The 87,614-nt window shown below is 45.2% G+C and carries 82 protein-coding genes; 50 read left to right on the top strand and 32 right to left on the bottom strand.

The window, feature by feature from the left end; all coding sequences use genetic code 11:
* Nucleotides 1-114 (top strand): transposase (locus AB4407_RS10585; RefSeq protein WP_137408370.1); only part of this gene is annotated, 114 nt, incomplete at its 5' end.
* Nucleotides 115-149: 35 nt separating this feature from the next.
* Here AB4407_RS10585 and trmL read toward each other — a convergent pair.
* The 4 genes from trmL to AB4407_RS10565 form a co-directional block, all read right to left on the bottom strand.
* On the bottom strand, nucleotides 150-629 hold the full coding sequence (trmL, locus tag AB4407_RS10580) for a tRNA (uridine(34)/cytosine(34)/5-carboxymethylaminomethyluridine(34)-2'-O)-methyltransferase TrmL (RefSeq protein ID WP_009844716.1): 480 nt from the start codon (nucleotides 627-629) through the stop codon (nucleotides 150-152).
* 77 nt (nucleotides 630-706) lie between these two features.
* Nucleotides 707-1,324, bottom strand: coding sequence for a superoxide dismutase (locus tag AB4407_RS10575; RefSeq protein ID WP_372120513.1), 618 nt, complete (start codon nucleotides 1,322-1,324; stop codon nucleotides 707-709).
* A gap of 76 nt (nucleotides 1,325-1,400) precedes the next feature.
* Nucleotides 1,401-2,780 carry an envelope stress sensor histidine kinase CpxA gene (gene cpxA, locus AB4407_RS10570; RefSeq protein ID WP_372120512.1) on the bottom strand — a complete coding sequence of 460 codons (1,380 nt, stop codon included), beginning with the start codon at nucleotides 2,778-2,780 and terminating at the stop codon, nucleotides 1,401-1,403.
* A complete protein-coding gene (locus tag AB4407_RS10565) occupies nucleotides 2,780-3,469 on the bottom strand; it encodes a response regulator (protein ID WP_372120511.1) in 690 nt (229 codons plus the stop codon). The genes cpxA and AB4407_RS10565 overlap by 1 nt, the downstream gene beginning before the upstream one ends.
* A gap of 186 nt (nucleotides 3,470-3,655) precedes the next feature.
* Between AB4407_RS10565 and AB4407_RS10560 the strand changes: the two genes are divergently transcribed.
* From AB4407_RS10560 to pfkA, 3 genes are all read left to right on the top strand, one after another.
* On the top strand, nucleotides 3,656-4,165 hold the full coding sequence (locus AB4407_RS10560; RefSeq protein ID WP_372120510.1) for a CpxP family protein: 510 nt from the start codon (nucleotides 3,656-3,658) through the stop codon (nucleotides 4,163-4,165).
* Between the two features lie 162 nt (nucleotides 4,166-4,327).
* Nucleotides 4,328-5,236, top strand: a complete 909-nt coding sequence (gene fieF, locus AB4407_RS10555) for a CDF family cation-efflux transporter FieF (RefSeq protein ID WP_372120509.1) — start codon at nucleotides 4,328-4,330, stop codon at nucleotides 5,234-5,236.
* 316 nt (nucleotides 5,237-5,552) lie between these two features.
* Nucleotides 5,553-6,515, top strand: a complete 963-nt coding sequence (gene pfkA / locus AB4407_RS10550; RefSeq protein WP_009848871.1) for a 6-phosphofructokinase — start codon at nucleotides 5,553-5,555, stop codon at nucleotides 6,513-6,515.
* A gap of 150 nt (nucleotides 6,516-6,665) precedes the next feature.
* Here pfkA and tpiA read toward each other — a convergent pair whose 3' ends face one another.
* Nucleotides 6,666-7,436, bottom strand: a complete 771-nt coding sequence (tpiA, locus tag AB4407_RS10545; protein WP_372120508.1) for a triose-phosphate isomerase — start codon at nucleotides 7,434-7,436, stop codon at nucleotides 6,666-6,668.
* Nucleotides 7,437-7,685: 249 nt separating this feature from the next.
* Between tpiA and AB4407_RS10540 the strand changes: the two genes are divergently transcribed.
* Nucleotides 7,686-8,033 (top strand): 5-carboxymethyl-2-hydroxymuconate Delta-isomerase, encoded by a 348-nt coding sequence (locus tag AB4407_RS10540; protein ID WP_372120507.1) that lies wholly within the window; start codon nucleotides 7,686-7,688, stop codon nucleotides 8,031-8,033.
* 86 nt (nucleotides 8,034-8,119) lie between these two features.
* Complete coding sequence (locus AB4407_RS10535; protein WP_372120506.1) at nucleotides 8,120-8,542, top strand: DUF805 domain-containing protein; 423 nt, start codon at nucleotides 8,120-8,122, stop codon at nucleotides 8,540-8,542.
* Nucleotides 8,543-8,632: 90 nt separating this feature from the next.
* Here AB4407_RS10535 and AB4407_RS10530 read toward each other — a convergent pair whose 3' ends face one another.
* From AB4407_RS10530 to glpX, 3 genes are all read right to left on the bottom strand, one after another.
* The gene (locus AB4407_RS10530; RefSeq protein ID WP_372120505.1) at nucleotides 8,633-8,980 is read right to left on the bottom strand and encodes a DUF3135 domain-containing protein; all 348 of its coding nucleotides are present in this window, start codon (nucleotides 8,978-8,980) and stop codon (nucleotides 8,633-8,635) included.
* A 102-nt stretch (nucleotides 8,981-9,082) separates the two neighbouring features.
* Nucleotides 9,083-9,703: a helix-turn-helix transcriptional regulator gene (locus AB4407_RS10525; protein WP_372120504.1), complete on the bottom strand. Its 621-nt coding sequence runs from the start codon at nucleotides 9,701-9,703 to the stop codon at nucleotides 9,083-9,085.
* 163 nt (nucleotides 9,704-9,866) lie between these two features.
* Nucleotides 9,867-10,874 carry a class II fructose-bisphosphatase gene (gene glpX / locus AB4407_RS10520; protein WP_009848876.1) on the bottom strand — a complete coding sequence of 336 codons (1,008 nt, stop codon included), beginning with the start codon at nucleotides 10,872-10,874 and terminating at the stop codon, nucleotides 9,867-9,869.
* A 324-nt stretch (nucleotides 10,875-11,198) separates the two neighbouring features.
* On the opposite strand from glpX, the gene zapB reads away from it, so the two are divergent.
* The gene (gene zapB / locus AB4407_RS10515; RefSeq protein ID WP_009848877.1) at nucleotides 11,199-11,441 is read left to right on the top strand and encodes a cell division protein ZapB; all 243 of its coding nucleotides are present in this window, start codon (nucleotides 11,199-11,201) and stop codon (nucleotides 11,439-11,441) included.
* A gap of 105 nt (nucleotides 11,442-11,546) precedes the next feature.
* On the opposite strand, the gene rraA is transcribed toward zapB, so the two are convergent.
* From rraA to priA, 7 genes are all read right to left on the bottom strand, one after another.
* Complete coding sequence (rraA, locus tag AB4407_RS10510; protein ID WP_102569462.1) at nucleotides 11,547-12,062, bottom strand: ribonuclease E activity regulator RraA; 516 nt, start codon at nucleotides 12,060-12,062, stop codon at nucleotides 11,547-11,549.
* Between the two features lie 73 nt (nucleotides 12,063-12,135).
* Nucleotides 12,136-13,053, bottom strand: a complete 918-nt coding sequence (locus AB4407_RS10505) for a 1,4-dihydroxy-2-naphthoate polyprenyltransferase (protein ID WP_372120503.1) — start codon at nucleotides 13,051-13,053, stop codon at nucleotides 12,136-12,138.
* Between the two features lie 155 nt (nucleotides 13,054-13,208).
* On the bottom strand, nucleotides 13,209-14,549 hold the full coding sequence (hslU, locus tag AB4407_RS10500; RefSeq protein ID WP_009848880.1) for an HslU--HslV peptidase ATPase subunit: 1,341 nt from the start codon (nucleotides 14,547-14,549) through the stop codon (nucleotides 13,209-13,211).
* A gap of 58 nt (nucleotides 14,550-14,607) precedes the next feature.
* Nucleotides 14,608-15,156, bottom strand: a complete 549-nt coding sequence (hslV, locus tag AB4407_RS10495) for an ATP-dependent protease subunit HslV (protein WP_004729692.1) — start codon at nucleotides 15,154-15,156, stop codon at nucleotides 14,608-14,610.
* Between the two features lie 228 nt (nucleotides 15,157-15,384).
* On the bottom strand, nucleotides 15,385-15,924 hold the full coding sequence (locus tag AB4407_RS10490; RefSeq protein WP_009848881.1) for an SPOR domain-containing protein: 540 nt from the start codon (nucleotides 15,922-15,924) through the stop codon (nucleotides 15,385-15,387).
* 122 nt (nucleotides 15,925-16,046) lie between these two features.
* Entirely contained in the window at nucleotides 16,047-17,051 is a 1,005-nt protein-coding gene (gene cytR, locus AB4407_RS10485; protein WP_009848882.1) for a DNA-binding transcriptional regulator CytR, read from the bottom strand.
* A gap of 240 nt (nucleotides 17,052-17,291) precedes the next feature.
* Nucleotides 17,292-19,493 carry a primosomal protein N' gene (priA, locus tag AB4407_RS10480; RefSeq protein WP_372120502.1) on the bottom strand — a complete coding sequence of 734 codons (2,202 nt, stop codon included), beginning with the start codon at nucleotides 19,491-19,493 and terminating at the stop codon, nucleotides 17,292-17,294.
* 330 nt (nucleotides 19,494-19,823) lie between these two features.
* Between priA and rpmE the strand changes: the two genes are divergently transcribed.
* Complete coding sequence (rpmE, locus tag AB4407_RS10475) at nucleotides 19,824-20,042, top strand: 50S ribosomal protein L31 (RefSeq protein WP_009848884.1); 219 nt, start codon at nucleotides 19,824-19,826, stop codon at nucleotides 20,040-20,042.
* A gap of 331 nt (nucleotides 20,043-20,373) precedes the next feature.
* A complete protein-coding gene (locus AB4407_RS10470) occupies nucleotides 20,374-21,681 on the top strand; it encodes a malic enzyme-like NAD(P)-binding protein (protein ID WP_372120501.1) in 1,308 nt (435 codons plus the stop codon).
* A gap of 191 nt (nucleotides 21,682-21,872) precedes the next feature.
* On the opposite strand, the gene metJ is transcribed toward AB4407_RS10470, so the two are convergent.
* Complete coding sequence (metJ, locus tag AB4407_RS10465; protein ID WP_004729686.1) at nucleotides 21,873-22,193, bottom strand: met regulon transcriptional regulator MetJ; 321 nt, start codon at nucleotides 22,191-22,193, stop codon at nucleotides 21,873-21,875.
* 208 nt (nucleotides 22,194-22,401) lie between these two features.
* Here metJ and AB4407_RS10460 point away from each other — a divergent pair, with 208 nt between their 5' ends.
* From AB4407_RS10460 to metF, 3 genes are all read left to right on the top strand, one after another.
* Nucleotides 22,402-23,583 carry an O-succinylhomoserine (thiol)-lyase gene (locus tag AB4407_RS10460; protein WP_132745039.1) on the top strand — a complete coding sequence of 394 codons (1,182 nt, stop codon included), beginning with the start codon at nucleotides 22,402-22,404 and terminating at the stop codon, nucleotides 23,581-23,583.
* A 2-nt stretch (nucleotides 23,584-23,585) separates the two neighbouring features.
* Nucleotides 23,586-25,997, top strand: coding sequence for a bifunctional aspartate kinase/homoserine dehydrogenase II (locus AB4407_RS10455; protein WP_372120500.1), 2,412 nt, complete (start codon nucleotides 23,586-23,588; stop codon nucleotides 25,995-25,997).
* A 340-nt stretch (nucleotides 25,998-26,337) separates the two neighbouring features.
* Nucleotides 26,338-27,237: a methylenetetrahydrofolate reductase gene (gene metF, locus AB4407_RS10450; RefSeq protein WP_009848888.1), complete on the top strand. Its 900-nt coding sequence runs from the start codon at nucleotides 26,338-26,340 to the stop codon at nucleotides 27,235-27,237.
* Nucleotides 27,238-27,402: 165 nt separating this feature from the next.
* Here metF and AB4407_RS10445 read toward each other — a convergent pair whose 3' ends face one another.
* The 3 genes from AB4407_RS10445 to argE all read right to left on the bottom strand — a co-directional run bounded on the left by AB4407_RS10445 (nucleotide 27,403) and on the right by argE (nucleotide 32,315).
* Complete coding sequence (locus AB4407_RS10445) at nucleotides 27,403-27,942, bottom strand: PadR family transcriptional regulator (RefSeq protein ID WP_372120499.1); 540 nt, start codon at nucleotides 27,940-27,942, stop codon at nucleotides 27,403-27,405.
* A 347-nt stretch (nucleotides 27,943-28,289) separates the two neighbouring features.
* Nucleotides 28,290-30,926 carry a phosphoenolpyruvate carboxylase gene (gene ppc / locus AB4407_RS10440; RefSeq protein ID WP_372120498.1) on the bottom strand — a complete coding sequence of 879 codons (2,637 nt, stop codon included), beginning with the start codon at nucleotides 30,924-30,926 and terminating at the stop codon, nucleotides 28,290-28,292.
* A gap of 252 nt (nucleotides 30,927-31,178) precedes the next feature.
* Complete coding sequence (argE, locus tag AB4407_RS10435) at nucleotides 31,179-32,315, bottom strand: acetylornithine deacetylase (RefSeq protein WP_372120497.1); 1,137 nt, start codon at nucleotides 32,313-32,315, stop codon at nucleotides 31,179-31,181.
* Between the two features lie 154 nt (nucleotides 32,316-32,469).
* On the opposite strand from argE, the gene argC reads away from it, so the two are divergent.
* From argC to argH, 4 genes are all read left to right on the top strand, one after another.
* A complete protein-coding gene (argC, locus tag AB4407_RS10430) occupies nucleotides 32,470-33,474 on the top strand; it encodes an N-acetyl-gamma-glutamyl-phosphate reductase (protein WP_102433309.1) in 1,005 nt (334 codons plus the stop codon).
* A 12-nt stretch (nucleotides 33,475-33,486) separates the two neighbouring features.
* Nucleotides 33,487-34,275: an acetylglutamate kinase gene (argB, locus tag AB4407_RS10425; protein WP_017061138.1), complete on the top strand. Its 789-nt coding sequence runs from the start codon at nucleotides 33,487-33,489 to the stop codon at nucleotides 34,273-34,275.
* A 113-nt stretch (nucleotides 34,276-34,388) separates the two neighbouring features.
* Entirely contained in the window at nucleotides 34,389-35,600 is a 1,212-nt protein-coding gene (locus tag AB4407_RS10420) for an argininosuccinate synthase (RefSeq protein ID WP_372120496.1), read from the top strand.
* 347 nt (nucleotides 35,601-35,947) lie between these two features.
* Nucleotides 35,948-37,822: an argininosuccinate lyase gene (gene argH / locus AB4407_RS10415; protein WP_017061136.1), complete on the top strand. Its 1,875-nt coding sequence runs from the start codon at nucleotides 35,948-35,950 to the stop codon at nucleotides 37,820-37,822.
* 254 nt (nucleotides 37,823-38,076) lie between these two features.
* Here the strand turns inward: argH and AB4407_RS10410 are convergent, their stop codons facing one another.
* Nucleotides 38,077-38,325 carry a DUF3624 domain-containing protein gene (locus AB4407_RS10410; RefSeq protein ID WP_372120495.1) on the bottom strand — a complete coding sequence of 83 codons (249 nt, stop codon included), beginning with the start codon at nucleotides 38,323-38,325 and terminating at the stop codon, nucleotides 38,077-38,079.
* Between the two features lie 87 nt (nucleotides 38,326-38,412).
* Between AB4407_RS10410 and AB4407_RS10405 the strand changes: the two genes are divergently transcribed.
* Entirely contained in the window at nucleotides 38,413-38,760 is a 348-nt protein-coding gene (locus AB4407_RS10405; protein WP_004729674.1) for a RidA family protein, read from the top strand.
* 112 nt (nucleotides 38,761-38,872) lie between these two features.
* Here the strand turns inward: AB4407_RS10405 and AB4407_RS10400 are convergent, their stop codons facing one another.
* Together AB4407_RS10400 and AB4407_RS10395 are read right to left on the bottom strand one after the other, a co-directional pair.
* Nucleotides 38,873-40,339 (bottom strand): dihydrolipoyl dehydrogenase, encoded by a 1,467-nt coding sequence (locus AB4407_RS10400; RefSeq protein WP_372120494.1) that lies wholly within the window; start codon nucleotides 40,337-40,339, stop codon nucleotides 38,873-38,875.
* 311 nt (nucleotides 40,340-40,650) lie between these two features.
* The gene (locus AB4407_RS10395; RefSeq protein WP_372120493.1) at nucleotides 40,651-41,379 is read right to left on the bottom strand and encodes a glutathione peroxidase; all 729 of its coding nucleotides are present in this window, start codon (nucleotides 41,377-41,379) and stop codon (nucleotides 40,651-40,653) included.
* A gap of 223 nt (nucleotides 41,380-41,602) precedes the next feature.
* On the opposite strand from AB4407_RS10395, the gene oxyR reads away from it, so the two are divergent.
* Nucleotides 41,603-42,496, top strand: a complete 894-nt coding sequence (gene oxyR / locus AB4407_RS10390; protein WP_372120492.1) for a DNA-binding transcriptional regulator OxyR — start codon at nucleotides 41,603-41,605, stop codon at nucleotides 42,494-42,496.
* A 118-nt stretch (nucleotides 42,497-42,614) separates the two neighbouring features.
* Here the strand turns inward: oxyR and AB4407_RS10385 are convergent, their stop codons facing one another.
* The gene (locus AB4407_RS10385; protein WP_372120491.1) at nucleotides 42,615-45,173 is read right to left on the bottom strand and encodes a penicillin-binding protein 1A; all 2,559 of its coding nucleotides are present in this window, start codon (nucleotides 45,171-45,173) and stop codon (nucleotides 42,615-42,617) included.
* Between the two features lie 151 nt (nucleotides 45,174-45,324).
* Here AB4407_RS10385 and pilM point away from each other — a divergent pair, with 151 nt between their 5' ends.
* From pilM to AB4407_RS10320, 13 genes are all read left to right on the top strand, one after another.
* Nucleotides 45,325-46,350, top strand: coding sequence for a type IV pilus assembly protein PilM (pilM, locus tag AB4407_RS10380; protein WP_372120490.1), 1,026 nt, complete (start codon nucleotides 45,325-45,327; stop codon nucleotides 46,348-46,350).
* Nucleotides 46,334-46,948, top strand: coding sequence for a PilN domain-containing protein (locus AB4407_RS10375; protein WP_372120489.1), 615 nt, complete (start codon nucleotides 46,334-46,336; stop codon nucleotides 46,946-46,948). Before pilM ends, AB4407_RS10375 begins: the two co-directional genes overlap by 17 nt.
* On the top strand, nucleotides 46,941-47,570 hold the full coding sequence (locus AB4407_RS10370) for a type 4a pilus biogenesis protein PilO (RefSeq protein WP_372120488.1): 630 nt from the start codon (nucleotides 46,941-46,943) through the stop codon (nucleotides 47,568-47,570). The genes AB4407_RS10375 and AB4407_RS10370 overlap by 8 nt, the downstream gene beginning before the upstream one ends.
* Nucleotides 47,554-48,075 carry a pilus assembly protein PilP gene (locus AB4407_RS10365; RefSeq protein WP_372120487.1) on the top strand — a complete coding sequence of 174 codons (522 nt, stop codon included), beginning with the start codon at nucleotides 47,554-47,556 and terminating at the stop codon, nucleotides 48,073-48,075. Before AB4407_RS10370 ends, AB4407_RS10365 begins: the two co-directional genes overlap by 17 nt.
* 35 nt (nucleotides 48,076-48,110) lie before the next feature.
* Entirely contained in the window at nucleotides 48,111-49,829 is a 1,719-nt protein-coding gene (locus AB4407_RS10360) for a type IV pilus secretin PilQ (protein WP_372120486.1), read from the top strand.
* A 176-nt stretch (nucleotides 49,830-50,005) separates the two neighbouring features.
* Nucleotides 50,006-50,524, top strand: a complete 519-nt coding sequence (gene aroK / locus AB4407_RS10355) for a shikimate kinase AroK (protein WP_009848907.1) — start codon at nucleotides 50,006-50,008, stop codon at nucleotides 50,522-50,524.
* 24 nt (nucleotides 50,525-50,548) lie between these two features.
* Nucleotides 50,549-51,637 (top strand): 3-dehydroquinate synthase, encoded by a 1,089-nt coding sequence (gene aroB / locus AB4407_RS10350; protein ID WP_372120485.1) that lies wholly within the window; start codon nucleotides 50,549-50,551, stop codon nucleotides 51,635-51,637.
* Between the two features lie 79 nt (nucleotides 51,638-51,716).
* Nucleotides 51,717-53,234 carry an SPOR domain-containing protein gene (locus AB4407_RS10345; RefSeq protein ID WP_372120484.1) on the top strand — a complete coding sequence of 506 codons (1,518 nt, stop codon included), beginning with the start codon at nucleotides 51,717-51,719 and terminating at the stop codon, nucleotides 53,232-53,234.
* Between the two features lie 69 nt (nucleotides 53,235-53,303).
* Entirely contained in the window at nucleotides 53,304-54,164 is an 861-nt protein-coding gene (locus AB4407_RS10340; protein WP_372120483.1) for a Dam family site-specific DNA-(adenine-N6)-methyltransferase, read from the top strand.
* A gap of 188 nt (nucleotides 54,165-54,352) precedes the next feature.
* A complete protein-coding gene (gene rpe, locus AB4407_RS10335; RefSeq protein WP_041472932.1) occupies nucleotides 54,353-55,027 on the top strand; it encodes a ribulose-phosphate 3-epimerase in 675 nt (224 codons plus the stop codon).
* Between the two features lie 118 nt (nucleotides 55,028-55,145).
* The gene (locus AB4407_RS10330) at nucleotides 55,146-55,832 is read left to right on the top strand and encodes a phosphoglycolate phosphatase (protein ID WP_372120482.1); all 687 of its coding nucleotides are present in this window, start codon (nucleotides 55,146-55,148) and stop codon (nucleotides 55,830-55,832) included.
* Nucleotides 55,833-56,012: 180 nt separating this feature from the next.
* The gene (trpS, locus tag AB4407_RS10325) at nucleotides 56,013-57,029 is read left to right on the top strand and encodes a tryptophan--tRNA ligase (protein ID WP_010435234.1); all 1,017 of its coding nucleotides are present in this window, start codon (nucleotides 56,013-56,015) and stop codon (nucleotides 57,027-57,029) included.
* 384 nt (nucleotides 57,030-57,413) lie between these two features.
* Nucleotides 57,414-60,011: an ExeM/NucH family extracellular endonuclease gene (locus AB4407_RS10320; protein ID WP_372120481.1), complete on the top strand. Its 2,598-nt coding sequence runs from the start codon at nucleotides 57,414-57,416 to the stop codon at nucleotides 60,009-60,011.
* A 209-nt stretch (nucleotides 60,012-60,220) separates the two neighbouring features.
* Here AB4407_RS10320 and AB4407_RS10315 read toward each other — a convergent pair whose 3' ends face one another.
* Nucleotides 60,221-62,707, bottom strand: coding sequence for an EAL domain-containing protein (locus AB4407_RS10315; RefSeq protein ID WP_372120480.1), 2,487 nt, complete (start codon nucleotides 62,705-62,707; stop codon nucleotides 60,221-60,223).
* Nucleotides 62,708-63,055: 348 nt separating this feature from the next.
* On the opposite strand from AB4407_RS10315, the gene AB4407_RS10310 reads away from it, so the two are divergent.
* From AB4407_RS10310 to AB4407_RS10290, 5 genes are all read left to right on the top strand, one after another.
* Nucleotides 63,056-63,634 carry an aminodeoxychorismate/anthranilate synthase component II gene (locus AB4407_RS10310; protein ID WP_017068833.1) on the top strand — a complete coding sequence of 193 codons (579 nt, stop codon included), beginning with the start codon at nucleotides 63,056-63,058 and terminating at the stop codon, nucleotides 63,632-63,634.
* 464 nt (nucleotides 63,635-64,098) lie between these two features.
* Entirely contained in the window at nucleotides 64,099-65,310 is a 1,212-nt protein-coding gene (locus AB4407_RS10305) for an aspartate aminotransferase family protein (RefSeq protein ID WP_210446802.1), read from the top strand.
* Nucleotides 65,311-65,417: 107 nt separating this feature from the next.
* Nucleotides 65,418-66,437, top strand: coding sequence for an arginine N-succinyltransferase (astA, locus tag AB4407_RS10300; protein WP_123285401.1), 1,020 nt, complete (start codon nucleotides 65,418-65,420; stop codon nucleotides 66,435-66,437).
* 39 nt (nucleotides 66,438-66,476) lie between these two features.
* Complete coding sequence (gene astD / locus AB4407_RS10295) at nucleotides 66,477-67,934, top strand: succinylglutamate-semialdehyde dehydrogenase (protein WP_372120479.1); 1,458 nt, start codon at nucleotides 66,477-66,479, stop codon at nucleotides 67,932-67,934.
* Nucleotides 67,935-68,188: 254 nt separating this feature from the next.
* Complete coding sequence (locus tag AB4407_RS10290) at nucleotides 68,189-68,980, top strand: DUF1338 domain-containing protein (protein ID WP_372120478.1); 792 nt, start codon at nucleotides 68,189-68,191, stop codon at nucleotides 68,978-68,980.
* A gap of 177 nt (nucleotides 68,981-69,157) precedes the next feature.
* On the opposite strand, the gene crp is transcribed toward AB4407_RS10290, so the two are convergent.
* From crp to AB4407_RS10260, 6 genes are all read right to left on the bottom strand, one after another.
* On the bottom strand, nucleotides 69,158-69,790 hold the full coding sequence (gene crp / locus AB4407_RS10285) for a cAMP-activated global transcriptional regulator CRP (protein WP_004729651.1): 633 nt from the start codon (nucleotides 69,788-69,790) through the stop codon (nucleotides 69,158-69,160).
* Nucleotides 69,791-70,031: 241 nt separating this feature from the next.
* Nucleotides 70,032-70,901, bottom strand: coding sequence for a phosphoribulokinase (locus AB4407_RS10280; RefSeq protein WP_012604929.1), 870 nt, complete (start codon nucleotides 70,899-70,901; stop codon nucleotides 70,032-70,034).
* A 77-nt stretch (nucleotides 70,902-70,978) separates the two neighbouring features.
* On the bottom strand, nucleotides 70,979-71,191 hold the full coding sequence (locus tag AB4407_RS10275) for a YheU family protein (RefSeq protein ID WP_086048631.1): 213 nt from the start codon (nucleotides 71,189-71,191) through the stop codon (nucleotides 70,979-70,981).
* A 96-nt stretch (nucleotides 71,192-71,287) separates the two neighbouring features.
* Nucleotides 71,288-72,280 carry a hydrolase gene (locus AB4407_RS10270; RefSeq protein ID WP_372120477.1) on the bottom strand — a complete coding sequence of 331 codons (993 nt, stop codon included), beginning with the start codon at nucleotides 72,278-72,280 and terminating at the stop codon, nucleotides 71,288-71,290.
* Nucleotides 72,281-72,487: 207 nt separating this feature from the next.
* Nucleotides 72,488-72,958, bottom strand: a complete 471-nt coding sequence (locus AB4407_RS10265; RefSeq protein WP_372120476.1) for a TIGR02444 family protein — start codon at nucleotides 72,956-72,958, stop codon at nucleotides 72,488-72,490.
* Nucleotides 72,955-74,877, bottom strand: coding sequence for an ABC transporter ATP-binding protein (locus AB4407_RS10260; RefSeq protein WP_372120475.1), 1,923 nt, complete (start codon nucleotides 74,875-74,877; stop codon nucleotides 72,955-72,957). The genes AB4407_RS10265 and AB4407_RS10260 overlap by 4 nt, the downstream gene beginning before the upstream one ends.
* Before the next feature lie 174 nt (nucleotides 74,878-75,051).
* On the opposite strand from AB4407_RS10260, the gene kefG reads away from it, so the two are divergent.
* From kefG to AB4407_RS10235, 5 genes are all read left to right on the top strand, one after another.
* On the top strand, nucleotides 75,052-75,636 hold the full coding sequence (gene kefG / locus AB4407_RS10255; protein WP_372120474.1) for a glutathione-regulated potassium-efflux system ancillary protein KefG: 585 nt from the start codon (nucleotides 75,052-75,054) through the stop codon (nucleotides 75,634-75,636).
* Nucleotides 75,623-77,419: a glutathione-regulated potassium-efflux system protein KefB gene (gene kefB / locus AB4407_RS10250; RefSeq protein WP_372120473.1), complete on the top strand. Its 1,797-nt coding sequence runs from the start codon at nucleotides 75,623-75,625 to the stop codon at nucleotides 77,417-77,419. The genes kefG and kefB overlap by 14 nt, the downstream gene beginning before the upstream one ends.
* A 146-nt stretch (nucleotides 77,420-77,565) precedes the next feature.
* Nucleotides 77,566-77,766: a YheV family putative zinc ribbon protein gene (locus AB4407_RS10245; RefSeq protein WP_020477226.1), complete on the top strand. Its 201-nt coding sequence runs from the start codon at nucleotides 77,566-77,568 to the stop codon at nucleotides 77,764-77,766.
* Between the two features lie 94 nt (nucleotides 77,767-77,860).
* On the top strand, nucleotides 77,861-78,451 hold the full coding sequence (gene slyD / locus AB4407_RS10240; protein ID WP_009848928.1) for a peptidylprolyl isomerase: 591 nt from the start codon (nucleotides 77,861-77,863) through the stop codon (nucleotides 78,449-78,451).
* 218 nt (nucleotides 78,452-78,669) lie between these two features.
* Entirely contained in the window at nucleotides 78,670-79,635 is a 966-nt protein-coding gene (locus AB4407_RS10235; RefSeq protein WP_372120472.1) for an isoaspartyl peptidase/L-asparaginase family protein, read from the top strand.
* A gap of 179 nt (nucleotides 79,636-79,814) precedes the next feature.
* Here the strand turns inward: AB4407_RS10235 and AB4407_RS10230 are convergent, their stop codons facing one another.
* Nucleotides 79,815-80,042 (bottom strand): SlyX family protein, encoded by a 228-nt coding sequence (locus AB4407_RS10230; protein ID WP_009848930.1) that lies wholly within the window; start codon nucleotides 80,040-80,042, stop codon nucleotides 79,815-79,817.
* A 5-nt stretch (nucleotides 80,043-80,047) separates the two neighbouring features.
* A complete protein-coding gene (locus tag AB4407_RS10225) occupies nucleotides 80,048-81,025 on the bottom strand; it encodes a WD40 repeat domain-containing protein (RefSeq protein WP_372120514.1) in 978 nt (325 codons plus the stop codon).
* 131 nt (nucleotides 81,026-81,156) lie between these two features.
* Here AB4407_RS10225 and fkpA point away from each other — a divergent pair, with 131 nt between their 5' ends.
* The 9 genes from fkpA to AB4407_RS10180 all read left to right on the top strand — a co-directional run.
* Nucleotides 81,157-81,933 (top strand): FKBP-type peptidyl-prolyl cis-trans isomerase, encoded by a 777-nt coding sequence (fkpA, locus tag AB4407_RS10220; protein ID WP_009848932.1) that lies wholly within the window; start codon nucleotides 81,157-81,159, stop codon nucleotides 81,931-81,933.
* 204 nt (nucleotides 81,934-82,137) lie between these two features.
* The gene (locus AB4407_RS10215) at nucleotides 82,138-82,863 is read left to right on the top strand and encodes a transcriptional regulator (protein ID WP_012604921.1); all 726 of its coding nucleotides are present in this window, start codon (nucleotides 82,138-82,140) and stop codon (nucleotides 82,861-82,863) included.
* Nucleotides 82,857-83,246: a sulfurtransferase complex subunit TusD gene (gene tusD / locus AB4407_RS10210; RefSeq protein WP_017103600.1), complete on the top strand. Its 390-nt coding sequence runs from the start codon at nucleotides 82,857-82,859 to the stop codon at nucleotides 83,244-83,246. Before AB4407_RS10215 ends, tusD begins: the two co-directional genes overlap by 7 nt.
* Nucleotides 83,243-83,599 (top strand): sulfurtransferase complex subunit TusC, encoded by a 357-nt coding sequence (gene tusC, locus AB4407_RS10205; protein ID WP_017096568.1) that lies wholly within the window; start codon nucleotides 83,243-83,245, stop codon nucleotides 83,597-83,599. Before tusD ends, tusC begins: the two co-directional genes overlap by 4 nt.
* An 8-nt stretch (nucleotides 83,600-83,607) precedes the next feature.
* The gene (tusB, locus tag AB4407_RS10200; protein WP_009848936.1) at nucleotides 83,608-83,883 is read left to right on the top strand and encodes a sulfurtransferase complex subunit TusB; all 276 of its coding nucleotides are present in this window, start codon (nucleotides 83,608-83,610) and stop codon (nucleotides 83,881-83,883) included.
* 181 nt (nucleotides 83,884-84,064) lie between these two features.
* Nucleotides 84,065-84,439 (top strand): 30S ribosomal protein S12, encoded by a 375-nt coding sequence (gene rpsL, locus AB4407_RS10195; RefSeq protein ID WP_012604917.1) that lies wholly within the window; start codon nucleotides 84,065-84,067, stop codon nucleotides 84,437-84,439.
* 103 nt (nucleotides 84,440-84,542) lie between these two features.
* Nucleotides 84,543-85,013 carry a 30S ribosomal protein S7 gene (rpsG, locus tag AB4407_RS10190; protein WP_012604916.1) on the top strand — a complete coding sequence of 157 codons (471 nt, stop codon included), beginning with the start codon at nucleotides 84,543-84,545 and terminating at the stop codon, nucleotides 85,011-85,013.
* 166 nt (nucleotides 85,014-85,179) lie between these two features.
* Nucleotides 85,180-87,276: an elongation factor G gene (fusA, locus tag AB4407_RS10185; RefSeq protein WP_372120471.1), complete on the top strand. Its 2,097-nt coding sequence runs from the start codon at nucleotides 85,180-85,182 to the stop codon at nucleotides 87,274-87,276.
* 147 nt (nucleotides 87,277-87,423) lie between these two features.
* Nucleotides 87,424-87,614: GTP-binding protein (locus tag AB4407_RS10180; protein ID WP_241905392.1), on the top strand; the 191-nt coding region annotated here is incomplete at its 3' end.

The raw sequence follows: 87,614 nt of genomic DNA, 5'->3' as shown, positions 1-87,614 counted from the left end.
CTTGAAGGGATAAACAACAAGATAAAGCTAATCAAGCGAATGGGGTATGGATATCGAGATACAGACTACTTCTTCTTAAAGATAAAAGCGGCTTTCCCCGGAAAGCCGCGATGAACCTTTTTTATTGCTAGCAGGGGGTGAGCGTTCGGTTATACCGCGCCTTCAAAGCCCATTTGTCGCCACGCTTCGAATGCAATAATAGCAACCGCGTTAGATAGGTTGAGGCTACGCGCATCTGGCATCATTGGAATACGAATGCGTTGTTCCATTGGCATGCTTTCGATGAACTCTGCAGGCAGGCCACGTGTCTCAGGGCCAAACATCAACACATCACCTTGTTGGAATTTCGCATCCACGTGGTGACCTGTGGTTTTTGTCGTGCAAGCAAAGATGCGGAAGTCACCCTCGCGTTCATTCTCTAGATACTCAAGAAAGGCTTCTAGGTTCTTGTGACGTTTAACACGCGCTAGGTCGTGGTAATCCAAGCCAGCACGACGAACTTTCTTCTCTTCAAAATCAAAGCCAAGCGGCTCAATCAGGTGCAGGTTTGCTCCGCAGTTAGCACATAGGCGGATGATGTTACCCGTATTGGGCGCAATTTCAGGTTCGTATAGAGCGATATCAAACATGTTGGTTCACAAGAATAATCAAAGATAGCCAGAGTATACGGTGGCAAGCTGAGTGAGTACAGTTCACCACCATTGGCTTACGCTTTATTCGTGAGTGCTTGTGCGTAGTTTTCAGAAACCGCATTCCAATTCACCACGTTCCACCATGCGTTGATGTAATCAGGGCGACGGTTTTGGTAGCTGATGTAGTAGGCGTGTTCCCAGACATCCAGTGCAAGAATCGGCTCACCGTTGCTGGCGATGGTATCCATCCACGGGTTGTCTTGGTTTGAGGTCGAGATGATTTTCAGTTGTCCTTCTTCTACTACCAACCAAGCAAAGCCTGAACCGAAGGTATTGATTGCAGCTTGAGCGAACTGATCTTGGAACGTCTCGAAATCTCCGAAAGTACTTTGGATCGCGTCGCCAAGTTTACCTGCCGGTTCACCCCCGCCATCTTGAGCCATGCAGTTCCAATATAAAATATGGTTGTAGTAACCGCCGCCATTGTTGCGAACGGCAGGGCTGTGCTGAGAGATGTTAGCGAAGATCTCGGTCAGAGATTGCTGCTCAAGTTCACTGCCAGAAATCGCCGCAACAAACTTATCGTAGTAGGTTCTATGGTGCTTGCTGTAATGCACTTCCATCGTCTTAGCGTCAATGTAAGGTTCTAGGGCGTCGTAGGCGTAGGGTAGAGCAGGAAAAGAGTGTGACATGGTAAATCCTCCTTAATTAGAGGACTTACCATAGTGATAATAGAAATCATTATCAACTGTGATCTTTGTAGGGGTATTACACTGGCAGGATAGGCAGGGTGATTTTAAGTTGTAATCCACCGAGCTGGCTACGGCTTGCAGTGATGGTTCCGCTGTGTTGGCGAATCGCACTCTCTGTAATGGTTAGGCCAAGCCCGGTGCCTCCGGTATTACGATCACGGGCAGTTGAGACACGGTAGAAAGGCCTGAAGATAGAATCTAATTCATCATCAGGTACACCATCACCATTATCGTTGACGCAAATTGTTAGCTGATCTTGCACCACGTGGAACTGCACATCGACTTGGTCTTTGCCGTAGTAGATGGCATTACGCGTAATATTGTCTAGCGCACTCATCAGCAGCTTAGGGTTACCCGAAATAGAACGCTCGGGGATCTCCGAGAACGTCAGCTGTTTACCCATCTGCTCGGCTTCAAACTGTGCGTCTTTCAAGATCTCTTCCCACAGGCTCGAGATAGGTTGAACCTCACGAGTAATGTGGCTGTCGACCTGCATACGAGATAGCGTCAGTAGCTCACTGATCATCTGTTCCAAACGTTGTGCTTCGGTGTCAATGCGTTCTAACTCTTGGCTCTCGCCTTGTTTACGAATCGCTAGTGCATTGGCCATACGCAGACGTGTCAGTGGGGAGCGCAGTTCGTGTGAAATATCAGAGAGCAGTCGCTGTTGCCCCGAAATCATTTGGTTCACCGCTTCTACCATCTGGTTAAAGCTTTCACCTGCTTGTCTAAACTCTGAAGTGCCTTTTTCAAGTGTTGGATCGACTTCAAATTGACCTTTCGCTACGCGCTGGGCTGCGCGTTCGAGCCTGCGAGCAGGTTGGCTCAATGCCCAAGCTAACCATAATAATAGCGGGGTACTGGCTAACATCACGGCAAGCAAAAGCTGCAGAGGTTTATCAAACAGGCGTAACAAGAATGGCGGTGGTTGATTCCATTTCACTCCGGCGTACATCAACAGTTCTTCACCTGCGAGTTTGATCGGTACTGGACCTGCGACCATGTAGTGCCCGTATAGCTTCTGCTTGGGTAATTCAGGGTTCTCAATTGAGGTCACAAAGTTTCGAATTGCCTTCAACTTGTAGTCTGAATGTCTCTTAGAGGTAAGGACTGCTCCTTCAAGGTCGGTTAAGTAGATGCGGGCGCGAGAATCCTTGCGGCTACGTGGTGCCTCAAGTTGGAACACAATTTTGCCCAGATTCGGTTCTTTGGCGTAGCGTTTCTCTGTGAATTTAGCGATACGCTCTAACTTATTGAGATGATCCGCGGGCACATCACGTGCTACACGTGGATCTAAATGGGGAAGTGACAGCACCGACAAAAGCACCAGTAACATGGTGAACCAAAAGATAGCAAAGATACGTCCATATAAGCTGGTGATTTTAGGGATACGCATTAATCTTCCTCTACCAATAAGTAACCACGGCCTCGTAAGGTTTTGATGCGAGATTTGCTGTCGCTGCGCTCAGGAATCTTTTTACGCAAGTTGGATATGTGCATATCAATTGCGCGGTCAAACGCCGCAAGCCTTTTACCTAACACATCTAGGCTCAATGCTTCTTTGGTGATCACTTGCCCTGGATTTTGGATAAGGTGACTCAGTAGTGCGAACTCGGTGGTGGTGAGGTCGATGAGCTGACCATTGCAGTAGGCTTCTTGTTTGCCCGGGAAGACTTCAATGTCTTGATATTGAATCTTATCACTGGCCGCTTTAGGTGCAGTGGTGGTTTGAGTCCGACGCAAAATGGCACGAATACGCGCTAACAACTCTCTGTCACTGAAAGGCTTAGGTAGATAATCGTCTGCGCCAAGTTCAAGGCCAATTACACGGTCGATCTCTTCGCCTTTTGCGGTCAGCATCAGCACGGGCGTTTCCCAATTTTCTCTCAGTTTCTTTAGTGTCTCCATGCCATTAAGACGCGGCATCATCACATCCAAAAGAATCAGGTCAATCTCATCATTGATAGCGTCAAGTCCCGCATAGCCGTCATTGGCTTCGGAAACAGTGAAGCCCTCAAAGCTCAGAATGTCTTTGAGTAAGCTGGTTAACTCTGTGTCGTCATCAATAAGAAGAATGTTCGCCATTGGGAAGCCTTAATCGGTTATCTGCTATTTACAGGTTAATAATACTGCTAATTATTCGTCAACTTTCACTCTTTACGATTCTTTACGCTTTCTAAACGCCACTTTACGAGGGAAAGACTAATCTATATCTAAGCGCTGAAAACAAACGCAACACATGACTGATTATACCGAATTGAGGCAAAAATTATGAAAATGACTAAGAAACTTGTACTAGTAGCTGCGGCACTTCCACTAATGTTAGGTACAGCAAGCGCGTTCGCACATGGCGGTGGCGATAAAGGTGACCACAAAGGCATGCACGGAAAATGTGGCGGCTTTGACAAAAAAGTGATGCGTCAATTGGATCTGACGGATGCTCAAAAAGCAGAACTTAAAGAGATGCGTGAAGCGAACCGTGCTGAGATGAAAGCAAAACATTCAGGTAATAAAGCGGACAAGATGGCGCAGATGAAAGCGCACCACGAGAAAGTTCAAGATTTAGTTCTAGCCGATACCTTTGATGAAGCGGCGGCAAACGACCTAGCAAGCCAAATGGTAGAGAAACAAACAGAGCGTCGTTTAACCATGCTGAAGAAGCAACATCAAATGATGAGCGTACTAACACCTGAACAGAAGACTCAACTGAAAGAAATCCAGCAAGAGCGCATGACTAAGTGTGCTGACAAAATGGAAAAACGCATGAACAAAGACAAGTAATTCATGGCTTAATAAAGCTGGATTGATTGAAAGTGTTCAGAAAGAAGCGGCCTCGCGCCGCTTTTTTGATCTTCAAAAACGAATGTTTACATCCTAGCTGTCATATTCAATCGGTGTTTTGCGGGTTATACTTTGTGCTATCAGTCACTTTATAGCCAATTTATGAAACAAGAATACGCACGTTTAGTTACGCTCGCCGCTTGGGCTGCCACCATCATTGCCTCCATATTATTGGTTGTGAAGGTTGCGGCGTGGTGGGTGACAGGCTCAGTCAGTTTATTAGCTTCTGTTGTTGACTCACTGTTGGATATCGCCGCTTCTGTCGTCAACCTTGTGGTGGTTCGTTACTCTTTGCAGCCTGCCGATAAAGAACATACTTTTGGTCATGGTAAGGCCGAATCTCTTGCTGCATTGGCACAAGCGATGTTTATTTCTGGCTCAGCTTGCTTCCTTATTCTTAACGGTATTGAACGTTTCTTCCGACCGCACGAGTTGAACTCTCCTGAAATTGGTATTTATGTCAGCTTGTTCGCTATGGTCATGACCTTCGGTTTGGTCCGATTCCAAAAGCATGTTGTGAGCAAGACGGGCAGTCAAGCAATCGCAGCCGATTCACTGCACTATCAGTCTGATCTTTATATGAATGCGGCAATCATGCTTGCGCTAGCGTTGAGCTGGTTTGGTATCGCTCAAGCAGACTCGGTATTTGCGATTGGTATCGGTTTCTACATTCTTTACAGCGCTTATCAAATGGCGATGGAAGCGGTGCAATCTCTGCTTGATCATAAGCTGCCTGATGAAGAGCTCAAGCAGATTAAAGAGACATCGTTGAGTGTGGAAGGGGTACTTGGCGTACATCAATTAAGAACGCGCCGTTCAGGTCCTGTTCGGTTCATTCAATTGCATTTAGAACTCGAAGACAATATCCCACTGATTGAAGCACACCGCATTTCTGACGAAGTAGAGGACAAGCTTATTTCAGCGTTCCCTGATGCTGATGTATTAATTCATCAAGATCCATATTCGGTCGTATTTGGCCCAGAGAAGCAGCAGAAATTTCACTCATGGTAATGCGTCTAAAAATTAGGCAGCAAATGGCAAGTGAATGGCTTTTGAACTAAAGTGAGTAAAAATTGCTAACTCAAAGGTGATTCAAAAACCACCTTAGTAACAATTAATGTTGATTCTGATGTGAATCAACAAAGTTATTGAGTAAAACTGTAATACTCTTACAGAAGTAGAAATGTTACATAATTTTACGTGATTTAAGTGCTATTCCTGTTGAGGAAATGTAACATAACGTACAAATATAGATTTAAAATCCTGTTGATATACAATCAGCAAGAACAAGAATTGAATAATAGATTCCCAAAAATCGAGGGTGAGCATGATTAAGAAGATCGGTGTTTTGACCAGTGGTGGTGACGCTCCAGGCATGAACGCAGCAGTTCGCGGTGTAGTTCGTACTGCGCTATCAGTTGGCATTGAAGTTTACGGTATTTACGACGGCTACCAAGGCCTTGTGGAAGACCGTATCGAGAAGCTTGACCGTTCAAGCGTATCTGATGTGATCAACCGTGGTGGTACTTTCTTAGGTTCTGCACGTTTCCCTGAGTTCAAAGACGTTGCTGTTCGTGAGAAAGGCATCGAGAACCTTAAGAAGCACGGTATCGAAGCACTTGTTGTTATCGGAGGTGATGGTTCTTACATGGGCGCTAAGAAGCTGACTGAGATGGGTTACCCATGTATCGGTCTTCCAGGCACAATCGATAATGATATCGCGGGTACTGATTACACTATCGGTTACCTAACTGCGCTTAACACTGTTATCGATTCAATCGACCGTCTACGTGATACGTCTTCTTCTCACCAACGTATTTCTATTGTTGAAATCATGGGCCGTCACTGTGGTGACCTTACGCTTATGTCAGCAATTGCGGGTGGTTGTGAGTACATCATTACACCTGAGACTGGCCTAGATAAAGATCAGCTAATCAGCAATATCCAAGATGGTATTGCGAAAGGCAAGAAGCACGCAATTATTGCTCTAACTGAGCTAATGATGGACGCGAACGAATTGGCTAAAGAGATTGAAACGGCAACAGGTCGTGAGACTCGCGCAACGGTTCTTGGTCACATTCAACGTGGTGGTCGTCCTACTGCATTTGACCGTGTATTAGCTTCTCGTATGGGTAACTATGCTGTTCACCTTCTTCAAGAAGGTCAAGGTGGTCGTTGTGTTGGTATCGAGAAAGAAGCGCTTGTTCACCACGACATCATCGACTGTATCGAGAACATGCAGAACCCAGACCGTTCTGAGTTGTTCCGCGTTGCAGAAGAGTTATTCTAAGCCACGCTTAGCGTTCGCTGAAAAAACATTAAAAACCGCTGATTGTTCAGCGGTTTTTTTGTGCCTGTCGTTTGAGTTTTCACAAACGGCAGGCACAAAAAAGGCCAACCTAAGTTGACCTTTCATTTAATCTAAACGGTGAAGTTTAAATTAAGCTTTTGCTTCAGCTGCTGCTTTAGCGATAGCTGCGAAGCTTTTCGCGTCAAGTGCTGCGCCGCCAACTAGAGCACCGTCGATGTCTGGTTGTGCGAAGTAAGCTGCTGCGTTTTCTGGCTTAACAGAACCGCCGTATTGGATAACAACTTTCTTAGCAACGTCTTCAGATTTCTCTGCGATGTGTGCACGGATTTGAGCGTGGATGCGTTGTGCATCTTCAGCTGTAGCTGCTTTACCAGTACCGATAGCCCAGATTGGTTCGTAAGCGATGATAGCGCCTTCAAGAGCTTCAACACCTTGAGTGTTGATAACAGCGTCAAGTTGACGAGCACATACAGCAACAGTTTCGCCTGCTTCGTTTTGTGCTTCAGATTCACCGATACAAAGAACTGGAGTTAGGCCGTTCTCTTTTAGGAATGCGAATTTCTTAGCAACGAATTCGTCAGACTCTGCGTGGTATTCACGACGCTCAGAGTGACCGATGATGATGTGAGATGCGCCGAACTCTTTAAGCATTGCTGGAGACATGTCGCCAGTGAATGCACCGCTGTTGTTTAGGTCAGAGTTTTGAGCACCTAGGATGATCGCGCTGCCCGCTTCAGTAAGCGTACGCTCAGCAAGATCAACGAAAAGTGCTGGTGGAGCAACTGCTACGTCTACGCCTGTTACGCCTTCAAGTTCAGCGTTAAGACCGTTTAGTAGATCAATAACCATTTCTTTGCTGCCGTTTAGTTTCCAGTTACCCATAACTACAGGATGACGCATAGGAATATCTCCAAAGTATTTAAATAAATCGAATGTAAAAAAGTAAACTTTATTACGAAATAATATAACAGAATAATATCAACAGATCATGACTGTGGTCATGACTTTCTTGGATCTTACTCAATGGTCAGAGTAGATTTTGAGCAAATATCAGTGATCCGGCAGACAGAATAATAGCTAACTTCTCGGATTTTTCATCGTTAGTTGCTATTAAGGGACAAACGATTGCGTTAACAATAGGAAGTAATAATGCCGAATCTAGTTCTAGAGTACTCAAATTCAGTGGATGAGCGAGTGAATATCCAAGGTTTACTGGAAGATCTTCATCAAGTTACATTAAACTGTGGTTTGTTTGATGTAGCTTCTGTGAAGTCTCGTTCACTGCGCTGTCATAACTGGTTGGTCGGTGATGAAGAGGACAATGTAGATTTTGTTCATATTAGCTTCGAGTTACTTTCTGGACGTACTGAAGAACAGAAAAGAGAATTGTCGCGTTTGTTAATGCAAACCTTACAAGAACAGGCAAGCCATATCCGTAGCCTAACGGTCAACATACGGGATATGGATAAAAGTTGCTTTCAGAAAGTGATTAACTAGCTAAAAATAATCAACTAGCTAAAAGTGATTCACTAACTATTTGCTGCTAACTTTTTGGTAGCGTATTAATTTTTGAGTGTTTTAAGATGTCGATGAAAGATTTACTGCTCTCTTTCAAAGGGAGAATTGGTCGTAAGACTTACTGGATTTGGAATATTTTCTACTACATAGCGATTACTGGTTTTGCTTCTGGTATCTCTGTGTTGTTCCCTGCTTACTCTTACATCCTACTGCCAGTATTCCTATTGCTGCTAGTGATCCCAGATCTTGCGGTAACCGCCAAGCGCTGGCACGACCGTAACAAATCGAACTACTGGTTACTGTTGAATGTGCCGCTGGTGTTAGGTCGTTTGGCTTCACCAATGGCTGCGACGACAACAGAGTCGGTATCGCCAGTTCATATGGTGGCAACCGTTGCGGCATTAGTGTGTGGTTTATGGATTTTGATTGAGTGTGGTCTATTGAAAGGCACAGAAGGCCGTAATGATTACGGTGAAGATCCAGTTTAAATATTGGGTGATTTATCAGTAAAAAGGGAGCATTGCGCTCCTTTTTTGTTTTTAAGATAGCTCACTTTTCTGCTTTTAATTCGTATCGCTTTAATACATTTTGGGTTCTGTATTGGGTCTAAAAGGAACAACATTTTCAGGCTGAGATTCTTCAAAGCCGCAACGACCTTGTAGAGCGTCTTGGAACTTACACACTTGGCAGCTTAATTCTTGCATCAACACGACATTGGTGTGATGCGGGTTTTTACAACGGCTAACCACTAAATCGATGTGGCTCTGTTGGGCACGAAGCCTGTCTTGCATGGTTTCTGATGCAGAACAAATCATCTGCTCGCACATCTCATATTTGAATTGATTGAATGCTTTCGGATCGCTTTTGGCGAGTTGGACAAGTTCGTCAAAGGGGGGCAGTTTTTGATTTGGTTGTGGATGTCCCATCATTCCTTCCTTAGCACTAAGCATGTTTCATATGCTTTAAGCTTAAGAAAGAAATGTGTACAAATTTTGTTCTATTTTTGTTTTCTCAATATTGAGACAGCATTAGTGGCTGGGCGTTAGGGTATAAGTACAACGACGTTCGCCAGTAATGATGTGCTCAGTGCGGCTCACATGACATTCGTCTTTGAGTAATTCTTTGAAAACATTGAGTTCTGATTGGCACAGGCTAGGGCAGCGAGTCGCAGCCTTACAGATAGGGCAGTGGTTTTCGATCAAGACGTAGTGATCGCCTTGATCTTGAAGTTCAGCCATATACCCTTCTTCTTCTCGAAGTTGGGTTAGCTTTTCAAGTTTACTCAGTAGGTTGTCGCAGCCAGATAGGGCGGTTTGGTATTGCTTTAACGTGTGTTGTTCACGTTCAGCGGCCACTTTAGCTAGCCCCTCTTTACCAAACAGATTCTCGACAGCATCTATCACTTGAATCGTGAGTTCACCGTGTCGGTCTGAAAATTGGCTATGTCCGTGTTGAGTCAGCGACCAGTGGCGCGTCGGACGACCTACTTTTACTTTCACATCATGAAACGCAAGAATACCGTCATCTTCCAGACTTTGCAGATGTTGCCTTGCACCCATTGTCGTCATGCCAAACTCTTCTGACAGTTGTTTCGCGGTTACCGCACCTTGACGCTTAATGGTCTGTAAGATTTTGTCGCTTGTTTTCATACTATCTCTGCCTCATGAACTTTACCATTATGAGGCAAGGTATTTATAAAGCAAACCATTTACTATGAGGCCGGTGAAATGCACAGATTATTGATGGTCAATAAAACAGAAGGCTGATACTTGGTATCAGCCTTCGAACGTTTCTGTTTGAGCTAGTTTAGGTCTACAGGATGTGACCGATTACTTCTGGGTCTTTACGCTCTAGGTAGTGGATAGATTTGATGCGGCGAATCGTACGACAGCGACCACGGATAAGCAGAGTTTCTGTGGTTGCGATATTGCCTGTGCGAGTGATGCCCTCTAGAAGATCACCCTTAGTAATACCTGTTGCCGAGAACACAACATTATCGCTGCGTGCCATGTCTTCCATCTTCAAGACGATGCCTGCTGTTACGCCCATTTCTGCACAACGTTCCAGTTCAAGCTCACCATGCTTGCGGTTCTCTTCTGTATCGCCTTTTACTTCATGACGAGGAAGAAGACGAGCGTGCATGTCACCGTCGAGCGCGCGAATAACCGCAGCAGAAACGACACCTTCAGGCGCGCCGCCGATACAGTACATTACGTCGACTTCGCTGTCTGGCATACACGTTAGGATAGAAGCTGCAACATCACCGTCTGGCACAGCAAATACACGAACGCCCATGGCTTGCATGTCGGCAATGACTTGATCGTGACGAGGCTTAGCCAGTGTGGTTACTACTAGCGTATCGAGTGTTTTACCTAATGCTTTAGCGATGTTTTCTAGGTTTTCTGTTAGTGGTAGCTCTAGGTCAATCACGCCTTTAGCGCCAGGGCCAACAACCAATTTTTCCATGTACATATCTGGCGCTTTAAGGAAGCTGCCTTTTTCGCCTGCAGCCAATACTGCCAATGCATTTGATTGGCCCATTGCTGTCATGCGAGTCCCTTCAATTGGGTCTACTGCGATGTCGACAGCATCGCCGCCCACACCGACGTTTTCACCGATATATAGCATAGGTGCATCATCGATTTCACCTTCGCCGATAACAATCTCACCGCTAATTTCGGTTTTGTTTAGTAGGCTACGCATTACTTCTACAGCAGCGCCATCTGCAGCGTTTTTATCGCCACGACCAAGCCACTTGTAACCAGCTAGTGCTGCACCTTCTGTGACACGAGAGAATGACATTGCTAAATCGCGTTTCATGCGGACTCCAAAATTATCAAAGGGGGAATAGAAATTTCGCGGCGAATTTTACCATATCCCAAAGGAAACGTTTGCTTTTTTGTTTTTTGGAGATTGCTCTCGATCAATTCGCAGTGGAAAACAGTTATTATTTATCAAAATAATCGGTTTGCCCTTGTGGCGGTAATCACTCACGTCAATATTCGGTAAAAAGCGCTGTTTTTTTCATCGAATGGCGCAAAATATCGAATATATTGAGTGTTTATCCTTGCTCTGCTGAGTAGAATGGGGAAATAAGTGGAGTGAACCTTCACCATCAAACGGATAACTTAAAGGTAGGCCAGAATGTCTTTTGAAGTACTAGAGCAGCTAGAAGCAAAAATTCAAACAGCAGTAGATACAATTGCACTTCTTCAAATGGAAGTGGAAGAGCTTAAAGAAGAGAAACAAGCACTAGCAACAGAAGCTGGTGAGCTTAAAGCAAGCCGCCATGAGCTAGAGCAAAAAACTCAGCAAATGCAGGAAGAGCATTCAGCATGGCAAGATCGCATCCGTAACCTTCTTGGTAAAATGGATGATGTAGAGTAATCTACTCTTCAGATTTAAAAACGCCCGCTAATCAGTAGCGGGCGTTTTCGTTTGTGTTCTTATGTTTTGTGTTCTCTGGTTTTTTATTATTTGAAGCTGAGCGAGTTACTCGACCTCTTCTTCAACATCCAGGTCGAGTTCTACGTCTAAAGGTTCTGCCGAAAGAATAATGCCCGTGTTATCGGCGTAGAGATAATCTTCCGGTAAGAATGTCACGCTGCCAAAGTTCACAGGTACATCCAATTCGCCGACACCTTCTTGGCTCGCACCCACAGGAATAGAGGCTAAAGCCTGAATACCAATGTTCATGTCTTCTAGCTCATCGACTTCACGAACGCAGCCGTAAACCACAATACCTTCCCACTCATTGTCTTCAGCAAGTAGGGCAATCTCAGCATCGATCAGCGCTTTACGCAGTGAGCCGCCACCATCGATTAGCAACACACGCCCCAAACCATCTTGCTCTAATACGGAGCGAATTAAAGCATTGTCTTCAAAACACTTTAATGTCGTGATCTGTCCTGCGAAGGATGCACGTCCACCGAAGTTGCTGAACATTGGCTCCACGACATCAACTTGATCCAAATATATGTCGCACAGTGCTGAAGTGTTGTATTCCATTAGTATACCTTTTGAACAATGAGCTTACTTTGAGTATATCGGTGCTTGATCCCTTTGCAATGATTAGTCTCATTTAACTCAATAGAGTTTGAGCTACGACAACCCCTGCAAACAATAGGTTAGTGACCAGTGAACATTTCACTATCACGGGCATCATTGGCGCAATCTGCGCTGGCTTTTCGGTTTCCCAAACGGCCTTGCCATGTTTGTAAACAATAATAATGCTTAGTAAAAACGGCAGGCTGATCCAGACCGGTTTTTCTTGAATAAGTAGGTAGATAGCGAAAGAGGCAAGGGCGAGCCCAAGCAGTGCAAAATGATAGTGTTTGGCTTTGCGCTGCCCTAGGCGAACCGCCATGGTGCGCTTACCACATTCGCTATCGTTTTCGATGTCACGCATATTGTTGATGTTGAGCACCGCAACCGCCATCAATCCGCAGCCTAGTGCAGGCAGAAACAGGCTTGGTTCAACATGGCCTGTGTGTAAGAAATAAGTCCCTGAAACGCCTAACAAACCGAAGAAGATAAATACCGATAAGTCGCCAAGGCCAATATAACCATAAGGTTTATTGCCGACGGTGTAAGCGATGGCTGCAACAATGGCTAATACGCCTAACGCAATGAAAGATAAGATACTCTCAATCGAGGTTAAGGCATGAAAGATAAGAATCAGCCCAGCGAGCATGGTAAATACGATGTTGAGGATGATGGCTTGCTTCATGGTTTGTGCGGTCACCGCGCCAGATTGCATTGCACGTGTTGGCCCTAGACGATTTTCGTTGTCCGTGCCTTTTGCTGCATCGCCATAGTCATTGGCTAGGTTCGACAGAATCTGTAATAGAGTGGCGGTTAAAAAAGCCAATAGTGCGATTGATAAAGAAAAATGACCACCAGCGAACGCTAAACTACTTCCTGTAAGAATAGAGACGAGTGCAAGAGGCAGAGTTTTTGGGCGTGCGGCATCAAGCCAAATCAGTAGAGATTGTTTCATCGTAGGTCTAATTCTTTGTAAGTCTTCGTTTCATACTGTGATTTGAGTATACGCCCATTTTTCTGGTAATAAAAAGCCCACTCGAAAGTGGGCCTTGAATTCGCTTATTAGCTGCTATTTCTTTGAGATAGAGCAATAAGTTGGAGTTTGGTGTGCTACAGGATGAAGCGGCTTAGGTCTTCGTCTTCTACGAGCTCACCAAGCTTAGATATTACGTAAGCTTCATCAATCACCAACTTGCTGCCTGCTCGGTCTGTTGCGTCAAATGAAATCTCGTCCATTAGGCGCTCCATGACTGTGTGCAGACGACGCGCACCGATGTTTTCTGTGGTTTCGTTTACACGCCATGCTGCATCAGCAATTTGGTTGATACCATCTTCAGTGAACTCAATGCCGACATCTTCTGTTTTCATCAGGGCAATGTACTGCTCTGTCAGTGATGCTTTTGGTTCAGTAAGAATACGTTTGAAGTCGTGTGCTGATAGCGCTTCAAGTTCAACACGGATTGGCAGACGACCTTGCAGTTCAGGGATCAGATCAGATGGCTTAGCTACTTGGAATGCACCTGAAGTGATAAACAAGATGTGGTCAGTTTTAACCATACCGTGCTTAGTTGATACTGTGCTGCCTTCGATAAGAGGAAGCAAGTCACGTTGAACACCTTCACGAGATACGTCTGGGCCTGAGCTGTCGCCACGCTTACAGATTTTGTCGATCTCATCGATGAATACGATGCCGTTGTTTTCAGCATTGAAGATCGCGCTCTCTTTTAACTCTTCCTGGTTCACAAGCTTCGCAGCTTCTTCTTCCGTCAGTGCTTTGAATGCGTCTTTGATTTTCATCTTGCGCTTTTTCTTGGTGTCGCCAGCGAGGTTTTGGAACATGCCTTGTAGCTGGTTAGTCATCTCTTCCATGCCAGGAGGTGACATGATTTCAACACCCATTTGTGGCGCGGCCACATCAACTTCGATCTCTTTGTCGTCTAGCTTACCTTCACGCAGTTTCTTGCGGAAAATCTGGCGAGTGTTTGAAGAGGTGGTGTCTTCTGTTGATTGCTCGTTCTGACCCCAAGCATCACGTGCTGGTGGTAGAAGGGCATCAAGAATGCGTTCTTCAGCTTGTTCTTCAGCGCGGTACTGTACTTTTTCCATTGCTTGTTGGTGTGTCATCTTGATTGCAACGTCCGTTAGATCACGGATGATGGTCTCAACTTCTTTACCAACGTAGCCAACTTCGGTGAACTTAGTCGCTTCTACCTTGATGAAAGGCGCGTTTGCTAATTTCGCTAGGCGGCGAGCAATTTCAGTTTTACCGACACCTGTTGGGCCAATCATTAGGATGTTCTTTGGTGATACTTCAACACGCAGGCTTTCTTCAAGCTGCATACGACGCCAGCGGTTACGCAGAGCGATAGCTACTGAACGCTTAGCGTTGTCTTGGCCGATAATGTGGCGATTGAGTTCGTGAACGATTTCGCGAGGAGTCATCTCAGACATGGTTTTTCCTTAATTCTTTAATCACTGTTGAATACAACGTTATTGATGGAAGCGGTCGCTACTCTGGCTTTGGCAGCTCAACGGTGCTCTCTAGTTCTTCAATAGTGTGGTGATGGTTGGTGAATACGCAGATATCGCCAGCAATGTTCAGCGACTTTTCTGCAATTTCACGCGCATCTAAATCTGTATTTTCTAATAGTGCAGTAGCCGCGGCTTGAGCGAAGTTACCGCCTGAACCGATAGCAATCAGGTCGTTCTCTGGTTGAACTACGTCACCGTTACCTGTGATGATCAATGAAGCGGTTTCATCCGCTACTGCTAGTAGTGCTTCTAATTTACGTAGAGCACGATCGCTACGCCAATCCTTCGCCAGCTCAACGGCAGCTTTGGTTAGGTGGCCTTGGTGCATTTGCAGCTTGCTTTCAAATTTTTCGAATAGCGTGAAAGCATCTGCCGTACCGCCAGCAAAACCAGCCAGTACTTTGTTGTTGTATAGGCGACGTACTTTACGGGCATTGCCCTTCATTACGGTGTTGCCTAGAGATACTTGTCCATCACCCGCGATGACGACTTTATTATTACGACGTACAGATACAATGGTAGTCACGAGTAGGGCCTCTTAATATTTCTTATCTTTGGGTATAAAAAGTATATGAGGATGGTGCTCGGATAATTCAAGGAAGGTCTAGTGATGTCGCGCAACTTATCGGCGGAAGTTGTAAGGAAATTTGGCTAAAGGGTGTGGATAAAAGAAAACCTCCACAATGGGAGGCTTTCGGTGCTTGGTTTTCGGCTTTTGCTAAGATTAAGACTGCGACTGCAGCTAAATCTATAACTACTCGGTGTCTTTCCAAATAGCACAAGGTTCGATTTTCGCTCGTTGCAGCTTATGGCGATCTCGCTCTGCATCACGCTTCAATTTGTATGGTCCTAGAACCACACGATACCAGCTACTTCCATCCTTTTTACGGATTGAGCTTGAGATACCTTGGAAGGCAATATCCAACTTACGTGCTTCAGCTTGGCTTGAGGTTTTGTACGCGCCACATTGCATGATGTAAGGGATCTTCGAGATCTGTTGCTCTTTGGCTTTCACTTCAATCTCGCGGCTTGGCAGAGTTTCAACATAGTCCCACTTTTCCTCTGGAGGCGGTGGAATGACTTTTGCTGGTTTCGGCTTAGGCTTTGGTTTAGTTACCACTGGAGTCGGTGCTGGCGGCTCAGGATCATTACTCAATAGGTAAAGGCCGTAACCAAAACCACCGGCGAGGAGGATCGCCAAAAGACCACTACGCCATGGTTTACGGCGAGGGGCTTGTTTCTTGGTCGGTTTTTTCGTGCCACGACCGCGCTTTACATAATCTCTATTAGCCACAAGACAATTCAATAGTTGCTGATTCTGCTCTCATGGTAATCCAGATTGAGCGAGGATAACAGTGCAGAAATGGAAGCGGCACATCAAAATGTGCCGCAGAATTATAAGGATATTTCTTCAGATTAGATTCGAGGCGGCGCTGTACTACCTCGAACGACTAATTTGGCTTCAAGCAGACGCGAGCCCGCTTGTACATCGTTGCCTTTAAGTACGTCGAGCATCATCAACATTGCTTGGCGTCCAATCTCATAACGAGGCTGAGAAATAGTGGTTAGCGGTGGATCGCAGTATTGAGCGAATTGGATGTCATCAAAGCCGACAATCGATAGATCTTGAGGAACGCGTAAGCCTAATTTTTTCGCTTCTTGAATCGCGCCGATGGCCATCGCATCGTTATGACAGAAGATCGCTGTAGGTTGTTCAGGAAGAGCGAGTAATTGACGAACTGCTTGAGCGCCCGCTTCAAAGGTAAAGTCACCGACAGTGCTGTAGGCAGGATTCATTGATACCCCTGCACGACGTAGCGCTTGTTGGTAGCCTTGTTGGCGGAACTTACAAAGCGTTGCCGATATGGGCCCTGAGATTTGAGCGATACGTTTATGACCTAACTGAGCTAGGTAGTTCACCGCTTCAAATGCCGAGGTCAGGTTATCGATGTGTACGGTAGGCAGTTCAAGCTCTGGGGCAAACTCACACGCCATCACCATCGGCGGTAAATTTTTTTGTTCAGGCTTACTGACATCAAACGGGTGGTCGGTGCCAAGTAGTAGCATGCCGTCAGCTTGTTTGGTGAATACTAAGTTAACAAATGAAGACTCACGCTTCTTCTGTTGGCCGCTATCACCCAGTAAAACGAGGTAGTCATTTTCTACTGCGGCATCTTCGATACCACGAATGATCTCTGCGAAATACGGGTCACAGATATCAGGAACAATAGTGATGATGGTTTTTGATTCGTTGCGACGTAAGTTTCTAGCTAATGTATTGGGTGAGTATCCAGCTTCAAGTACTGCTGTCTCAACTCGCTTACGAGTAGAAACCGAGACTTTTTCAGGGTTCATCAATGCACGTGATACCGTAGCTGTTGAAACGCCTGCTAGCTGGGCAACATCCTTCATTGTCGCCATAAATTAAACCCTCTTTTTAATTCCTTTGCTGCCTAAGTATCTAAGGCATGAATAATAAATATAATCGAATAGATATTGTGAAAGTGTTGCTAACACTTTTTTTATTGCAATATTTTATTCGTTTCACCCATGTAAAGTTACGGCTAGATTAACAAAAATCACATGACTAGTGTGAAGTTGCTCACGAGAAATATGAAATATTTGTGAACAAACTTATCATTAGTTTTAACCCAAGTGGGTTTAGCTCAGATCTTGCGGCTCAATATCGAGTGACCAACGGACTTTTTTCGCAGCGGGTAACATATTGATTGCTGGCTTGGCGCTCATTAATAGCTTTTGCATCAACGAGCGAGTCTGTGTTTGTAAAATAAGCTGCCAGCGCGATTTACCTGCTCGTTTGGCTAGTGGTGCAGGGGTTGGTCCTAGCACCATGCAATATTGGTCAAATAACGGATGCGATTCCAATGTGTGGCGCACTTGACGCAAAAACTCTTCCACTAAGCGAGTGTCATTAGCTTCTGCTCTAAACAGAGTCATGAAGGTATAAGGTGGCAACATCGCTTGTTTACGCTCTGCCAGCGCCGTCTGAGCAAAGTGGTTGTAGTCTTTATGCAGCAAAGCTTGCAGCAACCCATGTTCTGGGTGGTGAGTCTGTAAGATCACCTCACCGGGTTTGCTTGCTCGTCCTGCGCGTCCCGCTACTTGGATGAATAGCTGGGCAAGACGTTCAGACGCTCGGAAGTCACTGCTATATAAAGAGCCATCGACATCCAATAACGCCACAAGTGTCACATCTGGGAAGTGGTGCCCTTTAGCAAGCATCTGTGTACCAATCAGAATTTGGTATTCACCTTTACGAATCGATTCTAACGCGCTTTCTAAACTGCCTTTGCGGCGAGTGCTGTCTCGGTCAATACGGATGGTTTTGTATTCAGGGAATAGCTGACCAAGTTGGGTTTCAAGTTGCTCTGTACCCACACCCACTGTTACTAAATTCGCTGAACCACAACCTTGGCAATTGTGCACGATATGCTGCTGCGAGCCACAGTGGTGGCAGCGCATCTCATTGCTGTATTGATGATAGGTGTAGTAGGCATCACAACGCTTACATTCCGCTGTCCAACCACAATCGTGACACATTAATGCGGGAGAAAACCCACGACGGTTGAGGAACAACATCACTTGGTTGCCTACTTTGAGGTGTCTTTGCATTTCAGCAATCAACGACGCAGACAAGCCACTTTCTAGATATTCACCCTTAACGTCCAACACTTTATTGGTGGTCGGCAGCGCGACACCTGCACGAGAGGTCAGGGTGAGGTAACTGTATTTACCGATCTGAGCGTTGTGCAGCGTTTCAAAGGCCGGAGTCGCCGAGCCTAACACAACCGGAATCTGCGCTTTATGAGCACGCATGATGGCAACATCACGAGCGTGGTAGCGTAGACTATCTTGCTGCTTATAAGAGGCGTCGTGCTCTTCATCGACAATGATAATGCCCAGATCCGCGAACGGTGTGAACAGAGCTGAACGAGTACCGATCACAATGCCCGCTATTTTATCACGCGCCGATAACCAAGCATTCAGTCGCTCAGAATCGTTTAAACCAGAATGGATAACCTCAACTGGAACATTAAAGCGTCGCTTAAAGCGGTTAATCGTTTGAGGGGTTAGACCGATCTCGGGCACTAACACTAACGCTTGTTTACCTTGGTCGAGAATCGGCTTGATCATATTTAGGTAGACTTCGGTCTTACCTGAGCCAGTTACACCCTCTAGCAAGAAGCAACCAAAGTCGGTTTGACTATTTACTGTCGCTATTGCTATAGCCTGTTCTTCATTGAGTTTTGGCTTATCTTGATCGTTTTCGAGCTCAACTGGCCACGGCTGGCGCTTCGGCTTTTTCTCTACTGATTCAACCCAGCCTTTCTCTTCCAACGTCTTAAGTACCGCGCTGCCCACTTCTTCATCAATGAATTCTTGATGGGGAACTGGGCCGTGCTCAAGCATGTGCATTACTTTGGCTTGTTTGACGGCACGGCCAAAGCCCTGCATCAGTTGATCTCTACCTGACGAGGTCAGTTGCCATTCAACAAGCGTCGCGAAATCGGCCGCTTTGCCCTTTCGTAAGGCGCTTGGTAGTGCGTTGGCCAAGGTTTCACCTAGTGGATACTGATAGAACTGGCTGCACCATACCAAGAGTGAGTAGACCGATTCCGGCCAAACGGGTTGGTTGTCTAGTAAGGTTTTAATGGGCTTGAGTTTGTCTAACTCGAATTCAGATTCGTTAACCAGAGCCGTAACAATGCCTGTTAAGGTTTGTCGTCCAAAAGGCACAGAGACTCGACCGCCAATAATCGGAAATAGGTGGCTAGGAATCTTGTAATCGAACTGCTTGTCGAGTGGAACAGGCAGTGCTACACGGGCAATCATTGGACGCATAAAGGGACGGCTTTATCTGAGTTGACGAGAGCGAACAGTCTAATGGATAAGGGCGTTAAATTCGAGGAGCAGTTTAGATGACAGAGCTTACTTGAGGCTTGAATGCTACTGGAGCCAGAAAATAACGCTTAATAGAAGGTTTAAGGACAGTGTTGGTGAAAAATGTATCAAATCAGTTGATCCTACCTCACAGATTCATTACTATACTGCGCCTTAAAGGTATGGCTTTATCGCGGTTTAGTGATACAGCGGTGTCTTTATTTATTTTTTAACTACGTGTGGTGTCCGGCTTAGAATCGGATGGCGACACGGCCTAATTGAGGTTTTCCCATGAAAGTTGGTATCCACCCAGAATACAAAGCAGTTTCTGCAACTTGTTCTTGCGGTAACACGTTTGAGTTCAACTCAACGCTAGCAAAAGAATCTATCCACCTAGACGTATGTGACAAATGTCACCCATTCTACACAGGTAAGCAACGTATCGTAGATACAGGCGGCCGTGTTGATCGCTTCAACAAGCGTTTCGGTGCTCTTTCTAGCAAGAAGTAATTCTCGCTATTTAGACATAAAAAGGACACTTCGGTGTCCTTTTTTGTTGCCTGAAATTTGAAAAAATACTGAATCGTATTTCATTATTAGCTCATTTAAAGTGGTAGGTTACTGGCGTAAATTTTATTTCATCGCTTACCCCAACACTCCTTCCTCGAAATTCGCTCTAAAGTTGAGCAGGCGACAGTAATTTCAACTGCCCACTGGTCTTATTAGTAGTGAAATCTCGTTTTTTAATGATACAGATGCTTCAACCACCTAGGAACTTTGAAGTACATCCATTAACATGAACAAGATCCCCCAAATAATAATATCCTAGGAACCTACACCTATGTCTGAAGACAGCCGCCAAGATCAATCCCCTCAAGCGTTATCATCTGAAAAATCGTTATCGCCTCAAGAACAATTCCGTCAGCAAGCTCTTGATTATCATGAGTTCCCAATTCCAGGCAAAATTGCCGTAGAACTGACGAAGCCTGCAAACTCTGCAGAAGACCTAGCACTGGCATACAGCCCTGGCGTAGCTGAGCCTGTTCGCGAGATCGCACAGAATGTCGATAACGTTTATAAGTACACAGGTAAAGGCAACATGGTTGCAGTTATCTCTAACGGTACTGCAATTCTTGGCTTAGGTAATCTTGGTCCTATTGCTTCTAAACCGGTCATGGAAGGTAAAGCGCTACTGTTTAAGCGTTTTGCTGGTTTAGATTCTATCGATATTGAAGTAAAACACCGCACAATCGATGAGTTCGTTGATACGGTTGCGAATATCGCAGATACATTTGGTGGTATTAACCTAGAAGACATCAAAGCACCAGACTGTTTTGAAATCGAGCGTCGCCTGATTGAGCGTTGTGATGTACCTGTTTTCCATGATGATCAACACGGAACTGCGATTGTAACGGCAGCGGGTATGCTTAACGCGATCGAGCTTCAAGGAAAGAAACTGGAAGAGTGTAAGATCGTTTGTTTAGGTGCTGGCGCAGCAGCGGTTGCTTGTATGGAGCTACTGATTAAGTGTGGCGCTCAGCGTGAGAAGATCTACATGCTTGACCGTAAAGGTGTGATCCACACTCGTCGTGATGACTTGAATGAATACAAAGAGCTGTTCGCAAATAACACCGACAAGCGCACGCTTGAAGATGTTATCGAAGGCGCTGACCTGTTCTTGGGTGTATCGGGTCCTAATCTGCTACCAGCTAAGGCACTTACGCTGATGGCTGATAAGCCTGTTGTGTTTGCATGTTCAAACCCAGATCCAGAGATCAAGCCTGAGCTTGCACATGAAGTTCGTTCTGACCTAATCATGGGTACTGGCCGTAGTGATTACCCTAACCAAGTAAACAACGTACTTTGTTTCCCATTCATTTTCCGTGGTGCACTAGACGTGCGTGCGAGCGAAATCAATGACGAAATGAAGCTAGCGGCGGTTAAAGCGATTCGTGAACTAGCAAAAGAAGCAGTTCCAGCTGAAGTACTAGCAGCTGCGGGTGAGACTGCACTGGAGTTCGGTAAGGGTTACATCATTCCTAAGCCAATGGACCCGCGTCTGCTTCCTCGCGTTGCAAAAGCAGTTGCTGAAGCGGCTGTTGAGTCTGGCGTTGCTCGAATTGAGATGCCTGCTAACTATATGGCTTAATGCCTTAATAGCTTAATAGCTTAATAGCTGTTGCTCTATTGAGCGAAAAAGAATAATAAAAAACCGACTCCTATGAGTCGGTTTTTTTATGTCTATCATTCACAGCGCAGCTACAGATAACGTAGTGGGTGATGTGACAAATAGGGTTCAGCTATAGCGAATCAATAATGAAGGCGGTGACTGAGTTGTTTTTATTCTTCGTCAAACGCTTCGAACTCGATACCCATCTCTGTCATCAGTTTTTTGACTTCAGTCGGTATGTCATCTGGACGGTCTTTACGAAGATCTTCATCCGTTGGTAGTGGTTGGCCTGTGTACGCATGTAGAAAGGCTTCGCACAGTAGCTCACTGTTTGTTGCATGGCGTAGGTTGTTAATCTGGCGGCGAGTACGCTCGTCAGTAAGCACCTTTAGCACTTTTAAAGGGATAGAAACTGTAATTTTCTTTACTTGTTCGCTTTTCTTTCCATGCTCAGCATATGGGCTTATGTATTCACCATTCCAGTCGGCCATTGCGTACCTTCATCACTTTAGTTGTTAGAATAAATTAATAGTGGTGATTTTAGCGGGATTTACCGCCATAAGCAAAGACATATGGACGTCTAGAAGTGTTGACGTCTCACGTTTATGAAAGTAAAGTGAACAACATATATCTAACACAGCCGCAAAATACCGACAAGCAGCTGTGATTCTCAGACGCAAAACTTGTAAGGAAGCACCTATGAGCAGCCGGAAGCCAGCAACCATCGCAGTACGTACTGGTATCGAGTCAGACACGCAACACCATGCCGTTGTCCCTCCTATTTATCTTTCGACTAACTATGGGTTTCCCGCTTTTGGTGAAGTGCCAAAGTATGATTATACCCGCTCTGGTAACCCAAACCGCGGTCTATTAGAAACGGCACTGTTTGAGCTTGAGTCTGGTAAAGGCGCGGTTGTCACTAACTGTGGTACGTCGGCACTTAACTTATGGGTATCTGCTTTCTTAGGTGGCGATGATCTTATTATCGCTCCGCACGACTGCTACGGCGGCACTTACCGTCTGTTTAACACTCGCTCGCTAAAAGGTGACTTCAAAGTTCTGTTTGTTGATCAATCGGATCAAGCGGCGCTGGATGCGGCGATCGCGCTTAAGCCAAAGTTGATCTTAATTGAAACACCATCGAACCCATTAGTTCGTGTGGTTGATATTGCAGAAACTTGCCGTAAAGCGAAAGAAGTAGGTGCTCTGGTTGCTGTCGACAACACGTTTTTGACGCCTGTATTCCAAAAGCCTTTAGAGTTGGGTGCGGATTTTGTTATCCACTCAACCACTAAATACATTAACGGACACTCAGATGTCATTGGTGGTGTTGTAGTTACTAAGACAGAAGAGCACGCTGAAGAGCTAGCATGGTGGGGCAACTGTATTGGTGCAACCGGCACACCGTTTGATAGCTACATGACGCTACGTGGTATTCGTACGCTAGGTGCGCGTATGCGAGTTCACGAAGAAAGCTCACGTGAAATTCTGGCGTCTCTGCAGCAGGAAGATCTCGTTGGCACTATTTATCACCCAAGCCTCCCTGAACATCCAGGTCATGATATTGCGAAGAAACAGCAGTCTGGCTTTGGTTCAATGCTGAGCTTTGAGTTTGCGGGTTCATTCGAAGCGCTTAAGTACTTTGTCGATAAATTAGAGCTGTTCTCTTTGGCTGAATCACTGGGTGGTGTGGAAAGCTTGATTTGTCACCCTGCGTCGATGACTCACCGTGCGATGGGCGAAGAAGCACTGGCAGAGGCGGGTGTTTCTCAACAGTTACTGCGTCTTTCTGTTGGCCTTGAAGATGCTGATGACTTGATTGACGACCTCAAGCAAGCGTTTGAAAAGACACAAGGCTTTATCGCTGAAGGGGAGGGTTAATAATGGCAACCTTTCGCCAGCTACATAAATTTGGTGGCAGCAGTTTAGCGAATCCTGAGTGTTACCAACGCGTGGTCAATATTCTTAGAGAATACTCGTCAGCTACTGACTTGGTCGTGGTATCGGCTGCGGGTAAAACAACTAACCGCTTGATTGAGTTTGTTGAAGCGCTCGACAAAGATGGTCGTATTGCGCATGAATGTCTACAAACCCTTCGTCAGTTCCAGCTTGAGCTGATTGAAGCGCTGCTTGAAGGTGAGTCTGCGGCTCAGCTAACGGCAACCATTCAACAAGAATTTACCGCTTTGGGGGAGCTAACGGCTCCTCTAAGCGAAGCGCAAAAAGCAAAAGTGCTTGGACACGGTGAGGTTTGGTCTTCACGTCTACTCGCTGCTTTGTTATGCCAGCATGACTTACAAGCAGTTGCTCAAGATGCACGTGCCTTTTTACGTGCAGAAGTGGGTGCTCAACCTGAAGTTGACCGCGCACGTTCTTATCCTCTGATCAAAGAAGCCTTAGCGCAGCATGCACATTGCCGCGTGGTGATTACGGGCTTTATGGCTCAGAACTGCGAGGGTGAAACTGTATTGCTTGGCCGTAATGGTTCAGATTACTCAGCAACCGTGATTGGTGCTTTGGCTGAAGTTGAACGCGTGACGATTTGGAGTGATGTGGCGGGCGTTTACAGCGCTGACCCGCGTCTGGTTTCGGATGCGTGTTTACTGCCTCTACTTCGCCTTGATGAAGCGAGTGAACTCGCTCGTCTGGCGGCTCCAGTGCTCCATAGCCGAACGCTACAGCCTGTGGCTCAAAGTGCTATGGATCTCAGCTTGCGCTGCAGCTACCAGCCGGAGGCGGGCTCTACACAGATAGAGCGAGTACTGGCATCTGGTCGTGGAGCAAAAATTATTACCTCTCTGGATGAAGTTCTTATCGTGCAGCTGACCTTTGGTCACGGCCATGATTTCGACCGTCTCGAGAGCGAAGTGCTTGAAGGGCTTAAGCGCGCTCAACTTGAGCCTCTTGCTTATGAGCTTGAACCGGATCAGCACTGTTTGCGCCTTGCTTATACAGAAGAGATCGCTGGTGGCGCTTTAGAATATCTACAAGACCACGCGATTGAAGCGGAAATTAAGCTTAAAGAAGGCTTCTCTCTGATTGCGGCGGTGGGTGCTGGTGTGACTAAGAACCCGAACCATTGCTACGGTTTCTACCAACAGCTTAAGAGCTCGCCGGTTGAGTTCATCTCAGAAGCGAACTCAGGCTTAAGCTTAGTGGCAGTCATTCGTAAGAGTGAAACATCAAGCCTAGTGAAAGGCATTCACTCTCAACTGTTCCAAGCGCAGAAGCGTGTTGCGATTGCTTTGTGTGGTAAGGGCAACATTGGTTCAAGCTGGTTAAGCCTGTTTGCTGAGCAAAAAGCGGAACTTGAAAAGCGTCGTGGAATGAACTTTGAATTAGTTGCCGTTGTTGATAGCCAAACCTATTGGTTCGATGACCAAGGCATTGATGCGACTTCGGTAGGTAAGCGCTTTGACGACGAAGCGATTGCCAACAATGGTAACGACTGGTTAGAGCGTTTGGGTTCTATTCAGGGTTACGATGAAGCGGTAGTACTCGATGTCACCGCAAGCCCTGTGCTTGCAGCAAAGTACCTGCAAATTGCACAACAAGGTATCCACCTTATCTCAGCTAACAAGGTGGCAGGCTCTGCATCAAGCGAGTACTACCATCAAGTGCAAGATGCTTTCGCAAAGATCAGCCGTCATTGGTTGTACAACGCGACCGTTGGTGCAGGTTTGCCGATTAACCACACGGTACGTGACCTGCGTGAAAGTGGCGATGACATCATTGCATTGTCTGGTATCTTTTCGGGCACATTATCTTGGTTGTTCCAACAGTTTGATGGCACCGTGCCATTCAGCGAGTTGGTTGATTTAGCGTGGCAACAAGGCCTGACGGAACCAGACCCTCGTGCTGACCTCGATGGTTCAGACGTAATGCGTAAGCTGGTGATTCTGGCGCGTGAATCGGGCTTAGATATCGAGCCTGAAAACGTCAAAGTAGAGTCACTGGTACCTGCAGAGTTGCAAGACCTATCAGTGGATGACTTCTTCGATAAGGCTTCTGTGCTGAGTGAAGAGTTGGCTGAGCGTTTAGAAAAAGCACATTCTCAGCAGAAGGTTCTGCGTTACGTAGCGCGTTTAGAGAAGAATGGTAAAGCTACCGTAGGCGTTGAAGCGCTATCTAAAGAACACGCTCTGGCGAACTTACTGCCTTGCGACAACATCTTTGCGATTGAGAGCAAATGGTACAAAGATAATCCATTGGTTATTCGTGGCCCAGGTGCTGGTCGTGAAGTGACAGCTGGTGCAATTCAGTCTGATTTAAACAGAATGTCTAGCCTGTTTTAATACTTAGAGTGGTTGGTTTAATACTTAGAGCGATTGGTTTAATAGTCAGATCAATTGCTTTAATACTCAGAATAATTGTTTAAATGCGTAAATAGCATACTATCCACTAAGATAAATAAGGCTGAAAGCACGATGTGTTTTTCAGCCTTTTTTCTACATTATTTTTTCTTTGCGACCCACCTATCGGCTTGAGCTTTTCTCACTATCTGGTTGAAAAAAATTCATAATGGATCTGTTGACATTAAATCGTATTCAATTCATTCTGGAGACATATAGACGTCTAAACGTCGCTAGGGATTTGAGATTATTGAGTGGTTGCTTTTGCCACAGGGAGAGTAAGATGGGATACACACACGCTAGTCATATCGACGCTTTAAATCAGAATATCGCTGAGCTTTCTGACAACATCAATGTGTCATTTGAATTTTTCCCACCAAGCAGTGAGAAGATGGAAGAGACCCTGTGGAATTCTGTTCACCGTCTTAAAACACTTCAACCAAAATTTGTATCAGTAACCTATGGTGCAAACTCGGGTGAACGTGATCGTACCCACTCAATCATTAAAGAAATCAAAAACCAAACAGGTCTAGTAGCAGCGCCACACCTAACGTGTATTGATGCTAGCCGCGAAGAGCTGATTCAAATTGCCGACGATTACTGGGCGAATGGTATCGAGAGTATTGTTGCGTTGCGTGGTGATATTCCAGCAGGCGGCGGCGCGCCAGATATGTACGCATCTGACCTAGTTGAGCTACTTAAATCTCGCCACGATTTTGATATCTCAGTAGCGGCATTCCCTGAGGTTCACCCTGAAGCAAAAAGCGCTCAATCGGATCTTATTAACCTTAAGCGTAAAGTCGATGCGGGTGCTAACCGTGCTATCACTCAGTTCTTCTTCGATGTCGAAAGCTACTTACGTTTTCGTGACCGTTGTGTGGCGGCTGGCGTTGACGTAGAGATTGTACCGGGCATCCTGCCAGTGTCTAACTTCAAGCAAGCATCTCGCTTTGCTGCGATGAACAACGTGAAAGTACCGGGGTGGATGGCGAAGCAGTTTGAAGGTTTGGATGATGATCCAACGACTCGTCAGCTTGTTGGTGCTAGCCAAGCAATTGATATGGTTCGTACACTGAGCCGTGAAGGTGTGAAAGACTTCCACTTCTACACGCTAAACCGTGCAGAAATGACTTACGCACTTTGCCACACATTAGGTGTTCGTCCACAAGTCGCTGCGCTTTAGGCAAAGTCTAAGAACTAAAGCCCAAGCGCTTGTAAAAGCTTCTGGTAGTAACATTTCAAATCCTATAGATACAAAAAAGGCTTGGACTCTAAGAGTTCAAGCCTTTTGCTTTTCTAGCTTCTAGCTTCTAGCTTCTAGCTTCTAGCTTCTAGCTTCTAACTTAACTTAAGCAAGAGCGCCAAGTTCAAGCAGTACTTCGTCAGCCCATACAATCCATGCTTCACGGATCAGTAGGTTACGACGAAGAGTAAGACGCTCAAGGCGTGCTTGCTTGTCTAGAGTTGATGGCGTTGCGTAGTAAGCCGCTTCGATTTCACGGTAGTGAGAAACCAGTTTGCGAGACTCTTCTACTAGCTCAGCAAGTTGTACACGGTAAGCGTCAGAAGGTTGTACAGCACAAGCCATTAGCTTAGCTGAGAACTCGTCACGAACGGTTGGGTGTGCAGTTGGTTGTTCAAACCATTCACCTAGCGCGCCACGGCCAGCATCGGTGATAGAGTAAACTTTACGATCAGGTTTGCCTTCTTGAGGCTCAAGTACGCAAGTTACCTGGTCGTTCTGAGCCATTTTATTTAGCTCGCGGTAAACTTGTTGGTGGCTAGCTTTCCAGAAGTAACCAATGCTTGCGGAGAATTCTTTTGTGATATCGTAACCAGTAGCATCGCGTGTACTTAAAACGGTTAAAATTACGTGTGGTAATGACATGTCTGAAATCCAAATGGTAAACAGTAAACAAATACTTGAACAACAAGTGTGCTTCTATGGCACGTTATATTGGTTATGTTCAAGTAGCACCAACTCAATCGTTGGTTATGTCACCTTACAAAGCCGTTTATCACCTAGGTTGACCAGTTTATTGGTCGAGTGCCGCAGATTATTATTTTGGAGTGTTTCTGCAGCGGAGCAGTAGTATATCTAAATAATAAGCATAAAGTAGAATACATGGGCAAAATAACCCAAAAAACTGACAAAATACTCACTAGTGGTCGTTTAGCAAAATAAAAAGGCCGCCAATGGCGACCTTTTGTTTCTTTTGTAGATGGAATCACTAATTAACCAGTGTTTCGCATACCTGCTGCAATACCTGCAATCGTCACCATTAGCGCTTCTTCTAGCTCTGCTGGTGGTGTTTCACACTTACGAGTACGGTAAAGCAGTTCCGCTTGAAGCATATTTAGTGGCTCAACATAGATGTTACGTAGACGAATTGACTCAAGTCCCCAAGGGTCGCTTTGCATCAAGTTCTCGTTATTTTCTACATTCAGCACCGCTTTGATGTCTTTTTGCAGCTGTTCACGCAGTAACTCACCCAGAGGTAATAGCTCTTCGTCAACAAGTCGCTGGTCGTAGTACTTAGCGATTTCCATGTTGCACTTCGAGTACACCATTTCCAGCATACCTAGACGAGTCGAGAAGAATGGCCATTCACGACACATCTCTTCAAGTAGCGCTTGATGGCCTTGATCGACAGAGTATTGAATCGCTTCACCAGCGCCTAACCATGCAGGCAGTACCAAACGGTTTTGGCTCCATGAGAAGATCCATGGGATCGCACGTAGGCTTTCTACGCCGCCGTTCGGGTTACGTTTCGCAGGACGAGAACCAAGAGGTAACTTGCCTAACTCTAGCTCAGGCGTCGCTTGGCGGAAGTAAGGAACAAACTTCTCTTCACCACGAACCACGTTACGGTAGGCCTCACAAGAGACTTGAGACAGCACTTCCATTAGGTCGCGCCATTCTTGTTTTGGTTCCGGTGGCGGCAGAAGGTTCGCTTCTAGAATCGCACTTGCGTATAGGTTGAAGCTGTTTACGGCAACATCAGGCAAGCCAAGTTTAAAGCGGATCATTTCGCCTTGCTCAGTTACACGTAAACCGCCTTTCAAGCTCTTAGGTGGTTGAGAAAGAAGAGCGGCGTGCGCTGGAGCACCACCACGACCAACTGTACCGCCACGGCCGTGGAATAGAGTCAGTTCAATACCTTCTTCTTCGCAAGCCTTAACCAGCTTGTCCATCGCATCATACTGAGCCCAACCAGCAGACATTACGCCAGCGTCTTTTGCTGAGTCAGAATACCCAATCATCACCATTTGGTGGTTCTGGATAAAACCACGGTATAAGTCGATGCTCATTAGCTGTTTCATTACCGCTTCTGAGTTATTCAAGTCGTCTAGCGTTTCGAACAGTGGACATACGTCCATGCGGTACGGGCAACCACATTCTTGTAGAAGCAAATGTACAGCCAATACATCCGAGGCAGTACGAGCCATAGAGATCACGTAAGCACCAAAGGCTTCACGAGGTTGAGCAGCAACCACCTTACAGGTGTCTAAAACCTCTTTGACCTGTTCAGATGGCTCCCAATCGCGTGGTAGTAGTGGGCGTTTTGAGCTTAATTCATTAGTTAAGAAAGCGACTTTGTCTTGCTCGCTCCACTGGTCGTAGTCACCAATGCCCAGGTAGCGAGTCAATTCAGACAGCACATCTGAGTGACGTGTGCTTTCTTGACGAACATCGAGACGAACTAAATGCACACCGAATGCTTTCAGGCGGCGCAGGGTATCAAGTAGAGAACCGTCCGCGATTACGCCCATGCCACATTCGTGCAGCGATTGGTAACACGCGTAAAGCGGTGTCCAAAGTTGGTCTATGTTCTGTAGTGTTTCTTTCTTCGGTACTTCTGCGTCGTGCAGTTTTGCATCAAGCACTTCTAGCGTGTTGTTGAGCAGAGTACGTAGGCTCTTCAGGATTGCACGGTAAGCTTCGTGCTCATCGCCAGCCAATTCACGAACGGCGTCATTACATTTGGTCATCGACAGTTCGGTAATCAGCTCGTTCACGTCACCTAGGTAAAGGTCTGCGGCTTTCCAGCGAGACAGGCGCAGAACTTCCTTAGTGATGGTGTGCGTTACGAATGGGTTACCATCGCGGTCACCGCCCATCCATGATGAGAAGTGTACTGGGCGTGCATCAATCGGCAGGCCTTCACCAAGGTAGCCTTTTAGTCGGCCATCCATTTCACGTAGGAAATCAGGAACGGCTTCCCATAGAGAGTTTTCTACAACCGCAAAGCCCCACTTAGCTTCATCAAGTGGCGTTGGGCGCTGCTGACGAATCACATCCGAGTGCCAACCTTGAGCGATCAGTTGCTCTAGGCGGCGTTCGGTTTTCACGCGCTCTTTGTGTGATAGGTCGCTTAATTCTAATTTAGACAGACACTCGTTGATCTTCACCAACTTGTTGATCATGGTGCGACGAGTGATTTCTGTTGGGTGTGCAGTCAAAACGAGTTCGATGTTCAGGTCGCGAACGGCTTGAGCCGCGTCTAGCTTGCTGATGTCATTCTGATTTAATTTGGAAAATAGAGATTGCAGCACATCTGGTTCACAAACATGCTCCTCACAGTGGCGAGAGATCGTATGGTATTGCTCTGCCATGTTGGTGAGGTTGAGAAATTGGTTAAATGCACGAGCAACAGGAGTGAGTTGTTCGTTCGGCAGGTTTTTGATCTCTTCAACTAGGCTGTCACGGTCAGCTTTGTTGCCTGCGCGGGCGGATTTGGAAAGTTTACGGATAGTCTCCACTTTCTCTAAGATAACGTCACCATGTGCATCTTGGATTGTGTTACCTAGCAAGCGTCCCAGCATGCTTACGTTACTCTTGAGAGCGGCGTATTTCTCGTTCATTGTCATCCTGCCTCGTAAAAAAATTACATCCATTGTTCCTTGTTAAGTACACAATCTAGCGAAAAGTGCTGTATCTAGTCAAATAAAGCATTCTAAGTTTGCAATTATTAGGTTTAAAAATGCGGGAGAAGTAAATTTTTAAAAACTTAGGGAAAAAGTGAAATTTAATTACAAGATTGCGGCTATATCAGAGATGGCAGAATAAAAGCCACTTTTTAGGGTGGCTTTTATGTGAATGTTCGGATTGAAAAGTAATAACTAGAAACAATATTTGCGGATAGATTTACTCAGAACATCAATTGTTGGGTCAATAAAATCGAAGCTTAAGAACTCATCCGGTTGGTGAGCTTGGTCAATTGAGCCTGGACCTAATACCAGTGTTGGACATAATTCTTGAAGGAAAGGTGCTTCAGTGCAGTAGTTCACAGTTTGAGATTCAGTTTCACACACTGATTCCATGCCACCGATAAATGGATGATCGTGCTGACACTCGTAACCCGGAATCGGCTCATGCAGGGGAGTTATCTCAATCCTGTCCGGCCATTTTGCTTCTACTTCCTTGAGCGCGCTGCGCAGCATGTTATCCAAACCATCTAAGCTGATGCCTGGTAAAGGACGAACGTCGTAGTGTAGTTCACAACAGCCACAGATTCGGTTAGCGCTGTCGCCACCGTGGATATGACCAAGGTTTAGAGTAGGGCTTGGAATCGCAAAACCCGGGTGATGGTACTCTTTGACTAATTTGTCACGCAGCTGCATTAAAGCAAACAACACTTCATGCATGATCTCGATGGCGTTGACGCCTAAAGCTGGATCTGAAGAGTGACCTGATTTACCGGTTACTCGCACTGCATTGGCAACGTGTCCTTTATGACCACGAATAGGCACAAGGCTGGTAGGCTCACCAATAATGCAGTAGTCCGGTTTAAACGGCGCATTTTCAGTGAAATGACGTGCACCTAGCATAGTGGTTTCTTCGTCACACGTAGCTAAAACATAAAGCGGCTTGGTTTGCTTGCTCCAATCCATTTTCTTCGCAGCTTCATAAACGAAGGCAAAAAAGCCTTTCATATCGGCGGTGCCTAATCCGTAGAAGCGGTTGTTGTGTTCTGTCAATGCGTGAGGGTCGAAGTTCCAACGTCCTTCATCGAATGGCACGGTGTCGCTGTGTCCCGCTAATAACAAGCCACCTTCGCCAGAACCTATCTTTGCGACCATATTATGCTTGCCAGGTTCGACTTCCACGACCTCAACGCTAAAACCTACGTCTTTAAACCATTGAGCCATTTTTTCGATCACTTTCTCGTTGCCATGATCCCAGCTTGGATCGGTTGAGCTAATGGAGTCGGTGGAAATTAGGCCTTTGTAGACCTCAAGAAAACTCGGTAATTGCATAATATCTTCACTTCTACTATTGACAGGAAAACTATAAGTCGGTAAAACACATATTAAATCATATTTAATGCATAAGAAATCAAATAAAGCCAAAAATTAAGTATGAATAGTCAAATTTTGAAATGTAACTTACCTCAGGAATGGATGTGTTGAGATGTTGAAAACCACGATCATTGGCGCAAGCGGCTACACAGGAGCAGAACTGGCTCTAATGATAAACAGACACCCTGAGCTCACGCTATCAGGTTTATATGTCTCAGCCAATAGTGTAGACGCAGGTAAACCTATTGCGGCACTGCACGGTAAGTTAGCTGGCTTGATTGATATGCCAGTACAGCCATTAACGAATCCAGAAGAAGTAGCAAAGCAGTCTGATGTGATTTTCTTAGCTACCGCACACGAAGTCAGTCACGACCTAGCGCCCATTTTTCTAGAGAACGATTGCCAAGTCTTCGACCTATCGGGTGCCTTCAGAGTGAAAGGCGAGAACTTCTACCAAGAGTTCTACGGTTTTGAACACCAACACGAGCAATGGCTAGATAAAGCCGCTTACGGTTTAGCGGAATGGAATGAGCAAGCGATTAAAGAAGCTCAACTTGTCGCGGTCGCGGGTTGTTATCCAACTGCATCACAATTGGCAATTAAGCCTTTGGTTGAAGCGAAGTTGCTGGACGAAAACCAATGGCCGGTGATTAACGCAACGAGTGGTGTTACAGGAGCGGGTCGTAAGGCAACTATGGTTAATAGCTTCTGCGAAGTGAGTCTGCAAGCTTACGGCGTATTCAATCACCGTCATCAACCTGAAATGGCTGCACATTTAGGATGTGATGTGATTTTTACTCCGCACCTCGGCAACTTTAAGCGCGGTATTTTAGCGACCATCACCATGAAATTGGCTGAAGGCGTGACAGAACAACAGATACAAGATGCCTTTGAGCAAGCTTACCAAGGTAAACCTGCGGTGAGATTACTCGAAGAGACATTGCCAAGAATTCAAGACGTAGAACAGACACCTTTCTGCGATTTAGGTTGGAAGGTTCAAGGTCAACACATCATCGTTGTTTCAGCGATTGATAACTTGTTAAAGGGTGCATCTAGCCAAGCGATGCAGTGTTTAAATTTACGTTATGGTTTTGCGCCATTAACTGCGTTAGTGTAAGGGAATCTAGATATGAGCCTTAATAATCAACCATTAATCATAAAGTTAGGTGGCGCTGCGCTATCTTGTGGTGAAACACTTAGCAAGTTATTTGGTGCTATCTCTGCTTACCAACAACAAGCACAACGACCAATCGTAATTGTTCACGGTGGTGGTTACCTTGTTGATGATTTGATGAATAAGTTGAACCTCGAAACCGTTAAGAAAGAAGGACTACGTGTTACTCCTTATGATCAGATTCCAGTTATTGCCGGTGCACTAGCGGGTACGGCGAATAAATTACTTCAAGGTCAGGCGATTAAAGACGGTATCAATGCCGTTGGTTTGAGCCTAGCGGATGGTGGTTTATGCAAAGTGAGCGAACTGAACCCTGAACTGGGTGCGGTAGGGAAAGCGGAGCCGGGAGACTCAACCGTCTTGCAAGCGATTCTTAATGCTGGCGCACTGCCAATCATTAGCTCAATTGGCTTAACTGAACAAGGTCAACTGATGAATGTGAATGCTGACCAAGCTGCGGTAGCCGTTGCCGGCGCGCTTGATGCTGAACTGGTACTGCTTTCTGATGTAAGTGGTGTGTTGGATGGCAAAGGCCACCTCATTCCAAGCCTTAATCAACAGCAAGCTGATGACCTTATTACAGGCAAAGTGATTACTGACGGCATGATCGTTAAGGTTCAAGCTGCACTAGAAGCCGCTAACGACCTTGGACGACCAATCGAAGTTGCCACTTGGCGATACCCAGAAAAGCTAACACAACTGTTTTCAGGTAAAAGCATAGGAACACAGTTTTTACCTCAGTAGGTCTTACAACGAGTCACTACTTAAAGAATTTAGACAAATTAAATAAACATATAATTATGAAGTCATTTCCAACGCTGACCGCCATGTGCAGTATGGAAACTAGGAGAAAGAAAATGAGCAAAGTTAACGTAAAGAAAGTTGTAGTAGCCTACTCTGGCGGTCTAGACACATCAGTAATCATTCCATGGTTGAAAGAGAACTATGACTGTGAAGTGGTTGCGTTTGTTGCGGATGTTGGTCAAGGCGACGAAGAGTTGATTGGTATCGAAGAGAAAGCAAAAGCTTCTGGTGCATCTGAGTGTTACATCGCTGACCTTAAAGAAGAGATGGTGGCAGATTACATCTACCCAACGCTAAAAACGGGTGCTTACTACGAAGGTAAATACCTACTAGGCACTTCAATGGCTCGTCCAATTATCGCGAAAGCTCAGGTTGAGGTTGCACGTAAAGTCGGTGCAGACGCACTGTGTCACGGCTGTACAGGTAAGGGGAACGACCAAGTTCGTTTTGAAGGCGCATTTGCTGCCCTCGCACCAGACTTACACGTAATTGCGCCTTGGCGTGAATGGGATCTAGTGAGCCGTGAAGAGTGTCTGGATTACCTAGCTGAACGTAACATTCCTTGTACTGCTTCTCTTACTAAGATTTACTCGCGTGATGCAAACGCATGGCACATCTCTACAGAAGGTGGCGTTCTAGAAGATACATGGAATGCGCCAAACGAAGATTGCTGGGCTTGGACTGTAGACCCAGAGCAAGCGCCAAACGAATCTGAAACAGTGACGCTTAAAGTTGAAAAAGGCGAAGTGGTTGCGGTTGATGGTGAAACAATGACGCCATACAACGCACTGGTTTACCTAAATGAGAAGGGCGCTAAGCACGGTGTTGGTCGTATCGATATCGTAGAAAACCGTCTTGTTGGTATGAAGTCTCGTGGTTGTTACGAAACTCCGGGTGGCACAATCATGATGGAAGCACTGCGTGCAGTAGAGCAGCTGGTTCTTGATAAAGCGGCATTCGAATTCCGTGAAGAGCTAGGTGTTAAAGCTTCTCACCTTGTATACGATGGTCGTTGGTTCACTCCGCTATGTAAGTCAATTCTTGCAGCAACAGATGAACTAGCACAAGACGTAAATGGTGAAGTGGTTATCAAGCTTTACAAAGGCCATGCAACGGTGACTCAGAAGCGTTCTGACAACAGCCTGTACTCAGAAGAGTTTGCAACCTTTGGGGAAGATGAAGTTTACGACCAAAGCCACGCTGAAGGCTTTATCCGTCTTTACTCGCTATCAAGCCGTATCCGCGCTCTGAATAGTCAAAAGTAATCCTAACCATGAGTTAGTAAGCTAGCCCTTTACGAATAACGAAAGGCTAGCAAGTAGACATTATTATGCAAAGCCCATCCACTATTGATTAGTGAATGGGCTTTTTTCTATCTATTAGTCTAATAAATCAGCTTCGGTTTTTATCATTGAATGGCATATAATTCGCGAATCACTCTGAAAATAAATAATGGATTAAATTACTGGTGAATAAATATGTGAAAATAATGAATTAATACTTTATTTTTATTTTGAATTGCCGTAAGTTTAAACCATCAGAAAAATACTGAATCTTAATCAGAATTATCATTTGCAAAAACAGTGAGCACTGTGCAATTAGGAGATACACAATGGCATTATGGGGCGGTAGATTTACCCAAGCAGCAGACACCCGGTTCAAAGATTTTAACGATTCTCTTCGTTTTGATTACCGATTGGCTGAGCAAGACATTGTGGGCTCAATTGCCTGGTCTAAAGCTCTACTGTCGGTCAACGTATTAACCGAGGAAGAGCAACAGAAGCTTGAGTTAGCGCTAAATGAGCTAAAACTTGAGGTGATGGAAGATCCTGAACAGATTCTACGTTCTGATGCAGAAGATATTCACAGCTGGGTTGAGCAACAACTTATCGGCAAAGTCGGTGACTTGGGCAAAAAACTTCACACTGGCCGTTCTCGTAATGACCAAGTAGCGACAGACCTTAAATTATGGTGTCGTCAGCAAGGTAACCAACTGCTATTGGCATTGGATCGCCTACAGAGCCAAATGGTCAACGTTGCTTCTCAGCATCAAGAAACTGTGCTTCCTGGCTACACTCACTTACAACGTGCTCAGCCGGTAACTTTTGCTCACTGGTGCTTGGCTTACGTTGAAATGCTTGAGCGTGATTATTCTCGTTTGAATGATGCGATTAAGCGTCTAGATACATGTCCGCTGGGTTCTGGTGCCCTTGCCGGAACTGCTTACCCGATGGACCGTGAAGAGTTAGCTCACAACTTAGGTTTCCGTCGTGCAACGCGCAACTCTCTAGATTCAGTCTCTGACCGTGACCATGTGATGGAGCTGATGTCGATCGCTTCTATCTCTATGCTTCACCTTTCGCGTCTTGCAGAAGATATGATTTTCTACAACTCAGGTGAATCAAACTTCATCGAGTTAGCAGATACCGTGACTTCAGGTTCATCTCTGATGCCACAAAAGAAAAACCCGGATGCGTTAGAACTTATCCGTGGCAAAACTGGCCGTGTTTACGGTTCACTAGCTGCAATGATGATGACAGTAAAAGCTCTGCCTTTGGCGTACAACAAAGACATGCAAGAAGATAAAGAAGGTCTGTTCGACGCTTTAGATACTTGGAATGATTGTATGGAAATGGCAGCGCTCTGTTTTGACGGCATTAAAGTGAACGGCGAACGTACACTTGAAGCGGCGAAACAAGGCTACGCGAACTCAACTGAACTGGCTGATTACCTAGTAGCGAAAGGGATTCCTTTCCGTGAAGCTCACCATATTGTCGGTGTAACAGTAGTAGCGGCGATTGCTAAAGGCTGTGCATTAGAAGAATTAACCATCGCAGAGATGAAAGAGTTCTCTGAGGTGATTGAAGAGGATGTATATGACATCCTGACCATTGAATCGTGTCTTGAAAAACGTAGCGCGCTAGGTGGTGTATCTCCACAGCAAGTGGCTTACGCGGTTGACCAAGCTGAGAAACGTTTATCACAGCGTGACACTTCCATCGTTAAGGTTCGTCCTGCTCGTCTGACTGATATTGAAGCGTTAGAAGGCATGGTCGCTTACTGGGCGAACATGGGTGAAAATCTACCTCGTTCTCGTAATGAACTGGTGCGTGATATTGGCTCGTTTGCGGTCGCGGAACATCATGGAGAGGTGACAGGTTGTGCATCACTCTATGTGTATGACTCTGGCTTAGCAGAAATTCGCTCACTCGGTGTTGAGGCTGGCTGGCAAGGTCAAGGGCAGGGTACTGCGATTGTGCAGCACTTGGTTGAGAAGGCGCGCCAAATGGCCATCAAGAAGGTATTTGTGCTGACTCGTACACCAGAGTTCTTCATGAAGCATGATTTCTTACCGACATCGAAATCTCTACTGCCTGAGAAGGTACTGAAAGATTGTGACCAGTGTCCTCGTCAACATGCGTGTGATGAAGTGGCGTTGGAAGTGAACTTGGTAGAACAGATTATCGCTAAGGTTAATGTTGCATAAGACATTGATTTTATAGCTCCTAAAAAAAAGATCAAAAATCTGATCTTTTTTGGGAACAAACTAAGAAAAGCCCGGTCTATTAAAGTACCACTGCTTTTTCTTAGAATTTTCTAAGAAAGCCCTAGAATCGATTGGTTCTGGGGCTTTTTTCTATCCGCTGTTTGGTAAATGATAATAGCTCGATAATTACGGTGCACGATTGATGTATTGAACCTATCATCTAACCATTATTGCCTATCCAGCAAACTCCTCAGCTAACGCTTTTTGTTCCTTAAAGGCAGCACCAGTAACTTCATTATCCAATGCAGCGATAACAAGCCACTGAACGCGAAAGCGGCCATCATCAAGGCGATGGCATTGATGGTTTTCGGGTCTTCCCTGAAAAGTAACCACCATGTTCCCCAACTCAAGAGCGACAGCACCATGAGCTGGTTCATACAACGTTGGCAGCGACCGAGTTTGTTGAAGATTTTTTCATTTTTATTGCAATGAATACATGTCATCTTGGGCTTGATTCGCGTTATGCTTGTTGCCCTGATAATACCACGTCACAAGATATTGGATCACGGTGACATAGAGAGAGAAGATCGATGATTGAGCGCCAAGAAACCAAGCAACGTATGAGCCGTATTGTTAAACACAACGGTACTATCTACCTATGTGGCCAAGTTTGTGCTGATGCAACTAAAGACATCACTGAACAAACACAGACGATGCTAGATAAAGTAGAAGCGCTACTTGAGCAAGCAGGCAGCGACAAAGAGCACATGCTGTCAGCAACGATTTACTTGAAAGACATGAAAGACTTCCAAGAAATGAACGCAGTTTGGGATGCATGGGTTCCTGAAGGTCACGCCCCAGCTCGCGCATGTGTGACTGGCGACATGGCTCGCGAAGCGTTATTAGTTGAGATCTCTGTGATTGCTGCTGAGAAGTAATTGCTAACTCTTTAGATACAAGCAAAAACAAAAAGGAAAGCCAATGGCTTTCCTTTTTAGTATCTAGTCTTTGTTAACAGATCAAACGACTACCTGTATCTATGGCCTGAAATTAACAACCCGGGCCACAATCTAGGCAGTGTTTCACCATCTCTGGACCTAAGTGCAGTTTCGCATTGAGGTCACGTAGCGCTGTTCGCACACCTTCTTCAATCACTGGGTGGTAGAACGGCATATCCAGCATTTCAGAAACCGTCATCTTGTTCTGGTGTGCCCAAGCTAATAGGTGAGCCAAGTGTTCTGCGTTTGGTCCCATCATTTCAGCACCAAGGAAGCGGCCTGTACCTTGCTCGCCGTATACGTGCAGAATACCTTTGTTGCGCAGCATGACTCGTGAACGACCTTGGTTCTCGAAAGACACTTCACCTGTTGCGAAACAACCACATGTGCCTAAGCGTGTGGTGATCTCTTTGTAAGTTTCACCCACCATCGCGATTTGTGGGTCAGAGAATACCGCAGAGATTTTAGAGCGGCGTAGGCCTGCACGAATCTCAGGGAAGCGACCTGCATTATCACCCGCAATACGTGCTTGGTCTGCTGCTTCATGTAGTAGAGGCAGTTGGTTACTTGCGTCACCGGCAATAAATACTGATGGTAGCGATGTTTGTAGTGTGTAGTGGTCTGCGATAGGAACACCACGTTCATCAAGTTCTAGAGAGGTATTTTCTAGGCCAAGCTTATCAGTGTTAGGGCGACGACCTGTTGCTGCCAGTACATACTCAACGATGTTGGTTTCTAGTTCACCTTGCTTATTGATGAACTGAATTTCGACGCGAGCCTCACCCGATTCAGTGGTAATACGCTTCATGCTTTCGATTTTCACGTCGGCATCTAGGTAGAACTCTTCATTGAAGGCTTTGTCGGCGTAAGCCATGATCTCTGGGTCGGTTACTGGGCCAACTTGACCACCTAAACCGAACAGTTTTGTTTTCACACCTAAGCGGTGCAGTGATTGACCAAGCTCTAGGCCAATTACACCTGGGCCAAATACCGCAACCGACTCTGGTAAATCATCCCAGCTGAATACGTCATCGTTAATGATAAGAAGTTCACCAAGTTCATTCCAAACTGCAGGGTATGCAGGGCGTGAACCGGTTGCGATAACAATACGCTTAGCCGTCACAACCGTGTGGTCATCAATTTGCAGCGTGTTGTTGTCTAAGAATTTTGCGTAGCCAGAGATCTTGTCTTGCTCGGGGATTTCATCAACACCTTCTAAAACAAAACCAACAAAACGGTCACGTTCAAACTTCACTCGGTCCATCACTTCACGGCCGTTAATCACGATATCACCTTGTGGGTGAACGCCAAAAGCCGGAGCTTTCTCGATTTGGTGTACACTTTCAGCCGCAGCAATAAGCAGTTTAGATGGCATACAACCAACACGAGCACAGGTTGTACCGTAAGGACCGCCTTCAATCATCACAACACTGTCAGTGTGTGCTTTTGCAGCGCGGTAAGAACCTAAACCTGCTGTACCGCCCCCGATAACTGCTACATCTACATTGACTTGTTTCATAATAATTTTCTCGCAATAGCTAAATTTAGTTTGAACGAACCCCTCCAACTCTGGTGATTTTTTTAGCGAGTCAGGATTGCGGGTCAGTTTTGTGATTCTGTTTTATTAGGTTTAGCTTGTGACTCAAATATTCGCTACTAACTATTACTCGATTAGATACGGGTTAGTAAAAAGCTGATGAGCCAGAGCTATATTCTTTTTTCCAAAACTCAGATAAGAGTAGTTTGGAATAGCTAACCCACAAGAGGGTGGGTTAGCTTATAGTGCTTAAATTATTTAAATACTTAAGCTTTTTATTAGCGACTAAGTGATTAACCTAAGAAAGCTTCTAGTTCTTCGCTACCACCGATGTGTTTGCCACCGATGAACACTTGAGGAACTGTTGTGCGACCAGAGATTGCACGCAGGCTTACTGTTGTTGCGTCTTTACCTAGTACTACTTCTTCGTAGTTCAAACCTTTGTCGATTAGGTTCTGTTTCGCTTTCATACAGAAAGGACAGCCTGGCTTAGTGAATACCGTGATTGACTCTTGTTCCTTGTGCTCAGGAGCAATGTAGTTAAGCATAGTATCTGCATCAGAAACCTTGAACGGGTCGCCTGGTACGTCTTCTTCGATGAACATTTTTTCTACCACGCCGTTTTTAACCAGCATGCTGTAGCGCCATGAACGTTTGCCAAAGCCGATGTCGTTTTTCTCAACTAGCATGCCCATACCGTCTGTGAAATCACCGTTACCATCTGGGATGAATGTGATGTTTTCAGCTTCTTGGTCTGCTTTCCAAGCGTTCATTACGAATGTGTCGTTTACTGAAACACATAGAATGTCATCAACACCATTTTCTTTGAATACAGAATGTAGCTCGTTGTAACGAGGTAGGTGGCTTGAAGAACATGTCGGTGTAAACGCACCTGGTAGGCTGAATACGATAACTGTCTTGTCTTTGAATAGCTCTTCCGTCGTTACGTTAACCCATGCATCGCCTTGGCGAGTTGGGAATGTTACTTGAGGGATTGATTGACCTTCTTTAGATGTAAACATATTGATTTCCTTAAATAGTATTTTGAATTTTTGTTCTATCAGAGCTTAACGTTTTTCTTTGCTCTGTTTCGTTTCGTTGAGCCCATTATTAGATAAATTCTTTGATAGCTCTAATCGTTTGATGTTATGGTTTTGATAGGTAAATTCTATCAAAAGTATTTTATCCCCAAATATTCCTATTCAGACCCTTGTTCTTATTAAAACCTGAGGTAAGAGACAGATCATGAACATTCGTGACTTTGAATACTTAGTGGCACTCGCAGAGCACAAACATTTTCGAAAAGCGGCAGAAGCGTGCTTTGTAAGTCAGCCCACCCTGAGTGGACAAATACGTAAGCTGGAAGATGAAATTGGACTCCAGTTAACCGAGCGTAGCCCAAGGAAGGTCATATTTACAGAATCAGGGTTACAACTTGTTGAACAAGCCAAGCGTATTCTCAATGAAGTAAAGACTTTTAAAGATATGGCAAGTGGACACGGTGAAGCGATGACGGGGCCGATGCACATTGGTTTTATCCCGACCGTTGGGCCCTATATTTTGCCTAAGATCATACCTCATCTTAAAGAGAACTTTCCCGATCTTGAGCTTTACCTGCATGAAGCTCAGACTCATCAGCTAGTGAGTCAACTTGAAGATGGCAAGCTTGATTGCTTGGTATTAGCTGCAGTTGATGAAACGGCTGCGTTCAAAGAGATTGATGTGTATAACGAACCGTTAAGCGTCGCCGTACCCTGTGATCATGAGTGGGCTAAGCAAGACACTGTCGACATGTTGCAGTTAAATGGACAAACCGTACTTGCACTGGGCGATGGTCACTGCTTACGAGACCAAGCCTTAGGCTTCTGTTTTGCTGCGGGTGCAAAAGATGATGAACGCTTTAAAGCGACCAGTTTAGAAACGCTGCGTAACATGGTGGCAGCAGGGGCGGGTATTACCTTGTTACCTCAGCTATCGGTACCAAAGGAAAAACAGAAAGATGGTGTGTGTTATGTTCCAGCGGTGAATCCAACACCTTCACGTCGCATTGTTGTTGCCTACCGACCGGGTTCTCCGTTAAAGGGGCGCTTTGAGCAACTGGCTGAAACTATCCGAACTCAATTGGAAAAAACAGCTTAACGGTCAAATTCAGATTGTAGGTACAAAACCGTTTAAATTGTAGATAACAAAAAAGGGTTGATATGAATTCATATCAACCCTTTTTATTGGTTCAGTTACTTGGTGCAACAAACCCTAGTTAGAACAACTCTTCTACTGCTTCACCTGATGACGTTGAGTAGATGTCATCATTGAAACGTTCAGTAATGTACTCGGTTGGCTCAGTGCCTTTCTCGAAATACTCGAACATTGATGAGCTATCGAACTTGTTGGTCAGTAAGCCTGTTTCACGGTCGATACGAACGCGAACGATATTTTCTGGAAGCTCTTTACGTTGTGCAGGAACACCCGCTAACGCTGTGCCCATGAAATCAACCCATGCAGGTTCTGCTGTTTTAGCGCCCGCTTCTGCACCTGTAATCTGATTCTTACCAAGGTTAGAGTTCGCTTTAGTGCGACCTAGGTTACGGTTGTGGTTATCAAAGCCAACCCATACCGTCGCCACCATGCCAGGGCCGTAACCGCTGTACCAAGTATCTTTCGAATCGTTGGTGGTTCCGGTTTTTCCGCCAATATCGCGACGCTTCAGCGGTTGAGCACGCCAACCTGTACCATTCCAACCTGTGCCGGCACTCCAGTCACCGCCGCCCCAGATGTTGCTGTACATCATTTCACGAACAAGGAACGCGTTCTGCTCAGTGATCACTTGAGGTGCGTACTGTACTTGGGCATCCACATCTTGCTCTGCAAACTCATTAGCCATTGAATCTGAGGTCATTGGCTGTTGGCAATCGTCTTTACACACAACTTTCGGTGTCGCTTGGAATTCAGTCTCACCAAATGGTGTTTCAATGCGGCTGATGTAGAAAGGTTCAACGTAGTAGCCGCCATTCGCAAATACTGAGTAACCTTGTGCTACCTTCATTGGCGTTAAGCTACCCGCACCCAGAGCAATGGTTTCAGAACGCGGTACTTCGTCAATATCAAAACCAAATCGAGTTAGGTAGTTACGAGTATCATCCAAGCCCACTTCGCGCAGTACACGTACCGCCATTACGTTTTTAGATTGAGCTAAGCCAATACGTAAACGAGTTGGACCCACATAGGTCGGTGGTGAGTTCTTTGGTCGCCATGCCGTACCTTGGCTCTTATCCCATTGATTGATAGGCGCATCGTTGATCAGTGAGGCTAGTGTTAAACCTTTTTCAATCGCCGCTGAGTAGATAAATGGCTTGATACCAGAACCCACCTGACGAATAGATTGGGTCGCACGGTTGAATTTGTTGTGAACAAAGTTAAAGCCACCCACCATCGACAATACTGCGCCGTTGTTAGGGTTCATGGCAACAAACGCGGTGTTTGCATTTGGCACTTGGCTTAGTCGCCATACAACCGGTGTTTCAGGTTTAATTGTTGTTTCTTCGGTAGGCTCTTCAGATACCTCATCGCCTGTTACTGCTTCATGGCGAACCCAAACTTGCTCACCAACAGCCAAAATCTCTTTCGCTTGAGAAGGCGCTGGGCCTTGACGGTCGTCTGTTAGGAACTTACGTGCCCAGTTCATGCCTTGCCATTCGATAGTGCCTTTGCCTTGGTTCTTAACCCAAACTTGAGCACTTTTCGAATCAACAGCGGTTACAACTGCTGGTACTAAGTCACCATAGGTCGGTTGAGACTTAAGGTGCTTAACGATTTGTTCTTGATCCCAAGCCGATTGTGCCGTTTGCCATAATACTTTTTCAGCACCACGGTAACCGTGACGCTCATCGTAGCCGAGTAGGTTCTTAATCGCGGCTTGGTTCGCAGCTTTTTGCAGTTTTGAATCAACGGTCGTGTACACCTTCATGCCTGATGTGTAAGCGGCTTCACCATAGCGTTCCACCATCCAAGCTCGTGCAACTTCTGCTACATATGGTGCGCTTAGTTCAATCTCGGCACCGTGATATTTCGAGATAAGTTCTTCACTGCGAGCTTCATCGTACTCTGATTGAGTGATGTATTTTTCGTCTAGCATACGACGTAATACCACGTTACGACGGTTGGTCGCACGCTCAACAGAATAGATAGGGTTCATAGTTGAAGGTGCTTTTGGCATGCCCGCAAGCGTAGCCAATTCACTTAAGGTGAGCTCAGGAAGATCCTTACCAAAATAAACACGCGCTGCTGCGCCGAAACCATATGAACGGTGGCCAAGGAAGATCTTGTTTACGTACAGCTCCATGATCTCTTCTTTACTAAGAAGTTGCTCAATGTGGATCGCAATGAAGATCTCTTTGATTTTACGCATGATCTTTTTCTCATTAGATAAGAAGAAGTTACGCGCAAGCTGCTGAGTTATGGTACTTGCCCCTTGTTTGGCTGAACCGGACATAGCAACCACGAGTGCTGCTCGAGTAATACCAATTGGGTCAATACCAGGGTGCTCGTAGAAGCGGCTATCTTCGGTAGCAATCAAGGCCTCAACTAGGTGGCGAGGTATCTCGTCATAAGTCACTGGGTTGCGACGCTTTTCACCAAATTGAGAGATCAACTTTCCGTCTTGACTGAAGACTTGCATCGGGGTTTGGAGTTCTACGTCGCGCAAAGTGGCAACATCAGGCAACTCGGGTTTTACGTAATAATAAAACCCGAAAATTGTACTGACTCCAAGAATCATGCAAATCAATGTAAATATGAATAATCGCTTTATGAACTTCACCGGATAATCCCTGATTAGTTAAGGCTGATAAGCAGCAAACCCTTGTACTCTAGGTTAAAAACTTAGCTTTCGTTTATTAACGCTTATTTAACTAATAATCACAACCCCTAGATAATCAACGAAATGCTTGGCACTTCAGGAGCTAGGTCACATGGGTTCATCATTAATTACAGGTATAGATATAAATCATCACAGCATCAAAGCCGTGGTACTAAAACCCGTGGGGGAGTTGTATGCCCTAGTGGGATACAAAGAGCTGCCGATTTCGGACGACATTTTTACAGCTAACCATACTTTGGAGTATCAGAAAACTGTTAAGAAACTTAAAGAACTTAGGAAAGGACTGCCTTTTGGCTGTCGCAACGTCGCCATTTCGGTACCCGATAACACGGTGATCAGCAAAGTACTGCAAATAGAGAGTGAGTTAGAAGACAGAGAAAAGGAGTTTTCTATCTATCAAACCTTTGCTCATCAATCTCCCTTTCCTATCGAGGAGCTGAGTTTAGATTTTGTAAAGCTGGAAGACAAACGATTTGGTAAAGGATCGACAAGTAGCTATCAGATATATGCGACTCGTAAGGAAGTTGTAGACAGTCGAGCGGATGCTTTAAATAAAGCCGGATTTAAACCTGTTGTCGTCGACACCCAAGCACATGGTCTGCTCAATATTTGGCAGTTGGCTTCACGCCTTTATCCTGAAAAAAGTAACTGGTTGCTGGTGGACGTAGGAGTTGACCAAACGTCGTTAGGCATTATCCCGCAGGATTCAGCACCTTTCTATAAAGACATCGCTTTTGGTACTCAAGATCTTCGCGATACTGACAGCCCGAGTTATACAGAAGGTGTATTCGGCACCGCAGAGGACACACATCGGTTTATTGTCAATTTGGTTGAAAAGCTTAAGCGACAGTTGCAACTCTATTCCTCAGTGAATGCGCTTGAGCCGATATCCGGGATCTGGCTGATGGGCGAAGGAGCCAGCATTCCGATGGTAGCTGAAGATCTAGAGCGCCATTTCCAGATGAGTTGTGAATCGCTCAATCCTTTATCGTTATTTGAGAACAAGGTGGCGAAGCGGCACCAACTGCCGATGAACTGGCAACATTTCGGCATTGCCGCGGGTATGGCGATGAGTGGACTCAAGTGGCAAGGAGAAAAGCATGTTGCATCAAATTAACCTGCTGCCGTGGCGTGATGAGATTCGCGCTCAGCACAAGAAGCGTTTTATCCACCTAGTCATTCTTGGCGTCATCATTGCACTTACAGGGCAATGGGCGGTTGGTCACTATTTTCAGGGTCAACAAGCCAAACAGCAAGCTCGCCTCAATTATCTTAATCAATACATTGCCGAGCTCGACCGACAAATTCAATCGTTAAAAGTCGCAGAACAAGAACACAAAGCCATTCTGACTCGACTTGATGTCGTGGAGTCTCTGCAGCTTGGCCGTAATAAGACCACCGACTTTATGAATCTAATGCCGGAGCTGATTCCTGAGGGCGTGTATGTCGACAAGATAAAGATGAATGGTCAGGAGATTGAGATGGCAGGTATCAGCGACAGTACGGCTCGCCTCGCCACAATGTTGGACAATCTAGAGCGTTCTGATTCTCTTAAAGGGGTCGAGATGCACTCTATTATCCATAACCGAAAGCGCTTCAATAAAGAGTTTCAGACCTTCAAGGTCTCTTTTGTGTTTAGCCCTGTTTCTTTAGAAAACACAACCGCAGAGAGCGCAACCGCGAGCAGAAAAGAGAAGGGGGCAAATCATGGCTAACCTTCAACGTAGGATTAGCTGGCAAAATAGTGTGAGCTTGCAAGATCTCGATGCTGATGAGATCACCGAATGGCCGTTGTTGCCCCAACTGCTCGTTATTCTGTTGCTGATGATATTAATCCAAGGTGTCGGGACTTGGCTGTATGTGCTGCCTTTAGACGATGAACTGCAGCAGATGAAGCAGCAAGAGCAGACTTTGAAAGCAACATTAAGGATAAAAGCGAACAAGGTTGCGGCTTTGCCTAAGCTTCAGAGTCAGTTGGATGAGCTAACCAGTCGCTACGACTATCTGTTAGAGCAACTACCCGTTCAAAAGGAGCTCGCCAGTATGTTGGCCTCAGTGAATGAACTTGGTTTGGATAATGCGCTGACCTTTACGCGCATTGATTGGGGGCAAAAGCAGAACAAGGAATTCCTCTATCGGTTACCCCTCAATATTGAGCTAACCGGTGATTACCACGAGATTGGTGATTTCTCCGCAGCCATCGCAAAACTGCCGCGCATTATTAGCTTCGATGATGTGAATTGGCAACGAGTCAGTCAAGAAAGCAGCACGCTGCACTTCAGGGTTCGAGCTTATACCTATCAGTTTAAATCGGAGGTGAATGATGAAATTCAATAGCGTCCTTTTATCCCTATTGTTACTGCTTGTGCTTTCAGGCTGTAAAGCCAACCAGGATTCGTTAGAAGATTTTGTGAGGCAAGTTGAAGCTAAGGCGAGAAAAGAGGTAGAAAAACTTGTCCCAGAAACAGAGTTCTTGGCCGCAACTTATCAACGGCACGCCTTTCGTCCTCCCTTTGAACTTCCTAAAGAAGCCATGGTGCAAAATCAACCCTTGGTGAAGAAAGACTGTTGGCAGCCGAACGCTCGTTCTCGTATTGGCAAGTTAGAAAAATACCCGCTGAGTAAGCTGCGTTTAAGAGGCGTAATGGGTAGTGGAACAAGCGTTTCAGGGTTAGTACAAACCCCAAAAGGGAACGTGGTCAATGTGAAAAAAGGTCAGTTTATTGGCTTAAACAATGGTCGAGTTACTAAGGTGACGAGCCAGTACGTACAGATTAATGAAACCCTTCCAGATGGTTTAGGTTGTTGGCATAAGCGCAACGTTAAGCTCGCTCTGAAGTAAACCAATGTCACATGATGTGGATATGAGATGTAAATATGAATAAAGGAATAAGTCGATTAGTGAGCAAGGCTCTACAAGGTTTTGCTGTGTCTGTGATGTTGGTGGTTAGCGTGTTCAGCTATGCCGAGAGCTTGCCAAATCAATTGGAAAATATTGATTTTAGGGTCAACAAGGAGAAAGACGCCGTCATCATTATCGAATTGGCAACCAGCACTGCAGTGGTGGATGTTCAACGTGCTCAGGAAGGTTTAAGTATCGAGTTACTCAATACTCAGGTGAATGACGATAAGCTCTACCTCCTGGATGTGAAGGACTTCGCGACCTTAGTTGAAGGCATTGAGGTGTATAAGGAAACGCCCAGTACGCGATTGTTGGCAACGATCGCTGGTGACTATCAATATGAATACAACTTAAAAGGTCGCTTTATTGAGGTAGTGATCAGTAGGCCTACTATTGATGAAGTGACAATAGAGAAAAATGTTTTAGAAAAAGAAGGCAAGGTGATATCGATTAACTTCCAAGATATCCCTGTACGTAATGTTTTGCAGCTTATTGCTGATTACAACGATTTCAATCTCGTTGTTTCTGATTCAGTCACGGGTAATCTGACTTTACGTTTAGATGGTGTGCCTTGGCAGCAAGTTCTCGACATTATCTTGCAAGTTAAGGGGTTGGATAAGCGTGTTGATGGCAACGTTATCTTGGTGGCACCTAAAGCTGAGCTCGACCTTAGAGAGCAACAAGCACTAGAGAAATCTCGCTTGGAAGAAGAGCTAGGTGAACTCAAGTCGGAAATCATCAAGATTAACTTTGCCAAAGCCACCGACATTGCCGACATGATTGGTGGGGAAGGGGCGGTAAGCATGCTGTCCGAGCGAGGCTCGATTACCATTGATGAGCGAACTAACTCCCTGTTGATTCGTGAATTGGAAGAAAACATTGTGGTGATACGAGGCATTATTGAATCGCTAGACATTCCCGTGAAGCAAGTTCAGATAGAAGCACGTATTGTCACTGTTACTGAGGGTAATCTTGATGAACTAGGAGTGCGTTGGGGCGTTTCCTCGACCAACGGAAGCTTCAAAGTTGGCGGCTCGATAGAGGGCAACCATCCATCGCAAATTACGCCGTATGACGATAATGGTGGGAATAGTGCGATTGACGATTTCCTCAACGTTAATTTAGGAGCAACTTCCCCGAGCGCGTCGAGTATTGCGTTTCAGGTAGCCAAGCTGGGTTCTGATACCTTGCTCGATCTTGAATTGTCAGCACTGCAACAAGAGTCGAAAGCAGAGATTATTTCTAGCCCACGCTTAATTACCACCAATAAAAAACCCGCTTATATTGAGCAAGGTACTGAAATCCCTTATTTAGAGTCTTCTTCAAGTGGTGCTACTTCAGTCGCATTTAAGAAAGCGGTATTGAGTCTCAAGGTGACTCCGCAGATCACACCCGACAATCGTTTGGTATTGGATTTGAGCGTGACTCAAGATAGGCCGGGGCAAGTGGTGAAAACCGGCACCGGTGAAGCTGTCGCTATTGATACGCAAAGAATTGGGACGCAAGTGCTTGTTAATAATGGTGAAACGGTCGTGTTGGGTGGTATTTTTCAACACAGTGTGAGCAGCCAAGTTGATAAAGTTCCACTGTTAGGAGACCTTCCTGTTCTTGGCGCATTGTTCCGTCGTAGCTATGAAAATGTAGGCAAAAGTGAACTACTTATTTTTGTTACACCTAAAGTTGTGATTCAGTAATGAGCAATTAGATTAAAAATAAAGTTGCATTAGTGGCACCTAACCTTGATAATTTCGGGTCTTATCACGAATTATCTGTGAGGAATCGGTGCCACGGGCCTTTTAATTTCAGTACTTGTACTGACCTACCTTGTGGCGATGTCATTGAATTAACGTTGTAAATTACTGCTAAAAACATGGCTGAGAAACGCAATATTTTTCTTGTTGGCCCAATGGGCGCCGGCAAAAGTACAATTGGTAGACACCTAGCTTCCCAACTTCATATGGAGTTTCTAGACTCTGACACTGTGATCGAAGAGCGCACTGGCGCGGACATCGCATGGGTTTTTGATGTTGAGGGCGAAGATGGTTTCCGTAAGCGCGAAGAATCTGTAATCAACGATCTGACAGAAGAACAAGGTATTGTTCTTGCGACAGGTGGTGGTTCAGTGCTGAGCAAAGAAAACCGTAACCGTCTATCTGCACGAGGCATTGTTGTATACCTAGAGACAACAATTGAAAAGCAACTTGCTCGCACTAACCGCGACAAGAAACGCCCTCTACTTCAAACAGACAACCCGCGTGATGTGCTAGAAGATCTAGCTGTATCTCGCAACGCACTATACGAAGAAGTGGCGGACTACACAGTTCGTACTGACGACCAAAGTGCAAAAGTGGTAGCCAACCAGATCGTAAAAATGCTAGAAGAACGTTAAGTTCATTTTTCGGAGAGCAAACCCATGGAACGGATTACGGTCAATCTAGCTGAGCGTAGCTACCCTATCTCTATTGGCGCCGGGTTATTTGAAGACCCGGCGTACCTTTCTTTTTTATCAGGCAAGCAGAAAGTTGTTGTTATCAGTAATGTGACAGTAGCGCCTCTTTATGCAGATAAAATTTTATCGCTATTGGATCAAGTAGGCTGTCAGACATCTCTTCTCGAGCTGCCAGACGGTGAACAGTACAAAACCCTTGAAACGTTCAATTCAGTGATGAGCTACATGCTTGAAGGAAATTACAGCCGCGATGTGGTGGTGATTGCTTTAGGTGGTGGTGTTATCGGTGATTTGGTTGGTTTTGCTGCCTCTTGTTATCAACGCGGTATTGATTTCATTCAAATCCCGACCACCCTTCTTTCTCAAGTGGACTCTTCTGTTGGTGGTAAAACCGCAGTAAACCATCCTCTTGGTAAGAATATGATCGGCGCTTTTTACCAACCGAAATCTGTCATCATCGATACTAACTGCCTATCAACGCTTCCAGAGCGTGAGTTTGCAGCTGGCATGGCTGAGGTGATCAAATACGGCATCATTTACGATGAAGCCTTTTTTGGCTGGTTGGAACAGAATCTAGAGAAACTGTATCAACTTGATGAAGAGGCACTGATCACCGCGATTGCTCGTTGTTGTGCAATTAAGGCTGAAGTGGTTGCTATCGATGAAAAAGAGTCAGGAATCAGAGCGTTATTGAACCTAGGTCATACATTTGGTCATGCGATTGAAGCAGAACTAGGCTATGGTAATTGGCTACATGGTGAAGCTGTGTCGTCAGGCACTGTAATGGCAGCAAAAACCGCCCAATTACAGGGACTGATTTCTCAGCAGCAACTTGAGCGAATTATTTCTATACTCAAGAATGCGAAACTACCAATCCATACGCCAGAAAGCATGTCTTTTGAAGACTTTATGAAGCACATGATGCGCGATAAAAAAGTGCTGTCTGGTCAGTTGCGTCTGGTATTACCAACAAGTATTGGTACTGCTGAAGTGGTTGCTGATGTACCTCAAGACATCATTAAACAAGCGATTGATTTCTGCCGTACTCTTTAAATTCGGCTATGAGGTTGCCTAGCTAAACGTTAGGCAACTGAAGCGCTTTACAGATCGAACTTATCAGTAGGGATCCCCAATGAGTTTGGCTCATGATTTAAGAGTATTGGAGTTAGAGTCTCAAGTTGAGTTGCTAGAGCGTTTACAGCTTTTAACTAACTTTGGTTCAAATTTTGTAAATGTTGCTGGTAAAACGGGTTCTGGCCGATCTTGGTTAGCTCAGCGTTATCTTGAAGCATGGTCAACTGAAAAAAATCAGTGTTTATTGCTTTGTCACCCAAGCCAAGACGATCAACAGCGCCGCGCACTTATTCTTAGTCAGATTGTTTCTGATCCACTCTTTAATCAACATGATTCGTTATCTGATAGCCTTGCTAGGCTGCTGGATGGAGAGTCGTGTAATGTGCTTATTGTTATTGATGACGCCCACCGACTGTCTGAGCTACTGGTATCAGAATTATGGATGTTGGTACTTGAAGCTCAATCTAATCCTCAATGGACGATCAATATCGTTCTCTTTTCGCAAACTGGCCACTTAGACACGCTATTAACACGACTTAGTTATGGTCAGCCGCACAAACCTATCGCCCTTGAGATCGATGATCTTTCACAACCAGAAGCTGAACATTTCTTTGAGTCACTGGTGATTCGATATGTCGATGATGAATCAGAATCTCGGGTGCGAAATGCATTTAAAAAAGCGCAGCCTCTACCCGGTGAACTAATGGCTTTAGGAGACTTGAAAGTGGAAAAAAGGATTATTATTCGTTCTATAATTGGTTCACCCGTCAATATTGCGATTGTGGTAGCCTTGCTGTTAGTTGCTATTGGTGGTGGTTATTGGTGGATGTTTAATCAACCAACGCCTGACGATAAAGCGCAATCTATTATCGCCCCTATTGAACAGACAGCTATTCCAACGTTGGAAGTGGAAAATGCAACTGAGCAAGACACAATCGACGGAACTGTTGATTCTGAAGCCGAAGTTGATATGAGTTATCAAGGTGCTGATGATGACAGTTCGTCTCTGCCACCAACTGTCGTTGAAGATACCGCGAGTGTTGGAGAAGTCGAGCAAGATCAGCAACGCGTTGTGATCACCTCTGACGTGGTTGATGCTCTGCTTGATGACAAGCCTGAAAGTGCCGATACCAGCGCGATTGATGTGGCTGTTGAGGAAAACACAGGGGCAGCGGTTAGCGCGCAACCTGATTCTGCACAAGTCGAACCACAACCAACAGTCGATGAAGAATTAGATCTAACTGAATCAACGCCACCGACCAAAAAGATTACTTTCTCATTTGCACGCGAAGAGCTACAAGCTATCTCGCCGCGCGCTTATACCCTACAGTTGAGTGCGATGACCTCATTGGAAGATGTACAATCTTTCATTGAAGAGTATGAGCTTGAGAACAAGGTTCGTATTTACCCAACACTTCGTAATGACACCAAGTGGTTTATTATCACTTATCAAGATTATCCAACGATTCAAGTGGCGCGAGATGCGGCAAGTGCGTTATCAACACCCCTTCAACAGTTGGAACCTTGGGCAAAATCGATGAATCAAGTGCATCGAGAGATAGAACGTGCGAAATAACCCTGAGCTTAGCCTCAAAATATGTTACATTCCGCAGCCTTATTTTTGAGTTGATAGATAGAGCAGTAAATGAAAAAGCAGCGTGCCTTTCTAAAATGGGCTGGTGGTAAATATGGCCTAGTTGAAGACATCCAACGTCACCTGCCACCTGCTCGTAAATTGGTAGAACCGTTTGTCGGTGCCGGATCAGTATTTCTGAATACTGATTTTGAACAGTACCTACTTGCAGATATTAATCCCGATCTTATCAACCTATATAATCTACTTAAAACCGATCCTGAAACTTATATCACGGAAGCGAAGCGCTGGTTCTGTCCGGAGAATAACCGTAGAGAAGTGTTCTTAGATGTTCGTGCTCAGTTCAACGATACCGACAACGTCATGTATCGTTCGCTTGCCTTCTTGTATATGAACCGTTTTGGCTTCAATGGCCTGTGTCGTTACAACAAGAAGGGCGGTTTTAACGTTCCGTTTGGTTCTTACAAAAAACCTTACTTCCCAGAAGCCGAGCTGGAGTTTTTTGCTGAGAAAGCGAAAAAGGCCACTTTCGTTTGTGAGGGATACCATGAAACCTTTAGCCGTGCTCGCAAAGGCTGCGTGGTTTACTGTGATCCTCCTTACGCACCGCTATCAAATACCGCTAACTTCACCTCTTACGCAGGTAACGGCTTTAGCTTAGATGACCAAGCTGCACTGGCGGATGTCGCTGAAAAAGCGGCGATGGAACGCGATATTCCTGTCTTGATTTCAAACCATGACACAACCTTAACGCGCCGTTTATACCATGGTGCGGAACTGAACGTGGTCAAGGTTAAGCGCACCATTAGCCGTAATGGCGCAGGGCGCAATAAAGTTGATGAGTTACTGGCGCTTTTCCATAAGGAGAAAAACCAGCAACACGCTTCAACAGAATTGTCGTCGTCAGCATAATCCTCGAACTCATTAAATTGAGTGACCCACGGGTACTTTCTTAAACTAATCTTTCGAACTGCTAGGATCTGCTTAGGTGCTTAGGTAGAATTGCACACCAAATAGTCTTGGGATTGAGTCTTGTACTTGTGTATGAGAGGTCACAAGGCGGTGATATTCGCAATTTACTCACTCTTAAGAGGTTTGGTATGAAAGATTTTCTAATCGCTCCATCGATTTTGTCTGCAGATTTTGCTCGTCTTGGTGAAGACGTCGAAAAAGTACTCGCAGCCGGTGCCGACGTTGTGCACTTCGATGTGATGGATAACCACTACGTACCTAACCTGACTTTTGGTGCACCGATCTGTAAAGCATTGCGCGACTACGGCATCACAGCTCCTATCGATGTTCATCTAATGGTTAAGCCAGTAGACAGCATAGTACCTGAGTTTGCCAAAGCTGGCGCATCAATGATTACCTTCCACGTTGAAGCGTCTGAGCACGTTGATCGCACTCTACAGTTAATCAAAGAACATGGCTGTAAAGCAGGTGTAGTATTGAACCCAGCAACGCCACTTTCTTGCCTTGATTACATCCTAGACAAAGTCGACATGATTCTACTTATGTCAGTGAACCCTGGCTTTGGCGGTCAATCTTTCATTCCTCACACACTTGATAAGCTGCGCGCAGTTCGTAAACTTATTGACGAATCAGGCCGTGATATCCGCCTTGAGATTGATGGCGGCGTGAAGGTTGATAACATCCGTGAAATTGCAGAAGCGGGCGCAGATATGTTCGTTGCCGGTTCAGCGATCTTCAATCAACCAAATTACAAAGAAGTGATTGATGAGATGCGTGCAGAGCTTGCAAAAGTTAACGCATAAAAGTAGAACTAGGGTCAGTTGACCTAAAATCAAAAATTTAGATAAAGGGGCTAATTGGCCCCTTTTTTACGTCTTATCGCTCAACACATAAGACGACAATTATAAATAGGAAAGTAAGATGTCATTAAGCTCAATAAAACTGATCGCCTTTGATTTGGATGGAACCTTGTTAGACAGCGTGCCTGATTTAGCTGTCGCCGCTGACCAAGCTTGTCAGGAGCTGGGTTTCCCTTCAGTGAGTGAAGAACAAGTTCGCGACTATGTTGGCAATGGTGCTGACGTGCTTATCGGGCGCTCACTCAGCCGCAACCTAACTGTTGACCCAAGCTTAGAGCCTGAGCTGCTTAAGAAAGCGCGCATCTTGTTTGATGATTTCTACGAACAGGGCGGCCACAAGCTGAGCCACCTTTACCCATCAGTAAAAGAGACGCTGGCAGAGCTGCATAATGCGGGTTTCACTATGGCGCTTGTGACCAACAAACCATCGAAGTTTGTACCCGACGTTCTGGCGCAACACGGTATCGATAAGTACTTTGTTGATGTTTTAGGCGGCGACTCTTTCCCAGAGAAAAAACCGAATCCAGTAGCGCTGAACTGGTTGCTAGAAAAGCACAATGTGAAGGCTGAAGAGATGTTGATGGTTGGTGATTCAAGCAACGACATCAAAGCGGCTAAGAATGCAGGATGCCACTCGTTTGGTCTGACTTATGGCTACAACCACGGTGAACCGATTTCAGTATCAAACCCTGATTATGTCGCAGACAACATTGCGCAATTACTAGATGTCGTTCTAGTTTCAGCATAAAGCGGACAAAAGTTAGCGAACCTACTAGCAAAATACTTATCAATGAGTACACTGGTTGAGCCGTACAGAAGAGCTGTGCGGCTTTCTATTTTAAAGTTAAGAAGCTAAGTTTTTAAGAGATTCAGTTATTAAAAACTGAGTTGTTAAGACGCAAAGCGAACAAGCAAAGGAATTAAAACCATGAGCAAGCCCATCGTATTGAGTGGTGTTCAACCATCTGGTGAACTAAGTATCGGTAACTACTTGGGTGCTCTACGTCAATGGCAACAGATGCAAGATGATTACGATTGCCAATACTGTGTTGTAGACCTTCACGCAATTACGGTTCGCCAAGATCCGAAAGCACTGCATGAAGCGACTCTAGACGCACTAGCAATCTGTCTTGCTGTCGGTGTTGATCCAAAGAAGAGCACGCTATTTGTTCAGTCACACGTACCAGAGCATGCTCAACTTGGTTGGCTTCTTAACTGTTACACGCAAATGGGTGAACTGAGCCGTATGACTCAGTTTAAAGATAAGTCTGCGCGTCACTCTAATGATGTAAACGTAGGTTTATACGACTACCCGGTGTTGATGGCTGCAGACATTCTGCTTTACGGCGCTCACCAGGTGCCTGTAGGTAGCGACCAGAAACAGCACTTAGAGCTGGCGCGTGATATCGCAACTCGCTTTAACAACATCTACGGTCCTGAAACGCCAATCTTCCAAGTACCAGAACCTTACATTCCAACAGTGAATGCACGTGTAATGAGCCTGCAAGATGCGACGAAGAAAATGTCTAAGTCGGATGACAACCGTAAGAACGTGATTACTCTGCTAGAAGAGCCTAAGTCGATTATCAAGAAGATCAACAAAGCGCAAACCGATGCAGAAACGCCACCACGTATTGCCCACGATTGGGAAAACAAAGCGGGCATCTCTAACCTAATGGGTCTTTATTCAGCAGCGACGGGTAAAACGTTTGAAGAGATTGAAGCGCAATACCAAGGCGTTGAGATGTACGGTCCATTCAAGAAAGACGTAGGCGCAGCATTAGTTGAAATGCTTGAGCCGATTCAATCTGAATACCACCGTATCCGTGCTGACCGTGCTTACATGGACGCAGTAATGAAAGCGGGTGCTGAAAAAGCGTCTGAGCGTGCTGCAGTAACACTGAAAAAAGCATACGAAGCGGTAGGTTTTGTTACTCGCCCATAGAGTGAACTGAAACGACTCGTTTAGAAATTCAAGCCCAAAGTGACTTTGTTTACTTTGGGCTTTTTATTGCCTGCTCCATTTACCTTCCCAGTAAATCTCTTGTTTGAATTGATAATTTAAGCATTATCTAGCTAACACATTCATCATGCTAATGCTGTGCAGTTGATCTTATTTGGCATCCTCAAGTTTTATAGAGTCACTCTTGTTTCTATATATGTTGGAAATATAAAACGTGCCAAACAATTGATGATTCCAAAGTGATAAGTTCCTCATTTTCTTGCCAACTGACTTATTCCTTTCATAAATAAACCTGATAGTTACCACAAAATACATGACTGTCCATAGATGGCAGTGACTATAAATCGATGAACTTAGGTGAAACGGATGGCTCTTTTACATAAACCTTCATTGCTAGCAGTGGCAATTGGTAGCTTGTTAACCACAAGCGCACACGCTGATTTGTTTATTTCACAATATGTGGAGGGCGGCAGCTATAACAAAGCGGTTGAGATTGCCAATAACGGCGATAGCAGCATTAATTTAGATGGTTACTCGTTGGCGAAGTCTGCGAATGGCAATGGATCATGGGGCGCCACTTTACCTTTGAATGGCCACGTTTTAGCGCCCGGTGAAGTACTTGTGGTTGCGCACACCAGCGCAAGTGACGAAATTAAAGCGGCAGCTGATATTCTTAACGCGTCGATTGCTAATCACAATGGTGACGATCCGCTGGCTATCTTGAATTCAGATGGTTCGGTGCACGATGTTGTCGGTTTGATGGGCGATGTGGACTGGGGTAAGGATGTTACTTTGGTTCGTGCTAAACAAACACCTTCTGCGACGTTTGATGCTTCGCAATGGGTATCGTTACCTAAGGACAGTATTGAAGGGCTAGGTTCACTAGACAATGTAGAGTTGCCTGACGCGTTTGCCTGTACGCAAGATGGCTCTGCTCCTGTATTCACGACTATTCAAGAGATCCAAGGTGAAGGCGCAACATCACCGTTCATTGATGGCTACCCGTACATCACCGACGATGAGTATTTCGTAAAAGGTGTGGTTAGCGCAGTGACAACGGGCCTAACCAAAGGCTTCTATCTGCAAGCGCTTAAGGATGACTTCAATTCAAGCACTTCTGAAGGTCTATTTATCCACACCAATCAATCGAGTTCAGAACTGGCTGCGGGCGATGTAGTGTGTGTGAAAGGTAAGGTTCAAGAATACTACAACCATACTCAGCTTAAAGTTGAAAACAACCAATGGTTTAAGCAGGGTGAGCAACAAGCGCCTGAAGCGACAGCAATTGAACCCTTAGACAATGACGAGAACTTCGCTGCAACGCTTGAACGCCATGAAGGCATGTTGGTGAAAACAACCGAAGCGCTTGATATGCGTGTCACTCGTACCTTTGGTTATGACTACGCAGGTCGTCGTAACAACATGGTATTGGCCCATGAGCGTATCAATATGCAGCCGAACCAGTTATCTGCAGCAGGTTCTGAAGAGGCGAAACAGCAAACTAAAGATAACGCAGACCGTCGTCTTTTCGTTGAAACGGATCAAAAAGCGGGTGATGGCCAAGTTCCTTTCTACCCAGATTTTGGCCGTACCGACATCGACCAAGATGGTTCAACAGAAGACTACATCCGTATTGATGACACCATTGTTGGCCTAGAAGGCGTGCTGACTTACAGCTACGGTGAGTACCGTTTAATTGCGACTAACCAGATCTCGGCTAAGAACTTTGTACGTAATGACCCACGTACTGACAAGCCTGATATGGACGAAGGTGATCTACGTATCGCGACCTTCAACGTATTAAACTACTTTAACTCTCCATTTGGCGGTGACGCGAACCAACACGGCAACAACCGTGGCGCGAACACCATCACTGAGTTTGAGCTGCAGCAAGAGAAGATTGTGAACGCGATTCTTCGTCTAGATGCCGACATCATTGGTTTGATGGAAATTGAGAACAACGGTTTTGGTGAAGGCTCTGCCATTCAGCAGCTTGTAAACCAACTGAATGATCGCATTGAGCGTAAGAAAGACCGTTATACGTTTGTCGCTGTTGATTCAAATGAAGATGGCGTAACCGACGAGATGGACTCGATTGGTACTGACGTAATCACAACGGGTGTTATTTATCGTAAGAAGGTCGTTAAGCTTAAAGACAGCCGTGTTATCGCGATGCCAAGCCAACAGGCACCAGAAGTGTTAGATGATTCTGGCAAGGTGATTGAAGACGGTAAGAACTACCAACGCGACTCGTTAGCGCCAACCTTCAAAGTTAAGGGTACCAAAGAGAAACTCACTGTAGCGATCAACCACTTTAAATCGAAAGGTTCTAAGTGTTGGGAAGATGCAGCGCCCGTTGAGCAGGGCGGTCAAGGTGGCGTTGATGCCGATAAGCAAGGTTCATGTGAGAACTTCCGTGTAGCTGCTGCGGTGGCGCTGGGTGAAGCGCTAGACGGCATCAAAGGCCATAAAGTGATTCTGGGTGATATGAACTCGTACGGCATGGAAGACCCAATGCTGGTGCTGACGGATTACTCTGAAGAGAAATACGGCAAGCAAATCAAAGCGGCGCGTAACACTTACATTGACGGCATCGAGCAGTTTGGTGACAGCGGTGCGGTGATTACTAAGAACTACGGCTACATTAATGCAGTGGCTCAAAAGCACCCAGACAGCTGGAGCTACTCATACAATGACGAAGTGGGCGCTCTGGATCACCTGTTGATCAGCGACAGCCTGAAAGACATGGTGGTGGATGCAACTGACTGGCATATTAACGGTGGCGAATCGACGTTGTTTGACTACAACGAAGAGTACAAAGGCGATCTACCTAAGTACCAAGATCACTTCCGTTCATCGGATCATGATCCGGCAGTTCTTGAGCTTAAAGTCGGTGGTTCGTTTAGTTTCGGTGCGCTGATGTCATTGTTTGGCTTAGCAATGTGGCGTCGTCGTAAGTCATAAGGCTTTTCGAGTCATAATAAACCGCTACCTATAGGTAGCGGTTTATATTTTAGCTACTCATTGATACCAATCGTAGTAAATAACTGTTCACCCTAGCTTGTTAAAAATCTAGATAACGTCGTTAGATTTTTTGATTGTAGAATAACTACTTATCAAAAAAATCCGCCTTGTTCTCAAGCTTTTTTCCTGCGCTATTTTTGAACACTTACTTACTGTGATTGGTATGATTCCATCTTTTCAAGGTCGTACTGGCGTATTTGTACCGCTTTTTCCAGTGATACCGGTTTTGAAAATAAGTACCCTTGGACAATGTCACATCCATATTGTTTAACATATTCTAGTTGTTCAATGGTTTCGACACCTTCAGCGACGGTTCTTGTTCCTGTAGACCGCCCAATTGCGACAATGCTTTTTAATAGTTCATGAGCGGTATTCGATTCTGAAAGTTGCCAAATAAAGCTACGATCTATTTTAATTTCATGAATAGGAAGTAATGACAAATACTTCAACGAAGAGTACCCAGTACCAAAATCATCTAAGGCCAAGTGAAACCCTTTACTACGAAGTTGATACGCAACTTTTGCTACCTCTTCCGGATTTTTTAGCATGATGCCTTCGGTGGCTTCTAGGCATATATGGGATGGGTTTATACCGTAGCGCTCTGTTATTTTAATGATATTTTCAGCAAAGTTTGTTTCACCAATTTGAACTGGTGATAAGTTCAGTGCCAGTAAAGTAGGAGCATCGTCTGGAAAGTCGAGTTCTGAATACTGTTGGTAGGCTAATTCAATAAGATACCAACCTAATGCGCGTATGTGACCACTGACTTCAGCGACGGAGATAAATTCATCAGGGTAAACGTTACCCAATGTTGGGCTTTTCCATCGAGCTAGCGCTTCGATTCCCCATAACCTTCCAGACTGTAAGCAATACTGAGGCTGATAATCTAAATAAATTTCTCTTCTTTCTATAGCTGTAAGTAAATTGTCTTCAATCAGAAACTTACGTTGATTTTTCGCAGAGGTTTTTGATGAGAAAATAGCACAGTTTGCTTTGCCTTCTGATTTCACAGAATGGAGCATAATATCAGAGCTTGCGAGTAACTCATCGACAGTGCGCCCGTGATCGGGATACAAGGCGGCACCTAAGCTAAAACTGATATCAAATTCATGCTCAAAGCATTGATACTTGGTCGCAAGTTCATCATGAAATAGTTTCATGACGCTTTCTGCCTGTTTTAGGCTGTTTAGAGCAGGGAAAGTAACAATAAATTCATCACCTCCGAACCGGAACACTTCTGAAAAATTAGGGCATACTTTTTTAAGCGTTTGAGATATCTGTATTAAGAGTTCGTCCCCAACACTGTGTCCGTAGTAGTCGTTGATGTTTTTAAAGTTATCTACATCAATAAAACAGACAAGAAATTTATCGTCATCTGATTGAGTTTTGGCCAGCTCTTTCTCCATATAGACTTCAAAAAAGTGTCGATTAAAAAGCCCAGTCAGTTGGTCATGATTAGCAAAGTGATTCAGCGTGCTGTTTGCAGTGTTGAGCTTTTCAAAGTCAGATTGAATTTCAGCTTGATAAGATTCAAAGCGACGAGAAACTAGAGTGCTTACATAATATGAGAGTAGTCCGACTAATAGAACAACTATGCTATACATGAGTGCTAAGCGATTGAGCTCATCATTTCTTTTTTCAATCAACTCGGCATTTTTTTTAGCAACAAGTCTTTCTAATGCAGTGACACTAAAGCTCGCGCCTATCGTCCAGCCCCAAGTACTATTTTTGATGACATAACTAAGGTTTTCTGACGAGTGATTGTCGGCTGCTAAGTGTCTAACGTAGACATCCGATTGTTCCAACAGCGCGACTGCTTGAGTACGGAAGTGTATGTTTTTAATATTATGGATATTAGTACCAATAAAGCTAGGAGTGGTATGAGCCAGCACATCGCCTTTAGTGTCGATAACGTAGAAGTTACTCTGTTGACCAATTTGAAGCTGACTTAACCATTCGAGTACATTATTTTGAATGTCTGATTGGACATCTGTAATAAAGTCACTTGTACCTATGTACCAATTATATGGCGAGAAATTAACGATATAGCCGATTTTTTCATACTGCTTTGCGAATGAATTCGGTTTTAGAAACCACCATTTATGAAAGCCTTCTTTTTCTTCAATCGCTTTTTTTGTTAACTCCTGAGCAACAAAGTGTCCTTTAGCATCTTGAAACTCCCATTTAGAGGCTCCTTGCATACTAGGAAAAACAGGGTGAAAAATAACAGTTCCATCATGGTGATAAATAAAAGGGTAACCACGACCGTCATTGAATCTGTAGTTTTTCAAACTCGAACGAACCAAGGTTGTAAACTCTTGTTCACTTAATTGTGGGTTGTCTTTGTACAGTTGATTTAGTATGGAGTGAGTGCGGAGAGTATGAGTTTTTATACTGTCGCGTAGTGTAGTTATTGTTGTTTCTTCTAAGTAGTTGAGCTGCTTGTTGACATAGCTGACTTGAGCTTTTAAATAGGATTTTTTTTCTTCAACAATATCGGACTCTATGTGGGTGATTTCTTGATTGGTTCGTCGATAGCTATCATTGACCGATAACGAAAAAACGATAATAGAGAATAGAACCACAGTTATAGTCGGTATGTAACGAATTAGGTAGACGAGCTTGTTCTCTTTCATTTTTCTATTAAAGTCAGTAAATTCACACTAATGATAACTCAAACAATTATTCATTGACTTGTTATTTTTCACAAAAAAAGAACTATGCCATAAAAAAATCGCAACTTATAAGGTTTTAATTTTTATGGGAACTTTGGCTGGGATGGGAGATATCTATGCCTTGAGAAGACAAAGTGGATCACTCTGGCGTCATTGCCAGTAACGTTTATGTATTTGTAGTGTAAAGTTATCAGGGCAGCGAAAGCTGATTTTCTTTTTATCATTTTCACTTGCCTTTCTTGCTTTATATTGCACAATACCGCCCCTATATCTCCCAATCCTTTAGTATTTAGCAAACGATTTCGACCCATGTTACTTATCATCGATAACTACGACTCTTTTACCTATAACTTGTATCAGTATTTCTGTGAGTTAGGGGTAACTGTAAAAGTTGTTCGCAACGATGAGATTGATATTGCGGGTATTGAATCGCTAAATCCTAGTCACCTTGTTATCTCGCCGGGTCCTTGTACACCGGATGATGCGGGCATTTCTCTACAAGTCATCGAACACTTCGTTGGTAAACTGCCGATCTTAGGTGTGTGTCTTGGTCATCAAGCCATTGCCCAAGTGTTTGGTGGTGAAGTGGTGAGAGCCAGACAAGTGATGCACGGTAAAACCTCTCCGATACGCCACAATGGCAAGAGTGTTTTTCAGGGATTGAACAACCCATTGACCGTGACACGTTACCATTCTCTAGTGGTGAAAAATGGCACGCTACCAGATTGCTTTGAACTGACGTCTTGGACGGAGTTTGAAGATGGCAGCATGGATGAGATCATGGGTTATCAACACAAAACCTTGCCGATTGATGCGGTGCAATTTCACCCTGAATCGATTAAAACAGAGCAAGGACACCAGCTTCTCGCTAACTTCCTAGCACGCTGAGTGTTTAAATTTGACCCTTTCTCCGCCTAAATAAGCCAGTTAAACCTGTCAGCCCATTCGTTAAGCGTTTAAATTCGGGCTTTACGCGCCTCTCTCCCTCTGACGCCGATCACTTTTTATAACATTTCTCTCTCGCTTCGCTAAGTTTTTAGCCTATGCAAAATTATTCGCGTTATTTCCTCTCGAACCCTATATACCGCTGTGCCAGTAAGGCTTTGCTATTACTAGTCATACGTTTAGGTAAAAAAAGCTTCATAAAACAGATTAATTGATGCATAAATAGTCATAGGTAGTGACGTTTAGCTGGTTGTTAGGGATGGCTAAAGAATAATCTACTATTGAAAAGGTTAATTAAATGTAAATATAATGCTGCGGCGGGATTATGGCGAGAGAAAATATCTTTGTCTCACTTATGAACCAGTACGCTTATTTGCGAAGCTTGCGGTATCGAGAAGGAATGTACGATGACAGTGGAAAAAAAAGTAGAACGTAGTCTGTTTAATGAGGTGATGGTGCCTTGTTATAACCCAATGGAAATGATCCCGGTAAAAGGGGAAGGCGCACGCGTTTGGGACCAACAAGGCCGAGAGTATATCGACTTTGCTGGTGGTATCGCTGTGAGCTGTTTGGGTCACTGTCACCCAGCAATGGTTAACGCAGTTACTGAGCAAGCAAACAAGATTTGGCATTTAAGTAATGTCATGACCAACGAACCTGCACTGCGTCTAGCGAAGAAACTAACAGACGTATGTTTTGCAGAAAAAGTATTCTTTGCCAACTCTGGTGCTGAAGCGAACGAAGCCGCATTGAAGCTGGCTCGTCGTTGGGCTGCGGATGTTCACGGTCCTGAGAAATCTGAAATCATTGCATTCAAACAAGGTTTCCACGGTCGTACTTTCTTTACTGTAACTGTGGGTGGTCAAGAGGCTTACTCTGATGGCTTCGGTCCTAAACCGGGCGATGTAACTCACCTGCCTTACAACGATATTGCAGCACTAGAAGCGCACATCTCAGATCGCACATGTGCAATCATGATGGAACCTCTGCAAGGCGAGGGCGGTATCATCTCTCCAACATCTGAGTTTGTGAACACAGTTCGTGAACTGTGTGACAAACACAATGCACTGCTTATCTTTGATGAAGTACAAACCGGTAACGGCCGTACTGGTAACTTTTATGCTTACCAAGGTCTAGGTGTAACACCAGACATCTTGAGCACTGCTAAATCACTGGGTGGTGGTTTTCCTATTGGTGCAATGCTCACGACGACTGAATTAGCGACACATCTAAAAGTCGGTACGCATGGCTCTACTTACGGTGGTAACCCACTGGCGTGTGCTGTTGCAGAAGCGGTTGTTGATGTGGTTAGCCAACCTGAAACATTAGCTGGCGTGAAAGAGCGCGAAGCATTGTTTCGTGATGGTCTTGCTAAGATTAACGACAAGTACCAAATCTTCAGTGAAGTTCGTGGCAAAGGCCTACTACTAGGTGCTGCGCTTAACGAAGAGTGGCAAGGCCGTGCACGTGACGTATTAGTAGCAGCAGGCGAACAAGGCTTGATGGTACTGGTTGCTGGTGCAAACGTGGTTCGTTTCACGCCATCACTGGTTATTACTACACAAGAAATTGAAGAAGGCCTATCAAAACTAGACAAAGCAATCGCTACGCTAGTTTAGCCTGAGCGGCGTCATAGGAATGATCGCCAATAGAGCGATCCCATGACGTTCTGCTAAAGGCCCAAGCTTCTGGTTTTGGGCCTATTTTGCATCTGGAGGGAATATTGATGCTAGTTGTTCGCCCAATAAAATTATCTGATTACGATGCGCTGCATACTTGCGCGGTTGAATCTGGTCACGGATTCACATCTCTTCCTGTTAACGAAGAACTGTTAACTAACCGTATTACTCACTCTGAATACAGCTTTGCCAAACCAGACGTGACTGAACCCGGTGATGAAGGCTACCTAATGGTTGGCTTTGATACCGAAACGGGTGAAGTTGCAGGTACCACGGGTATCGAAGCCTCGATTGGCTGGGATGTACCGTTTTACTCTTATCACATCAGCAAGGTGGTTCATTCATCGCAAAAGCTTGGCGTTAATAACGTGGTTAAGCTACTGACTTTTGGTAATAACTACACCGGATGCAGTGAAATTTGCACGTTATTCTTGCGCCCTGACTTCCGTGGTGGTTTGAACGGTCGTTTGATGTCGAAGTGCCGATTCCTACTGATGGCTGAACACCCAGAGCGTTTCTCGAAAACAATTTTTGCTGAGATGCGGGGGGTATCGGATGCCGAAGGTAATTCTCCTTTCTGGCAATGGTTGCAAGAACACTTCTTCTCGATTGATTTCACACTTGCTGATTATCTAACCGGTATTGGTAAGAAAGGCTTCATTGCTGATCTTATGCCGAAGCTACCTATCTATGTGAACCTACTGAGCAAAGAAGCTCAGGCGGTGATCGGAGAGGTTCATGACAATACGCGCCCTGCACTTAAGTTGTTGGAACGTGAAGGTTTCACCAACCGTGGCTATGTCGATATCTTTGATGCGGGCCCAACGGTTGAGTGTGATTTAAGAAACATCGAATCTGTGCGTCATGCGATTAGAGCTCAGGTGAAAATTGCAGAGCACTCAAGCTCTAAAGACTTCCTAATTGGGAATACATCATTTGAGAACTTCCGCGCAGTAGCCGCGAAAGGCGCGTATGACCAAGCAAGCGACACAGTGATTTTATCATCTGAAGTAGCAAGCGCTCTTGAAGTAAAAGAAGGCGAATTCGTTCGTATGTTGGCTCAGTAAGAGCGGCGATTATCTGTCGAAGATTTTAAGGATAGAAGTATGACTCAGTGGATAGCAGGACAGTGGGTGGCAGGTCAAGGTGACGCCATGACATCAGTAAGCCCATACAACAACGAAGTAGTGTGGCAGGGTGATAGTGCAACACCAGCACAGGTTGAATCTGCAGTAGCAGCGGCTCGTGAAGCGTTTCTAGTTTGGAAAAAGTTGAGCTTTGCAGAGCGCGAAGCGATTGTGTTGAAGTTCGCGGAAAAAGTGAAAGAGAACAGCGAAGAGATCGCGCAAATTATCGCAAAAGAGACGGGTAAACCGATTTGGGAAACTCGCACTGAAGTGGGCGCGATGGCAGGCAAGATCGCCATCTCTATTCGTGCGTACCACGAACGTACTGGTGAAGCTTCGCGTGAAGCGGCAGGTAACCAAATCGTACTGCGTCATCGTCCATTAGGTGTTATGGCTGTATTTGGCCCTTACAACTTCCCAGGTCACCTACCTAACGGTCATATTGTTCCAGCTCTGCTATCGGGCAACACCGTAGTATTCAAGCCTTCAGAGCAGACACCTTGGACGGGTGAATTCGCAATGAAGCTATGGCAAGAAGCGGGTCTTCCTGCTGGCGTAATCAACCTAGTGCAAGGCGCTAAAGAGACAGGTATCGCACTGGCTGATGCTAAAGGTCTTGATGGCGTGCTATTTACGGGTAGTGCGAATACTGGTCATATCCTGCATCGTCAATTCGCGGGCCAACCGGGCAAGATGCTGGCACTAGAAATGGGCGGCAACAACCCTATGGTGATCAGCGACCAATACGGTGATGCAGACGCAACGGTATACACTATCATCCAATCGGCGTTCATCAGTGCGGGTCAGCGTTGTACATGTGCTCGTCGCTTGTATGTGCCTGTTGGCGAGAAGGGCGATCTGCTTCTAGATAAACTGGTCGCAGCTACGCAAAAGATTCGTGTCGATCAGCCATTCGCTGAACCTGCACCTTTCATGGGCCCTCAGATCTCTGAAGCTGCAGCTAAGTTCATTTTGGACGCGCAAGCTAATCTGCAATCGTTAGGTGGTGTCAGCCTAGTAGAAGCAAAAGCGGGTGAAGCGGCGTTTGTTTCTCCGGGCATTATCGATGCAACCAACATTGCTGAGTTGCCAGATGAAGAGTACTTCGGCCCATTGCTGCAAGTGGTTCGTTACCAATCGCTAGAGCAAGCCGTTGAAATGGCTAATGACACACGCTTTGGTTTGTCTGCTGGCCTAGTTTCAACCGACGATTCCGAATGGGAATACTTCGTTGACCATATCCGTGCGGGTATTGTTAACCGTAACCGCCAACTAACAGGCGCAAGTGGTGATGCACCATTTGGTGGCCCGGGTGCTTCAGGCAACCTACGCCCAAGTGCTTACTACGCGGCGGACTACTGTGCTTACCCAATGGCGTCAATGGAAGGTGGTGAAACCCAACTGCCAGCGACATTTAGCCCAGGTATTGAGCTGTAGTTTTGGTTCTTAAGCTTTAACTTGATGAATCATAAGCTTATGAGCTCTAGGTTCATGAGTAACAGATTCATTGATTGTGTAATAAGGAAGCGGTGTTATCGCTTCCTCTTTTCACCCACGTCCGACACCTAGATTGGGCGGTAGATAATAATAGAACAAGTATGTCACAGGCTGATGGCTGCTGACTCTATGTCCAGCCTCTCCCTTTCTAATCCAAATTACTAGCTTGCTAGAACCTCTGACAAGGAGTCACCATGACGCCCGATCTACTCTTTAAATCACTATGGGACGATTACATTCACAGGCTTTGTCCATCGGCTGAGAAAGTACATCACTTGCTGAAAGAAGACGAAGCCCTGATTAATGATCATATTGCACTGCGTACTTTCAATGTTGCACCGCTGGGGATTGAAACACTGGCCAAGCCTTTCCTTGAGTTAGGTTACAAGGCATGTGGCGATTACTTGTTTGAGAGCAAGAAGCTAGTGGCTAAGCATTACGAGCATCCAGATCCAAAACAACCAAAAGTGTTCATTAGTGAGTTGAAGGTCGAAGAGTGTTCAAGCGACTTACAACAGATCGTTGCTAAGTTGGTTGATCAAGTGGATGCTAGCAAACTGCAAGGTCATGAATTCTTGTTTGGTGGTCGTCTTTGGGATTTGAGCTTCGCAGATTTCCAAGTGCTAGCAAAAGAGAGTGAATACGCTTCTTGGCTAGCGGCTCATGGTTACGGTGCCAACCACTTTACGGTGAGCGTAAATCAACTTAACGCCTTTGATGAAGTACAGTCAGTGAATGACTATTTGAGCGAATCGGGTTTCACTATCAATGCATCTGGCGGCGAGGTGAAAGGCTCTCCAGAGGTCTTATTAGAGCAATCATCAACAATGGCAGACAAAGTCCCAGTTTCATTTGTTGAAGGTAATGAGATGATTCCTGGCGGCTTCTATGAGTTCGCTAAGCGTTATGCGATGGCCAATGGTGAGCTTTATACCGGATTTGTCGCGGCATCAGCTGACAAGATCTTTGAAAGCACCAATGGTTAAAGAAACATAAGAGCACGGGCTTTGCCCTAGAGGTGCGGGTACGCTTCGCATCGAGAGTGCTTACGTTTGGAAGTTGTAAGTGTCCCATTCGCATCTGCTCTCTAGCTCTTGAGAAAACAAAAAAGCCACCAAATTTGCATTTGGTGGCTTTCAAATTTTTGGCTCAGTTAATCGAGATTAACGAGTGCCGTATACCACGATAGTCTTACCGTGTGCAGAAATTAGGTTCTGCTCTTCTAGCATCTTCAAGATACGACCAACGGTCTCACGAGAACAACCAACAATCTGGCCAATCTCTTGACGAGTGATCTTGATTTGCATGCCGTCAGGGTGAGTCATTGCATCTGGCTGTTTTGCTAGGTTTAGTAGCGTTTGAGCGATACGACCTGTTACGTCAAGGAACGCTAAGTCACCAACCTTTTGGCTAGTTACTTGTAGACGGTTTGCCATTTGCGCTGAAAGGCGCATTAGGATATCTGGGTTCACTTGGATAAGTTGACGGAATTTCTTGAAAGAAATCTCAGCTACTTCACAAGGAGATTTTGCACGAACCCATGCAGTACGCTCTTGGTCTTCTTCGAACAAGCCAAGCTCACCGATGAAGTCGCCTTGGTTTAGGTAAGAAAGAATCATTTCCTTACCTTCTTCGTCTTTGATAAGAACTGCCACAGAACCTTTAACGATGTAGTACAAGGTTTCTGCCTTTTCACCAGCATGAATCAAAGTACTTTTTGAAGGGTACTTATGAATATGACAGTGTGAAAGGAACCACTCTAATGTTGGATCGGTTTGGGGTTTACCTAGAACCATAATATCTTACTTCCTCTGCAGGGTATGCTTGCCGCTTTCCATATTTTAGCTAAGCCTGAATTGACGTAGCTAGGATAAGAGCACTCGTTGAGCGCTGCAAGCTATCTTGTGTTTCGTTTAAGAATAGTATCCTTTTTCAGGTACTATTTCTTGATTTTAATCGTGACCAAGCTACGATTTTTTACGCAAAATTGTGCACATGATCACGGTATGAAAAGTAATCAACCAGAATGTTGTTTTGTTAGCCTATTTTCCCGGTTTCTATAAGTTGTTGCAGAATAGGCCTTACAATGAGCTCCATAGCAAAACTCATCTTGCCTCCTGGCACCACAAGTGTGTTATGACGTGACATAAATGAGCCGTCAATCATAGCCAACAAGTAAGGGAAATCGACGTTTTTGATGCCGCGCAACCGTATAACCACGAAGCTTTCGTCTAAACTTGGAATCCCTTTTGCATTCAGTGGATTCGATGTATCTACGGTAGGGACACGCTGAAAGTTGATATGAGTTCGCGAAAACTGCGGGGTAATGTAGTTAAGGTAATCATCCATTGAGCGAACAATAGAATCCATCACCGCTTCGCGAGAGTGACCACGATCGCGTGTGTCACGAACGAATTTCTGGATCCACTCCAAGTTTACGATAGGTACCATGCCGATAAGCAGATCGACGTGTTGAGAAACATTGATGTCACCATCGACCACGCCACCGTGAAGACCTTCGTAGAACATCACATCTGAGTTTTCAGGGATCTCTTGCCATGGCGTAAAGGTGCCGGGCATTTGGTTGTAAGGCACGGCTTCATCGAAGGTATGCAGATAGCTACGGACTTTTCCCGTGCCTTCATTGCCGTATTGACGGAAGAAATCTTCTAATGCACCAAAATCGTTAGCTTGTGGACCAAAGTAGCTGATGTGCTTACCTTGCTCGCGCGCCTTACGGATCTCGACATCCATCTCTGGTCGAGTGAAGCGATGGAAACTATCCCCTTCAACCCAAGCTGCCTTCACGTCCATCATATTGAACATTTTTCGGAAGGCTTCTGAGGTAGTGGTGGTGCCGGCTCCAGATGAACCCGTCACCGCAATAATTGGATGTTTAGCGGACATGACAACCCTTGTCTTTTGAGTAACTTACTTGTTAGCAATCGTTTACCACTATAACACGGCTCCTTTATGAGCGCAGCCTAGAAGCGTTTTGTGACTTGAATATCAACGGTTTCATGCAGCTCAGAAAACACGATACTCACTTCTCCTGAGGCTAATTGATGTTTCACTTGGTCAATTTTGTTTTGCAGTGAAACTTCTATGTCACCGTAGTCTGTACCTTCACGCAGCACGAATTCTTTAATGAGGTTTTCCAGTGTCTCTGGCGCAATGTCTTGCCATGGGATGATCATAAATACTTCTCTCTTTTATGTTCATGGATAGGTTTATTGATGTAGAAATGAATGAGCTTAGTAATATTTTTACTGCTATTTAATAAGGCTCGGTCATTATGCCGAATCTTGGATACTTTCATAGTAGGCGGGTAATGCTTCTTCCAACCAAAATCTTGGCTTGAGTGTGCTACCCGTAATGAACCCAACATGGCCGCCTTTTTGAAATAGCCGATAATCGATATTATCGGGCAGAACGAACTTTGGAATCACATCATCGGTCATGAAAGGATCGTCCTTGGCATGAATGATCTGAGTTGGTAGTTTGATCTTCTTGAGTTTAGGCAGTGCGGAGCATTGTGCATAATAATCTTGGGCATTTTTGAACCCATGCAGAGGCGCCGTAATTTGTTCATCAAACTCATACAGTTTGGTGATCTTCTTAATGGTTTCCGCTGTGACCCCCAGCTTTTCCTGTAGCAGGTTAACTTTTTTCAAGGCGTTTGATTTTAGAGAGTTGAGTAGATACTTCTTATAGAGCTTGGAGAAACCTCGCTCAATACGACTAGAGCAACAAGCCAGATCAAAAGGTGCAGAGACAATCGTCGCCGCCGATAGCAATGGGTCGTCTGCATACTCAGCCAAATAGTTCGCCAGCATGTTACCGCCTAAAGAGATACCAACCGCTACCTTAGGGTTATTGGGAAACTGGTCGTGTAGATGTCTTAGGAAAAAGCGCGCATCTTCGACTTCACCAGAATGATAAGCGCGAGCCAAGCGATTTGGTTTTCCGCTGCAACCTCGAAAGTGCATCATCACTGATAGCCAGCCATCTTTAGCAAAGGCATTCATCAGTCCGTTGGCATAAGGGCTTTCAAAGCTCCCTTCCAAACCGTGGAACAGAACGAATATCGGCTTGTTCTTTATATCGTCACTATTTGGATTGTCGCCATCTGGCGACTCGCTCCAAGCAAGATCGAGAAAGTCACCGTCGGGTGTTTCTAAAGTTTGCCATTGAGGGTTGAACAACGCCTGCTTTCTAATAAATCGTGGCACTAAGGTTTGTAAGTGCGGATTAGATAAACCAGCAGCTGCGGTAAATATTGTCATAAAAACAGTCCATGCTTCTTTTATGGGCTTTGGTAAGGTGTTGAGCTTTTAGCGAAACGCCCACATTTTTATTTGAGCTTGGTTGATTCTCGGCATAAGCGCAAGAGTTTCACTGATACGGGTGACAAAAATAGGTCATAGGTAACTGATTGAATAATATCGAGGTTAAGCTTGGATCTTGATGGGATAAAAGGGAAAGGTAACGAGTTAAGGCTGAGGGGCTGGTTCAGAAAAAGCGTCGTAGAGATTTTCCGCCCCTAATAAACGACAGTACTGTAAAGCGAGCGGTGATTGTTGGTTCGCAGTAAGTTGAAGAGACTTAATGCAGTCGACGAGATCGGATTGCTGTTGTTTCTCAAGCTGCAGCTCAAATTGTAAGGCTTCACGGTAGAGTGAATCAACAACGTGTGCCTTGAGGTGTTTACGCAGATCTCGATAACTATGTAGCAAGGTTTCAGAGCGGCTTAAGCATTGTTGTACTTTGTGCCACTCTTCTTCCGCGAAAGAGAGTTGCTGCTCATCAAGCCATTTGAGAAGCAGCAGTAGATTGACGTTGCCGTGGAACTGGTTTTGCAAAGCTAGGCACGCATCCTTTACACCGCGCACACTGTAATACTGAAGGCTAAATTGCCATAGTCGTTCCAGTGTTAGTGATATTGGGGCGTGCTCTGGGCTCATAAGCTATCCATATCCTGTTCCATCTGCTCAAGCTCTTCTTGAGTGGACATCCAATCCATTTCAACTTCTTCTAGCTGTGACTTACTGCTCGCTTGTAGAGCGAGTACTTTATTCAGTTTAGCCTTATTTTCAGCTTCATACAGTGAAGTGTCGGATAATTCTTGCTCGGCTTCTTCAAGAGCCTGAGTTAATTTATCCATCTGTTTTTCAAATTGAGTCAGCTTTTTACGCAGTGGTGCCGTCAGTTTACGGAACTCGGCTTCTTTACGTTTCTGCTCTTTTTTCGCTGCTGCACTGTTGGCACCGTCTTTTGCCGGTGCCAATGCTTGTGCTTCTTTGCGCTCAACTTTCTGCTGTTCGGTTAGCCACTTGTAGTAATCGCTTAAGTCACCATCAAACGGTGCTACTTGGCGGTCGTGTACTAGGTATAAATCATCAGTAGTGGCACGCAGCAGGTAACGGTCGTGCGATACGATAACCATTGCACCTTCAAACGTCTGCAATGCAAAAGTCAGCGCCTGACGCATGTCGAGATCCAAGTGGTTGGTTGGTTCATCGAGTAGCAATAGGTTAGGTTTTTGCCATACCAGCAATGCCAATACCAAACGCGCTTTTTCACCTCCGGAGAAGGGGGCCACTTTATCCAGTGCTTTTTCACCTTGAAAGCCAAAGCTACCTAAGTAATCACGCAGCTGTTGTTCGGTGTGCTTAGGCGCAATCTGCATCATGTGCTGAAGTGGTGTCTCTTCCGGGTGCAGCGTCTCTAATTGGTGTTGGGCAAAGTACCCCATTTTAACGCCTTGCGAATAGCTCAGCTCACCGCCCTGTTGTTTCAGTTCGCCAGAAAGGAGTTTAATCAGCGTTGACTTACCAGCACCATTTCGACCAAGCAGACCAATGCGGCTGCCCGGAACGAGATTTAGGCGAATCTTTTCCAGAATTAGGTTGTCGTCGTAGCCCGCTGATACCTCGTCCATCATCATGATTGGGTTTGGTAGTGCGTCTGGCTCTCTGAATTCAAAGCTGAATGGATTATCAAACTGAGCAGGCAGCACTTGTTCCATTTTCTCTAGCGCTTTAATACGGCTTTGCGCTTGGCGAGCCTTTGATGCTTTGTAACGGAAACGGTCAATGTAGCTCTGCATGTGAGACATCTGTTTCTGCTGCTTTTGGTACATCGCTTGTTGCAAAATTAGCTTTTGCGCTCGTTGGGTTTCGAACGATGAGTAGTTACCCGTGTACTCATTGAGCTGTTGATTTTCAACGTGCACGATGCGGTTGACGATAGGGTCTAAGAAGTCTCTATCGTGCGAGATAAGTACTAGTGTGCCAGGGTAGCTTTGTAACCAACGTTCTAGCCACATTACTGCGTCTAAATCCAAGTGGTTGGTCGGCTCATCGAGTAGCAGTAGGTCACTTCGACACTGTAGGGCTTGCGCTAGGTTCAAACGCATACGCCAACCACCTGAAAATTGAGTCAGGTTCCATGTCATTTGTTCTTGGCGAAATCCTAGGCCATCCAATAACTCGGCAGCACGTGCTTTGATACTGTAACCACCAATGGTTTCAATCTTGCCATGGATCTCTGCGACTAATGTGCCGTTGTCGGCTTGTTCAGCTTTCTCAAGTTGATCTTCAAGGCCACGGTATTCACGGTCGCCATCAATCACGTATTCAATTGCTGTTCTTTCTAATGCAGGTGTTTCTTGAGCAACCCAAGCCATTTCCCAATGGGCTGGTTTACTGAATGAGCCAGCATCAATAGACAGTTCGTCCTTAATTAGGGCGAACAGCGTAGATTTACCACAGCCATTTTTACCCACCAAACCGATCTTGTCGCCAGGCTGAAAAGTCGCAGATGCTTGGTCGAGGAGTGGCTTACCGCCGCGTAGCAATTGAATATCAGAGAAAGTAATCATAATTGAAATAGCATAGAAATTAGAGATGAACAGACGCCTGCATAGTAGGCTGAAACCAGATAAAAGTCGATCACAATGCAATTTGCGTTATGATGCCAATAACATATTAGTAACTTTTGCTTAAATTCTAGTGGCCTTGCCACCGTTTAGCCTTCAAAGGAATGTTTCAAAGGAATGAGTAATACTCCCTCGACAGACAACCCCGTGCCCAAGGTGCTGGTCATCTATGCGCACCCTGAGCCGCAAACCTCTATCGCTAACCAGGTCATGGTTAAAAAGATAGAGTCGCTTGGGAATGTCAAAGTCCACGATCTCTACGCCATCTATCCGGACTTCTTTATTGATGTGCCTTCTGAGCATGCATTGCTGCTTGAATATGATGTGATCGTGTTCCAACACCCTTTGTTTATGTATTCCTGCCCATCACTGCTTAAAGAGTGGTTTGACCGAGTATTAGGCAAGGGTTTTGCGTTTGGTGAGCAAAGTGCGCTTAAAGGTAAACACTGGCGCAGTGTGATTACTACCGGTGGTAAAGAAGAGGCGTTTGGTGCCGCAGGCTATAATAAATATCCATTACAAGAGATTTTGCAACCATTCGAGCTTACCGCTGCTTTGTGTCAGATGCACTGGATATCCCCTTTGGTTTTACACTGGGCACGAAATGTTACCGATATGACGCGTTACCAACACGCAGAAGCGTATCGAAATTGGTTGCGAGACCCGCTACAAGATATAGGAGCAGATGATGGCTCTGACTAATGATTTTCTACAAAGTAGCGTTATATTTTTAGCGGCTGCTGTGGTTGCGGTTCCTATCGCGCAGCGAGCTGGCTTGGGTTCAGTACTCGGTTACTTGTTAGCTGGTGTCGCGATTGGCCCTTGGGGACTTGGCTTAATCAGTGACGTAGAGGCGATTCTGCACTTCTCCGAATTCGGGGTAGTACTGCTGCTCTTCCTGATTGGCTTAGAGCTTAACCCGAAAAAATTGTGGCAGATGCGAGCCCCCATTCTCGGGCTGGGTGGCGCGCAAGTGCTGATCACCACCCTGATTATTACCGCCATCGCCTGTATGTTCGGTTTAACGTGGCAAACTAGCCTAGTGATAGGTATGGGCTTAGCTTTGTCTTCGACCGCAATCGCGTTGCGGGTTATTGAAGAGCGTGAACTCGGTGGTAAAGAAGCGGGGCAGTCTGGCTTTGCAGTGTTACTTTTCCAAGATATTGCAGTAATCCCTATGCTAGCAATGCTACCTTTGCTAGCAGGTAATACAGGCGGCAGCTGGGCGGACATGCTTTGGATGCTGGGTGGTGTGATTGGTCTGCTGGTCGGTGGCCACTTCTTATTGGGGCCTTTGTTCCGCTACGTCGTTATGAGTGGTGTGCGTGAGCTATTTACTGTTGCAGCGCTGTTACTTGTGATTGGTATCGCCGTCATCATGCAACAGATTGGCTTGTCGATGGCATTGGGTACTTTCCTAGCGGGCGTGCTTCTAGCTGAAAGTGAATATCGACATGAGCTTGAAATTGCGATTGACCCATTCAAAGGGTTGTTGCTTGGTCTGTTCTTCATCTCTGTGGGTATGGCGGTGAATTTAGGTTTACTTGCTGAAAGCCCATTCGCGATACTGATTGCTGTATTAGCTCTCGTGGTTTTGAAAGGCTTAGTGCTGTATGGGCTAGCTCGTATTTTCGGTACTCAAGCCAAAGCCCGTAGTCGCATGGCGATGATTCTCAGCCAAGGTGGTGAGTTCGCTTTCGTTATTTTTACCGCGGCGAGTGCTCAAGGTATCTTAAGCGGCGAACAAGTGTCGTTCTTACTGGTGGTTGTGAGTTTGTCGATGGTGACCACGCCATTGATGCTCAAGCTGCAAGACCGATTCTTTGCTCGTCAACTTAACCAAATCAGTGAAAGTGCGATGTCTTCGGATGTGGTTGATCGTAGTCCTCGAGTGATTATTGCGGGTTTTGGTCGTTTTGGTCAGATCATTGGTCGTTTGATGTATGCCAATAAGATTCGTATTACCGTTCTTGAGAGTGATGCCAGCCAAATCCATATCCTTAGAAAGTTTGGCTACAAGGTATTTTACGGAGACTCGACTCACCTCGAGCTGTTACGCGCAGCTGGTGCTGATAAAGCAGAGGCGATTGTGCTGTGTACTGACTCTCCCGATGAAATCATGAAAACCGTCGATTTATGTAAGCAGCACTTCCCGCGCTTAAAGATCTTAGCTCGTGCACGAAGCCGTGTTGAAGCATATCAATTACTTAACCACGGTGTGAGCAACTACTCGCGTGAAACCTTCCTTGGGGCATTAGATTTAGGTCGTCAAACATTGACCGAACTTGGCATGCATCCATATAAAGCGAAGCGAGCAGAAGCACACTTTAGGAAATTGGATAATGGTATGCTGAAAGAGTTACTTCCTCAGCATAATGAAGATGCCGAGTTAGCCCAGCGAGCGAAAGAGGCTCGTAAAGAGCTTGAAGAGATTTTTGGACACGAGATGGAAAACGATCACCAGTCTCGAAATTATTGGCAATAGTCTGGAGTGAATAGCTCTTCAGAACTTAAAATCCAGATATTATAACCAATAACAATACACCCTAATAATAAACGCGGTCTCTACAGAGTCTTTAACTTAGAGATGAATAGAAGAACTGCGAATCCAGAGTAGTAAAGGATATGAACGTGAAACAGAAAAAACGCTTTATCGCTGGGGCGAGCTGCCCAAGCTGCAGTACTCAAGATACACTCCGTTGGTGGGTTGAAAATAATATCGAGCTGGTGGAATGCGTCGATTGTGACTTTACCGAGCAGCGTAAACCGAAAACTGTAGAGAAATCTGAACACGCAAATCAAGAAATGATCGGTATTTTTAAGCCAGAATGATTGAGTTTCGTTAATTGATCCCCATAATATCCGGGTACAGAATTTTTCCTAGGCTCAACTGTTCGAGCTTAGTCCAAACCTCCTTGGAGCTCTCATGAAAATTGAAAAGAACGTAGTAGTTAGTGTTGCATATCAAGTGAAACTTGAAGATGGCGTAGTAGTTGACCAATCAACTGCAGAAGCTCCACTAGATTACCTTCACGGTCACAACAACCTAATTACAGGTCTTGAAAAAGAGCTTGAAGGCAAAGTCGCTGGCGACAAGTTCTCAGCAACTGTTACTCCAGAAGACGCTTACGGCGAGCACAACGATGACCTAGTTCAACGTGTTCCTGCAGACGTATTCCAAGGTGTTGAGCAAATCGAAGTTGGCATGCGTTTCCTAGCGGATACTGACCAAGGTCCAATCCCAGTTGAAGTTACTGAAGTAGATGGCGACGAAGTTGTTGTTGACGGTAACCACATGCTAGCTGGCCAAACTCTAACGTTTGACGTTGAAGTTGTAGCGGTTCGTGAAGCGACTGAAGAAGAAGTTCAACACGGTCACGTACACCAAGAAGGCGGCTGTGGCGGTCACGACCACGATCATGATCACGAAGGTGGTTGCTGTGGTGGCGAAGGCCATGACCATGCTGAAGAGAAAAAAGACGGCTGCTGCGGCGGCGGTAGCTGTGGTTCTCACTAATACCGAATTAACGGTTTAGTTTAAGAATATTGAAAGCCTCCCTTGTGGAGGTTTTTTCGTTTAGGAGCTGAGTTTTTTAAGCTGGTTTTTAATCTACCGAACTAAGTGTCCGTAAATCTAAGCGTTCATAAATAGTTTGGTTTTCGTTATCAGACATCAAACTATGAATGTGGTATTGATAGCACAACATTATAAGACGACATCAGTGGAGAGTTCGCATGTCACAGCCTTTTTCAATTGCTATTCATGGTGGTGCAGGCACCATCTTACGAGAGCAAATGAGCGATGAATTAAAAACGGGTATTACCGAGGCTTTAGAAAAGTCAGTTCTAGCTGGCTATCAAGTACTGCAATCGGGCGGTGATGCTCTGGATGCGGTGGTGGCATCGGTTAAGGTGATGGAAGACAGCCCACACTTTAATGCCGGTAAAGGTTCGGTTCTGACTCATGATGAATTTGTTGAGATGGATGCTTCTGTGATGCACGGTCGTGAAATGGATGCGGGGGCTATTGCCGGTGTCCGCCATATCAAAAATCCAATTGAGCTTGCGCGTGATGTGATGCTTAAAAGCGACCATGTGCTGCTGATTGGTGAAGGCGCCGAGAAGTTTGCGTTTGAGCATGAACATATCTTCACTGAGCAAGATTACTTCTTTACTGAGCGTCGTTATGACCAACTTCAGTCGATGAAAGAGAAAGGTATTTTTGCTTTGTCTGAAGCGAAATATGATGAAGAGCAAGCAGATAAATATCCAGATGATAAAAAGTACGGCACGGTTGGCGCGGTCGCATTAGACCAAGCAGGTAATTTAGCAGCCGCAACCAGCACTGGTGGCGTAACCAATAAAAAATACGGTCGTGTGGGAGATTCTCCAATCATCGGTGCAGGCACTGTGGCTGAAAATGGTAACGTGGCCGTTTCAACAACAGGCATGGGGGAGTTCTTCCTTAGAAAGATGGTTGCCAGTGATGTGGCAGCAAGAATGCGTTATCTCAAAGAAGATGTGCATACGGCTTGTGAACACATCATTCAAGGTGAACTGAAAACCATGGGTGGCGAAGGTGGCTTGATAGCAATTGATGGCCAAGGTGATATCCACTTCGGTATGAACAGCTCAGGGATGTATCGTGCAAGTGTTGATACTGAAGGGCGTGTCGAAGTGAAGATTTACGCCGACGATTAAGCTTGTATTGGCTTAACTGGCTTAAATTGAATTAGCGCAGATTAAACAAAAAGGGCGACAGATAAGCATCTGTCGCCCTTTTAGTTTTCTATGTCCCGCCCTGAAATGTGTTTACACATTGAGGACGAGAAACTAACGATATGCGTCGCTAGAATTAATTCGTTATCTTTAAACCGCACTTAATAGTGTGGAGGGGGCGTCTCTTCTGATGCGTCAGCGAGGTTTGAGCCATCCATATTTTTTACTTTGCCAACCACGAACTTCATCTGGTCTTGCATTCTCGTGATCAGCATCTGTTGTTGGCTAAGCGCTTCATTAAGTTCTTCAATGGTTTGCTCTTGGAAAGCCAACTGACATTCTAGGTCATTCACGCGGCTTTCTAATTGTTCAACTCGCTTTTCTGTCATCGTTCTTAATCCACATTCCAAGCTTGGGCAATGCCCGCAGAGGTGCCCGATATCACACGGTTCTTATAATCAAAGGCTGCATCATACACTACCGCACGAGGAGGGCGAGCATCTTTTAATGGCTCGGCGTCGTGGCGAGAAATGCGTTTACCATCTTGAGTATTCCACACGCTCACTTGGCTAGATGGCGTACCTGTTACCAACATACTGCCGTCATCAGAAAAGCGAGCACTGGAAAAAATTAGCTGTCGAGACCAGCTCTGCAATTGCGCTTGAGGTTCACCTGTCTCAAGATCCCAGATCATCGCTTGATTCCCTCCATCGGAGGTAAAAGCTAGCTCTCCATCTCGTTGTAAGGCAACTCGTACGACTCTTTGTTCATGCTCGAATGTACGCAATACCAAGCCTGATTCGGTATCCCAAAGGTAAGCTTTATAGTCGTTACCGCCTGATAATGCGTAGCGCCCATTCGAAGATAGGGAGACGGAATTAACTTTTTCTCGGTGAGCGAGGAACTCCAGACGGCGTCCGGTGACTAAGTCCACATAGATAGCTTTGCCATTAGATAGGCCCAGCAGTACTTTTTCACCGTTGCTAGAGATATCAACATCGCGAATTAAGCCATCGGAAATCGACCATAGCCCTTCAGCTTGTGTCCAAGATAAGTCCCAAACGGCGAAATTCATCTGACTGGCGGTAATGGCAAAGCGACCATTGTCAGAGATGCGAATACGCGATACTTGATTTTCGGATTGATCTTGTGGACCAAGCTGAGCCAGTTCTTTGTTCTGGGCAAGATCCCAAAGGAGCAGCTGTTTTTGCTGCGAGTAGAGCAGCGCGAAGCGTCCATCTCTACTTAGGGCAAAGCTGGTGGCGCCGTTGGGTTCAATTTCCCAGCGTTGGTCATCATCTTGGAAGAAAAAGCAGCCATTTAACAAGGTGATGACAATCGTACATAGCAATGAGTGGAAAAATATTCGCATCACATCCAATAATCCGGTTTGTGTCGAAAGACATATGACTAGTATATTGTTATAACTAACGTATTCACACCAATCTAATCATTAGATTTGTGCACAATAACCAATGGCTTGGCCATTAATTGGAGAATTCAATGAAATCAGTTTTAAAAGTATCACTGCTTGCCGCAACGGTTATGCTAGCAGTTGGTTGTCAGAAAGAAGAACCAAAGGCAGAAGCTCCACAGGTAGAAGAAGTTAAAGTTGCAGCAGTAAACTTTAAAACAGAAGATGACAAAGCGGCATACGCAATCGGCGTATCTTTCGCTAACTACCTAAGCACAAGCATTGATAAGCCAAGCGAGCTAGGCATTAACCTAGACAAAGCGATGGTTCTTCAAGGTATCGAAGACGTATTCGCAGAGAAGACGGCACTTAACGAAGAAGAGACGCGTGCAGCTCTTGAAGCTCTAGACAAGCGTGTTGCTGAAACGATGCAAGCACAAGCGGCAGAAAAGTCTGCAGAAGTGAAGAAAGCGGGTGATGACTTCCGCGCTGAGTTCGCTAAAACTGAAGGCGTTAAGCAAACTGAATCTGGTCTACTTTACCAAGTAATGACGGCTGGTGAAGGCGCTTCTCCAAAAGACACTGATACGGTTCAAGTACACTACAAAGGTACGCTAACAGACGGTACTCAGTTCGACAGCTCTTACGATCGTGGCGAACCAGCAACATTCCCACTAAACCGCGTAATCCCAGGCTGGACTGAAGGCGTACAACTGATGCAAGTGGGTTCTAAGTACAAGTTCGTTATCCCGCCAGAGCTAGCATACGGTGAGCAAGATACACCGACGATCCCAGCTAACTCAACGCTAGTATTCGAAGTTGAACTACTAAACATCGATAACGCTGAAGCAGCTCCTGCACAATAATATCGGTTAAAAGCCTCGTACTAAAATACGTTGATTGAATAAAAAGCCTAACTTTAAGTTAGGTTTTTTTATGACTTGAATATGAGTATTTGATTTTTAAACTTGTTCTAAATCACTAGTTGCAATGTTAGCTAGGTGTGCAATTAAAAATTTCTGATAAACTTACATAAATTTGTTGATTTTTCACACGAAGGTAAGGAATAAGTGACTACTACAGAAACAGTCAATGCGGACATGTTACTCGAAATGGAATCAGTCCATGTCATGCCATTCAGTGAACACGATAAAATTATCTTAAGATCTTATGAGGCCGTAGTTGATGGTATTGCGAGTCTGATAGGTCCGTTTTGTGAAATCGTTTTACACTCTCTAGAAGACCTCAATACTTCTGCGATTAAAATTGCCAATGGTGAAAATACAGGTCGTCAGGTTGGTTCGCCAATCACCGATCTTGCATTGAAGATGTTGAAAGATATTGAAGGTTCTAAACGTAACTTCTCACGTTCATATTTTACTCGCGCTAAAGGCGGGGTACTAATGAAGTCGATCACGGTTGCTATCCGCAATGGTGAAGACCGAGTGATTGGCTTACTGTGTATTAACGTGAACTTAGATGCGCCATTCTCACAAGTGCTGCAATCTTTCATGCCTACGCAAGACGCGGACGAAGCTGCGTCATCTGTTAACTTTGCTAGTGACGTTGAAGAACTTGTCGACCAAACGGTTGAACGCACGATTGAAGAAATCAATGCAGACAAATCTGTATCGAACAACACCAAAAATCGCCAAATCGTGATGGAGCTATACGACAAAGGTATTTTCGACATCAAAGACGCGATTAACCGCGTTGCTGAGCGATTGAATATCTCGAAGCACACAGTGTACTTGTACATCCGTCAACGTAAAACAGAGGATGAAGAGGGTTGCTAAGCTATACACTCTTAGTTAATGGACCCGTTTACGGCTCACAATCCGCAAGAAGTGCTTATCAGTTTGCTGTGGCTCTATTGAAACAGGGCCACAAACTTCACAGTGTGTTCTTCTATCAAGACGGCGTCAGTAATGGCTCTGGCATTACTGTGCCTGCTAATGATGAATTTGATTTAGCTGCCGCTTGGCAAAAACTGGCAGACGAGCACAATGTTAGCCTAGAGACATGTGTTGCTGCTGCGCTAAGGCGTGGAGTTATCAGCACTGAAGAAGCGGCGCAACATCAATTAAGTGCATCTAACTTGGCGACAGGGTTCACCCAAGCTGGCTTAGGGAGTTTATCTGAAGCACTTCTTACGCAAGATAGGGTTGTCCAGTTTTGAGCACATTAGCATTTATATTTAACAGCTTTCCTCATACAACGGCTGCGGGTAGGGAAGGGCTAGACGCATTGTTAGCGGCTTCAGCTTACAGTGAAGACATCAGCGTATTCTTTGTCGGTGATGGCGTTACACAGCTTCTCAAAGCGCAACAGCCTGATGAATCCTTATCACGTGACTATATTTCTGCATTCAAGCTTATGGACCTCTACGACATCGAGCAGGTTTACGTGTGTCAACATAGCCTCAATCAGTTTGGTCTCTCGACTGATAACTTACTGATCGATGTGACTGCGCTAGAAATGAATGAGTTGACGCAGAAGTTAGCTCAGAGCCAAAAAATACTGACTTTCTAGGGAACGTTATGCTTCATATTGTAAAATCAGTAGACAAACTCAAGCTTGCATTGATGTACTCGCAACAAAAGGACCATATCCTTTTGGTTGAAGATGCGGTGTATGTTTGCCTTCCAAATCATGAGTTATTCAATCAAATCTCAACCGTTAAACATGTGTCGGTATTAAAAACAGATCTTTATAGTCGAGGTTTACAACAACTTGCTTCAAGCACTCTTGATCAAGTGGACTTCGATGGATTCGTAAAACTGACTGTTTTGAACGACAAATCAGTCACTTGGTAGCTGCATTTTATCAGTGTGGTTAAAAAAAGACCATCCTGAGCTCTAGACGGCTAAAAAAGATCTGTATATTTCTTGACACACATCCCACTGCTGAATAGAATTTTGCGTCCCTATTTACACTATGTGTAATAGGGCTAGATTTTTCATCAAGCTTACTTTCAAGTAAATCAGGAGCTAGTTAATGGCAACTATTAACCAGTTGGTACGTACTCCTCGTGTAAAGCAGGTTGTTAAAAGCAACGTGCCTGCACTAGAAGCGTGCCCACAAAAACGTGGTGTATGTACTCGCGTATATACTACTACTCCAAAAAAACCGAACTCAGCACTACGTAAAGTATGTCGTGTTCGTCTAACTAACGGCTTTGAAGTTACTTCATACATCGGCGGCGAAGGTCATAACCTTCAAGAACACAGTGTTGTTCTTATCCGTGGTGGTCGTGTTAAAGATTTACCAGGTGTGCGTTACCACACTGTTCGCGGTGCACTTGACTGTGCAGGCGTTAACGACCGTAAGAAAGGTCGTTCTAAGTATGGTGTGAAACGTCCTAAGTCTTAATGCGTCTTTTTTTAAAAGAAAGCGTTAAGTAAGGCCAAACACTATTTATTTATTATTCTGAAAAGTTTTGGAAAAAACCTGAAGAAGACAACGGAGAAATTCCATGCCACGTCGTCGCGTAATAGGCCAGCGTAAGATCCTTCCAGATCCTAAGTTCAAATCTGAGCTGCTGGCAAAATTCGTTAACATCCTTATGGTTGACGGAAAAAAATCTACTGCAGAGAAGATTGTTTACACTGCACTAGAAGTTATGGCTGAGAAATCTGGTAAAGATCACTTAGCTGTATTTGAAGAAGCTCTTGAAAATGTTCGTCCAGCGGTAGAAGTTAAATCTCGCCGTGTGGGTGGTTCAACTTACCAAGTACCTGTAGAAGTTCGTCCGGTTCGCCGTAACGCTCTTGCTATGCGTTGGGTAGTTGAAGCTGCGCGTAAGCGTGGTGAAAAATCTATGGCTCAACGCCTAGCTGCTGAAATGCTAGACGCGTCTGAGAACAAAGGTACTTCGGTTAAGAAACGTGAAGACGTTCACCGTATGGCTGACGCAAACAAAGCGTTCGCACATTACCGCTGGTAATACCTTTTTAGTGCTGCAAGTTTCCTTGCAGCACTTCTTTAGTTCCTATGCTTATGCTAGGAACTATTGCTATTTCTAGGGCAAGCACTTTTTAGCGAAGTATCGCTTTTAACGCATAATCTAGACATAGCAATAGTCCCTAAGTCTCTAATAAGAGGATTCAACCGTGGCTCGTAAAACTCCTATTGAGCAATACCGTAATATCGGTATCGTTGCTCACGTAGATGCAGGTAAAACAACCACAAGTGAACGTATTCTGTTCTATACCGGTCTTTCTCACAAAATCGGCGAAGTTCACGATGGTGCAGCAACCATGGATTGGATGGAGCAAGAGCAAGAGCGCGGTATTACGATCACTTCAGCAGCAACTACTACGTTTTGGCGTGGTATGGAAGCTCAGTACTCTGACCACCGTATTAATATCATCGACACTCCGGGGCACGTTGACTTCACTATCGAAGTAGAACGTTCTCTGCGTGTACTTGATGGTGCAGTTGTTGTGTTCTGTGGCTCATCTGGTGTTGAACCTCAGTCAGAGACTGTATGGCGTCAAGCTGATAAGTACCAAGTTCCACGTATGGTTTTCGTTAATAAAATGGACCGTACAGGCGCAGATTTCTTGCGCGTAGTTGAACAGATCAAGGATCGCCTAGGCGCAACTCCTGTTCCAATTCAACTGAACATTGGTGCTGAAGAAAACTTCCAAGGTGTTGTCGATCTTATCAAGATGAAGGCGATTAACTGGAACGAAGCTGACCAAGGCATGACTTTCACGTACGAAGATATTCCTGCAGACATGCAAGAAATGGCTGAAGAATATCGTACAGAACTTGTTGAAGCTGCTGCAGAAGCAAATGAAGAGTTGATGGATAAGTACCTTGAAGAAGGTGAACTAACAGAAGCTGAAATCAAACAAGGTCTTCGTACTCGTACCCTTAATAATGAAATCGTACTTGCTACTTGTGGTAGTGCATTCAAAAACAAAGGTGTACAAGCTGTTCTAGATGCAGTTGTTGATTTCCTTCCTTCTCCAGTTGATGTCCCTGCAATTAAAGGTATCGATGAAGACGAGAATGAAGCAGAGCGTCACGCAGACGACAAAGAACCGTTCTCAGCGCTAGCATTTAAAATTGCAACAGACCCATTTGTTGGTACTTTAACTTTCATCCGTGTTTACTCTGGTGTTGTTGAAAGCGGTAAAACAGCTTACAACTCTGTGAAGAAACAACGTGAACGTTTAGGGCGCATTGTTCAAATGCACTCAAACAAGCGTGAAGAAGTAAAAGAAGTACGAGCAGGTGACATCGCAGCCATTATCGGCCTTAAAGATGTGACTACTGGTGAAACCCTTTGTGACCAGAACCATAAGATTGTTCTTGAGCGCATGGAGTTCCCAGACCCAGTTATTCAGATCGTTGTAGAGCCAAGCTCTCAAGCTGATCAAGATAAAATGACTATCGCTCTAGGTAAACTAGCAGCGGAAGACCCATCGTTCCGCGTTGATATGGATGCGGAAACTGGCCAGACTCTAATTTCTGGTATGGGTGAACTACACTTAGATATCATCGTTGACCGTATGAAGCGTGAATTTAGCGTGAACTGCAACGTTGGTAACCCGCAAGTGGCTTACCGTGAGACTATTCGTGGTACAGCGAAAGCGGAAGGTAAATTTATCCGTGAACATGGTGGTAAAGGTCAGTACGGTCACGTATGGCTAAAACTGGAACCATCAGAAGCTGGCGAAGGCTTTGTCTTTGTGGATGAAATTGCCAATGGTATCGTACCGAAAGAGTTTATTGCTTCAGTCGCTAAAGGCGTTGAAGAGCAGATGAACAATGGTGTGCTTGCTGGCTATCCAGTTTTGGATATCAAAGCTACACTATATGATGGTTCTTACCATGAAACAGATTCAAGTGAGATGGCGTTTACAATCGCTGCCTCTATGGCTTTCAGAACGGGTGCACTTGAAGCGCAACCAGTTTTGCTTGAGCCTATGATGAAAGTTGAAGTAACTACTCCAGAAGACTGGATGGGTGACGTTGTTGGCGATATTAACCGTCGTCGCGGTATCATCGAAGGTATGGACGAGGGGACAGCTGGCCTGAAGATAATTCGTGCACAAGTTCCGTTGTCTGTCATGTTCGGTTACGCAACTGATTTACGTTCTGCGACACAAGGTCGTGCTTCTTACTCTATGGAGTTTAGTGAGTACGCTGAAGTGCCTAACAATGTTGCAAAAGCAATCATTGCAGAGCGTGGTTAAACAAAAGGAAGGCATTTTTTTTCATTTTTTGAAAGAACAATGCGTCCAAATATTGCGCTAACGAGAGTTGGCGCATAAAATAGCAATTTCTGGCGCGTCTCGCTCAATAATGAACGTGGCGAATCATAACTAGGAAGGAACACGATTGTGTCTAAAGAAAAATTTGAACGTACGAAACCGCACGTAAACGTTGGTACTATCGGCCACGTTGACCACGGTAAAACAACTCTAACTGCTGCTATCTGTACTACTCTTGCAAAAGTATACGGCGGTGTTGCTAAAGATTTCGCATCTATCGATAACGCTCCAGAAGAGCGTGAGCGCGGTATCACAATCGC

The organism is Vibrio sp. 10N.261.46.E11, assembly GCF_041472735.1.
In the GTDB taxonomy this organism is placed as follows: Bacteria; Pseudomonadota; Gammaproteobacteria; order Enterobacterales; family Vibrionaceae; genus Vibrio.
Note: the sequence above shows the minus strand (reverse complement) of the source record. Positions and strands in the feature narration are given on the sequence as shown.

Excerpts from the sequence above, each read along its gene's own strand:
- kefG (WP_372120474.1), top strand. The coding sequence starts at position 75,052 with ATGAGTAATACTCCCTCGACAGACAACCCCGTGCCCAAGGTGCTGGTC.
- fieF (WP_372120509.1), top strand. The coding sequence starts at position 4,328 with ATGAAACAAGAATACGCACGTTTAGTTACGCTCGCCGCTTGGGCTGCC.
- kefB (WP_372120473.1), top strand. The coding sequence starts at position 75,623 with ATGGCTCTGACTAATGATTTTCTACAAAGTAGCGTTATATTTTTAGCG.
- AB4407_RS10375 (WP_372120489.1), top strand. The coding sequence starts at position 46,334 with ATGTTGCATCAAATTAACCTGCTGCCGTGGCGTGATGAGATTCGCGCT.
- hslU (WP_009848880.1), bottom strand. The coding sequence starts at position 14,549 with ATGTCTGAGATGACTCCTCGCGAAATCGTTCACGAACTCAATCGCCAC.
- AB4407_RS10560 (WP_372120510.1), top strand. The coding sequence starts at position 3,656 with ATGAAAATGACTAAGAAACTTGTACTAGTAGCTGCGGCACTTCCACTA.
- AB4407_RS10275 (WP_086048631.1), bottom strand. The coding sequence starts at position 71,191 with ATGATCATCCCATGGCAAGACATTGCGCCAGAGACACTGGAAAACCTC.
- trmL (WP_009844716.1), bottom strand. The coding sequence starts at position 629 with ATGTTTGATATCGCTCTATACGAACCTGAAATTGCGCCCAATACGGGT.
- AB4407_RS10395 (WP_372120493.1), bottom strand. The coding sequence starts at position 41,379 with ATGTTTACATCTAAAGAAGGTCAATCAATCCCTCAAGTAACATTCCCA.
- AB4407_RS10530 (WP_372120505.1), bottom strand. The coding sequence starts at position 8,980 with ATGGGACATCCACAACCAAATCAAAAACTGCCCCCCTTTGACGAACTT.
- AB4407_RS10405 (WP_004729674.1), top strand. The coding sequence starts at position 38,413 with ATGATTGAGCGCCAAGAAACCAAGCAACGTATGAGCCGTATTGTTAAA.
- metF (WP_009848888.1), top strand. The coding sequence starts at position 26,338 with ATGGGATACACACACGCTAGTCATATCGACGCTTTAAATCAGAATATC.
- rraA (WP_102569462.1), bottom strand. The coding sequence starts at position 12,062 with ATGGAATACAACACTTCAGCACTGTGCGACATATATTTGGATCAAGTT.
- rpsL (WP_012604917.1), top strand. The coding sequence starts at position 84,065 with ATGGCAACTATTAACCAGTTGGTACGTACTCCTCGTGTAAAGCAGGTT.
- AB4407_RS10360 (WP_372120486.1), top strand. The coding sequence starts at position 48,111 with ATGAATAAAGGAATAAGTCGATTAGTGAGCAAGGCTCTACAAGGTTTT.
- AB4407_RS10290 (WP_372120478.1), top strand. The coding sequence starts at position 68,189 with ATGACGCCCGATCTACTCTTTAAATCACTATGGGACGATTACATTCAC.
- AB4407_RS10410 (WP_372120495.1), bottom strand. The coding sequence starts at position 38,325 with ATGACATGTATTCATTGCAATAAAAATGAAAAAATCTTCAACAAACTC.
- pilM (WP_372120490.1), top strand. The coding sequence starts at position 45,325 with ATGGGTTCATCATTAATTACAGGTATAGATATAAATCATCACAGCATC.
- AB4407_RS10370 (WP_372120488.1), top strand. The coding sequence starts at position 46,941 with ATGGCTAACCTTCAACGTAGGATTAGCTGGCAAAATAGTGTGAGCTTG.
- ppc (WP_372120498.1), bottom strand. The coding sequence starts at position 30,926 with ATGACAATGAACGAGAAATACGCCGCTCTCAAGAGTAACGTAAGCATG.
- tusB (WP_009848936.1), top strand. The coding sequence starts at position 83,608 with ATGCTTCATATTGTAAAATCAGTAGACAAACTCAAGCTTGCATTGATG.
- AB4407_RS10315 (WP_372120480.1), bottom strand. The coding sequence starts at position 62,707 with ATGAAAGAGAACAAGCTCGTCTACCTAATTCGTTACATACCGACTATA.
- glpX (WP_009848876.1), bottom strand. The coding sequence starts at position 10,874 with ATGAAACGCGATTTAGCAATGTCATTCTCTCGTGTCACAGAAGGTGCA.
- AB4407_RS10445 (WP_372120499.1), bottom strand. The coding sequence starts at position 27,942 with ATGTCATTACCACACGTAATTTTAACCGTTTTAAGTACACGCGATGCT.
- argH (WP_017061136.1), top strand. The coding sequence starts at position 35,948 with ATGGCATTATGGGGCGGTAGATTTACCCAAGCAGCAGACACCCGGTTC.
- argC (WP_102433309.1), top strand. The coding sequence starts at position 32,470 with ATGTTGAAAACCACGATCATTGGCGCAAGCGGCTACACAGGAGCAGAA.
- cytR (WP_009848882.1), bottom strand. The coding sequence starts at position 17,051 with ATGGCGACAATGAAGGATGTTGCCCAGCTAGCAGGCGTTTCAACAGCT.
- argE (WP_372120497.1), bottom strand. The coding sequence starts at position 32,315 with ATGCAATTACCGAGTTTTCTTGAGGTCTACAAAGGCCTAATTTCCACC.
- fkpA (WP_009848932.1), top strand. The coding sequence starts at position 81,157 with ATGAAATCAGTTTTAAAAGTATCACTGCTTGCCGCAACGGTTATGCTA.
- AB4407_RS10525 (WP_372120504.1), bottom strand. The coding sequence starts at position 9,703 with ATGAAAACAAGCGACAAAATCTTACAGACCATTAAGCGTCAAGGTGCG.
- AB4407_RS10320 (WP_372120481.1), top strand. The coding sequence starts at position 57,414 with ATGGCTCTTTTACATAAACCTTCATTGCTAGCAGTGGCAATTGGTAGC.
- AB4407_RS10575 (WP_372120513.1), bottom strand. The coding sequence starts at position 1,324 with ATGTCACACTCTTTTCCTGCTCTACCCTACGCCTACGACGCCCTAGAA.
- AB4407_RS10400 (WP_372120494.1), bottom strand. The coding sequence starts at position 40,339 with ATGAAACAAGTCAATGTAGATGTAGCAGTTATCGGGGGCGGTACAGCA.
- crp (WP_004729651.1), bottom strand. The coding sequence starts at position 69,790 with ATGGTTCTAGGTAAACCCCAAACCGATCCAACATTAGAGTGGTTCCTT.
- AB4407_RS10280 (WP_012604929.1), bottom strand. The coding sequence starts at position 70,901 with ATGTCCGCTAAACATCCAATTATTGCGGTGACGGGTTCATCTGGAGCC.
- argB (WP_017061138.1), top strand. The coding sequence starts at position 33,487 with ATGAGCCTTAATAATCAACCATTAATCATAAAGTTAGGTGGCGCTGCG.
- AB4407_RS10330 (WP_372120482.1), top strand. The coding sequence starts at position 55,146 with ATGTCATTAAGCTCAATAAAACTGATCGCCTTTGATTTGGATGGAACC.
- AB4407_RS10305 (WP_210446802.1), top strand. The coding sequence starts at position 64,099 with ATGACAGTGGAAAAAAAAGTAGAACGTAGTCTGTTTAATGAGGTGATG.
- metJ (WP_004729686.1), bottom strand. The coding sequence starts at position 22,193 with ATGGCCGACTGGAATGGTGAATACATAAGCCCATATGCTGAGCATGGA.
- slyD (WP_009848928.1), top strand. The coding sequence starts at position 77,861 with ATGAAAATTGAAAAGAACGTAGTAGTTAGTGTTGCATATCAAGTGAAA.
- tpiA (WP_372120508.1), bottom strand. The coding sequence starts at position 7,436 with ATGCGTCATCCTGTAGTTATGGGTAACTGGAAACTAAACGGCAGCAAA.
- AB4407_RS10455 (WP_372120500.1), top strand. The coding sequence starts at position 23,586 with ATGGCAACCTTTCGCCAGCTACATAAATTTGGTGGCAGCAGTTTAGCG.
- AB4407_RS10565 (WP_372120511.1), bottom strand. The coding sequence starts at position 3,469 with ATGGCGAACATTCTTCTTATTGATGACGACACAGAGTTAACCAGCTTA.
- oxyR (WP_372120492.1), top strand. The coding sequence starts at position 41,603 with ATGAACATTCGTGACTTTGAATACTTAGTGGCACTCGCAGAGCACAAA.
- trpS (WP_010435234.1), top strand. The coding sequence starts at position 56,013 with ATGAGCAAGCCCATCGTATTGAGTGGTGTTCAACCATCTGGTGAACTA.
- AB4407_RS10540 (WP_372120507.1), top strand. The coding sequence starts at position 7,686 with ATGCCGAATCTAGTTCTAGAGTACTCAAATTCAGTGGATGAGCGAGTG.
- AB4407_RS10345 (WP_372120484.1), top strand. The coding sequence starts at position 51,717 with ATGAGTTTGGCTCATGATTTAAGAGTATTGGAGTTAGAGTCTCAAGTT.
- AB4407_RS10230 (WP_009848930.1), bottom strand. The coding sequence starts at position 80,042 with ATGACAGAAAAGCGAGTTGAACAATTAGAAAGCCGCGTGAATGACCTA.
- astD (WP_372120479.1), top strand. The coding sequence starts at position 66,477 with ATGACTCAGTGGATAGCAGGACAGTGGGTGGCAGGTCAAGGTGACGCC.
- AB4407_RS10235 (WP_372120472.1), top strand. The coding sequence starts at position 78,670 with ATGTCACAGCCTTTTTCAATTGCTATTCATGGTGGTGCAGGCACCATC.
- AB4407_RS10420 (WP_372120496.1), top strand. The coding sequence starts at position 34,389 with ATGAGCAAAGTTAACGTAAAGAAAGTTGTAGTAGCCTACTCTGGCGGT.
- AB4407_RS10340 (WP_372120483.1), top strand. The coding sequence starts at position 53,304 with ATGAAAAAGCAGCGTGCCTTTCTAAAATGGGCTGGTGGTAAATATGGC.
- rpsG (WP_012604916.1), top strand. The coding sequence starts at position 84,543 with ATGCCACGTCGTCGCGTAATAGGCCAGCGTAAGATCCTTCCAGATCCT.
- rpe (WP_041472932.1), top strand. The coding sequence starts at position 54,353 with ATGAAAGATTTTCTAATCGCTCCATCGATTTTGTCTGCAGATTTTGCT.
- aroB (WP_372120485.1), top strand. The coding sequence starts at position 50,549 with ATGGAACGGATTACGGTCAATCTAGCTGAGCGTAGCTACCCTATCTCT.
- pfkA (WP_009848871.1), top strand. The coding sequence starts at position 5,553 with ATGATTAAGAAGATCGGTGTTTTGACCAGTGGTGGTGACGCTCCAGGC.
- astA (WP_123285401.1), top strand. The coding sequence starts at position 65,418 with ATGCTAGTTGTTCGCCCAATAAAATTATCTGATTACGATGCGCTGCAT.
- AB4407_RS10310 (WP_017068833.1), top strand. The coding sequence starts at position 63,056 with ATGTTACTTATCATCGATAACTACGACTCTTTTACCTATAACTTGTAT.
- priA (WP_372120502.1), bottom strand. The coding sequence starts at position 19,493 with ATGCGTCCAATGATTGCCCGTGTAGCACTGCCTGTTCCACTCGACAAG.
- rpmE (WP_009848884.1), top strand. The coding sequence starts at position 19,824 with ATGAAAGTTGGTATCCACCCAGAATACAAAGCAGTTTCTGCAACTTGT.
- AB4407_RS10225 (WP_372120514.1), bottom strand. The coding sequence starts at position 81,025 with ATGCGAATATTTTTCCACTCATTGCTATGTACGATTGTCATCACCTTG.
- zapB (WP_009848877.1), top strand. The coding sequence starts at position 11,199 with ATGTCTTTTGAAGTACTAGAGCAGCTAGAAGCAAAAATTCAAACAGCA.
- AB4407_RS10260 (WP_372120475.1), bottom strand. The coding sequence starts at position 74,877 with ATGATTACTTTCTCTGATATTCAATTGCTACGCGGCGGTAAGCCACTC.
- aroK (WP_009848907.1), top strand. The coding sequence starts at position 50,006 with ATGGCTGAGAAACGCAATATTTTTCTTGTTGGCCCAATGGGCGCCGGC.
- AB4407_RS10365 (WP_372120487.1), top strand. The coding sequence starts at position 47,554 with ATGATGAAATTCAATAGCGTCCTTTTATCCCTATTGTTACTGCTTGTG.
- AB4407_RS10460 (WP_132745039.1), top strand. The coding sequence starts at position 22,402 with ATGAGCAGCCGGAAGCCAGCAACCATCGCAGTACGTACTGGTATCGAG.
- AB4407_RS10505 (WP_372120503.1), bottom strand. The coding sequence starts at position 13,053 with ATGAAACAATCTCTACTGATTTGGCTTGATGCCGCACGCCCAAAAACT.
- AB4407_RS10535 (WP_372120506.1), top strand. The coding sequence starts at position 8,120 with ATGTCGATGAAAGATTTACTGCTCTCTTTCAAAGGGAGAATTGGTCGT.
- AB4407_RS10270 (WP_372120477.1), bottom strand. The coding sequence starts at position 72,280 with ATGACAATATTTACCGCAGCTGCTGGTTTATCTAATCCGCACTTACAA.
- AB4407_RS10470 (WP_372120501.1), top strand. The coding sequence starts at position 20,374 with ATGTCTGAAGACAGCCGCCAAGATCAATCCCCTCAAGCGTTATCATCT.
- cpxA (WP_372120512.1), bottom strand. The coding sequence starts at position 2,780 with ATGCGTATCCCTAAAATCACCAGCTTATATGGACGTATCTTTGCTATC.
- AB4407_RS10265 (WP_372120476.1), bottom strand. The coding sequence starts at position 72,958 with ATGAGCCCAGAGCACGCCCCAATATCACTAACACTGGAACGACTATGG.